Origin of the sequence: Streptomyces sp. CB02056 (assembly GCF_001905545.1) — a bacterium.
In the GTDB taxonomy this organism is placed as follows: Bacteria; Actinomycetota; Actinomycetes; order Streptomycetales; family Streptomycetaceae; genus Kitasatospora.
Genome location: NZ_LIPD01000002.1, coordinates 228,937 through 342,860, shown reverse-complemented (window position 1 = coordinate 342,860; position 113,924 = coordinate 228,937). Strand labels below are relative to the sequence as shown.

The 113,924-nt window shown below is 73.7% G+C and carries 96 protein-coding genes and 1 pseudogene (2 of these 97 only partly in view); 36 read left to right on the top strand and 61 right to left on the bottom strand.

All coding sequences use genetic code 11. From position 1 onward, the window contains the following. The 3 genes from AMK13_RS05585 to AMK13_RS05575 form a co-directional block, all read right to left on the bottom strand. Window positions 1–929, bottom strand: the 5' portion of a protein-coding gene (locus AMK13_RS05585; protein WP_074001392.1) for an FtsX-like permease family protein. 1,939 nt of this gene lie to the left of the window's left edge; 929 of the gene's 2,868 nt are visible here — the first part of the coding sequence; the start codon lies at window positions 927–929; its stop codon lies off the left edge, out of view. Next, window positions 926–1,663, bottom strand: a complete 738-nt coding sequence (locus AMK13_RS05580; RefSeq protein WP_074001391.1) for an ABC transporter ATP-binding protein — start codon at window positions 1,661–1,663, stop codon at window positions 926–928. The genes AMK13_RS05585 and AMK13_RS05580 overlap by 4 nt, the downstream gene beginning before the upstream one ends. Window positions 1,664–1,864: 201 nt before the next feature. Further along, a complete protein-coding gene (locus AMK13_RS05575; RefSeq protein ID WP_074001390.1) occupies window positions 1,865–2,491 on the bottom strand; it encodes a PadR family transcriptional regulator in 627 nt (208 codons plus the stop codon). 79 nt (window positions 2,492–2,570) lie between these two features. Here AMK13_RS05575 and AMK13_RS05570 point away from each other — a divergent pair, with 79 nt between their 5' ends. Beyond that, window positions 2,571–3,542, top strand: coding sequence for an endonuclease/exonuclease/phosphatase family protein (locus AMK13_RS05570; protein WP_074001389.1), 972 nt, complete (start codon window positions 2,571–2,573; stop codon window positions 3,540–3,542). Window positions 3,543–3,555: 13 nt separating this feature from the next. Here the strand turns inward: AMK13_RS05570 and AMK13_RS05565 are convergent, their stop codons facing one another. From AMK13_RS05565 to AMK13_RS05550, 4 genes are all read right to left on the bottom strand, one after another. Further along, a complete protein-coding gene (locus tag AMK13_RS05565; protein ID WP_143204490.1) occupies window positions 3,556–4,767 on the bottom strand; it encodes a PP2C family protein-serine/threonine phosphatase in 1,212 nt (403 codons plus the stop codon). 191 nt (window positions 4,768–4,958) lie between these two features. Then, window positions 4,959–8,192 carry an ATP-dependent DNA helicase gene (locus tag AMK13_RS05560; protein ID WP_074001388.1) on the bottom strand — a complete coding sequence of 1,078 codons (3,234 nt, stop codon included), beginning with the start codon at window positions 8,190–8,192 and terminating at the stop codon, window positions 4,959–4,961. 32 nt (window positions 8,193–8,224) lie between these two features. Next, complete coding sequence (locus tag AMK13_RS05555) at window positions 8,225–11,614, bottom strand: ATP-dependent helicase (RefSeq protein WP_198959319.1); 3,390 nt, start codon at window positions 11,612–11,614, stop codon at window positions 8,225–8,227. A gap of 121 nt (window positions 11,615–11,735) precedes the next feature. Then, window positions 11,736–12,089 (bottom strand): MGMT family protein, encoded by a 354-nt coding sequence (locus AMK13_RS05550; protein ID WP_049657293.1) that lies wholly within the window; start codon window positions 12,087–12,089, stop codon window positions 11,736–11,738. A 135-nt stretch (window positions 12,090–12,224) separates the two neighbouring features. Here AMK13_RS05550 and AMK13_RS05545 point away from each other — a divergent pair, with 135 nt between their 5' ends. Further along, entirely contained in the window at window positions 12,225–14,963 is a 2,739-nt protein-coding gene (locus AMK13_RS05545) for a lysylphosphatidylglycerol synthase transmembrane domain-containing protein (RefSeq protein WP_234348593.1), read from the top strand. Between the two features lie 79 nt (window positions 14,964–15,042). Here AMK13_RS05545 and moeZ read toward each other — a convergent pair whose 3' ends face one another. The 5 genes from moeZ to AMK13_RS05520 all read right to left on the bottom strand — a co-directional run bounded on the left by moeZ (window position 15,043) and on the right by AMK13_RS05520 (window position 21,713). Beyond that, a complete protein-coding gene (moeZ, locus tag AMK13_RS05540) occupies window positions 15,043–16,221 on the bottom strand; it encodes an adenylyltransferase/sulfurtransferase MoeZ (protein ID WP_074001386.1) in 1,179 nt (392 codons plus the stop codon). A 230-nt stretch (window positions 16,222–16,451) separates the two neighbouring features. Then, the gene (locus tag AMK13_RS05535; RefSeq protein WP_074001385.1) at window positions 16,452–17,441 is read right to left on the bottom strand and encodes an NAD-dependent epimerase/dehydratase family protein; all 990 of its coding nucleotides are present in this window, start codon (window positions 17,439–17,441) and stop codon (window positions 16,452–16,454) included. Between the two features lie 142 nt (window positions 17,442–17,583). After that, window positions 17,584–18,663, bottom strand: coding sequence for a hypothetical protein (locus AMK13_RS05530; protein ID WP_074001384.1), 1,080 nt, complete (start codon window positions 18,661–18,663; stop codon window positions 17,584–17,586). After that, window positions 18,663–20,273, bottom strand: a complete 1,611-nt coding sequence (locus tag AMK13_RS05525; protein ID WP_074001383.1) for a DUF3492 domain-containing protein — start codon at window positions 20,271–20,273, stop codon at window positions 18,663–18,665. The genes AMK13_RS05530 and AMK13_RS05525 overlap by 1 nt, the downstream gene beginning before the upstream one ends. A gap of 537 nt (window positions 20,274–20,810) precedes the next feature. Then, window positions 20,811–21,713, bottom strand: a complete 903-nt coding sequence (locus AMK13_RS05520; RefSeq protein WP_074001382.1) for an alpha/beta fold hydrolase — start codon at window positions 21,711–21,713, stop codon at window positions 20,811–20,813. A 221-nt stretch (window positions 21,714–21,934) separates the two neighbouring features. On the opposite strand from AMK13_RS05520, the gene AMK13_RS05515 reads away from it, so the two are divergent. From AMK13_RS05515 to AMK13_RS05505, 3 genes are all read left to right on the top strand, one after another. Next, window positions 21,935–22,597 (top strand): TetR/AcrR family transcriptional regulator, encoded by a 663-nt coding sequence (locus tag AMK13_RS05515; protein WP_049660673.1) that lies wholly within the window; start codon window positions 21,935–21,937, stop codon window positions 22,595–22,597. A 131-nt stretch (window positions 22,598–22,728) separates the two neighbouring features. After that, on the top strand, window positions 22,729–22,956 hold the full coding sequence (locus AMK13_RS05510) for a DUF3107 domain-containing protein (RefSeq protein WP_049660675.1): 228 nt from the start codon (window positions 22,729–22,731) through the stop codon (window positions 22,954–22,956). Between the two features lie 171 nt (window positions 22,957–23,127). After that, a complete protein-coding gene (locus tag AMK13_RS05505; RefSeq protein ID WP_074001381.1) occupies window positions 23,128–23,454 on the top strand; it encodes a hypothetical protein in 327 nt (108 codons plus the stop codon). A gap of 24 nt (window positions 23,455–23,478) precedes the next feature. On the opposite strand, the gene AMK13_RS05500 is transcribed toward AMK13_RS05505, so the two are convergent. Continuing rightward, the gene (locus AMK13_RS05500; RefSeq protein ID WP_049660234.1) at window positions 23,479–24,207 is read right to left on the bottom strand and encodes a ferritin-like fold-containing protein; all 729 of its coding nucleotides are present in this window, start codon (window positions 24,205–24,207) and stop codon (window positions 23,479–23,481) included. 693 nt (window positions 24,208–24,900) lie between these two features. On the opposite strand from AMK13_RS05500, the gene AMK13_RS05490 reads away from it, so the two are divergent. The 5 genes from AMK13_RS05490 (at window position 24,901) to AMK13_RS05475 (ending at window position 30,406) form a co-directional block, all read left to right on the top strand. Then, window positions 24,901–26,985 carry a DEAD/DEAH box helicase gene (locus AMK13_RS05490; protein ID WP_241852762.1) on the top strand — a complete coding sequence of 695 codons (2,085 nt, stop codon included), beginning with the start codon at window positions 24,901–24,903 and terminating at the stop codon, window positions 26,983–26,985. A gap of 126 nt (window positions 26,986–27,111) precedes the next feature. Then, window positions 27,112–27,993 carry an alpha/beta fold hydrolase gene (locus AMK13_RS05485; RefSeq protein WP_049654106.1) on the top strand — a complete coding sequence of 294 codons (882 nt, stop codon included), beginning with the start codon at window positions 27,112–27,114 and terminating at the stop codon, window positions 27,991–27,993. A 396-nt stretch (window positions 27,994–28,389) separates the two neighbouring features. Next, complete coding sequence (locus tag AMK13_RS43365; RefSeq protein ID WP_158077673.1) at window positions 28,390–28,548, top strand: hypothetical protein; 159 nt, start codon at window positions 28,390–28,392, stop codon at window positions 28,546–28,548. A gap of 308 nt (window positions 28,549–28,856) precedes the next feature. Then, window positions 28,857–29,495: a DUF6758 family protein gene (locus AMK13_RS05480; protein ID WP_063780222.1), complete on the top strand. Its 639-nt coding sequence runs from the start codon at window positions 28,857–28,859 to the stop codon at window positions 29,493–29,495. Window positions 29,496–29,545: 50 nt separating this feature from the next. Further along, window positions 29,546–30,406: a PHP domain-containing protein gene (locus tag AMK13_RS05475; RefSeq protein WP_074001379.1), complete on the top strand. Its 861-nt coding sequence runs from the start codon at window positions 29,546–29,548 to the stop codon at window positions 30,404–30,406. Window positions 30,407–30,495: 89 nt separating this feature from the next. Here AMK13_RS05475 and AMK13_RS05470 read toward each other — a convergent pair whose 3' ends face one another. Then, window positions 30,496–31,137 carry a suppressor of fused domain protein gene (locus AMK13_RS05470; RefSeq protein WP_079271871.1) on the bottom strand — a complete coding sequence of 214 codons (642 nt, stop codon included), beginning with the start codon at window positions 31,135–31,137 and terminating at the stop codon, window positions 30,496–30,498. 484 nt (window positions 31,138–31,621) lie between these two features. Between AMK13_RS05470 and corA the strand changes: the two genes are divergently transcribed. Beyond that, complete coding sequence (gene corA, locus AMK13_RS05465; RefSeq protein WP_049654109.1) at window positions 31,622–32,743, top strand: magnesium/cobalt transporter CorA; 1,122 nt, start codon at window positions 31,622–31,624, stop codon at window positions 32,741–32,743. Window positions 32,744–32,803: 60 nt separating this feature from the next. On the opposite strand, the gene AMK13_RS05460 is transcribed toward corA, so the two are convergent. Further along, the gene (locus AMK13_RS05460) at window positions 32,804–33,772 is read right to left on the bottom strand and encodes a DMT family transporter (protein WP_049654111.1); all 969 of its coding nucleotides are present in this window, start codon (window positions 33,770–33,772) and stop codon (window positions 32,804–32,806) included. 85 nt (window positions 33,773–33,857) lie between these two features. On the opposite strand from AMK13_RS05460, the gene AMK13_RS05455 reads away from it, so the two are divergent. The 4 genes from AMK13_RS05455 to AMK13_RS05440 all read left to right on the top strand — a co-directional run bounded on the left by AMK13_RS05455 (window position 33,858) and on the right by AMK13_RS05440 (window position 37,687). Next, on the top strand, window positions 33,858–34,397 hold the full coding sequence (locus tag AMK13_RS05455) for a hypothetical protein (protein WP_074001560.1): 540 nt from the start codon (window positions 33,858–33,860) through the stop codon (window positions 34,395–34,397). Window positions 34,398–34,525: 128 nt separating this feature from the next. Beyond that, window positions 34,526–35,824, top strand: coding sequence for a magnesium transporter MgtE N-terminal domain-containing protein (locus AMK13_RS05450; RefSeq protein ID WP_049654112.1), 1,299 nt, complete (start codon window positions 34,526–34,528; stop codon window positions 35,822–35,824). Then, entirely contained in the window at window positions 35,814–36,470 is a 657-nt protein-coding gene (locus tag AMK13_RS05445) for a DUF1003 domain-containing protein (protein ID WP_079271870.1), read from the top strand. Before AMK13_RS05450 ends, AMK13_RS05445 begins: the two co-directional genes overlap by 11 nt. A gap of 56 nt (window positions 36,471–36,526) precedes the next feature. After that, complete coding sequence (locus AMK13_RS05440; RefSeq protein WP_049654113.1) at window positions 36,527–37,687, top strand: Mrp/NBP35 family ATP-binding protein; 1,161 nt, start codon at window positions 36,527–36,529, stop codon at window positions 37,685–37,687. 68 nt (window positions 37,688–37,755) lie between these two features. Here the strand turns inward: AMK13_RS05440 and AMK13_RS05435 are convergent, their stop codons facing one another. From AMK13_RS05435 to sigE, 4 genes are all read right to left on the bottom strand, one after another. Further along, window positions 37,756–38,424 (bottom strand): hypothetical protein, encoded by a 669-nt coding sequence (locus AMK13_RS05435; RefSeq protein WP_049654115.1) that lies wholly within the window; start codon window positions 38,422–38,424, stop codon window positions 37,756–37,758. 222 nt (window positions 38,425–38,646) lie between these two features. Next, complete coding sequence (locus tag AMK13_RS05430; protein ID WP_074001378.1) at window positions 38,647–39,087, bottom strand: sec-independent translocase; 441 nt, start codon at window positions 39,085–39,087, stop codon at window positions 38,647–38,649. A 160-nt stretch (window positions 39,088–39,247) separates the two neighbouring features. Then, window positions 39,248–40,129 (bottom strand): zf-HC2 domain-containing protein, encoded by an 882-nt coding sequence (locus tag AMK13_RS05425; RefSeq protein ID WP_158077672.1) that lies wholly within the window; start codon window positions 40,127–40,129, stop codon window positions 39,248–39,250. A 122-nt stretch (window positions 40,130–40,251) separates the two neighbouring features. After that, a complete protein-coding gene (gene sigE / locus AMK13_RS05420; RefSeq protein WP_049655634.1) occupies window positions 40,252–40,983 on the bottom strand; it encodes an RNA polymerase sigma factor SigE in 732 nt (243 codons plus the stop codon). A gap of 287 nt (window positions 40,984–41,270) precedes the next feature. Between sigE and AMK13_RS05415 the strand changes: the two genes are divergently transcribed. After that, entirely contained in the window at window positions 41,271–41,903 is a 633-nt protein-coding gene (locus AMK13_RS05415) for an O-methyltransferase (protein WP_049655642.1), read from the top strand. Between the two features lie 146 nt (window positions 41,904–42,049). Here the strand turns inward: AMK13_RS05415 and AMK13_RS05410 are convergent, their stop codons facing one another. After that, window positions 42,050–42,217, bottom strand: coding sequence for a DUF3117 domain-containing protein (locus AMK13_RS05410; protein ID WP_074001376.1), 168 nt, complete (start codon window positions 42,215–42,217; stop codon window positions 42,050–42,052). A gap of 297 nt (window positions 42,218–42,514) precedes the next feature. Here AMK13_RS05410 and AMK13_RS05405 point away from each other — a divergent pair, with 297 nt between their 5' ends. After that, on the top strand, window positions 42,515–43,315 hold the full coding sequence (locus AMK13_RS05405) for an enoyl-CoA hydratase-related protein (protein ID WP_074001375.1): 801 nt from the start codon (window positions 42,515–42,517) through the stop codon (window positions 43,313–43,315). A gap of 42 nt (window positions 43,316–43,357) precedes the next feature. Here AMK13_RS05405 and AMK13_RS05400 read toward each other — a convergent pair whose 3' ends face one another. Next, window positions 43,358–43,951, bottom strand: coding sequence for a DNA-3-methyladenine glycosylase I (locus tag AMK13_RS05400; protein ID WP_074001374.1), 594 nt, complete (start codon window positions 43,949–43,951; stop codon window positions 43,358–43,360). Next, window positions 43,948–44,388: a DivIVA domain-containing protein gene (locus AMK13_RS05395; RefSeq protein WP_063780265.1), complete on the bottom strand. Its 441-nt coding sequence runs from the start codon at window positions 44,386–44,388 to the stop codon at window positions 43,948–43,950. Before AMK13_RS05395 ends, AMK13_RS05400 begins: the two co-directional genes overlap by 4 nt. A 181-nt stretch (window positions 44,389–44,569) precedes the next feature. On the opposite strand from AMK13_RS05395, the gene folP reads away from it, so the two are divergent. Beyond that, the gene (gene folP, locus AMK13_RS05390) at window positions 44,570–45,382 is read left to right on the top strand and encodes a dihydropteroate synthase (protein WP_074001558.1); all 813 of its coding nucleotides are present in this window, start codon (window positions 44,570–44,572) and stop codon (window positions 45,380–45,382) included. Between the two features lie 130 nt (window positions 45,383–45,512). Here the strand turns inward: folP and AMK13_RS05385 are convergent, their stop codons facing one another. Both AMK13_RS05385 and dapE read right to left on the bottom strand, forming a co-directional pair. Then, window positions 45,513–46,322 carry a TIGR00730 family Rossman fold protein gene (locus AMK13_RS05385; RefSeq protein ID WP_049655631.1) on the bottom strand — a complete coding sequence of 270 codons (810 nt, stop codon included), beginning with the start codon at window positions 46,320–46,322 and terminating at the stop codon, window positions 45,513–45,515. A gap of 111 nt (window positions 46,323–46,433) precedes the next feature. Further along, the gene (dapE, locus tag AMK13_RS05380; RefSeq protein ID WP_074001373.1) at window positions 46,434–47,510 is read right to left on the bottom strand and encodes a succinyl-diaminopimelate desuccinylase; all 1,077 of its coding nucleotides are present in this window, start codon (window positions 47,508–47,510) and stop codon (window positions 46,434–46,436) included. Between the two features lie 270 nt (window positions 47,511–47,780). Between dapE and AMK13_RS05375 the strand changes: the two genes are divergently transcribed. Together AMK13_RS05375 and AMK13_RS44555 are read left to right on the top strand one after the other, a co-directional pair. Next, window positions 47,781–48,773, top strand: a complete 993-nt coding sequence (locus AMK13_RS05375) for a hypothetical protein (RefSeq protein ID WP_416875348.1) — start codon at window positions 47,781–47,783, stop codon at window positions 48,771–48,773. Window positions 48,774–49,075: 302 nt separating this feature from the next. Next, a complete protein-coding gene (locus tag AMK13_RS44555) occupies window positions 49,076–49,894 on the top strand; it encodes a hypothetical protein (protein ID WP_074001372.1) in 819 nt (272 codons plus the stop codon). 124 nt (window positions 49,895–50,018) lie between these two features. Here AMK13_RS44555 and dapC read toward each other — a convergent pair whose 3' ends face one another. Then, a complete protein-coding gene (gene dapC, locus AMK13_RS05365) occupies window positions 50,019–51,167 on the bottom strand; it encodes a succinyldiaminopimelate transaminase (RefSeq protein ID WP_074001371.1) in 1,149 nt (382 codons plus the stop codon). A 20-nt stretch (window positions 51,168–51,187) separates the two neighbouring features. Next, the gene (fdxA, locus tag AMK13_RS05360) at window positions 51,188–51,514 is read right to left on the bottom strand and encodes a ferredoxin (RefSeq protein ID WP_030061559.1); all 327 of its coding nucleotides are present in this window, start codon (window positions 51,512–51,514) and stop codon (window positions 51,188–51,190) included. A gap of 130 nt (window positions 51,515–51,644) precedes the next feature. Between fdxA and AMK13_RS05355 the strand changes: the two genes are divergently transcribed. After that, window positions 51,645–52,658, top strand: a complete 1,014-nt coding sequence (locus AMK13_RS05355; protein ID WP_074001370.1) for a GNAT family N-acetyltransferase — start codon at window positions 51,645–51,647, stop codon at window positions 52,656–52,658. A gap of 98 nt (window positions 52,659–52,756) precedes the next feature. After that, entirely contained in the window at window positions 52,757–53,629 is an 873-nt protein-coding gene (locus tag AMK13_RS05350) for a transglutaminase-like domain-containing protein (RefSeq protein WP_074001369.1), read from the top strand. A gap of 41 nt (window positions 53,630–53,670) precedes the next feature. Here the strand turns inward: AMK13_RS05350 and AMK13_RS05345 are convergent, their stop codons facing one another. Continuing rightward, the gene (locus tag AMK13_RS05345) at window positions 53,671–54,300 is read right to left on the bottom strand and encodes a response regulator transcription factor (protein WP_074001368.1); all 630 of its coding nucleotides are present in this window, start codon (window positions 54,298–54,300) and stop codon (window positions 53,671–53,673) included. Between the two features lie 64 nt (window positions 54,301–54,364). On the opposite strand from AMK13_RS05345, the gene AMK13_RS05340 reads away from it, so the two are divergent. Then, window positions 54,365–55,306 carry a MerR family transcriptional regulator gene (locus tag AMK13_RS05340; RefSeq protein WP_074001367.1) on the top strand — a complete coding sequence of 314 codons (942 nt, stop codon included), beginning with the start codon at window positions 54,365–54,367 and terminating at the stop codon, window positions 55,304–55,306. Beyond that, entirely contained in the window at window positions 55,303–55,794 is a 492-nt protein-coding gene (locus AMK13_RS05335; RefSeq protein ID WP_074001366.1) for a GNAT family N-acetyltransferase, read from the top strand. The genes AMK13_RS05340 and AMK13_RS05335 overlap by 4 nt, the downstream gene beginning before the upstream one ends. 41 nt (window positions 55,795–55,835) lie before the next feature. On the opposite strand, the gene AMK13_RS05330 is transcribed toward AMK13_RS05335, so the two are convergent. From AMK13_RS05330 to murJ, 3 genes are read right to left on the bottom strand one after another with little or no spacing between them, the layout of a single operon-like run. Beyond that, on the bottom strand, window positions 55,836–56,189 hold the full coding sequence (locus AMK13_RS05330; protein WP_074001365.1) for a hypothetical protein: 354 nt from the start codon (window positions 56,187–56,189) through the stop codon (window positions 55,836–55,838). A gap of 14 nt (window positions 56,190–56,203) precedes the next feature. Continuing rightward, window positions 56,204–56,524: a hypothetical protein gene (locus tag AMK13_RS05325; RefSeq protein WP_049657348.1), complete on the bottom strand. Its 321-nt coding sequence runs from the start codon at window positions 56,522–56,524 to the stop codon at window positions 56,204–56,206. Continuing rightward, entirely contained in the window at window positions 56,521–58,125 is a 1,605-nt protein-coding gene (murJ, locus tag AMK13_RS05320; protein ID WP_079271868.1) for a murein biosynthesis integral membrane protein MurJ, read from the bottom strand. Before murJ ends, AMK13_RS05325 begins: the two co-directional genes overlap by 4 nt. 143 nt (window positions 58,126–58,268) lie before the next feature. Between murJ and AMK13_RS05315 the strand changes: the two genes are divergently transcribed. Both AMK13_RS05315 and AMK13_RS05310 read left to right on the top strand, forming a co-directional pair. After that, window positions 58,269–58,934, top strand: a complete 666-nt coding sequence (locus tag AMK13_RS05315; RefSeq protein WP_049657347.1) for a response regulator transcription factor — start codon at window positions 58,269–58,271, stop codon at window positions 58,932–58,934. 3 nt (window positions 58,935–58,937) lie between these two features. Beyond that, window positions 58,938–60,356 (top strand): sensor histidine kinase, encoded by a 1,419-nt coding sequence (locus AMK13_RS05310; protein WP_074001363.1) that lies wholly within the window; start codon window positions 58,938–58,940, stop codon window positions 60,354–60,356. Between the two features lie 17 nt (window positions 60,357–60,373). Here the strand turns inward: AMK13_RS05310 and AMK13_RS05305 are convergent, their stop codons facing one another. The 4 genes from AMK13_RS05305 to AMK13_RS05290 form a co-directional block, all read right to left on the bottom strand. Beyond that, entirely contained in the window at window positions 60,374–61,636 is a 1,263-nt protein-coding gene (locus AMK13_RS05305) for a sensor histidine kinase (protein ID WP_241852761.1), read from the bottom strand. Between the two features lie 8 nt (window positions 61,637–61,644). After that, window positions 61,645–62,367, bottom strand: a complete 723-nt coding sequence (locus AMK13_RS05300; protein WP_049658004.1) for an ABC transporter permease — start codon at window positions 62,365–62,367, stop codon at window positions 61,645–61,647. Next, window positions 62,364–63,353 carry an ABC transporter ATP-binding protein gene (locus tag AMK13_RS05295; protein WP_074001362.1) on the bottom strand — a complete coding sequence of 330 codons (990 nt, stop codon included), beginning with the start codon at window positions 63,351–63,353 and terminating at the stop codon, window positions 62,364–62,366. The genes AMK13_RS05300 and AMK13_RS05295 overlap by 4 nt, the downstream gene beginning before the upstream one ends. 195 nt (window positions 63,354–63,548) lie before the next feature. After that, window positions 63,549–65,702 (bottom strand): S9 family peptidase, encoded by a 2,154-nt coding sequence (locus AMK13_RS05290; protein WP_074001361.1) that lies wholly within the window; start codon window positions 65,700–65,702, stop codon window positions 63,549–63,551. 313 nt (window positions 65,703–66,015) lie between these two features. Here AMK13_RS05290 and AMK13_RS05285 point away from each other — a divergent pair, with 313 nt between their 5' ends. The 5 genes from AMK13_RS05285 (at window position 66,016) to AMK13_RS05265 (ending at window position 72,196) form a co-directional block, all read left to right on the top strand. Continuing rightward, window positions 66,016–66,210: a DUF2304 family protein gene (locus AMK13_RS05285; RefSeq protein WP_049658010.1), complete on the top strand. Its 195-nt coding sequence runs from the start codon at window positions 66,016–66,018 to the stop codon at window positions 66,208–66,210. 31 nt (window positions 66,211–66,241) lie between these two features. Beyond that, entirely contained in the window at window positions 66,242–67,150 is a 909-nt protein-coding gene (mshB, locus tag AMK13_RS05280) for an N-acetyl-1-D-myo-inositol-2-amino-2-deoxy-alpha-D-glucopyranoside deacetylase (RefSeq protein WP_074001360.1), read from the top strand. After that, the gene (locus AMK13_RS05275; RefSeq protein WP_220450057.1) at window positions 67,147–67,605 is read left to right on the top strand and encodes a DUF6113 family protein; all 459 of its coding nucleotides are present in this window, start codon (window positions 67,147–67,149) and stop codon (window positions 67,603–67,605) included. The genes mshB and AMK13_RS05275 overlap by 4 nt, the downstream gene beginning before the upstream one ends. Window positions 67,606–67,849: 244 nt before the next feature. After that, window positions 67,850–70,318: a peptidoglycan binding domain-containing protein gene (locus tag AMK13_RS05270; RefSeq protein WP_198959318.1), complete on the top strand. Its 2,469-nt coding sequence runs from the start codon at window positions 67,850–67,852 to the stop codon at window positions 70,316–70,318. A 165-nt stretch (window positions 70,319–70,483) separates the two neighbouring features. Further along, a complete protein-coding gene (locus AMK13_RS05265; protein ID WP_074001358.1) occupies window positions 70,484–72,196 on the top strand; it encodes an ABC transporter family substrate-binding protein in 1,713 nt (570 codons plus the stop codon). A gap of 14 nt (window positions 72,197–72,210) precedes the next feature. Here the strand turns inward: AMK13_RS05265 and AMK13_RS05260 are convergent, their stop codons facing one another. The 19 genes from AMK13_RS05260 to AMK13_RS05170 all read right to left on the bottom strand — a co-directional run bounded on the left by AMK13_RS05260 (window position 72,211) and on the right by AMK13_RS05170 (window position 98,961). Next, window positions 72,211–73,260, bottom strand: coding sequence for an ABC transporter ATP-binding protein (locus tag AMK13_RS05260; RefSeq protein ID WP_074001357.1), 1,050 nt, complete (start codon window positions 73,258–73,260; stop codon window positions 72,211–72,213). Window positions 73,261–73,417: 157 nt separating this feature from the next. Next, entirely contained in the window at window positions 73,418–74,512 is a 1,095-nt protein-coding gene (locus AMK13_RS05255) for an ABC transporter ATP-binding protein (protein WP_074001356.1), read from the bottom strand. Beyond that, on the bottom strand, window positions 74,502–75,554 hold the full coding sequence (locus tag AMK13_RS05250) for an ABC transporter ATP-binding protein (RefSeq protein ID WP_074001355.1): 1,053 nt from the start codon (window positions 75,552–75,554) through the stop codon (window positions 74,502–74,504). Before AMK13_RS05250 ends, AMK13_RS05255 begins: the two co-directional genes overlap by 11 nt. A gap of 16 nt (window positions 75,555–75,570) precedes the next feature. After that, window positions 75,571–76,485, bottom strand: a complete 915-nt coding sequence (locus AMK13_RS05245; protein WP_074001556.1) for an ABC transporter permease — start codon at window positions 76,483–76,485, stop codon at window positions 75,571–75,573. A 76-nt stretch (window positions 76,486–76,561) separates the two neighbouring features. Then, window positions 76,562–77,488, bottom strand: a complete 927-nt coding sequence (locus tag AMK13_RS05240; protein WP_074001354.1) for an ABC transporter permease — start codon at window positions 77,486–77,488, stop codon at window positions 76,562–76,564. Between the two features lie 115 nt (window positions 77,489–77,603). Further along, window positions 77,604–79,229 (bottom strand): peptide ABC transporter substrate-binding protein, encoded by a 1,626-nt coding sequence (locus tag AMK13_RS05235; RefSeq protein WP_049654867.1) that lies wholly within the window; start codon window positions 79,227–79,229, stop codon window positions 77,604–77,606. A gap of 237 nt (window positions 79,230–79,466) precedes the next feature. Continuing rightward, a complete protein-coding gene (locus AMK13_RS05230) occupies window positions 79,467–80,483 on the bottom strand; it encodes an ABC transporter ATP-binding protein (RefSeq protein WP_074001353.1) in 1,017 nt (338 codons plus the stop codon). Further along, window positions 80,476–81,525 carry an ABC transporter ATP-binding protein gene (locus AMK13_RS05225; protein ID WP_074001352.1) on the bottom strand — a complete coding sequence of 350 codons (1,050 nt, stop codon included), beginning with the start codon at window positions 81,523–81,525 and terminating at the stop codon, window positions 80,476–80,478. Before AMK13_RS05225 ends, AMK13_RS05230 begins: the two co-directional genes overlap by 8 nt. A 20-nt stretch (window positions 81,526–81,545) precedes the next feature. Next, the gene (locus AMK13_RS05220; RefSeq protein ID WP_074001351.1) at window positions 81,546–82,487 is read right to left on the bottom strand and encodes an ABC transporter permease; all 942 of its coding nucleotides are present in this window, start codon (window positions 82,485–82,487) and stop codon (window positions 81,546–81,548) included. Next, complete coding sequence (locus tag AMK13_RS05215) at window positions 82,480–83,406, bottom strand: ABC transporter permease (protein WP_074001350.1); 927 nt, start codon at window positions 83,404–83,406, stop codon at window positions 82,480–82,482. Before AMK13_RS05215 ends, AMK13_RS05220 begins: the two co-directional genes overlap by 8 nt. 140 nt (window positions 83,407–83,546) lie before the next feature. Next, the gene (locus tag AMK13_RS05210; protein ID WP_074001349.1) at window positions 83,547–85,190 is read right to left on the bottom strand and encodes a peptide ABC transporter substrate-binding protein; all 1,644 of its coding nucleotides are present in this window, start codon (window positions 85,188–85,190) and stop codon (window positions 83,547–83,549) included. Window positions 85,191–85,621: 431 nt separating this feature from the next. Beyond that, entirely contained in the window at window positions 85,622–87,526 is a 1,905-nt protein-coding gene (gene typA / locus AMK13_RS05205) for a translational GTPase TypA (RefSeq protein WP_049654883.1), read from the bottom strand. A 353-nt stretch (window positions 87,527–87,879) separates the two neighbouring features. After that, complete coding sequence (locus AMK13_RS05200) at window positions 87,880–89,670, bottom strand: ABC transporter family substrate-binding protein (protein WP_074001348.1); 1,791 nt, start codon at window positions 89,668–89,670, stop codon at window positions 87,880–87,882. 93 nt (window positions 89,671–89,763) lie between these two features. Then, window positions 89,764–92,364 (bottom strand): SpoIIE family protein phosphatase, encoded by a 2,601-nt coding sequence (locus AMK13_RS05195; RefSeq protein ID WP_375874154.1) that lies wholly within the window; start codon window positions 92,362–92,364, stop codon window positions 89,764–89,766. 228 nt (window positions 92,365–92,592) lie between these two features. Continuing rightward, window positions 92,593–95,352, bottom strand: coding sequence for a SpoIIE family protein phosphatase (locus AMK13_RS05190; protein ID WP_079271865.1), 2,760 nt, complete (start codon window positions 95,350–95,352; stop codon window positions 92,593–92,595). Between the two features lie 139 nt (window positions 95,353–95,491). Beyond that, on the bottom strand, window positions 95,492–95,980 hold the full coding sequence (locus AMK13_RS05185; protein WP_074001347.1) for an NUDIX domain-containing protein: 489 nt from the start codon (window positions 95,978–95,980) through the stop codon (window positions 95,492–95,494). Between the two features lie 101 nt (window positions 95,981–96,081). Then, window positions 96,082–96,276, bottom strand: a complete 195-nt coding sequence (locus AMK13_RS05180) for a hypothetical protein (protein ID WP_049660479.1) — start codon at window positions 96,274–96,276, stop codon at window positions 96,082–96,084. Window positions 96,277–96,444: 168 nt separating this feature from the next. Continuing rightward, window positions 96,445–97,830 carry a DUF4190 domain-containing protein gene (locus AMK13_RS05175; RefSeq protein WP_074001346.1) on the bottom strand — a complete coding sequence of 462 codons (1,386 nt, stop codon included), beginning with the start codon at window positions 97,828–97,830 and terminating at the stop codon, window positions 96,445–96,447. Window positions 97,831–98,142: 312 nt separating this feature from the next. Next, a complete protein-coding gene (locus AMK13_RS05170) occupies window positions 98,143–98,961 on the bottom strand; it encodes a methyltransferase domain-containing protein (RefSeq protein WP_074001345.1) in 819 nt (272 codons plus the stop codon). A 165-nt stretch (window positions 98,962–99,126) separates the two neighbouring features. Between AMK13_RS05170 and AMK13_RS44550 the strand changes: the two are divergent. Both AMK13_RS44550 and AMK13_RS05155 read left to right on the top strand, forming a co-directional pair. Beyond that, window positions 99,127–100,268: pseudogene (locus tag AMK13_RS44550) on the top strand (dihydrofolate reductase family protein). 76 nt (window positions 100,269–100,344) lie between these two features. Further along, window positions 100,345–101,007: an HAD-IA family hydrolase gene (locus AMK13_RS05155; protein ID WP_074001343.1), complete on the top strand. Its 663-nt coding sequence runs from the start codon at window positions 100,345–100,347 to the stop codon at window positions 101,005–101,007. Window positions 101,008–101,042: 35 nt separating this feature from the next. On the opposite strand, the gene AMK13_RS05150 is transcribed toward AMK13_RS05155, so the two are convergent. The 6 genes from AMK13_RS05150 to AMK13_RS05120 all read right to left on the bottom strand — a co-directional run bounded on the left by AMK13_RS05150 (window position 101,043) and on the right by AMK13_RS05120 (window position 108,716). Continuing rightward, a complete protein-coding gene (locus AMK13_RS05150) occupies window positions 101,043–102,281 on the bottom strand; it encodes an IS110 family transposase (protein ID WP_074001342.1) in 1,239 nt (412 codons plus the stop codon). Between the two features lie 650 nt (window positions 102,282–102,931). Then, complete coding sequence (locus AMK13_RS05140; protein ID WP_074001341.1) at window positions 102,932–103,399, bottom strand: DUF4241 domain-containing protein; 468 nt, start codon at window positions 103,397–103,399, stop codon at window positions 102,932–102,934. 496 nt (window positions 103,400–103,895) lie between these two features. Continuing rightward, complete coding sequence (locus AMK13_RS05135; protein ID WP_143204489.1) at window positions 103,896–104,279, bottom strand: helix-turn-helix domain-containing protein; 384 nt, start codon at window positions 104,277–104,279, stop codon at window positions 103,896–103,898. A gap of 341 nt (window positions 104,280–104,620) precedes the next feature. After that, window positions 104,621–106,627, bottom strand: a complete 2,007-nt coding sequence (locus tag AMK13_RS05130; RefSeq protein WP_074001339.1) for a hypothetical protein — start codon at window positions 106,625–106,627, stop codon at window positions 104,621–104,623. Between the two features lie 541 nt (window positions 106,628–107,168). Then, window positions 107,169–108,242, bottom strand: a complete 1,074-nt coding sequence (ychF, locus tag AMK13_RS05125; protein ID WP_049658400.1) for a redox-regulated ATPase YchF — start codon at window positions 108,240–108,242, stop codon at window positions 107,169–107,171. 84 nt (window positions 108,243–108,326) lie between these two features. Next, on the bottom strand, window positions 108,327–108,716 hold the full coding sequence (locus AMK13_RS05120) for a VOC family protein (RefSeq protein WP_074001338.1): 390 nt from the start codon (window positions 108,714–108,716) through the stop codon (window positions 108,327–108,329). Between the two features lie 188 nt (window positions 108,717–108,904). On the opposite strand from AMK13_RS05120, the gene AMK13_RS05115 reads away from it, so the two are divergent. Further along, window positions 108,905–109,546 carry a DUF6542 domain-containing protein gene (locus AMK13_RS05115; RefSeq protein ID WP_074001337.1) on the top strand — a complete coding sequence of 214 codons (642 nt, stop codon included), beginning with the start codon at window positions 108,905–108,907 and terminating at the stop codon, window positions 109,544–109,546. Window positions 109,547–109,626: 80 nt separating this feature from the next. Here AMK13_RS05115 and ppgK read toward each other — a convergent pair whose 3' ends face one another. Continuing rightward, on the bottom strand, window positions 109,627–110,373 hold the full coding sequence (gene ppgK, locus AMK13_RS05110) for a polyphosphate--glucose phosphotransferase (protein ID WP_074001336.1): 747 nt from the start codon (window positions 110,371–110,373) through the stop codon (window positions 109,627–109,629). Between the two features lie 148 nt (window positions 110,374–110,521). Continuing rightward, window positions 110,522–111,496, bottom strand: a complete 975-nt coding sequence (locus tag AMK13_RS05105; RefSeq protein WP_074001335.1) for a 4-hydroxy-3-methylbut-2-enyl diphosphate reductase — start codon at window positions 111,494–111,496, stop codon at window positions 110,522–110,524. A 120-nt stretch (window positions 111,497–111,616) separates the two neighbouring features. On the opposite strand from AMK13_RS05105, the gene AMK13_RS05100 reads away from it, so the two are divergent. Both AMK13_RS05100 and xseA read left to right on the top strand, forming a co-directional pair. Beyond that, window positions 111,617–112,993 carry an APC family permease gene (locus AMK13_RS05100; RefSeq protein WP_074001334.1) on the top strand — a complete coding sequence of 459 codons (1,377 nt, stop codon included), beginning with the start codon at window positions 111,617–111,619 and terminating at the stop codon, window positions 112,991–112,993. Window positions 112,994–113,092: 99 nt separating this feature from the next. Further along, window positions 113,093–113,924, top strand: partial view of an exodeoxyribonuclease VII large subunit gene (gene xseA, locus AMK13_RS05095; protein WP_049651724.1) — the 5' portion only. 383 nt of this gene lie beyond the right edge of the window; 832 of the gene's 1,215 nt are visible here — the first part of the coding sequence; it begins with the start codon at window positions 113,093–113,095; its stop codon lies off the right edge, out of view.

Below are 113,924 nucleotides of genomic sequence, written 5' to 3'. Positions count from 1 at the left end.
TAGGAGGTCTCCTCGCCGCCGCTCGACTTCTGCTCGACGTAGTAGGGGACCTCGGCGCGGGCCGGCGGGTCGAGCAGGACGGCGCGGGAGGCCAGGATGAAGCCGTACTCGTTGACCTCCTTGACCTTGTTCCAGTCGAGCGCGGCACCGGCCGGGAGCTTGACCAGCCAGCGGGAGGTCTCGGTGCCGGCCTCGCGGGGGTTGTCCGCCTTGGTGGCCTTGGCGAGCCGCTCCAGCAGGGTGCCGGGGCGGGCGGTCAGTTCGGTGGCCCGCAGCTCACCGGGGTACTCGTAGGCGCCGGTGATGGTGAAGGGGGCGGACTCCAGGCCGCGGACGGCGGTCTTGTCGCCGACCTTGAGGCCGGAGCGCTTGAGGAAGTCCGTGGTGACGGCGGCCTCGGTGTCGGCGGCCGGGGCGCGGCCCTGGACCAGGTTCACCCGGCCCTGCCAGACCGGGTCGGTCAGGTCGGCCTCGCCGACCCGGGTGCTGAGCAGGCCCTGGGCGCTGCTCGCGGCGGTGTACGGGCCCGAGAGCTCCGGCACCAGGACGGCGCCGGCCGGGAGCAGCTGGCGGGCCAGCTCGGCCGGGGCGGTGTCCAGGGAGCGCCGCTGGACGGGGGTGTACGCGGGGGCTTCGCCCTCCTTGGCGTCGTCCTTGGGGTCCTTGACGGTGAAGCCCTTGTCGGGGTCCGGCGCCTGCTTGACGGTGGAGCCGGCTTGGACCAGGCTCAGCTCGCCGGCGGACTGGCCGACGAGCCTCGCCACGTGTTCGGTGGGCGTGAGCTCGGCGCTGCGGAAGACGACGTCGGCGCCGGTGACGCCCAGGACGGGCAGGGCGACCATGGCGATGACGAGGGCGCTGCGGCCCTTGGCGCGCAGGGCGTCGCGGCGGGCTATGCGCAGGGCGACCCGCCAGGCGCTGAGCTTCACTCGTCCACCTTCAGGGCGTTGCCGGCGGCGGTGACGAGCAGGCTGGCGGCGTCCTGGCTGACGGACTCGTCGACCATCCGGCCGTCGCGCAGGAAGACGACCCGGTCCGCCCAGGCGGCGTGCCGGGCCTCGTGGGTGACCATCATGGCGGCGGCGCCGGCGTCGCAGCGGGCGCGCAGGACGGCGAGCACGGCTTCGCCGGTGGTGGAGTCGAGGGCGCCGGTGGGCTCGTCGGCGAGGACGAGGCGGCGGTCGCCGATCAGGGCGCGGGCGATGGCGACGCGCTGCTGCTGGCCGCCGGACATGTCGTCGGGGAACCGGTCGGCGAGCTCGGGGATGCCGAGCTCCTCCAGGGCGACGAGGGCCTCGCGGCGGGCGGCGCGGGTGGACAGCCCGTCGAGTTCGCGCGGCAGCGAGATGTTCTCGGCGGCGGTGAGCGCCGGGATCAGGTTGTAGTCCTGGAAGACGTAGCCGACGGAGCGGCGGCGGACCTGGGCGAGCTTCTTGCGGTTGAGGCCGCCGAGGGCGACGCCCTCGACCAGGACCTGGCCGCTGCTCGGGGTGTCCAGGCCGCCGGCCAGGGTGAGCAGGGTCGACTTGCCGGACCCGGAGGGGCCCATGACGGCGACGAACTCGCCGGGGTGGACCTTGAGGTCGACGCCGCGCAGGGCCTGGACCTCGGCGGCGCCGTGGCCGTGGACCCGGGTGACGTTCTCCAGGTGGAGCACCGGCATCTGCCGGGCCTCTTGGGTGTGGGACACGAATTCCCCCCTTGTGCTGGGTGTGGGCTCGGAGTCGGGCCGAGCCTGGTGGTTCGGGTGGCGCGCGGACTCACGCGCGCGGACTCAGGCGGTGGGCTCGGGCGGTGGGCTCAAGCGATGCGCTCGAGCGGTGGGCTCGGGCGGTGGGCTCGGGCGGTGGGCTCGGGCGGTGGCTCAGGCCCGCAGGCGGCGGCCGCGTTTCGCGGGCGCACCGTCGTCGCGGGCAGCCTCGGCGGTGCGGGCCTGCAGGAGCTCGGCCTGCTGGGCGAGCCGGGTCTCGCAGTGGTCGAGCCAGCGGATCTCCGCTTCGGTCTGGAAGATCAGCTGGTCGAGGACGAGCAGCCAGGCGAGGTCGTTGCTGGCGGAGGGCACCACGCCGGAGCGCTTCTCGCCGGCGAGGGCGCGGCCCTTGAGCCGGGTGTAGTCCTGGAGCGCCTTGATGCTGTGCCGGCGCTGGCCCTGGACGACGGCGGAGACGTCCACTCCGGGGACGGTGACCGCCATGGCGAGCTTGATCGCCAGTTCGTCGCGCGGGGGGTTGGTCCGGGGCACCGGGGTGTCGAACCAGGACCGCAGCTCCTCCCGGCCGGCGTCGGTGGCGGCGTAGAACTGGTGGCCCTCGCCGTCCTCCCCCGCCGGCTCGACCAGCCCGTCGCGCTCCAGTCGCGACAGCGTGGTGTAGACCTGCCCGACGTTGAGCGGCCAGGTGGCGCCGGTGCGCGCCTCGAACTCGGTGCGCAGCTGGTAGCCGTAGCGCGGGCCCTGGTCGAGCAGGGCGAGCAGACCGTGACGGATGGACATACCGAGTATGTATACCCGGTATGCCCTACCGCCTCAAGCCGGGCCCCCCTCCGCCGGGGACCGGGTACCGTCGTGCGGTGTGAGCCAGTTGCGCATCGCCACCTTCAACCTGTTGCACGGACAGCCCCTCGCCCCGGACGGCGCGCCGCGGCCCTACCCGTCCGACCCCGGCGGGCCGTTGGCCGAGGCGGTGGCCGCGCTGGACGCCGACGTGCTGGCGCTCCAGGAGGTGGACCGCCACCAGGCGCGCTCCGGCCTCACCGACCAGGCGGCGTTGGCCGCCGCGGCGATGGGCGCCAAGGACTGGCGCTTCGCCGCCGCGCTGCACGGCCGCCCGGCGCCGGTCGCGGGCTGGGTGCCGGAGCCGTCCGGTCCGGTCGGCCTGCGGGTGTACGGGCCGGACGAGGTCGGCGACGGCGCCGCGCCCTCGTACGGGACGGCGCTGCTGACGAGGCTTCCGGTGCGGCACTGGCGGGCCCGCCGGTTCGCCCCGGCCCCGTTCGGGCTGCCGCTGCGGGTGGCCGGGCGGCGCGGGCTGACCCCGGTGCCGGACGAGCCGCGGGCGGCGCTGGCGGCCGTCCTGGAGGGCGAGCACGGGCCGTTCACCGTGGTGGCGGCGCACCTGTCCTTCGTCCCCGGCTGGAACATGGCGCAGCTGGCCGGCATCCGGCGCTGGATCGCCGACCTGCCCCGGCCGTACCTGGTGCTGGGCGACTTCAACCTGGTCGGCGCCGTGCCGCGGACGGTGCTCGGTGGGGCGACGGCGCTGGAGCGCACCGCGCCGCGGGCGCGGGTGCGCGAGCTGCGGGCGGCCCGGCGGGCCCGGCCCGCGCTGACCGAGCCGCGCCGGCGCCGGGTGCGCGAGCCGCGGCCGCGCCTGCAGGGCTGGTACGACCTGGCGCGCACGCCGACCTACCCCTCGCACCGGCCCGCGGTGCAGTTCGACCACGTGCTGGCGATCGGTGTGCCGCGGACGGCGGTCGGCCCGGCGGCGGCGCCGCGCGCGGTGGTGTCGGACCACCGCCCGCTGCTGGTCGAGGTGTCCCTGTAGGGCCTCTGGGTCCTCAGTGGCGCGCCAGGACCCCGGCCTGCTGCGGGAGGTGGACGGTGGCCGCGCCCCGGGGTGCTCCGGGCCCGAGCGCGGGCGGCGGGTCGAACTGGAGCAGCAGCATGGCCGCGTCGTCGCCGAGCTGGCGCCCGACGTGGCGCACCACGTCCTCGTGCAGGCGCTGCAGGACGTCGGCCGGGCGGCCGGCGGCGCAGCGCGGGAGGCGTTCGGCGAGCGGGTAGAAGACGCCGGCGCGGTCGCGGGCCTCGATCACCCCGTCGGTGAACAGCAGGACCCGGTCCTCGCCCTGGAGCAGCAGCCGGTGCACCGGCGGGCGGACGTCGGCCGGGTCGAGGACGCCCAGCGGCGGTACGGTCTCGGCGAGTTCGAGCGGGCTGACCTCGCCGCCGCGCAGCAGCAGCGGGGCCGGGTGGCCGCAGTTGACGATCTCCGCGGCGCCGTCGGGGCGGACGCCGATCAGCACCAGGGTGACGAACTCCTCCTCCACACCCGGGTGGTCGTTCTCGTGCAGGGCGCGGTCGAGGCTGACGGCCAGCCAGCCGGCCACCCGGTCCAGGGCGGCCTCCTGGTGGGCGGCCTCGCGGAAGGCGCCGAGCACGGCGGCGGCCGTCTCCACCGCGCCGAGGCCCTTGCCGCGGACGTCCCCGACCACGGCCCGCACCCCGTGCCGGGTGTTGACCACCTCGTAGAGGTCGCCGCCGATCCGGGCGTGCGCGGCGGCGGCCTCGTAGTGGACGGCCGCCCGGACGGTGCCGACCCGTTCGGGGACGGGCCGCAGCAGCACCCGGCGGGCGATCGAGGCGACCAGCTGGGCGTCGGCCAACGCCTGTTCCTGGCGCAGTCTCAGGGTGGCGCTGACCCAGCCGATCGCGGCGACGAGCAGGATCGCGAAGACGCTGGCGGCGTGCACGGATTCGCCGAGCGTGTCGCTGCGGAAGGCCATCAGGAAGGCCGCCGCCTCGGTGCCCAGACCGATGGCGAGCGGGTACCAGGTTCGGCGGCTGACCACGGCGGCCAGCGCGGGTACGGCGGTGAGGGCCGGTTCGACCGTCACCTCGGTGCCGCTGAGGTAGTCGAGGGCGACGATCAGCACCATGCCGATGAACGGCAGCGCCAGCGCCGTCCTCGGCCAGGTGCCGGTCGCGCGCGGAGCGGGCCCCGGTGTCGGCCCGGTGAACCGCTCTCTGATCCATCCGGTCGCGCTCAACTTCGGTCTCTCCAGCAGAAGACGCCGATGCCCGAGGGCACCTGCGGTGATGACTGAGGGTCAGGGAATACGGGCCTCGCTGGCGGCCGGAGCACGGGGGTTGACCGGTTACCGACCCCACAATAGGCGCGAAACGTGCATGACGCACAGGTTTCGGGCACTGGCGTGATGACTTGGATGCTCTGTGTGACTCAATAGTCACTGTTCCCGATCAGGAGCCGTTCCAACTCTTTTCGGTCGGGAAGTCCTGCGGGACGGACGATCCGTCCGCTGCGGACGTACAGGAAGGAAGCCGTGACCTGCTCGGGATCGACGCCCGCGTGCTCGGCCCAGGCCAGCCGGTAGACCGCGAGCTGCAACGGGTCGGCGGTCTCCTCCCGGTGGGTCTTCCAGTCCACCACTTCGTAGCGTGACGCACCACCGGATTCCGACAACGCGTCATCTTCCCGGTAGACCGCGTCGATCCGTCCCCGCACCACCCGTCCCGCCAGCACCAGCTGGAACGGCGCCTCCACCCGGTGGGGCTTGCGCTGCGCGTACGGGGTGCGCAGGAACGCCTCCTTGAGCCGCTCCAGGTCCTGCTCGTCCTCGATGCCGTCGTCGTCGGCGCCGGGCAGCGCGCCGGGCTCGACCAGCAGCAGCGGCTCGATCCGGGACTGCACCCAGGCGTGGAAGCGGGTGCCGCGCCGGGCCGCCGGCTGCGGGGGGCGCGGCATCGGGCGGGCCAGCTCGTGCGCGAAGCCGTCCGGGTCGGCGGCGAGGCGCAGCAGCTGGGTGGCGGACAGCGAGGCGGGCAGCGGAACGTCCCGCGCGGTGCGCCGGGAGCGTTCCAACTCGCCCAGCAGCGCGGTCAGATCGCGGTCCCAGGAGGCGACCTGGCGCTGGTCCTCGGAGGTCAGCTCCTCGGCCTCGGGGGCCGCCGCGCCCGCCACCCGCGCGCGCACCACCTCGGCGACCCGGCGGCGGGCGTGCTGGGCGGCCGGGTCCAGCGGCAGCGGCCAGGGGCGCTCGACCGGGGAGGCCAGCGCCGGGTTCTCGGCGCCCTTCTCCGGCTGCTCGGCCCAGTGCTCGACCTCGCCGGCGCCGGGCCGCTCGCAGTGCTCGCGCAGCCGCTCCAGGAAGTCGGACGGGCCGCGGACGGTCTTCTGGCTCGGCCCCCACCAGTGCCCGGAGGCCAGCAGCAGCGACCGGGGGCGGGTGAACGCCACGTAGCCCAGGCGCAGTTCCTCGACGGCGGAGTGCTCGGCCAGCTCCTTCTTGAAGGCCGTCATCGACTTCCCGTTCCACCCGCCGCGCACGTCGGGCAGCGTTTCGGCGTCGCCGCGCAGGGCGTGCGGGAGCACGCGCTTGGTGCTCGTCCAGCGTTCGCGCGGGCTGGACGACGGGAACGCGCCCCGTACCAGGCCGGGGACGGCGACCACGTCCCACTCCAGGCCCTTGGACTTGTGCGCGGTGAGCACCTTCACGGTGTCCTCGCCGCCGGGCAGGCTGCTGTCCAGGCCGCGCTCGTACTCCTGGGCGGCGCGCAGGAAGCCGAGGAAGGCGGCGAGGCCCGGGTCGCCGTCGAGGTCGGCGAAGGAGGCGGCGACGTCCAGGAAGGCGTGCAGGGTCTCCCGCCGCCGGGCGGCCAGGGCCTGTGGGGAGGCGGCGAGTTCGACCTCCAGGCCGGTGACGGACAGCACCCGGTGCAGCACGTCCATCAGCGGGTCGGCGAGCGAGCGGCGCAGGTCGCGCAGCTCGGCGGCGAGCCGGGCGAAGCGCACCCGCGCCTCGGCGGAGAACGGCAGGTCGTCGGGCTTCCCCTCGTCGCCGGCCGAGGCGTCGAGGAAGGTCTCCACCGCGTCGGCCAGCGAGACCACCTCGGTCGGGTCGGCCTCGGCGACGGCCGCGGCCAGCGCCTCGACGCCCTCGGGGTGGTCGGTGCGCACCAGGTCGGCGGCCCGGCGGCCGAGCAGGGCGAGGTCGCGCGGGCCGATCCGCCAGCGCGGGCCGATCAGCAGGCGCACCAGCGCGGCGTTGGCGGTCGGGTCCTGCAGCACCTCGCAGACCGCCACCAGGTCGGCCACCTCGGGCAGCTGCAGCAGCCCGCCGAGGCCGACCACCTCGACCGGCACCTCCCGGGCGACCAGCGCGGCGTGGATGTCCGGGAAGGCCGCGCCGCCGCGGCACAGCACGGCGATCCGGCCGGGCGCGGTGCCGGTGCGCACCAGGTGGGCGATCGAGTCGGCCAGCCAGTCGACCTCCTCGGCGTGGGTGGGCAGCAGCGCCGCGCGCACGTAGCCGTCCCGCTCGGCGCCGGGGGCCGGGCGCAGCGCCTCCACGCCCTCGTGCATCTCCCGCAGCGGGGCGGCGAGTTCGTTGGCGAAGGCGAGCAGGCGGCCGCCGCTGCGGCGGTTCTCGCTGAGCGCGTAGCGGTCGGCGGGGCGGCCGTCGGCCTTCGGGAAGTGCCGGGGGAACTCGTCGAGGTTGGCCACCGAGGCGCCGCGCCAGCCGTAGATCGCCTGGCAGGGGTCGCCGACGGCGGTCACCGGGTGGCCGCTGCCGGTGCCGGTTCCGTCACCGGGGGCGCCGAACAGGCCGGCCAGCATCAGCCGCTGGGCGACCGAGGTGTCCTGGTACTCGTCCAGCAGCACCACCTTGAACTGGCCGCGCAGCAGCTCGCCGACCTCCGGGCGCTGCTGGGCGAGGCGGGCGGCGGCGGCGATCTGGTCGCCGAAGTCCATCAGCCCGGCGGAGCGCTTGCGGCGCCGGTAGTCCTCGACGAGGCGCAGCAGCTCCAGCCGGGCCCGGGCGGTGGCCGGGACGGCCCGCAGGTCGTCGTTGGTGAGCTTGACGGTGGCGAGGGTGTCCAGCAGCCGCTCGTCGAACTCGCGCAGGGTCTGCGGCTCGACCAGGTGCTCGGCGAGCTCGCCGTCCAGTGCGGTCAGGTCGGCGACCAGGTTGGCGAAGGTGCCGGTGAGGGCGGGGAACGGGCCACGGGCGGTGCGCAGCACCTTGGCGGCGAGCTGGAAGCGGGTGGCGTCGGCGAGCAGCCGGACGTCCGGCTCGATGCCGATCCGCAGGCCGTGCTCCTTGAGCAGGCGCCCGGCGAAGGCGTGGTAGGTGGAGATCTCCGGGTCTCCGAGCGGCTCGGCGCCGTCCCGGTCGACGACCCCGGCCCGCAGGAGGGAGGCACGCACCCGCTCGGAGAGCTCGCCGGCGGCCTTGTTGGTGAAGGTGAGGCCGAGCACCTCCTCGGGCCGCACGGCGCCGGAGCCGACCAGCCAGACCACCCGGGCGGCCATCACCGTGGTCTTGCCGGAGCCCGCGCCGGCGACGATCACGGCCGGCTCCAGGGGGGCTCCGATGGCCGCCATCTGCTCCCGGTTGAACGGGATGCCGAGCAGCTCCTTGAGCTGGTCGGGATGGCTGAGCACGGCGGTCACCCCGCAACCGTAACCGGAGCGTCGGACAGGATTCACTCCACGAGCTGCGCCCCGTCGCGCTGGGCGGAGCAGCTGCGGCGGAAGGTGCAGCGGTCGCAGCCGCCGCCGGTCTGCGGGACGAAGCGCTCGGCGAGGACCTTCCCGGCCGCCTCGGCGAGCAGGTTCTCGATCCAGGGCTCGCCCTGCGGCGGCTCCTGGTGCTGCACCTTGGGGGTGTCCTGGGCGGCCTTGGCGGCGGGCTCGCGCAGGTGGACGAGTTCGGCGCCGCCGGTGTCCGGCGGGTGCCCGGGGAAGCCGGGCAGCTCGTTGAGGGCGCCGGCCCGGACGGCGAGCTGGTAGACGGCGAGCTGCTTGTGCTCGGGCAGCGACCTGTCGGTGGGTATCTGCTTGCCGGTCTTGAAGTCGACCACGTAGGCGCGCCCGGCGGAGTCCTTCTCCACCCGGTCCATCGAGCCGCGGATGCGCACCGAGACGCCGCCGACGTCGAGGGTGACGTCGAAGCCGTGCTCGGTGGCGACGAGGTCCCGGCCGCGCTCCAGGACGTGCCAGTTGAGGAAGCGCTCCAGGGCGGCGCGGGCCTCGGTCTTCTCCTGCTGGGACTTCCAGGGCGCGTCGAAGGCCAGCGCGTCCCAGACGGTGTCCAGCCGCTCCATGAGCACGGCGAGGTCGGCGGGGGTGCGGCCGGAGCCGACCTCGTCGGCGAGGGCGTGCACCACGTTGCCGAAGCCCTGGGCGGCCGAGCCGGCGCCGCGCGCCTTGACCTCCTTGTCCAGGAACCACTGCAGGGAGCAGCTCTCCAGCTGTTCCAGTCCGCTGCCGGACAGCCGTACGGGCGCGTCGGCGCTGCGCAGCGGCTCGGCGGCGGCGGTCGGGTCGTCCAGGCCCCACCAGCGTTCGGGGCGGGCGGCGGGCACCAGCGGCTGCCCCTCCTCGTCGGTGGCGGCGGCGAGGGTGGCGAGGCGTTCGGCGGCGGCGCGGCGCAGTTCGGGCGAGCGGGCGGGGTCGACGGTGACGGCGCGCAGTTCGGCGACCAGCGCGGCGACGGACAGCGGGCGGCGCGGCCGGTGGGTGACGTCCTCGACGGTGACCGGCGGGGTGCGGCGGACGACCCTGCCGGTCCTGGGGTCGACGTCCTCGCGGTAGAGCTCGCGCAGGAAGCGGGACGGTTCGTCGCCGTCGTCGGCGGGGGCCTTGACGGCGGTGACGATCAGCCGTTCCTTGGCGCGGGTCGCGGCGACGTAGAAGAGCCGGCGCTCCTCGCCGAGCAGCGCGCCCGGGGAGAGCGGTTCGGCGAGGCCGTCGCGGCCGATCCGGTCGGCCTCCAGCAGGGAGCCGCGGCGGCGCAGGTCGGGCCAGAGGCCGTCCTGGACGCCGGCCACCACGACCAGGCGCCACTCCAGGCCCTTGGAGCGGTGGGCGGTCATCAGCCGCACCGCCTCGGGGCGCACGGTCCGGACGGTGAGGGTGTCGGCGGCGATGTCCTGGGCTTCGAGTTCGGCGAGCAGGTCGAGGGCGCTGCGGTGGCCGGTGACCTGTTCCTCGGCGCGGGCGGCGGTCTCGAACAGGGCGCAGAGCGCGTCCAGGTCGCGGTCGGCGTTGCGGCCGGCCGCGCCGCCGCGCAGGGCGGCCCGTTCCAGTCGCTCGCGCCAGCGGCGGCTGCCGTCCCACAGCTCCCAGAGCGCCTCCTCGGCGGTGCAGCCGCCGGCCAGCAGTTCGCGGACCTTGCGCAGCAGGGTGCCGAGGTCGCGGGCGCGGCGGGCGTGCGCGGGGTCGAGGGCGACGAGGCGCTCGGGTTCGGCGAGGGCCTCGCGGATCAGTTCGCCGGCCGGGCGGGGGGCGGCGGCGGGGCCGGGGCCGGGGCCGGGGTCCGTCGTCGCGCTCCCGTCGTCCGTCCCGCCCTCGGGGGTCCGGAGGCGGGCCCTGGCCTCGGCGCGCAGCGCGGCGCGTTCCTCCTCGCGCAGGGCGCGGCCGAGGCGGCGCAGGTCGGAGCCGTCGAGGCCGCCGAGCGGGCCGGTGAGCAGGGCGTGCGCCAGGTCGGTGGTGAGCGGGTCGGGGGCGTCCGGGTCGCCCTGCTTGTCGCGGGCGGCCTGTTCGGCGCAGACCCGCAGGGCGAGCAGCAGCTGGGCGACGGCCGGCTCCTCGCGCAGCGGCAGGTCGTCGCCGTCGATCTCCAGCGGGACGCCGGCCGCGCCGAGGGCCCGCCGTACGCCGGGGATGGAGCGGGCGCCGGCCCGGACGAGCACGGCCATCTCGCCCCAGGGCACGCCGTCCTCCAGGTGGGCGCGGCGCAGCAGGTCGGCGATCGAGTCGAGTTCGGCGCCGGGGGTCGGGTAGGTGTAGACCTCGACCCTGCCGCCTTCGCGGGAGGGCAGCAGGGCGCGGTGCTGGGCGAGCTTGTCGGCGGGAAGCCGGCCCATCGGCATCCGGCGGGCGACCTCCCGGGAGGCGGCGAGCAGCAGGGCGCCGGAGCGGCGGGAGACCCGCAGCACCTTGACCTCGGCGGGGCTGCCGTCGGCCTGTCGGAAGGTCTGCGGGAAGTCGAGGATGCCGTTGATGTCGGCGCCGCGGAAGGCGTAGATCGACTGGTCCGGGTCGCCGACCGCGACGAGGTCGCGTCCGCCGCCGGCGAGCCGGCGCAGCAGCCGGACCTGGGAGGGGTCGGTGTCCTGGTACTCGTCGACGAAGACGACGTCGTAGCGCCGCCGCAGCTGCTCGGCGACGTCGGGGCGCTCGGCGAGCAGCACGGCGCGGTGGACGAGTTCGGCGTAGTCGAGGACGCCGCGCAGGTCGAGCACGTCGAGGTAGTCGGCGAGGAAGTGCGCGGCGGCGGCCCAGTCGGGGCGCTGGACGCCCTGGGCGAAGCGCTCGAGTTCGGCCTCGCCGAGGCCGAGTTCGCGGCTGCGGGCGAGGACGGCGCGGACCTCGTCGGCGAAGCCGCGGGTGGTCAGGCAGGCCCGCAGGTCCAGCGGCCAGGCGATCCGGCCGAGGCCGAGCTTGGCGTCCTCGGCGCCGCCGGCCAGCAGTTCGCGGACCATGACGTCCTGTTCGGGGCCGGAGAGCAGCCGCAGCGGCTCGGCGTAGTCCTCCGGGTCCTGGTGGGCGCGCAGCAGGGCGTAGCAGTAGGAGTGGAAGGTGGTGGCCTGGGGGGCGGCGGTGCCGCCGAGCCGTCCGGACATCCGGTCGCGCAGTTCCGTCGCGGCCTTGCGGCTGAAGGTGAGGACGAGGATCCGCTCGGGGTCGGTGCCGTCCTCGATCCGCCGGGCGACCGCCTCGACCAGGGTGGTGGTCTTGCCGGTGCCCGGCCCGGCCAGCACCAGCAGCGGCCCGCCGGGGTGCTCGACCACGGCGCGCTGGTAGGCGTCCAGCACGGGTGGGTCGGGCTGGACGAGCGGGCTGCGCACGAGCCGGTACGGGGAGGTCACGAACGGGTCCTGGGGTCGAACAGGGGCATGGCGGGGCAGGCCCGCGTCGGGCCCGCCCGTATCGAGCCTACGGTCCCGCGCTGTCAGTCCGATCCGTGCGGCGGCCGTCGGTCAAGCCCCCCTAGGGAATCGGCCGACCGTCCCAGCGGGCCCGCTTGAGGTCGACCCGGGGCGGGTCGGCGAGTTCGCGCAGCGGGGTGCCCTCCTCGCCGTAGTGGTCGAGGGCGCGGTGCTCGTGCCCGGGCAGCAGCCGGCCGTCCGCGCGGACGACCCGCCACCAGGGCACCGGGCCGCCGTACAGGGCCATCACCCGGCCGACCTGTCGGGGGCCGCCCTGGCCGAGGTACTCGGCGACGTCGCCGTAGGTCATCACCCGGCCGGGTGGAATCCGCTCGGTCAGGTCGAGCACCAGTTCGGCGAACGGCGGCAGGGCGTCCGGAGGGCCGTCGTGTGTTGCGTCCGTCACCTGCGGCATTCTTCCCTACGGGGGCGCGCCCGCGGCCCCGTCCGTACGATCCGCCGCGCCCGATCCGCCCCCTGTCCCGCACGGGGCGCCGGGGCATGCCACCATCTTCCGGGGCGGTGAGTGGTGATACGAGGACAAGACCAGATGACCGGGACGGCTGACGTGGGCGTGGACAAGGACTCCGACGAGTCCGCTGCCGCCGTGCCGTCGGCGCCCGGGAGCGGGGGCGAGGGCCGGCCCGAACCCGGGCCGACGCCGGAAGTCTCCCTGATCAAGGACCGGACGATCAAGACCCCCGCACCCGCGAAGACCCCCGAGCAGCCCGGCCCGCCCCCGGCCGAGACCACCGGCGCCCCGGCGCCCGCGGCCCCCGCCGCCCCGCCCGGGGAGCCCGAGCCGCCGGACGAGGCCCCGCACCTGGACGTCGACGAGCCGCTGCTCGCCGCCCGCGCGCACCGCCCGTCCGACCTGATCCGCTTCCTGGCCGGCGTCCTCGGGATCGTCGCCGTCTTCGTGCTGGCCGGCATCGCCACCTCGACCACCACCGGCATCGAGCAGGACATCGCCTCCAACGCGCCGCACTTCTCCGCGGTGTTCTCCACCATCACCGGCCTGCTCTCCAGCGTCGCGGTGCTCGCCGTGCCGCTGGCCTTCGCGGTCGAGCGGCTGATCAAACGCGACGGCCTGCGGGTCGCCGACGGCGTGCTCGCCTCGGTGCTGGCGTACGGCGTCTCGCTCGGCATCGACTGGTGGGTGGCCGAAGGCGCCTCCGACCACATCCGGGACGCGCTGACCCAGCTGCCGCTGGACAGCACCGGCACCCTCACCGACCCGGTGCACGGCTACCTCGCCCCGGTGATCGCCTACATGACCGCCGTCGGCATGTCGAGCAGACCGCGCTGGCGGGTCGCCCTGTGGGTGGTGGTGGTCTTCAGCGGGGTCACCGAGCTGCTCGGCGGCTACACCACCCCGCTGTCGCTGCTGCTCACCGTGCTGACCGGCTGGTCCGTCGCGTACGGCACGCTGTACGCGATCGGCTCGCCCAACATCCGGCCCACCGGCCAGCACCTGATGATCGGCCTGCGCAAGGTCGGCTTCACCCCGGCCGGTGCCATGCGCGCCCCCGACGCCCCCGGCGGCACCCGCCGCTACCAGGTCACCCAGCAGGGCGGCCCCCCGCTGGACGTGCACATCATCGACCGCGAGCAGCAGGCCTCCGGCTTCTTCTACCGGGCCTGGCGCCGGCTGCGGCTGCGCTCGGTGGCGGTGCGCCGCAGCCCCCAGTCGCTGCGCCAGGCGCTGGAGCAGGAGGCCCTGATCGCGTACGCGGCGGCCGCCTCGGGCGCCCGCGCGCCGCAGCTGGTCGCCACCTCCGAGCTCGGCCCGGACGCCGCGATCCTGGTGTACGAGAACGTCGAGGGCCGCACCCTGGACGAGCTGGCCGACGAGGAGGTCACCGACCCGGTGATGGCCTCGATCTGGCAGTCGGTGACCGCCCTGCACGAGCGCCGGATCGCCCACCGCCGGCTCACCGGCGAGTCCCTGCTGGTGGTGGACGGGCGGACCGGCTGCCTGGTCAACCTCTCCGGCGGCGACATCGCCGCCACCGACCTGACCCTGCGGATCGACGTCGCCCAGCTGCTCACCACCTTCGCCCTGCGGATCGGCCCGGAGCGCGCCGTCGCCACCGCCAACGCGGTGCTCGGCGCCGAGCGGGTGGCGCAGGCGCTGCCGCTGCTCCAGCCGGTCGGGATGAGCCGCTCCACCCGGGTCGACCTCGCCAAGCTCACCAAGGAGCGCAAGGCCGCCGCCCGGGCCAGGGCGCTGGAGCAGGTCGCGGCCGGCGAGCGCACCCAGGAGCAGGCCGAGGAGGACATCGCGGCGGCCGGCGAGGACCTGCTGAGCCGCATCCGCGGCCAGATCCTCCAGATCGCCCCCGAGGCCCCGATGGCCCCGGCCAAGCTGGAACGGCTGAAGCCGAAGAGCCTGATCATGGTGATCGCGCTCACCTTCGCCGCCTACCTGGCCCTGACCACCATCAAGCCGGCCCAGCTGAAGCTCTCCCAGATGAACTGGGCCTGGGCCGCGGCCGCCCTGCTCGCCGCCGCCTTCAGCTACGTCGCCGCCGCGATGAGCCTGACCGGCTTCGTGCCCGAGAAGCTGCCGTTCCGGCGCACCGTCGCCGCCCAGCTGGCCGGCTCCTTCGTCAAGCTGGTCGCCCCCGCCGCGATCGGCGGCATCGCGCTCAACACCCGCTACCTGCAGAAGGCCGGCATCCGCTCCGGCCAGGCGGTGGCCTCGGTCGGCGCCTCCCAGCTGGCCGGCCTGGCCGGGCACCTGCTGCTGCTGTTCAGCTTCGGCCTGATCACCGGCAGCCAGACCAACGGGGACCTCTCCGCCTCCCGCGCGGTGATCATCGGCGTGCTGACCGCCGCCGTGCTCGCCCTGGTGGTGGCCGCCGTCGCGCCGCTGCGCCGGTTCGTGCTGGGCCGGCTGCGCTCGCTGTTCTTCGGCGTGGTGCCGCGGATGCTCGACCTGATGCAGACGCCCAGCAAGCTGGTCACCGGCTTCGGCGGCATCCTGCTGCTGACCCTCTCCTTCACCGCCTGCCTGGACTTCTCGGTGCAGGCCTTCGGCGGCGACGTCAGCTTCTCGGCCGTCGCGGTGGTCTTCCTGACCGCCAACGCGGCCGGCTCGGCGATCCCCACCCCCGGCGGCATCGGCCCGGTCGAGGTCGCCCTGATCGGCGCCCTGACCGTCGCGGACGTCTCCCCCGCGGTCGCCACCCCGGCGGTCTTCCTCTACCGCGCGCTCACCTTCTGGCTGCCGGTGCTGCCGGGCTGGATCTCCTACAACGTGCTCCAGCGCAGGAACGCGCTCTGAACCGCCCCCCGGACACGTGGAAGGGCCCGCCGGTCACCTTGGGAATCCAAGGCGCGGCGGGCCCTTCCACGTGCGCGTCCTAGTAGACCGGCTTGTGCGGCTCGATCTGGTTCACCCAGCCGAGCACGCCGCCGCCCAGGTGGACGGCGTTGCCGAAGCCCGCGGCCTTGACCACGGCCAGCACCTCGGCCGAGCGCACGCCCGACTTGCAGTGCAGCACGATCTTCCGGTCCTGCGGCAGCTTCTCCAGCGCGTCGCCCATCAGGAACTCGTTCTTCGGGATCAGCACCGCGCCGGGGATGTTGACGATCTCGTACTCGCCGGGCTCGCGGACGTCGATGAGGTAGATGTCCTCCTTGTCGTCCTGCCACTGCTTGAGCTGCTGCGAGGTGATGGTCGAACCGGCGGCGGCGGCCTGCGCCTCCTCCGACACGACGCCGCAGAAGGCCTCGTAGTCGATCAGCTCGGTGACCGTCGGGTTCTCACCGCAGACGGCGCAGTTCGGGTCCTTGCGGACCTTCACCTGGCGGTAGTTCATCTCCAGGGCGTCGTAGATCATCAGCCGGCCGAGCAGCGGCTCGCCGATGCCGGCCAGCAGCTTGATCGCCTCGTTGACCTGGATCGAGCCGATGGACGCGCACAGCACGCCCAGCACGCCGCCCTCGGCGCAGGAGGGGACCATGCCCGGCGGCGGGGCCTCCGGGTACAGGCAGCGGTAGCAGGGGCCGTGCTCGGCCCAGAACACGCTGGCCTGGCCGTCGAAGCGGTAGATCGAGCCCCACACGTACGGCTTGCCCAGCAGCACCGCGGCGTCGTTCACCAGGTAGCGGGTGGCGAAGTTGTCGGTGCCGTCGACGATCAGGTCGTAGCCGGCGAAGATCTCCATGACGTTGGAGTTGTCGAGGCGCTCCTCGTGCAGCACCACGTTCACGTACGGGTTGATCTCCTTGACCGAGTCGCGGGCCGACTCCGCCTTGGAGCGGCCGACGTCCGACTGCCCGTGGATCACCTGGCGCTGCAGGTTCGACTCGTCGACCACGTCGAACTCGACGATGCCCAGCGTGCCGACACCGGCGGCGGCCAGGTACAGCAGGGCCGGCGAGCCGAGTCCGCCGGCGCCGACGCACAGCACCTTGGCGTTCTTCAGCCGCTTCTGCCCCGCCATGCCCACGTCCGGGATGATCAGGTGGCGGGAGTACCGGCGGACCTCGTCAACGGTGAGCTCGGCGGCCGGCTCGACCAGGGGTGGCAACGACACGGGGACTCCGATGGGTCTTGTTCGGGTGGCCAGGGCCAGCCTCGCTGCGGGTTGCTGCTCCGCCACTCGGGTGGCTGTCTAGGCCAACAGTGTCACGCGCCCCCGGTATTCCGAGACAGCCCGTCCGATGGGCGAGACGGGCGGCACCGGATCGTGGAACCCGCGGCCGGGCCCCCGGAAGGTGCCCCGAACCCGTGGTTGACGGGCCCGGGGCACCGCGCGGGAGGCGCTCACACCCGGCAGGCCGTCTCCAGCCAGACGTCGCCCAGCGACTCCTCCAGCGGCACCTGCGTCCGCCATCCGAGACGGTCCCGGGCGGTGCGCACGTCCGCCTGCCGCCACGGCACCGGCTCGCCCGGCACCGGCCGGCCCTCCGGCCGGTGCCCCTCCGGCCGGTGCCCGGGCAGGTGGTGGCCCGGCAGGTGGTCGCCGCCCGCCCCGACGGCCTGCGCGGGCAGCAGGACCGGCCGGTTCTCCTCGACGATCTGCCCCTCGAAGCCCGAGGCCCGCACCAGCAGCTGGGCCGCGTCCCGGGCCCGGACGGCGTGCCCGCTGCCGATGTTGACCACCCCGGTGGCGGCCGACACCGCGGCCGCCTGGATGGCCCTCGCGACGTCCCGGACGTCCACGAAGTCCCGGAACCCGGACAGGTCCGGCATCCGCACCTGGTGCTCGTCCCGCTCCAGCGCCCGCCGCAGGCCCTCGGCCAGCCGCCCGAACAGCGAGGCGGTCGGCGCCCCCGGGCCCACCACGTCGAAGACCCGCAGCACCGCCGCGTCCAGCCCGGAGGCCAGCACCAGCTCCGTCCCGGCCAGCTTGGACACCCCGTACGGGCCGACCGGCCGCGGCTCGGCCTGCTCGGAGACCGGCACCCCGCCGGGCACCGGCCCGTACTCGGCGGCCGAGCCGACGTGCACCAGCCTGGCCGGCTCCCGGCAGCGCCGGATGGCCTCGCAGACCGTCGCGACGGCCAGCGTGTTCGACCGGATCAGGGTGCGCGAGCTGCCGTAGGTGGCGCCCGCGCAGTTGATCACCACCTGCGGCGCGACCGCGTCCAGGAACCGGGCCAGCGCGCCCGGGCTCCCGGTGGTCAGGTCGAAGCGGATGTCGGCCGAGTCGCGTCGGCCGAGCACCGTCACCTGCAACTCCTGGTCCATCAGCAGACGATCGGTGACCCGGCGGCCGATGAAGCCGTCGGCGCCCAGCAGCAGCACCCTCATCGGGGGCGTCCTTCCACGAAGCCAGCTCGGGACGACCTGGCGGAACGGATTCAACGAAGTTCAACGAACGGGACGGGAGCGGGAACCGTGAACCGGGCCCCGACAAACGTCGAACGGGGGGTGGCGAACGGGCGGACGGCGCTCACCGGTGCGAGCCGGCCCGGCCGAGCACCGCCCCGGCGTACGCCAGCAGCGCCGCCGCGACGGTGCCGCCGCCGAGCAGCCAGGCCTCCGGGCCGGAGCGCCCCAGGGCGAGCGGGCCGAGCACCGCGGCGGCCCCGGCCGACGCCCCCGCCGCGGCCGCCGCCGGCCGGCCGCACCGCGCCAGCAGCACCGGCAGCACCACCAGCAGGCCCAGCACGCCCTGCGCCGCCCACTGGGCGGGGCCGGCCCGCTCGGCCGCCAGGTGCAGCAGCCCGCCGCCGTGGCCCGGCCCGGGGCGCGGGGCGACGACGGCCAGCACCGCCAGCGCGGCGAAGCTCAGCACCCCGAGCACCGCCAGGTGCAGGGCCAGCGCGACCGGGAGCACCGGCCGCATCCGGGCCCGGAACTCCGCCAGGGTGCCCGCCGCGCCCAGGTGGCCGCGGCCGAGCTGCCGGTACCAGCGGGCCGTCCGCTCGGCCGACCCGGCCGACACCGCCGCCGCCAGCACCAGCGCGACGGCCAGCGGGCGGTCCCCGCCCGGCAGGGCCGGCGGGAGCAGCAGCAGCGCGGCCAGGCCCAGCCCGTGGCCCAGCGCCGCCGGCCGCAGCCGGGAGCCGGGGTACGGCCGGGGCATCGGCCCGGGCCCCAGCACCCCGGGCCCGGCGCAGGGCGGGCCGGGCTCGGCCGGGGTCGGTGCGGTCAGCGCGGGCAGCAGCACCAGCGGGACGGCGGCGGGCAGCAGCACCGGCCAGCGCGGGCCGAGCGCGGCCGCCCCCGCGCAGGGCAGCGCGGCCAGCGCGGCGGCGGTCAGCGCGGCCCGGGCCGCGGCCCCGCCCGACCGCGGCTGCGCGGGCCCGGGCGGCGGCGGGCGGCGCGGCACCCGGGCGTACAGCTCCTCGGCCAGCGAGAACAGGTCGGCGTGCCGGCAGCGGGCGGCGGCGTCCTGGCCGAGCCCGGCCTCCTCCAGCCCGGCGGCGATCTCCAGCGGGTCGACGGCGCGCTCGCACAGCTCCCGGTGCTCCGCCATCACCTCGCGCACCGGGTCCGCGCTGCCGCCGGGCAGGGGGCCGCCGGACATCAGCGGGCCTCCGCGAGTTCGGCCGGCCGCACGCCGTCGGCAGCCGTGTCCGCGTCCCGGGCGCCGCCGTCCGGCGGGGTGCCGCCGCGCGGGCCGTCGGCCAGCCAGTACTCGGCGGGGCGGGCGAAGGGGCGCGGCGCCGGGACGCCCTCGCCGCCGCCCCCGCCGCCGGGGAAGGCCGGGTACTGCGAGACCAGCTCCAGGTAGATCTCCCGGAAGGCGCCGATCACCGGCTCCACGGCGAAGCGTTCCTGCGCCCGCAGCCGCCCGGCCAGACCGAGCCGGCCCCGCCGCTCCTCGTCGCGCAGCAGCGCCAGGCAGGCGCCGGCCAGGGCGCGCGGATCGCGGGCGGGCACCAGCAGCCCGGTCGGCCCGACCACCTCGCGGGCCACCCCGACGTCGGTGGAGACCACCGCCCGGCCGCTGAGCAGCGCGTCGGCGAGCAGCCGGGGGCTGCGCTGGGAGAGTCCCGAGAAGACCGCCACCGTGCCCGACTCCCAGGCCCCGGCCAGCGAGCGGGGCCGTCCGGCGAACTCCACCGCCGGGGCCACTCCCAGCCGCTCGGCCACCGCCGCGCAGTGCGCCCGGTAGCCGGGCGCCGCCTCCTCGCCGTACACCACCAGCCGGGCGCCGGGCAGGTCGGCGCGGACCCGGGCGAAGGCGTGCAGCGCCAGCTCCGGGTCCCGGCCCGGCTCCAGCGCGCCCGCCCACACCAGGGTCGGCGCCGCGGGTTCCGGCCCGGCGGCCGGGCGGTCCACCGCCGGGGTGCCCTCGTACACCACCCGGGTGCGCGCCGGATCGGCCCCGCAGCGGCGCTGCCACTGCTGGTCGTGGGCGCTGCCCGGGGTGAGTATCGCGGCCCGCCGGTACGTCTCCTCGGTGAGCGCCCGGAAGAAGGACAGCAGCAGGGCGCGGACCGGCCACCGGTACGGCGCCTCGCGGTAGCCGAGGTACTGCTCGCGCAGGTGCAGTCCGTGCTCGGTGACCACGAACGGCACCCCGTGCAGGTGCCGGGCCACCAGGGCGGGCAGCGCGGCCGGGCCGCCGCCGACCACGTGGCACAGGTCGACCGCGCCGAGGCCGCCGGGGCCGGTGCCGTACCAGGGCGCGGACAGCGGGCGCAGGCACTGTTCCAGCAGGTCCGCCGCGACCAGCACGTCGCAGACCAGCGGCTGCCCGGCCGAGGTGTCCGCGCCGGGCAGCCGCCAGGTCCGCTCCAGCAGCCGGCGGGCGTGCGCGGAGGCCAGGAAGGCGGGCAGCGTGCCGTCCTCCCGGGCGAGCGCGGCCAGCCGGTACAGCCCCAGCCCGAAGCCCGCTCTCTCCCCGGGCAGCACCAGGGCCCGCACCAGCTGTTCGTACGCCCCGGCGTACCGGCGTCTGCGCGGCGCGCGCGGTGCCCGGCCACCCGGCCGGCGCCCCCACAGCGCCAGCTCGTACGCGCCGCGCCAGGCGGGCGACAGCCGCTCCGCCGTGCCCGGCTGTTCCGGGCCGGTGAGCAGGTACCGCTCGAACCCGTGCTCCGGCAGGCCCTCGGCGAGCCGGTCGCACCAGCCTCCGGTACCACGGCGGGGATGCGGACGGGCACCCTCGGTGAGCAGGGCAACGCGCACGGGAGACCTCCGGGGCAGAGCGGATTCGCTGGGCGGGACCACGGACGGACCGACGGGTGCCCGGGCGGCCCGGGCAGTGGCCCGGGGTGCCCCCGTACGGCGGCGGGGACGGTCGGGGCCGGGGAGTCCGGTCAGCCGGGGCCGGCGCCGCGGTGCCTCCGGGCGGCCCGCCGGCGGCCGGGTCGCGGACGCGCCGCGTTCCGTTCCCCCGGGCGCCCGCTCCGGCGGTCGGGCCCGACCCGCCGGGACCTCGGCCGCGACCGCCCTCCGGTTCCTCCGGCGGCCGCGACTCCCCCACACCTGTTCGGTCCGACAGCAGAAAGGTAGGACCGGCCCGGGCCGATCCATCGGTCACATGCCTGCCTGCCACCTGATCGAGTGAACCGACGTGACCTCGACCGGGACCAGGGCGTTACCGGGCGGTATGCGCGGCCGCCCGCGCGGCCCCGCCCGGGCGCGCGGTCGGCCCGCCACGGCACGCGCTCAGCCCCTGGTCCGCGCCCGGCCCGCCGTGTGCGCCCGGGCCGTGGTCCGCGCTCAGCCCGCGGTGTGCGCGATCAGCTCCCGCACCGCGCGGGCGACCTCGTCGGGGTGCTCCATCATCGCCACGTGCCCGGACTCCGGCAGCACCAGCAGCCGGGCGTCCGGGAAGGCCGCGCAGGCGCGGCGGGCCGAGCGGTAGGAGACCAGCTTGTCGCGCAGCCCGTACACCAGCAGCACCGGCGCCTCGACCCGCTCGGCCTGCCGCCACAGCGCCTGGTCGCCGCGCTCGGTGTACGCCGAGACGATGCCGCGGGCCGAGCCGACCAGCGCCTGCATCGCGTGCGGCACCTCCAGCCGGCGCCGGTACTCGGCCACCGCCTGGGCCCGGGCCGCCGGGCTCAGACTGCCCGGGTCGCCGTAGACCAGCCGCAGCAGGTCCTCGGTGGCCGCCTCGGCGTCGCGCCCGCCCGCGGACAGCCGGCGCAGCACCGCGGGCACCCCGGGCACCGCGAGCAGGGCGGTCGGCCAGGCGGAGTGCTGCGGGGGCAGCTCGGGCAGGGCCGGGGAGACGAGGGTGAGGCTGCGCACCAGGTCCGGGCGCAGCGCCGCCAGCCGGACGGCGACCGCGCCGCCCAGCGAGTTGCCGAACAGGTGGACCGGGCCGCGGCCGGAGGCCTCCAGGTAGCCGATCACCGCGCGGACGTGGCCGGAGACGGTGAGGTTGCCGTCGGTGGGCGGGTGGGAGCGGCCGAAGCCGGGCAGGTCCACGGCCTCGCCGTCGACCTGTCCGCCGAGCCGGTCCATCAGGGCCTCCCAGTTGGCGGCCGAGCCGCCGAGGCCGTGCACGAAGAGCCCGGGCTCGCGCCCGTCGGCGGCGCCGTCGACGGCGGGTCGGTGCACCGCGAGCACCGCGCCGGGGACCTCGACCGTACGTACCTGCTGCTCAGCGCTGCTCATGGTGGACGATGGTAGTGAGCCCGCCCCGGGAACCCCGGGGTGGTCCGGCCGCCGGCCGCCTCCGTTCCACCACTGCCGAGGCCGAGGTCAGCGCCGTATTGTGGGCTCCTGACAACCAGGCCGATCGTCTTTTCTCGCCTTCGCCGAACGCGGACGCGGTTACCGAAAAGTAGAATCGGCCATCTTGCCAGCCGCGAACAGACCCCGAAGTGAGGAGCGCCGTGACGGCCATCCAGGAGGCGCAGGAGCGCCCGCGCGGTGCCCGCCTGCCGCGAAGCGCCCGCCGTGAACAACTGCTCGGTGCCGCCCAGGAGGTGTTCGTCGCGCAGGGCTACCACGCGGCCGCCATGGACGACATCGCCGACCGCGCCGGGGTGAGCAAGCCGGTGCTCTACCAGCACTTCCCCGGGAAGCTGGAGCTGTACCTGGCGCTGCTGGACAAGCACTGCGACGCCCTGGTCGAGTCGACCCGCGAGGCGCTGTCGGCGACCACCGACAACAAGCAGCGGGTGGCCAACACCATGGAGGCGTACTTCAACTACGTCTCCAGCGAGTCCGGCGCCTTCCGGCTGGTCTTCGAGTCGGACCTGACCAACGAGCCGGCCGTGCGCGAGCGGGTCGAGCGGGCCTCCGAGGCGAGCGCGACGCTCGTCAGCAAGGTGATCCAGGAGGACACCGACCTGCCGGAGGCGGAGTCCAAGCTGCTCGCCGCCGGGGTCTGCGGCCTGGCCCAGATCACCGCCCGGTACTGGCTGTCGCAGGGCCTGGCGATCCCCCGCGACGAGGCGGTCCGGCTGGTCGCCAGCCTGTCCTGGCGCGGTCTGAAGGGCTTCCCGATGCACCCGGGCGAGCAGTCCGGCGAGGGCACCGCCCACCAGGGCTGATCCGCCGACCTTCGCCGGGCCGGGGATCCGGTGCTCTATGGTGAAGCCGTACGGCACGGTCGCCGCGAACGCTTGTCCCAGGCGGTCCGGTGCCCGTGCGTGGAGGCTGCAACCCCGGAGGGACGGAAGCCGTGGAGGTCAAGATCGGCGTGCAGAACGCGCCCCGCGAGATCGTGATCGAGAGCTCGCAGACTGCCGATGAGGTCCAGAGCGCGGTCGCGAAGGCGCTGGAGGGCTCGGAGAAGATCTTCGCGCTGTCCGACGAGCACGGCCGTCGCATCATCGTCCCGGCCGAGCGCCTGGCGTACGTGGAGATCGGCGAGTCGGCCGCCCGCAAGGTCGGCTTCGGCACCGCCTGAGGCGCCGCAGCACAGCATCGTCCGGTGCCCCGTTCCCGCGAGGGAGCGGGGCACCGTCGTGTCCGGGGGCGCTGTGGCCCGTGGGGCTGCGTCGCGTGTACGAGCGGGTGGGGCGGGGTACGGCGAGGGTGCGGCGCCGGTGCCGCACGCCCGTCCCCCCGGGAGGCAGCCTTGCTGGTCGAGTCGATCGTCTTCGCCCTCGTCGGCCTGGTCACGGGCGGCACGGCCCTGCTGGCCCGGCCGGCGTACTTCCGGGCCGCCCGGGCCCTGGTCCTGGGCACCGCGCTGGCGGCGGCGCTGGTCGGCGGGGTGGTCGCGCACTTCAGCGTGGACGGCCGCCAGCCCGCGGTGTCCGTCGCGGCCGCGGCGGTGGCCTCGGGCGTGCTCACCTCGCTGCTGGCCCGGCCGGACCTCGCCGCGGGGCGCGCCCCGGCCCACCGGCACCACCCGCACCGGCCCGGCACCCACCGCGCGGCGCGGCGGCACCGGGCGGCCTGAGCACCCCCGGTAGGTCGCGGGCCGCTAGGAGGCCAGGCCGAGGGCGGCCATCCGCTTGGTGTGCGCCTCGGTGATCCGGTTGAACATCTTGCCGACCTCGACCAGGTCGAAGCCCTGCACCTGGACGCCGCCGACCAGCAGGTTGGACAGCGCGTCGCGCTCGGCGACCACCCGCTGGGCCTGGCTGAGCGCCTCGCCCATCAGCCGCCGGCCCCACAGGGCGAGCCGGCCGCCGGCCCGCGGGTCGGCCTCGATCGCCTGGCGGACCTTGTCGACGGCGAACTGGGCGTGGCCGGTGTCGGACATGACGCTCAGCACCAGGTCGCGGGTGTCGTCGTCCAGCCGGACGGCCACCTCGCGGTAGAAGTCGGTCGCGATGGCGTCGCCGACGTAGGCCTTGACCAGGCCCTCCAGCCAGTCCGAGGGCGCCGTCATCCGGTGGAACAGCTCCAGCGGCTCGACGAACGGCCGCATCGCCTCCTGCGGGTCGGCGCCGACCTCGGCGAGCCGGTCGTGCAGCCGCTGGTAGTGCTGGAACTCGGCGGAGGCCATCCGGGCCAGCGCCGCCTTGTCGGCGAGGTCGGGCGCCAGCTTGGCGTCCTCGGCGAGCCGCTCGAAGGCGCTCAGCTCGCCGTACGCGAGCGCGCCGAGCAGGTCGAGCACCGCCGCCCGGTAGCCGGGGTCGGCCGAGCACGCGGCCCAGTCCCCGATCGAGCCGGCCGCCGCGTCCTGCGTCTCACCATGGGTCTCCATGACCCGCAACTTTAGTCCCGCCCGCCTGTCCGCCCCACCACCAGGCACACCCGGGTGACCGCCCGGACCGGCCGCTCCGGTGGCAGTTGCCGGGGGCAATGTCAGACGCGTCACGTGTTCGAGTCGTCGCCTGACTGTATGGTGGTACGGAGCCCGTCGTGTTCGCATGGTGTCACCGCCGTCTCGGTACCCCGCGCGAACCCTCCGTAGCGGCACCGTCCAACCGGACGTGTCCGCACCGGTGGCACGGGTACTCACGTACGCGGATGCCCGGTCGGAGAGCCGATCGGCTCCGACCATGGCTTGGACCTCAAGCCTTGGCACCGCATCAGTGGCCGAGCGAGGGCCGCCGAGACCACGCCCCGAGGCGGAGGTCCCGCGCAGGTCCCTCACGGGAATCCTCCCCGACGCCGCCGGCGACGCGCCCCGCACCGGGCAGCGCGCACCGGCCGGCCGCAGGGACCGGCGCGGTTGTGCGTCCGCGCAGCTGTACCAGGGCCGTCCAGGCCCGTAGACAGCCGCGCGGCTGCCCGCCCGCCGCTCGCTCTCGGCCCTTTCGAAAACGGAAGAGGCAGCACCCTGTCCACCACCGCTGAACCCATCAAGACGACCTTCCGGGACCTGGGGATCCTCCCGGAGACCGCCGAGGCACTCGAGTCCGTCGGCATCGTCCACCCCTTCCCCATCCAGGAGATGACCCTCCCGGTCGCGCTGACCGGCCACGACGTCATCGGCCAGGCCAAGACCGGCACCGGCAAGACCCTCGGCTTCGGCCTCCCGCTGATCGAGCGGGCCATCGTGCGCGCCGACGTGGACGCGGGCCGGGCGACCGAGGAGCAGCTCTCCGACTTCCCGCAGGCGCTGATCGTCGTCCCGACGCGCGAGCTCTGCACCCAGGTCACCAACGACCTGCAGACCGCCGGCAAGGTCCGCAACGTCCGCGTGCTCGCGGTCTACGGCGGCCGGGCGTACGAGCCGCAGGTCGAGGCGCTCAACAAGGGCGTCGACATCGTCGTCGGCACCCCGGGCCGTCTGCTGGACCTCGCCGGGCAGAAGAAGCTGAACCTGTCGAAGGTCCGCGCGCTGGTCCTGGACGAGGCCGACGAGATGCTCGACCTGGGCTTCCTGCCCGACGTCGAGAAGATCATCACCATGCTGCCGGCCAAGCGGCAGACCCTGCTGTTCTCGGCCACCATGCCGGGCCAGGTCATCAGCCTCGCCCGCCGGTACATGAGCCAGCCGACCCACATCCGGGCCGCCGCCCCGGACGACACCGGCGCGACCGTCGCCAACATCGAGCAGCACATCTTCCGTGCGCACTCGCTGGACAAGGTCGAGATGGTCTCGCGCATCCTGCAGGCCGACGGCCGCGGGCTGGCGATGATCTTCTGCCGCACCAAGCGCACCGCCGCCGACGTCTCCGACCAGCTGACCCAGCGCGGCTTCGCGGCCGGCGCGGTCCACGGCGACCTCGGCCAGGGCGCCCGCGAGCAGGCCCTGCGGGCCTTCCGCAACGGCAAGGTCGACGTGCTGGTCTGCACCGACGTCGCGGCCCGCGGCATCGACGTCGAGGGCGTCACCCACGTCATCAACTACCAGTGCCCCGAGGACGAGAAGACCTACCTGCACCGGATCGGCCGCACCGGCCGGGCCGGCGCCTCCGGCACCGCCGTCACCCTGGTCGACTGGGACGACATCCCGCGCTGGCAGCTCATCAACAAGGCGCTGGACCTGTCGTTCAACGACCCGGAGGAGACCTACTCCACCTCGGCGCACCTGTACGAGCTGCTGAAGATCGCGCCGGGCACCAAGGGCATCCTGCCGCGCTCGGAGCGCACCCGCGCCGGGCTCAACGCGGAGGAGGTCGAGGACCTCGGCGAGACCGGTGGACGCGGTGCCCGCGCACCCCGCGGCGGTCGCGGTGGGCGCGGCGGCCAGGGCGGCTCGGACCGTCCGGGCGCCGGCTCCGGCTCCGACCGTCCGGGCTCCGACCGTCCGGGCTCCGGCGCGGCCGAGGCCGAGGAGCAGAAGCCGCGCCGCAACCGTGAGCGCCGCCGCACCCGTCGGGGCGCGGCGGTCGGCACCGAGGGCGAGGCCGTCGCCGGCGTGACCGAGGCCGCCGCGGCGGCTCCGGCCGTCGAGGGCGCCGAGGGCGAGGGCGCGCCGCGCCGTCGCCGCCGCCGCTCGCGCGGCAGTGCCGCCGCTGCCGAGGCCGTCGTGGCGGTCGAGGCGACTCCGGTCGCCGAGGCCGTCGTGGCCGAGGCCGTGGCGGTCGTCGAGGCCGCCGTCGAGGCGATCGCGGAGGCTCCGGCCCCGGCGAAGAAGGCCACCCGCACCCGGACCCGCAAGCCGAAGGCGGAGGCCGTCGAGGCCGTCGAGACCGCCGCCCCGGTCGTCGAGGCGGCTCCGGTCGCCGAGGCGGTCGTCGAGGCTCCGGCCCCGGCCAAGAAGGCCACCCGGGCCCGCAAGCCGAAGGCGGAGGCCGTCGAGGCCGCCGCCCCGGCCGCCGAGGCCACCGAGGCTCCGGCCCCGGTGAAGAAGGCCACCCGCGCCCGGAAGCCGAAGGCCGAGGCCGTCGAGGCGGCTCCGGTCTCCGAGACCGCCGCCGAGGCTCCCGCCCCGGCCAAGAAGGCGACCCGGGCCCGCAAGCCGAAGGCCGTCGCCGAGACCGCCCCGGAGGCCCCGGCCGCCGAGGCCGCCACCGAGGTCCCGGCCCCGCGCAAGCGCACCCGCACCCGCAAGGCGGCGGCGCCCGTGGAGGCCACCCCGGAGAGCTGACACCCCCGTGTCTCCCCCGAGGGGGCGGGCCAGGCCACCCGGCCCGGCCCGCCCCCTCGGGCGTTCCGCCCGCCTCTAAGCTCGGGGCGTCGGGGAGCGCCGACAGGACAGCAGGGAGAGCAGCCCATGAGCACGCCGCCGTTTCTGACGCTGCCCGGGTGCGCGCGGGCCGAGCGGCTGGTGACCGGCCGCGGGGAGTTCGCGGCGCTGCGGGCGGAGCCGGCCGGGCCGGTGCGCGGCTCGGCGCTGCTGGTGCCGGGGTTCACCGGCAGCAAGGAGGACTTCATCGCGCTGCTGGAGCCGCTGGCGGCCGCCGGGTACCGGGTGACGGCCGTGGACCAGCGCGGGCAGTACCAGACCGGCGGTCCGGACGATCCGGCGGCGTACGCCGTCGGGGCGCTCGGCGCGGACGTACGGGCGCTCACCGGGGTGCTGGCGGCCGAGGCCGGGGGCGCCCCGCCGCACCTGCTGGGGCACTCCTTCGGCGGCCAGGTGGTGCGCGAGGCGGTGCTCGCCGCGGCCGCGGAGGGCCCGCTGCCCTGGCGGTCGCTGACCCTGGTGTCCACCGGCCCGGGCGCGATCGACCCGGCCGAGGCGGTCCGCACCGGGCTGCTGCTGGACGCCCTGCGGGGGATGGACCTGGAGCAGATCTGGCAGGTCATGCGGCAGCTGGAGGCGGAGAGCGGGCAGCCGCGGCCGAGCCTGGAGCCGGCCGTCGCGGAGTTCCTGCACCGCCGCTGGCTGGCCAACGTGCCGCGGGCGCTGTCCGTCACCGGCGCTCACCTGGTGGCCGCGCCGGACCGGGTGGCGGAGCTGGCCGCCGCCACCGCCGGGCTGCCGGTGCTGGTGCTGTCCGGGGTGCGGGACCACGCCTGGCCTGTCCCGGAGCAGACCGCGATGGCCGAGCGCCTGGGCGCCCGCCGGGTGGTGGTCGCGGACGCCGGCCACTCCCCCAACGCCGAGCAGCCGGCCGCCACGGCCGGGGCGCTGGCCGCGTTCTGGGCCTGACCGACGCGGTCGGGGCCGCGCCGGTTCCCCCGGTCCGCCGAAAGTGGTCTGTACCACTTCTTCAAGTTCGATCGGCTTCAACACAGGACAAAATTCGTTAGTTACGGTAATCTTTGATTCTGTCCGGGAATCATCGCCGGCCTCCACCGCGGCACCGATCACCCGAAACCTGGGCTTTACGGACGGGCAACGGCCCGGTAGCACCGCCACGACACCGTGGTGCACGAGGCACTGGACGCACCAGGCAAGCAGGGGGAGCCCTTGCCGCAGCAGACCGCCACACGCGCGACGACCCGCCCGATCCGGCCTCACCTCCGGATCCGCAAGACCCCGAGAGAGCTGATACCGACTCAGCCGCCCCCGCCCCGCCCCGCGGGGCCAGGAAAGGAGACGCCCATGACGAAGACCATGCGCTTCGAGATCGTCCGACTCGACGAGACCAACGGCTCCGCCGCCGACCGCCAGATCGCCGACGCCGCCACCGTGCGCGAGGTCGTCCAGGCCGCCGCCCGCACCGGCGAGCGCCTGCTCATCCGTCCGTGCCCGACCGTCTGACCCGGCGCGGCGCCTCCGACCGGGAGGCCTCACCCGCCGCCGACGAGCCGGGAGCGTCCGATCCGGACGTTCCGATACCCGACTGACGCCCCGTCACCGCATTCGCCGATGACGGGGCGTCAGTGTTTCCGGGGTCGACGCCCCGGACGTTTGCCGCCGCCCGGGACGGGACATCCCCCAACGGGAACCGCCCGTGCCACGCCCACCCGGCGCCGGTCCGGGCGCCCGCCACCGACAGGTGCCGCCGAGCCCTCCGTACGGGTGATCGTCCTTGACGCGGCGGTCCGGAGGGAGGAGCGTTGACGGCTATGAGGGGCGAGCCCAGCTGCCCGAGGTGCGCCGGTCGGGTCCGCGCCCCCGGTCTGTTCTCAGACACCTGGCAGTGCGACCGGCACGGAGCCGTGCACCCGATGCAGCCCGTGCTGCCCCCGAGTGTGGAGGCCCTCGGCGTCGCCGTCGCCCGCTCCCAGGTCCCGGTCTGGCTGCCCTGGCCGCTCCCGGTCGGCTGGCTCTACACCGGCATCGCCCACGTCGGCGACGACGTCTCGGGCGCCCGGGCCACCGCCGTCGCCTGCTCCGGGCCCGCGCCGCTCGGCGGCTTCGGCGAGCTGGTGCTGGTCGCCGAGGAGCTGGGGGTCGGCCTCGGCGCCCGCTACGCGGGCCTGTCCGGGCCCGACCCGGGCGACTCCGTCGGCCTCTACAAGCCCGCCGACGCCAAACTGCTGGCCGCCGGGCGGCCCACCCCGATGTTCCACGTCCCGGACGCCCCGGCCGACCGCGCGGTGTTCGTCGGCGAGGCCCGCGGGCTCTGGCTCTGGGCGGTCGCCTGGCCCGAGCAGTCCGCGCTGGTGATGTACGACGAGCTGGTGCTGACCGACCTGCGCGAGGCCGGCGCCGAACTGGACCTGCTGCCCTGCGGGGCGCTCTCCCCCCGGCTCCTCGGCTGACGGCTAGGCCTATCCTGGGCGGCACCCACGAGCCTCCAGGAGACCGATCCGTGCGCATCGACCTGCACGCCCACAGCAACGCCTCCGACGGCACCGACAGCCCGGCCGAGCTCGTCGCGGCGGCCGTCGCCGCGGGCCTCGACGTGGTGGCGCTGACCGACCACGACACCGTGGCCGGCCACGCCGAAGCCGCCGGGGCGGTGCGCGCACTGCCCGCGGGCAGCCGGCTGACCGTCGTCCCGGGCGCCGAGCTGTCCTGCGCCGTGGACGGCATCAGCCTGCACCTGCTGGCGTACCTGTTCGACCCCGAGGAGCCGGAGTTCGCGCGCGAGCGGGACCTGGTGCGCACCGACCGGTTCCGGCGCGGGCGGGCGATCGTGGAGCGCTGCCGGGAGCTCGGCGCGGAGATCAGCTGGGAGCAGGTACGGCGGATCGCCGGGGCCGGCTCGGTCGGCCGGCCGCACATCGCCAGCGCGCTGGTCGAGGCCGGCGTGGTCGCCACCGTCTCGGACGCCTTCACCGCCGACTGGCTGGCCAACGGCGGGCGGGCGGACGTCCGCAAGCACGAGACCAACCCGGTCACGGCGGTCCGGCTGGTCCGGGCGGCCGGCGGGGTGCCGGTGTTCGCCCACCCGGGCGCGGTCAAGCGCGGCCGGACGGTCTCCGACCAGGTGATCGCCGACCTCGCGGCGGCCGGACTGGCCGGGCTGGAGGTCGACCACACCGACCACGACGAGGAGACCAGGGAGCGGCTGCGCGGCCTGGCCGGCGAACTCGGCCTGCTGGCCACCGGCTCCAGCGACTACCACGGCACCCGCAAGACCGTACGGCTCGGCGAGCACACCACCGACCCGGAGGTGTACGGGGCGCTGCTGGCGCAGGCGACCGGCGCGAAGCCGATCGAGCGCTGAGCGGACGCGAACGAACACGAACGCCGGGCCAGGGGATCATGAGTCCCTTGGCCCGGCGTTCGGAGTTTCGGAGTACGGCCGGGCGGCGGTCAGTCCAGCCGGACGCCGCGTCGGCCCGGGTCGCGCAGGTCGGCGCCCTGGTCGAGCCAGCGCTCCTGGAGCGCGGCCGCGCCGTGCACCCGCTTCCAGCCCGCCTCGTTGGGCGTCATCGGCAGCAGCGGCAGGAAGCGGACCGGGTCGGCCGGCTCGGCCAGCTCCAGGTCCTCGACCAGGCCGCCCGGTTCGGCCGCGAGCACCGAGGTGAAGGGCGCGCCGTCCCAGAGCGGCGAGCCGAGGTCCAACGAGCCGCCCGGGGCCACCACCAGGCCCTCGACCTGCGGGGTGGCGGCGAAGGTGGCCAGGGTGCGCAGCACGCTGTCGCGCCCGCCCCGGACCGTCAGCACCAGTTCGACGCGCGGGCCGCGCACCTGGTCGGCGACCGGCGCGGTCGGGTCGGCCATCGGCGCGGCGGACATGCCGAGCGTCGCGTACCGCACCAGGCCCTCGGCGTCCGGGCCGAAGCGCAGCACCTCGATCCGGTCGGCGCCGAGGAAGGTGACCGCGGCGCGACCGCCCGGTTCGCCGAAGGTGGAGATCAGCCGGGCCTCGACGGCGGCCAGCACCGCCTCCCGGGTGAGCTCCGGGGAGCTGCCGCCGTGGGGGTCGCCGAAGAGCGGGAAGTCGTGCGCCATGCCGGTGAGCGTAACCCCCGGGGGTTCGCGGGCCGCGTGCGGGCGGGCCGGAGGCGGTGTGACGGCGGTGCGGCGGTGCGCCGTGGCGGGGCAACGGCCGGGCGGGGCAAGGATCCCGTAAAGCCTTCGGAAACCTCCGGGAACCCCTCGGCCTCGACGCCCGGTCAGATGTTAGGGTGAGCGACTGGCCACCGGGATCGTTCGTCCCGGGGCGGCGGCGCGAAGGAGGTGGTTGCGGTGGATACCGGCCGACCATGCAGTACCGGCAGCTCTGCCCGGCCCCGACTTCCCCGTACCCCGCGCCCCGCAGGCCCAACCGGCTGAATCAGCCGCGGTAGCCCCGGGCACAGGCCCCACGGCGGACGGACCGGCCGGGAGAGCACTTTCATCCCCCGTTTCACCGGTGTTCTCCGCCGTCGTACCGCGGCCGAACGTTTTTCCTTCCGCGCGGCCGCGCGACGGTTCCTGCCTCTGGGAGCCTGCCATGTCGATGATCAACAGCCTGCGCGCCGCCGTCCGCACCAACCGCCGCCGGGGCGCGGCCGGTGTCTACGCCGTCCTGCCCGAGGACGCCGGTTCGGCGGTCGTGGACTGCGCGGTCTACCAGCACGGCAAGCGCAGGGGCGAGACGTGCAGCCCGCGCGAGGCCGCCCACCGGGTCAAGGCCGCCCACCAACTCCCCGAGGGCGAGGGCTCGTTCAGCTGGATCGGGCTGCACGAGCCGACCGAGGCCGAGTTCGAGGGGATCGCCCAGCGCTTCGGCCTGCACCCGCTCGCGGTCGAGGACGCGGTGCACGCGCACCAGCGGCCCAAGGTCGAGCGCTACGACGACGTGCTGTTCGCCGTCTTCAAGACCATCCGCTACGTCGAGCACGACCAGCTCACGCCCACCAGCGAGGTGGTGGAGACCGGCGAGCTGATGGTCTTCGCCGGCCGGGACTTCGTGATCACCGTCCGGCACGGCGGCCACGGCTCGTTGCAGGAGCTGCGCCACCGGCTGGAGGCCGACGCCGACGAGGCCGGGCTGCTCTCCAAGGGCCCGGCGGCGGTGCTGCACGCGATCGCCGACCACGTCGTGGACAACTACCTGCTGGTCGCCGAGCGGCTCCAGAACGACGTGGACGAGATCGAGTACGGCGTCTTCTCGGCCAAGGGCGGGCGCAGCGCCGACGTCGGCCGGGTCTACCAACTCAAGCGCGAGGTCCTGGAGTTCAAGCGTGCCGTGGCGCCGCTGCTGCGCCCGATGCAGCAGCTGTCCGAGCCGCTCCAGCGGCTGGTCGACCCGGACATCCAGAAGTACTTCCGGGACGTCGCCGACCACCTGGCCCGGGTCGCCGAGCAGGTGCACGGCTTCGACGAGCTGCTGAACTCGCTGCTCCAGGCGAACCTGGCGCAGGTCTCGGTGGCGCAGAACGAGGACATGCGCAAGATCACCGCCTGGGCGGCGATCTTCGCGGTGCCCACCATGATCACCGGCGTCTACGGCATGAACTTCGAGTACATGCCGGAGCTGCACCACAAGTACGGCTACCCGACGGTGCTCGGCGCGATCGTGCTGATCTGCTTCGGGATGTACCGGGGCTTCCGCCGCAACGGCTGGCTCTGACCGCGCCGACGCCGGCACCCGGGCCCCGCCGAGGGCGGTACCCCCGGCCGGGGCCGGCGGTCAGCGCCGCCCGCCGCGGGCCACCAGGACCAGCCCGAGCAGGATCAGCACCACCGCCGGGTAGGCGGCCGCCGGCGGCCACTGGCCCAGCCAGAGGGCGGCGATCAGCGCCGCGCCCGGCGTCTCCAGCAGGATCGCGGTCGAGGTGACGGACGGCCCGAGGCTGCGCACCACGCGGTTGCTCAGCGAGTGGCCGAGCAGCTGGGCGGCGACCATCAGCAGCACGATCTGCCACCACACCCCGGCCGGCCACCCGGCCAGCGGCGTGCCGGCGACCAGGCAGATCCCCAGCAGCACCACGGCCGTGGTGGCGTAGCAGACCAGGGTGTACGCGGTGGTGCTGACGGTCTTGCGGACCTCGGCGCCCAGCAGCATGTACCCGGCCGCGGCCAGGCCGGCGGCGAGCGCGAGCGCGTCGCCGAGCAGCGCGCGCGGGGAGAGCGAGAGGTCGACGCCGGTCAGCACCAGCACCCCGGCGAAGGCGACGACCGTGCCGAGCCAGACCAGCCGCGGCGCCCGGACGCCCATCAGCCGCATCAGCAGGATGGTCCACAGCGGGGTGGTGGTGACCAGGGCGGTGGCCGAGGCCACCGAGGTCATCCGCAGGCTGGGCATCCAGAGCGCGAAGTGCACGGCGAGCAGCGCCCCGGCGGCCACCGCGAGCAGCAGCGCCCGCCGGCCGATCCCGCGCAGTTCGGCGCGGTGGCGCAGCAGCGCGTACGGGCCGAGGACGCCGACCGACATGACGTTGCGCCAGAGGGCGATCGCCAGCGCGGGCGCGGCGGTGGCGCTGATCAGCGGGCCGGACAGCGAGATGCCGCCGATCGAGACGGCGAGCAGCAGCAGGTCGAGGGTGGGCAGCGGGTGCGCCGGCCCCGGGTCGGCGGTCGCGGGGGCGGCGGAGGGGGCGGTCGCGGGCCGGGCGGCGGGCACGGCGCTCCTTGCTGGTCGCGGGGGTGGGGCGGTCATACGGTAAGGCCCGTGGCGGCGCAATGGAACTGTCGCCCGGAGGCTGAGACGCCCGGTGGACGCCGAAAGCCGTACGCTGTCCGCCATGGACCGTACGCCCGCCGCCGCGACCGCCGACGACTTCCTCGACCGGGCCCTGCTGGAGGAGGCCGCGAAGAAGTCCGGCCTGCTCTGGGTGCGCGCGGACGGGCAGGAGCAGGCCCGGCCGCTGTGGCACGCCTGGCACGACGGCGCGGTCGTGGTGGTCGGCGGGGGCGCCGAGCAGCCGCTGCACGGCCTGGAGCCCGGCGCCGGGGCCGTGGTCACCGTCCGCAGCAAGGACAAGGGCGGCCGGCTGACCGGCTGGAGCGCCCGGGTGGTCGAACCCGCCCCGGGCAGCGAGGCCTGGCTGGGCGCCGTCGAGGAGCTCAAGGGCAAGCGGCTGAACGCGCCCGACACCGACGCCATCACCGAGCGCTGGGCCCGCGAGTGCCGGGTGCTGCGGCTGGAGCCGACCGGCCCGCTCACCGAGCACCCCGGGGCGATGCCGGACGGCTCGCACGCCGCCCGGCCGATGCCCACCCCGGCCACCACCCGGCTGCCGATCCCGGCCGGCCTGCCCAAACTGCTGTTCAAGCGCCGTTAAAGGTTCACGCCCAGGACGTGTCCGGCGGCTACCGTGCCTCCCGGCCGGGCCCGGAGCACGCGGGTAGCCTTGGCCGCGAGTGCGCCCCCGGCGCACCCGGTACGGCGTCGAGCGAGTCGAGGGAGTCCATGGCAGGGCCAGGCACCCGGGTCTTCATCTCCCATCTGTCCGCCATCGCGGTGTTCGACCCGAACGGCGACCAGGTCGGGCGGGTCCGGGACGTGGTCGTGTCGCTGCGGCTCGGCGGCCGCCCGCCGCGCGTGCTCGGCCTGGTGGTCGAGGTGGTCGGCCGGCGCCGGATCTTCCTGCCGATGACCCGGGTGACCAGCCTGGAGTCCGGCCAGGTGCTCACCACCGGCGTGATCAACCTGCGCCGCTTCGAGCAGCGCCCGTCCGAGACCCTGGTGCTCGCCGAGCTGCTGGACCGCACCGTCACCTGGTCCAAGACCGCCGAGGACGTCACCGTGCTGGACGTCGGCATGGTGCAGACCCGGCTGCGCGAGTGGGAGATCAGCAAGGTCTTCGTCCAGGTCGGCCGGGCCGGCCGGCTGCGCAAGGGCAAGGGCGAGCGGCTCACCCTGGACTGGCAGGACGTCACCGGCTTCTCGCTGCCCGAGCAGGACCAGGGCGCGGCCAACCTGCTCGCCACCTTCGAGCAGCTGCGCCCTGCCGACCTCGCCAGCGTGCTGCACCACCTGTCCGCCAAGCGCCGGGCCGAGGTCGCCGCCGCCCTCGACGACGAGCGGCTGGCCGACGTCCTGGAGGAGCTGCCCGAGGACGACCAGGTCGAGATCATCGGCAAGCTCCAGGAGGAGCGCGCCGCCGACGTCCTGGAGGCGATGGACCCGGACGACGCCGCCGACCTGCTCTCCGAGCTGCCCGGCGACGAGGCCGAGCGGCTGCTCCAGCTGATGGAGCCGGACGAGGCCGCGCCGGTGCGCCGCCTGCTGACGTACGAGGAGGACACCGCCGGCGGTCTGATGACCACCGAGCCGATCGTGCTGGAGCCGGACGCGACGGTCGCCGAGGCGCTGGCCCGGGTCCGGGTCAGCGACCACAAGCCCGCGCTGGCCGCGCAGGTCTTCGTCTGCCGCCCGCCGAACGAGACCCCGACCGGCCGCTACCTGGGCACCGTGCACTTCCAGCGGCTGCTGCGCGAGCCCCCGTACGTCCTGGTCGGCTCGCTGGTCGACGACGACCTGGACCCGCTGCCGCCGGACACCCCGCTGTCGCTGATCACCAGCTACCTGGCGACCTACAACCTGGTCGCCGCGCCGGTCGTCGACGACGCGGACCACCTGCTCGGCGCGGTGACCGTCGACGACGTGCTCGACCACCTGCTGCCGGACGACTGGCGCGACGCCGCGCTGCACGCCCACGACGAGGTCCGCGACGACGAGACGGAAGGGGTGACCGATGGACGGTGACCGCAGCGGACGGTCGGACGACTCCGCACGCCGGCGCCTCCAGGGCGAACTGCGCCAGCTGCGACAGCTGCGCGAGCTGCGCACCCGCGAGGGCGCCCGGGACCGGCGCGCGGAGACCGCGCCGATCACCGGCACCGGCCGCGCCCGGCTCGACCAGCCGCGCACCGCCCGGCCCGGCCTGCTCACGCTGCCCTCCTACGACCCGGAGGCCTTCGGCGTCCTGTCCGAGCGGATCGCCCGCTTCCTCGGCACCGGGCGGTTCATCGTCTGGATGACGGTGGTGGTGGTCGTCTGGATAGCGTGGAACACGCTGCTGCCGATGTCCGTGCGCTTCGACGAGTACCCGTTCATCTTCCTGACCCTGGCGCTGTCCCTGCAGGCCTCGTACGCGGCCCCGCTGATCCTGCTGGCGCAGAACCGGCAGGACAACCGGGACCGCGTCAACATGGAGCAGGACCGCGCCCGCAGCGACCGCAACATCGCCGACACCGAGTACCTGACCCGCGAGGTCGCGGCCCTCCGGCACGGGCTCGGCGAGGTCGCCACCCGGGCCTTCATCACTTCTGAACTGGGCAGCATCCGGTCCGAACTCCAGTCCCTGCTCAAGGAGATCGACGAACGCCGGGAGGCCCCCGAGCCGCTGTGACCCGCGGCACGCTACCGACCGGTTAACGACTTCGCCGGGCGCCGTACCATCAAGGCATGGCCAACGAGACAGAGGTCGCGGCCGGCGTCACGGAGGAGTCCGTACGCCAGGCGCTGGCGACCGTCAACGACCCGGAGATCAACCGCCCGATCACCGAGATCGGCATGGTGAAATCGGTCGGGATCGCCGAGGGCGGCGTGGTGAGCGTCGCGGTCTACCTGACGGTCTCCGGCTGCCCGATGCGCGACACCATCGTCACCCGGGTGCGCGAGGCGGTCGGGAAGGTCCCCGGCGTGACCGGCGTCGAGGTCGAGCTCGACGTGATGAGCGACGAGCAGCGCAAGGAGCTGTCCCAGCTGCTGCGCGGCGGCGCCCCCGAGCGGGAGATCCCGTTCGCCAAGCCGGGCACGCTGACCCGGGTCTACGCCGTCGCCTCCGGCAAGGGCGGCGTCGGCAAGTCCTCGGTGACCGTCAACCTGGCGGCCGCGATGGCCGCCGACGGCCTGAAGGTCGCCGTGGTGGACGCCGACATCTACGGCCACAGCGTGCCGCGCATGCTGGGCGTCGAGGGCCGGCCGACCCAGGTCCAGGACATGATCATGCCGCCGCAGGCGAACGGCGTGAAGGTCATCTCGATCGGCATGTTCACCCCGGGCAACGCCCCGGTGGTCTGGCGCGGCCCGATGCTGCACCGCGCGCTCCAGCAGTTCCTCGCCGACGTGTACTGGGGCGACCTGGACGTGCTGCTGCTGGACCTGCCGCCCGGCACCGGCGACATCGCCATCTCGGTGGCCCAGCTGGTCCCCAACGCGGAGATCCTGATCGTCACCACCCCGCAGATGGCCGCCGCCGAGGTGGCCGAGCGGGCCGGCACCATCGCGGTGCAGACCCACCAGAAGATCGTCGGCGTGATCGAGAACATGTCCGGCATGCCGTGCCCGCACTGCGACGAGATGATCGACGTCTTCGGCACCGGCGGCGGCCAGACCGTCGCGGACGCGCTCACCCGCACCGTCGGCGCGACCGTCCCGGTGCTCGGCTCGATCCCGATCGACGTGCGGCTGCGCGAGGGCGGCGACGACGGCCGCCCGGTCGTGCTCGCCGCGCCCGACTCCCCGGCCGGCGTCGCCCTGCGCGCGGTGGCCGGCAAGCTCGGCGGCCGCCAGCGCGGGCTGTCCGGGATGTCGCTGGGCCTGACGCCCAGGAACAAGTTCTGAGACGGTGACGACGAAGGGCCGGGTGGTCGGACCAGACCACCCGGCCCTTCGCCGTACCGCCGCGGGCCCTACGGCCGGGTGTAGGCGGTCAGGTCCGGGACGGTGGAGAAGCCGAGGCCGTACGCGCTGACGCCGCGGCCGTAGGCGCCGAGCAGGACGCCGGGGGCCTCGCCGGCCAGCACCCAGCCGTACTCGGACTCGCGGTAGCGGAAGGGCTGCGGCAGGCCGTTGACCGGCAGGCTGAGGGTGGACCAGCCCGGGCCGGCCAGGTCGTCGGCGAGGTCCCAGGCGAGACTGCTCTGCTGGTCCAGCCAGTCCTGGCGCAGCGCCCGGTCCAGCTGCCCGGGCCAGGTGCCGGCGAGCAGGCCGGAGCCGGCCAGCCACGCGGCGGAGGAGGCGGAGGTCGCCTCCAGGGTGCCGGTGTTGTCGGCGCTGCGGCGGCTGTCCCGGCGGGCCACGGTGACCACGACGGCGAACTTCCGCACGTCGCGCGGCTCGTACCGCTGGGCCGGCTCCTCGCCGTGGCCGAGCGAGCCGTAGTCGACGCTGCCCGCGGTGCGGGGGCCGGCGCCGGCCTGCACCAGGAAGCGACGGCCGGTCCAGCCCTCGTCCAGCCCGTACCAGGGGAAGTCTGCGGACAGGTAGGGCACCAGCGGGTCCGCCGGGCCTGCCTGTCCGCCGACCACCGGGCCGCCGGCCGTGGCCGTCGCCCCTCCCGCCTGACTCGTCGCGTCCATCCCCGGGCCTCCTCAAACACACGTTTGCCTGCCGTGGCGCGCTCCCATGGTGGCGTACCGCGGCGCTCCCCGGGGCCGTTACCGGTCCGCGACGGGGCGCGGTGTGACGGACGGCTCAGCGGGAGCAATCAGCACAATAGCGGCGCACACGCCACCGCCCCGCTCAGCCGGGTGGCCGGGCGGGGCGGTGGCGCGGCGCCGGGGCGCCGTACGCGGGGTCGGTCAGGTGGCGTCGGGGTCGAACGGGGGGCGCTCGCCGGGGGCCAGCGGGGCGCCGGCGGAGGCGGAGGCGGGGGCCGGCGCGGACTTCTCGAAGCTGACGCTGCCGCTGCGGCCGTTGACCGGGGCCGCGGGCTTGTCGTCCAGGACGGAGCGGATGTCCAGCGAGTCCTTCATCCCCTTGAGGCCCAGCGGGTCCTCCTCGCCGCCCATGAGCTGCTTGCGGACGAAGGTCTTGGGGTTCAGGTCCTCGAACTCGAAGTCCTGGAAATCGGGGCCCAGCTCGCTGCGGATGTCCTCCTTCGCGTTGTCGGCGAAGGAACGGATCTTCCGGACGACGTTCATGGTGTCCTGGATCAGCTTCGGCAGTTTGTCCGGACCGAAGATGATGATGGCCATCACGACGAGGGTCAGCACCTCCAGCCCGCTCACGTCGCTGAACACCTTTGGCTCCCTAGCTCGTCGGACGACGGTTCCTACAGGGTAATGGCCACCGGCGAGTCCCTGGTCCACGCTGGGATGAAGCCGTGGTAAAGACCTGCCGGTGGCCGAGGCCGTCCGGACGGGGGATCGAGCGCGCGTCCCGGGTCCGTCGAGGGTTGTTCTAGCGGGTCTGCTGGCGCTGTGCCACGGCGCCCCCGGGGTAGCGCTCCGGGGAGCCCGGCGGGGTCGCGTCGCGGGTCGCGGCGACCGGGCGGCCGGGGAAGTCCACCGGGACCTGGGCGTTCATCGGGACGAGGCCGCCGCCGCGTCCGGTGCCGGAGCCGGGCGGGCTGACGGTGGTGCCGTGGCGCTCCTCGCCCTGCGTGCTGAGCCCGCCGACACCGCCGAGCGTCACCGCGGCGACGGAGAAGGCGCCCGCGGCGGCGAACACCAGCCGGCGGCCCCGCGCGGGCGGGCGGACGACGGCCGCGGAGGACTGCGGACGGGCGGGGGCGACGGTGGGCTCGGGGCGGGCGGAGCGCCGGCCCATCAGCGGCCGCAGCACCGCGCCGCGCCCGAAGGCGCGCGGGTCGACCCCGGGCAGCGGCGTGTCCGCGCCGAGCGCGCCGGCGCCGAAGGAGGCCCCGGCACCGCGGCCGAAGGAGCCGCCGTCGAGCCGGCTGCCGCCGAGCGTCCCGGCGGCGGCGACCCCGCCGCCGGGCAGGTCGTCGTCGTCATCGCGGCGGCCGCGGCCGGCCGGCCAGTCGCCGTCCGCCGGGGCGTCCTCGGGAAGGCCGCCGACGGCCATCAGGCGGGCCATCAGCGCGGAGGACGGGCCGGGCGTGCCGGTGCGGGTCAGCATGTGCTTGACGGCGCGGGCCTCGTCGACCTCGGCGAGGCAGTGCGGGCAGGTCGCCAGGTGGGCCTGGACGCGGTCGCGCGAGTCGTGGCCGAGCTCGCCGTCCAGGAAGGCGGAGAGGCGCTCGCCGAGGTGGTGGTCCTCGGCGGGTGCGGCGGGGCGGACGGGAAGCGCGTGCAGCGCCGTGTCCGCGGGCAGTGCCACCGCGGGCAGCACGGGCTCACCGGGTTCGTCGCCTCCGCGACGGCCCGGCAGGGCCCAGCCCCGTCGGTTCGGGGACCGGTCGGAGGCGTCCGACCGACCCGAACCGGACCGGCTGGTTCCGCTCACGACCGCCTCCGTCCGCGCCCACCGGGCGCGACCGCGGCCTCGACCGCTCCGACGCCGACCGGCACCGGCTCCTCCGAGCCGCCGCGGCGCTCCCGGCCGGGGGCCGAGCCGGGGGCGCGGTGCTTGAGCGCGGCGCGCAGGTGCGAGCGGCCGCGGTGGATGCGGCTGCGGACGGTGCCGAGCTTGACGCCCAGCGTGGCGGCGATCTCCTCGTAGGACAGGCCCTCGATGTCGCAGAGCACCACCGCGGCGCGGAACTCCGGCGCCAGGGTGTCCAGCGCCTGCTGCACGTCGGCGTCGAAGTGGGTGTCGCTGAAGTGCTGGGCCGGGCTCGGCTCGCGGGAGGCGAGCCGCTCGGCCGCGTCCTCGCCGAGCGCGTCGAAGCGGATGCGCTGGCGGCGGCGGACCATGTCCAGGAAGAGGTTGGTGGTGATCCGGTGCAGCCAGCCCTCGAACGTGCCGGGGGTGTACGTGGACAGCGAACGGAACACCCGGACGAAGACCTCCTGGGTGAGGTCCTCGGCGTCGTGCTGGTTGCCCGTCAGGCGGTAGGCGAGCCGGTAGACGCGGGCGCTGTGCGCCTCGACGATCTCCTCCCAGCTGGGCGGAGTCCAGGTCTGCGCGTCGGGACCCTCGGTGAAGGTCGCGAGGGCGGGGGCCTCGGTGGCGCCGCCGGCCGGCGTCGCGGCCACGGGCTGGTCCAGGTCGGAGTGCGCAGGCTGGTTCATCACGGGCTTCGGCGTACGGGCTGACGCGGTGCCGCGGGAGTGCCGCCGCACAGGGACGTCGCCCTCGGCCACACCTCCTCGGTCGGCTCTTCTGCCCAGCAGGGCCACCACCATATCCACCTCACCCGTCAAGCCCGGATAAAAGTGCCCGGGAGGTCTTCCGCACCCGGTCCGTCCTGACAACGGCCCGCCGCCGTACGCGGTTCCCGGTCGGCCAGTAATCTGTGCCAGGAAATATCGACATCCTTCGGCACCGGGCCTCGCCCGGGGCTCCGAAAGAGGCAGCCATCAGCGAGTTCGGGCCCGCGCACGCGGCCCTCGCCGACACCTACGTGAGCGAGGACGCCGTGCTGACCTACGCCCGGGCGCAGTCCGCGCGGACCGGGATACGGGCGATCGGACCGAGCGGCGGGGCCTGCCTGCGGCTGCTGGCCGCCGCGCTGGACGCCAAGGCGGTGGCCGAGATCGGCACCGGCACCGGGGTGTCCGGGGTCTACCTGCTGCGCGGAATGCGGCCGGACGGCGTGCTCACCACGGTCGACTCCGAGCCGGTGCGCCAGCAGCTGGCCCGCGAGGCGTACCAGGCGGCCGGGTTCGCGGCCAACCGCTCCCGGTTCATACCGGGCCGGGCGCTGGAGGTGCTGCCCCGGCTCGCCGACGGCCAGTACGACCTGGTGTTCTGCGACGGCGACCCGGTCGAGTCCTGCGAGTACCTGCGGGAGGCGCTGCGGCTGCTGCGGCCGGGCGGGATGGTCTGCTTCGAGGGCGTCTTCCAGGAGGGCCGGCTGGCCGAGCCGGAGCTCCAGGACCCGCAGACCGGCGCGGTCCGGGACCTGGTCCGGGACGTGCGGGAGAGCGAGGCCCTGCTGCCGGCGCTGCTGCCGGTGTCGGACGGGCTGCTCTGCGCCGTCAAGCGCTGAACGTCAAGCGCTGAGCGTCGGGCGCCGAGCCCGGCGCCCCTTCGGGCCCGGGCCCGGGCCCGGGAAAACGTGCGGACCCGGGCCGACATGACGTCGAACCCGGGCCCGGCAGCACATCTCCAGGAGATGGCGAGCACCTGCTGCGGTCAGCCGCAGGCCTTCTTCAGGGCCTCGCCGAGGGCCTGGGCCTCGTCCGGCGTGAGCTCCACCACAAGGCGTCCGCCGCCTTCGAGCGGAACGCGCATGATGATGCCCCGTCCCTCTTTGGTGACTTCGAGCGGGCCGTCACCCGTCCGCGGCTTCATGGCCGCCATGCTCGTTCCCCTTCCTGCAACCGCTCAGCTACGCACCGGCAGTCCGTCCACCGCCGGTATCGAACGCATTGATCGGAAGCCATTATCCCGCATGCCACGGGCTGATGACCAACATCACTCTCGGTGCAACCACGACCGGACCGCCCCCAACCGCCGCAAACCACGTCATAAGCCCCGGCGTGGCGGTGGTGCGGACACCGCCCGAAGGTGCGATACCTCACACTCCCCAGGCCCCCGCGTGCTCCGGCATCCTGACACACACGACCGACAACGCCTCGATCCCGGGAGCCCTCACCCATGTCCGATTCCGTGCTGTACGAGCTGGACGGCGGCCTGGCCGTCATCACCATCAACCGCCCGGAGGCGATGAACGCGCTCGACGTCGCCACCAAGGTCGCGCTGCGCGACGCCGTGACCGCCGCGGCCGCGGACCCGGCGGTGCGGGCCGTCCTGCTCACCGGGGCGGGCGAACGGGCGTTCTGCGTCGGACAGGACCTGAACGAGCACCTGGCCATGCTGAAGCGGGCCGAGGAGACCGGCGAGGGCGCGCTGCGGACCGTCGGCGAGCACTACAACCCGCTGGTGCGGGCGCTGGCCGGGATGCGCAAGCCGACCGTCGCCGCGGTCGGCGGGGTGGCGGCCGGGGCCGGCGCCTCGCTCGCCTTCGCCTGCGACTTCCGCGTCCTGTCCGACCGGGCCGGCTTCAACACCGCCTTCGCCGGGATCGGGCTGACGGCCGACTCGGGCGCCTCCTGGACGCTGCCCCGGCTGGTCGGGCACGCCAGGGCCACCGAGCTGCTGATGCTGCCCCGCACGGTCAAGGCCGCCGAGGCCGCCGAGCTGGGCCTGGCCACCAGGGTGGTGCCGGCCGGGGAACTCGCCGCCACCGCACGGGCCTTCGCCCGCGAGCTGGCCGAGGGCCCGACCGTCGCCTACGGCGCCATCAAGGAGTCGCTGGCGTACGGCGCCTCCCACTCGCTGGACGAACTCCTCGACAAGGAGGACGAGTTGCAGACGCTGGCCGGCGACAGCGAGGACCACCGGATCGCGGTGCGCGCCTTCATCGCCAAGGAGAAGCCGACGTACCTGGGCCGCTAGGGCCGGTGTCCGGGTCCGGGCCGGCCGGCCCGGACCCGCCGGTCAGCCCTTGGCGCCGGTGCGGACGTGGCAGTCCGCCAGGTGGTCGTCGACCAGCCCGCAGGCCTGCATCAGGGCGTACGCGGTGGTCGGGCCGACGAAGCGGAAGCCCGCCTTCTTCAGCGCCTTCGCCAGCGCCGTCGACTCCGGCGTGACGGCCGGCACCTCGCCCATCGTGCGGGGGGCCGGCCGGCCCGGTTCGGCGGCGAACTGCCAGATCAGCGCGTCCAGGCCGCCCGCCAGGTCGCGGGCGACCCGCGCGTTGGCGATCGCCGCCTCGATCTTGGCCCGGTTGCGGATGATGCCGGCGTCGGCGAGCAGGCGCTCCTTGTCCGCCTCGCCGAACTCGGCGACCTCGGCGATCCGGAAGCCCGCGAACGCGGCCCGGAAGCCCTCGCGGCGGCGCAGGATGGTCAGCCAGGACAGGCCGGACTGGAAGGCCTCCAGGCAGACCCGCTCGAACAGCGCGTCGTCGCCGTGCACCGGGCGGCCCCACTCGGTGTCGTGGTAGACCCGGTAGTCGTCGGTGGAGTCGCCCCAGCCGCAGCGGCGCAGGCCGTCCGCGCCGAGCACCGCGCCCCCGGTCGGGTCGGTCACTTCTCCGTCCCCGGCTTCGCGTCCTCGGGGGCGTGCTCCCCGGCCGGCTGCTTGGCGAGCACCACGGCCGGCTCGACCACCTGGGCGAACTGCTCCAGGCCGGGCAGCGGTTCGGCCGCCGGGTCGGGGGCGCTGGTCGCCTCGACGGCGCCGCGCAGGTGGGCGGCGGCCTCCAGCTCGGCGATCCGCGCGTCGCGGTAGGCGAGTTCGGCGCCGAGGCGGTCCAGGACGTCGTCCACCTCGTCCATCCGGTAGCCGCGCAGCGCCATCGGCAGGCGCAGCTCGTCCACGTCCGCCCGGCCCAGCGGGCGGTCCTGCGGCAGCCGCGCGGAGATCCGGTCCGGTGCCGCCTCCGGCATCGAGCCGCCCCCGCCGAGCGCCACCAGGGCGGCACCGCCGACCACCACGGCCATGGCGACCACGATCACCCAGAACACGAGCTGTCCTCCCGAACTCCCGGCCGGTCCGCTATGTGGTGGCAGGCAACCACACTGATCATGACAGCATGGTCCCTTAGTGAGGCCGGGGGCCATCATCGCACCCGCAGGAGCTCTGGAGGAGACATCGGTGGCACTGCGCCTGGGACCGCGGGAATTCGGTGACGACGAGCTGGTGATCATGGCGATCGTCAACCGGACGCCGGACTCGTTCTTCGACAAGGGCGCGACCTTCGCCGACGAGGCCGCCTTCGCCGCCGCGGACCGCGCGATGGCCGAGGGCGCGGCGATCCTGGACATCGGCGGGGTGAAGGCCGGGCCGGGCGACGAGGTCACGGTCGAGGAGGAGCTGCGGCGCACCGTGCCCTTCGTGGCCGAGCTGCGCAAGCGCCACCCCGAGGCGGTGATCAGCGTGGACACCTGGCGGCACGAGGTCGGCGAGGCGGTCTGCGAGGTGGGCGCGGACCTGCTGAACGACGCCTGGGGCGGCGTGGACCCGAGGCTCGCCGAGGTGGCCGCCCGGTACGACGCCGGGCTGGTCTGCACCCACGCGGGCGGCGCCGAGCCCCGTACCCGGCCGCACCGGGTCGGGTACGAGGACGTGATGGCGGACATCCTGCGGGTGACCGTGGGGCTCGCCGAGCGCGCGGTGGAGCTGGGCGTGCGGCGGGACGCGGTGGTCATCGACCCTGGGCACGACTTCGGCAAGAACACCCGGCACTCGCTGGAGGCCACCCGGCGGCTGCCGGAGATGACCGCGACCGGCTTCCCGGTGCTGGTCTCGCTCTCCAACAAGGACTTCGTCGGCGAGACCCTGGACCGGCCGGTGAACGAGCGGCTGCTCGGCACCCTGGCCACCACCGCGGTCTCGGCCTGGCTGGGCGCGCGGGTCTACCGGGTGCACCAGGTCGCGGAGACCCGCCAGGTGCTGGACATGGTCGCCTCGATCCGGGGCACCCGCCCCCCGGCGGTCGCCCGCCGGGGGCTGGCGTGAACCCTCCTGTCGGCGCTCGGCTCGCCTCCGGGGCGCTCGGACCCGGTGCCGACGTTCGTCGCTCCGGCGCTCGTCCCTCGCTTGTCGCTCCTCGCTTTCGGCACCGGCGCGACCCTTCGGCTCGCTCGCGCTAGATCTCGTTCGCGGGCCGGCGGGCGTCGGCGAGGATCTTCATGACCTCGTCGATCTCGTCGGTGATGTGGAACAGCTCCAGGTCGTGCGGGGCCGCCTTGCCCTGCGCGACCAGGGTGTCCTTCAGCCACTCGTACAGGCCGCCCCAGTAGGCGCTGCCGTAGAGGATCACCGGGAAGCGGGTGACCTTCTTCGTCTGCACCAGGGTGAGCGCCTCGAACAGCTCGTCCAGCGTGCCGAGGCCGCCGGGCAGGACCACGAAGCCCTGCGCGTACTTCACGAACATCGTCTTGCGGACGAAGAAGTAGCGGAAGTTCAGCCCGAGGTCGACGAACTCGTTGAGGCCCTGCTCGAAGGGCAGCTCGATGCCGAGCCCGACGCTGAGGCCGCCCGCCTCGGAGGCGCCGCGGTTGGCGGCCTCCATCGCGCCCGGGCCGCCGCCGGTGATCACCGCGTAGCCGGCCTCGGCGAGGGCCCGGCCGATGGCCACGCCCGCCTGGTACTCGGGCGAGTCGACCGGGGTCCGGGCGGAGCCGAAGACACTGATCGCGGGCGGGAGTTCGGCGAGGGCGCCGAAGCCCTCGACGAACTCCGAGGTGATCCGCAGGACCCGCCACGGGTCGGTGTGCAGCCAGTCGGTCGGACCGGTGGTGTCCAGCAGGCGCTGGTCCGTGGTGCTCGTACCGACCTGGTCCCGGCGCACCAGCACCGGGCCCTTCTGCTTCTCGGGCCAGGCCTTCTTCTTCCGCGGCGCACCGACCTGCTCGGGGCCGTGGCCGTAGTGCTTCTCGTCTCCTGTGCCTGTCATGACGAAACCCTACGCCCGCCCTCCCCCGTTTTCAGGCAACGGGGGAAGGTCGGTTGAGCATCCGGAAGGTGGCGTTCGACTGCTGATCGGACGAGCGTCGCCGGCAGCGGCTCAGCTGGTCAGCCAGGCGCGCATCCGGTCCTCGACCTCGGCGATGGCGCTCAGCGAGCAGTACTCCTCGCGCTTGTGCGCCAGGTTCGGGTCGCCGGGGCCGTAGTTGACCGCCGGAACGCCGAGCGCGCTGAACCGGGCGACGTCGGTCCAGCCGAACTTGGCCCGGGCCTGGCCGCCGGTGGCCTCCAGGAAGGCCTGGGCGGCCGGCTGGGAGAGCCCGGGCAGGGCGCCCACGGCGAAGTCGGTGACGGTCAGCTCGAAGCCGTCGAAGACCTCGCGCACGTGCTTCTCCGCGTCCACCTCGTCGCGGTCCGGCGCGTAGCGGAAGTTGACCGTGACGACGCACTCGTCCGGGATCACGTTGCCGGCCACGCCGCCGTCGATCCGGACCGCGTTCAGGCCCTCGCGGTACTCCAGGCCGTCGATCTCCACCCGGCGCGGCTGGTAGTCCTCCAGCCGGGTGAGCACCTCGGCGGCGTGGTGGATGGCGTTGTCCCCGAGCCAGCTGCGGGCCGAGTGGGCGCGCACGCCGGTCAGCCGCACCTGCGCCCGCAGGGTGCCCTGGCAGCCGCCCTCGACCATGCCGCCGCTGGGCTCCATCAGCACCGCGAAGTCGCCGGCCAGCCACTCCGGGTGGTCCTTGGCCAGGTGGCCGAGGCCGTTGCGGGAGGCCTCCACCTCCTCGCAGTCGTAGAAGACGAAGGTGAGGTCGCGGTTGGGCTCGGGCACCGTGGCGGCGAGGCGCAGCTGCACGGCCACGCCGGACTTCATGTCCGTGGTGCCGCAGCCGTGGAGCAGGTCGCCCTCGACCCACGAGGGGAGGTTGTCGGCGATCGGCACGGTGTCCAGGTGGCCGGCCAGGACGACGCGCTCGGCCCGGCCCAGGTTCGTCCGGGCCACCACGTTGTTGCCGTGGCGGTCCACGGTGAGGTGCGGGTAGCCGCGCAGCGCGGTCTCGATGGCGTCGGCGAGCGCCTGCTCGTCGCCGCTCACCGAGGGGATGTCGACGAGCCGGGCGGTCAGCGTGCCGCCGTCGAGAGTGAGGTCCAGGGGCGTCGGGTTCGAGCTGCTCATGGGAGCCAGCCTAATCCGCGGCCGGCTCCCGTCAGTGCGGCGGTCCGCGACGCGGACCGGGGCCGCCTCGGTCGGCGCGCCCCTCGGCTCCCGGAGGCGAGTGGGCGGGTGACGGCAACCGGAAGGCGCCGCACATCCGTCCGAGTGGGTACGGTGTCGGATCAAGGTGCAGGCGCGAGAGGGGCGACGGTGGCCAGGAGAAGGAGCAGCGAAGAGCTGGGCGACGAAGAGGAGCCCACTCGCCGCCGCGGGCCGCTTCGCGCCCTGCTGATGGTGATCGTCGGGCTGCTCGGCCTGGCCATGGTCGCCGGCCTGGCCGTGGTCGGGATCTGGTGGTTCGGTTTCAAGCCCGGCGCGTCCGAGGAGTGCTCGGTGAAGACGGCGGCCGGGAACGGCACGCTGGAGCTGCCGCAGGCCGCCAACGCCGCGACGATCGCCGCGGTGGCGCGTTCGCGCGGGCTGCCGGACCGGGCCACCACGATCTCGCTGGCGACCGCCATGCAGGAGTCCAAGCTGCGCAACCTCGCGGGCGGCGACCGGGACTCGATCGGCCTCTTCCAGCAGCGGCCGTCGATGGGCTGGGGCACCCCGGCGCAGATCTCGGACCCGGTGTACGCGACCAACAAGTTCCTGGACGGCCTGGTCAAGGTCCCGGGCTACACCCGGATGCCGCTGACCGACGCCGCGCAGACGGTGCAGAAGAGCGGCTACCCGCAGGCCTACGCCAAGCACGAGACCAAGGCGACCCTGCTCACCTCGGCGCTGGCCGGCCGGGAGCCCGCCTCGTTCTCCTGCGTGGTGCACGACTACGCCAAGCCGGACCCGGCGGACTCCGCCTCGGCCGCGCCGGGCGCCACCCCGGGCGCCACCGCGGCCCCGGCCGCCGCGCCGGACCGGGCCCAGGTGCTGTCCGACCGGGTGCGCCGGGAGTTCGGCCGCACGGTGACCCCGGCGACCGGCTACACCTCGACCATCAAGGGCGCCGAGAACGCCGTCTCGCTGACCCCGGACCCGGCCACCGCCGCCCTGACCTCCTCGCCGGACGCGGGGGCGGCGGACGGCGGGGTGAGCGCCGAGCGGGCGAGCGGCTGGGAGGTCGCCCACTGGGCGGTCGCCCAGGCCCAGCAGCTGGGCATCGCGACGGTCGCCTACGACGGGAAGATCTGGCGCAAGTCCAAGTCCGAGGACGGCTGGCAGAACCAGACCTCGGGCACCTCGACCAAGCTCGTCCAGGTCACGCTGGCCCCGGCCGACAAGAGTTGACGCACTGGTGTTCGGGTTGCCGCCGGACGGGTGATTCCGGTCAACCCCGATGGACCGGCCGCCCGCTCCGGCGAACCCGGTTGGAGAACCGTCACTCCCCTTGACCGGGGCGGTTCGACGGCGTCCGACCGGGCCGGTCGGGCAGCGCTGTTGTGGTCGTACGATCCGATGGTCGGCCAGGAAGATTCCTTGCGTCGGCCGAAACCTTCTGGCTTCTCAAGCGGTAACAACGTCGTCCGCCCGGTCGTCCACGCCCGGTCCTTTGGCGGACGGGACGGACCCAGACCCCTTCGAGGAGCCCCATGTCTCACCCCCTCACGCGCCGGATCGCCCAGGCCGCGCTCGTCGTGGCCGCCGGAGCGACCCCGCTTCTCGCGGCCGGCTCCGCGTCCGCCCTGGGCGGGGACGCCCTGCTGCCCAAGAGCGACCTCGCGGCACCGCTGGGCCAGCTGGCCAACACCGACACCGGTTCCACCCTCCAGCACACCACCCACCAGCTCGGCCAGGCCGCCGGGACCACGGGTGCGGCCACCGTCGCCGCCGGCGTACCGGCCTCCGCCGACGCCGCCGGAAACATCGTCGCCCAGCAGCTGCCCGAGGCCAACGAGAAGGCCGGCTCGCTGACCGCCCCGGTCGACCAGACCGCGGCGACCGCGGGCCAGCTCTCCTCGGTCACCCCGAAGGTCGCCTCGTCCCTGGCCGGCAAGCTCGGCGAGGCCGTCACCGGCAAGAGCGCGGAGACCCGCAGCGCCACCGCCGGCACCGGCCCGCTCGGCGGACTCACCCAGGCGGGCTCGGTCACCCAGGCCGTGCCCGGCGCCGAGACGCTCACCGGCGCCGTCCCCGGCGGCACCGCCGTCGCCGACGCGCTGCCGGTCGGCGCGGTGCAGCGCGCGCTGCCGCTCGGCTCGGTCGAGCACGCCCTGCCCGCCGACCTGCCCGCCACCGACGTGCTCGGCCTGGCCGAGCACGGGTCGGCCAACCGCCTCGGCGGTGCCGACCTCGGCGCGAACAGCCCGCTGTCCGGCCTCACCGGCGCGCTCGGCCCGCTCGGCGGCCTGCTGGGCGGCCTGGGCGGCGGCAACCTGAGCGGCGGCAGCCTCAGCGGCCTGCCGCTGTAACCCCCGCCGCCGCACAACCCCCGGCTCGGGGAGAACCCCGAAGGGGGCCGGTGTCCGTGACACCGGCCCCCTTCGCCGTACGGTCGCCCGCTACGGTCGGCGCGCCGCGATCAGCGCACCGTCGTCAGCTCGCCGCGCCCAGCCGCTCCACGGCCGCGGCGACCCGCTCGTCGGTCGCCGTGAACGCGACCCGCACGAAGCGGTCGCCGGCCGGCCCGTAGAAGTCGCCGGGCGCCACCAGGATGCCCAGCCCGGCCAGTTCGGCCACGGTCTCCCAGCACGGGCGGTCCTGGGTCGCCCACAGGTAGAGGCTCGCCTCGGAGTGCTCGATCCGGAAGCCGTACGCCTCCAGCGCCGCCCGCAGCGCCGAGCGCCGGGCCGCGTACCGCTCGCGCTGCTCGGCCACGTGGGCGTCGTCCGCGAGCGCGGCGACCGTCGCCGCCTGGACCGGCGCCGGCACGATCATGCCGCCGTGCTTGCGCACCTCCAGCAGCTCCCTGACCACCACCGGGTCGCCCGCCACGAAGGAGGCGCGGTAGCCGGCCAGGTTGGAGCGCTTGGAGAGCGAGTGGACGGCCAGCAGGCCCTCGTGGCCGTCGCCGCAGACGTCCGGGTGCAGGACGGAGACCGGCTCGGCCTCCCAGCCCAGCTCCAGGTAGCACTCGTCGCTGACCAGCAGCGCCCCGTGCTCCCTGGCCCACTCGACGGCCCGGCGCAGCTCGTCCGCGCCCAGCACCCGGCCGGTCGGGTTGGACGGCGAGTTCACCCAGAGCAGGCGCACCCGGGAGCCGTCCAGCTCGTCCACCGAGTCGTACTCGACCGGCTCGGCGCCGCACAGCCGGGCGCCCACCTCGTAGGTCGGGTAGGCCAGGCGCGGGTAGGCGACCTGGTCGCCGGGGCCGAGGCCGAGCTGGGTCGGCAGCCAGGCCACCAGCTCCTTGGAGCCGACGGTCGGGAGCACGGCCTGCGGGCCGGTCTCCGCGCCGAGGCGGCGGTGCAGCCAGCCGGCGATCGCCTCGCGCAGCTCCAGCGGGCCCCAGACGGTCGGGTAGCCGGGGGTGTCGGTGTGCGCGGCCAGCGCCTTCTGGATCACCTCGGGGACCGGGTCCACCGGGGTGCCGACGGAGAAGTCGCAGAGCCCGCCGGGGTGGGCCAGGGCGGTCGCCTTGTACGGCTCCAGCTTGTCCCAGGGGAAGACGGGGAGCTTGTCCGAAACGCGGCGCGCCGCCCCCGGGTGACCCGGGAACGGCGCGCGCGTGCTGTTGGTACTCACAGCTGTTGTGCCACCGATCGTCAGTGGTCGGCGTTCTGCGGCGGCAGAGCGGCGATGAACGGGTGGTCACGCTCGATCAGACCGAGCTTGGAGGCGCCGCCGGGGGAACCCAGGTCGTCGAAGAACTCGACGTTCGCCTTGTAGTAGTCCTTCCACTCCTCCGGAGTGTCGTCCTCGTAGAAGATCGCCTCGACCGGGCAGACCGGCTCGCACGCGCCACAGTCGACACACTCATCCGGGTGGATGTAGAGCGATCGCTCGCCCTCGTAGATGCAGTCAACCGGGCACTCTTCGATGCACGCCTTGTCCTTCACGTCGACACAAGGCTGCGCGATGACGTAGGTCACGCTGTCGTTCCTCCTCGGAAGGGCCTGGTGGCCCGTTCTGTTCTGCTGCCGTGCGCGGTGAGCGCGGCGTCGTCGATGCCCGCCCCTAGTATCGCGGGTCGGAGACCGCAAATGCACAGGAGGTGGCCAGATGGCGACGCACGACCCGGTCGGCGACCGTCCGGAAGTCCGGATAGACCGCTCTGACGTGGGACGACGCGTGTCCGTCCGCCGCCTCGCGGAGTTCGTGGACGACCGGCCGGTGTTCCGGGATTCGATCGGCGTGCTCACATCGTGGGACGATCATGGGTTGACGATCGCCCCTCGAACCGGCGATCCGGTGTTCTTGCCGGAGAAGCTGCTGGTCGCAGGCAAGACCGTGCCGCCGTTCCCGGCCCGGCGCGTCCCGTTGCCGGTCACCGCGCCGGTCGAACTGCAGCGGATCGCGGGCCGCGGCTGGCCGGCCGTCGAGCAGGAGCCGCTCGGCGAGTGGACGCTGCGCGCCGCCGCCGGGTTCACCCGGCGGGCCAACTCCGTCCAGGCGCTCGGGGACCCGGGACTGCCGCTGCCCCGGGCGCTGGCGGCCGTCCGCGCCTGGTACGCGGCGCGCGGACTGCCCGCGTACGTCGAGGTGATCTCCCCCGGCTCGCCCCCGGCGCTGGTCGCCGAACTCGACCGGCTCGGCGCCGGGTACGCGCCCACCCTGGTCCGCACCGCCCCGCTGGCCGGGCTCGCCCGGGCCGGCGCCGGGCACGACAGGGTGCGCCTCGCGCGGACCGCGGACGACCGGTGGCTGTCGGTGTACCGGCGGGTGAGCGGCGACCCGGCGGTGGAGGAGGCGGCCCGGCGGGTGCTGCACGGCGGGCCCTCGGTCTGGTTCGCCACCGTGCCGGGCGCCCCCGGGCAGCCGCCGCTGGCGATCGGACGCTGCGTCATCGAGGGCGCCTGGGCCTGCTTCGGCGCGATCGAGGTCCAGCCGTACGCCCGGCGGGCCGGACTGGCGACGACGGTCATGGCGGTGCTCGCCTCGCGCGCGGCCGAGGAGGGGGCGAGCGGCGGCTACCTCCAGGTCGAGGCGGAGAACGCGGGGGCGATCGCGCTCTATGACGGACTCGGCTTCACGACCAGTCACACTTACCACTACGCGCTCCTCCCCCAGGGGTAGCCGCCAGGCCGTACCGTCCGTCCGTTCGTCCGATCGCCCCGCCCGATCGTCCGTCCGCCGCCTTGTCCGTCCGCCGTACGAAAGCCGTCGCCGTCACCGTGACCGAGCAGAGCAGAGACCGCTTCCGGACCGCCGCCCGCGCCGAGCAGCCCGACCCGGTGCTGCTGTGCCTGCTCGCCGCCGCCGAGCACGGCATGGTGCCCGACCCCGGCGACCCCGGCGAACCGCCGGGCGTGGACGCGCTGCTCGCCGCCTGCGAGGCCGCGTTCGAGCGGCACGCGGCGGCGGTCCGGACGGCCGTCGCCGAGCGGGCGCCGACCGGGCCGGAGGAGACCGCCGCCCTGCTCGCCGCGGTGCTCGGCGGGCGGGAGCGCTTCCACGGGCGGCAGTCGGACTACCGGCGGCTGGAGTCCTCGCTGCTGCCCGAGGTGCTGCGGCGCCGGCGCGGGCTGCCGATCACGCTCTCCCTGGTGTGGATGGCGGTCGGCCGGCGGGCCGGGCTGACCGTCCACGGCATCGCGCTGCCCGGCCACTTCATCGTCGCGGTGGGCGGCCCGGCCGGCGGCGAGGACTACGTCCTGGCCGACCCGTTCCACGGCGGGCGGCTGCTCGACCCGGCGGACGTCGAACGGCTGGTCGCCGCCGCCGGGGCGGAGTTCACCCCCGCCCTGCTCACCCCGGCCCAGCCGCTGGAGGTCGTGCTGCGGGTGCTCGGCAACATCCGGCTCTGGGCCGCCGACCGCCCCGAGCACGCCCGCACCCAGCTCTGGGCCACCGAACTCGCCCTGCTGCTGCCCCGGCACCCCGCCCAGCTGCGCCTGGAACGGGCCGAACTCCTCGTCCGCACCGGGGACTTCCTCGGCGGCTCGGCGGAGATGGACGCCTACGCGCAGATCCTCGACGCCTTCGACCCGGACACCGCCGCCAAGGTCCGGCAGGAGGCCCGGGCGGCCCGGCACCGGCTCAACTGACCCCCGCCTGCGGGCCGACGCCGGGGGCTTGAAGACGGGCCCTACAGCCAGCCCTTCTCCCGGGCGATCCGGACCGCCTCGGTGCGGTTGCGGGCCTCGGTCTTCTGGATCGCCATCGACAGGTAGTTGCGCACCGTCCCCTCGGACAGGTGCAGCCGCCGGGCGATGTCCGCGTTCACCGCGCCGTCGGCGGCCGCGCCCAGCACGTCCCGCTCGCGCGGGGTCAGCGGGTTGGCGCCCTCGGCCAGCGCGGCGGCGGCCAGCACCGGGTCGATCACCCGCTCGCCGCGCAGCACCCGGCGGATCGCCTCCGCCAGCTCGGCGGCCGGCGCGTCCTTCACCAGGAACGCGTCCGCGCCCGACTCCATCGCCCGGCGCAGGTAGCCGGGCCGGCCGAAGGTCGTCGCGATGACCACCTTGGTCCGGGGCGCCCGGTCGCGCAGCTCGGCGGCCGCCTCGATGCCCGTCATCCCCGGCATCTCGATGTCCAGCACGGCGACCTGCACGTCGTTCGCGAGCACCGCCGCCACCACCTCGTCCCCGCGGCCGACCTGCGCGACGACGTCGATGTCCCCCTCCAGCCCGAGCAGCGCGGCCAGCGCCTCCCGGACCATCCCCTGGTCCTCGGCGAGCAGCACGCGGATCGAGGCCCCGCTGTCAGTGTCGTTCATGGCCACGACCTTAGAGGGCCGCGGGCTTGCGTCTCCGGTAAGGGGAGAGTCCAGAGTGGTCCCCATGGACGGCAGCGAAACGCTCTACCCGATCGGCGACCTCGCCCGGCGCACCGGACTCACCGTCAAGACCATCCGGTTCTACGCCGACACCGGCCTCGTCCCGCCCACCGGGCGCAGCGCCGCCGGCTACCGGCTGTACGACGTGCACGCCCTCGCCCGGCTGGACCTCGTCCGCACCCTGCGCGAACTCGGGCTCGACCTGCCCGCGATCCGCCGGGTGCTGGAACGGGAGGCCCCGCTGCACGAGGTGGCCGCCGCACACGCCGAGGCGCTGGAGGTGCAGATCCGCACCCTCCGGCTGCGCCGGGCGGTGCTGCTCGCCGTCGCCCAACGCGCTTCCACACCCGAGGAGATGGGACTCATGCACAAGCTCGCCAAACTCTCCGACGCCGAACGCCGGCGCCTGGTCCAGGACTTCGTCGACGAGGCCTTCGGCGGCCTGGACGCCAACCCCGAGTTCGTCGCCATGATGCGCTCCGCCATGCCCGAACTGCCGGACGAGCCAAGGGCGGAGCAGGTCGAGGCCTGGGTCGAACTCGGTGAACTCGTCCAGGACCCGGACTTCCGCGCGGCCGTCCGGCGGATGGCCGAACAGCAGGCCGCCGAACGGGCCGAGGGCGACCGCGGCGGGCTGCACCACGCGCTCACCGAGACCGTACGGTCCCTGGTCGGTGCGGCGCTGGCCGCCGGCACCGACCCCGCCTCCCCCGCGGCCGACCCCGTCCTCGACGCCCTCACCGCCGCCTACGCCGAGACCTTCGGCCGCCCCGACGACGCCGGGTTGCGGCGCTGGCTGCTCGACCGCCTGGAGACCGCCGACGACCCGCGCGCCGAGCGCTACTGGCAGCTGCTGGCGGTCATCAACGGCTGGCCCGTCCCGGAGAGCCTCACCGGGGTATTCCGGTGGTTCACCGGGGCGCTGCGGGCCAGACTGGCGCGATGATCACCCTGGAACCCCTGCGCCCCGACCACGCCGAGGCCCTGCTGGCCTTCGAACGCGCCAACCGCGCGTACTTCGCCCGCAGCATCCCGGACCGCGGCGACGCCTACTTCGCCGGCTTCGCGGACCGCCACGCCGCCCTCCTCGCCGAACAGGCCGAGGGCACCTGCCGGTTCCACGTGGTGCTCGACGCGGCCGGCGGGCTGGTCGGCCGCGCCAACCTCGTCGACCTCGCCGACGGCAGCGCCGAACTCGGCTACCGGATCGCCGAGTCGGCCGCCGGCCGCGGCGTCGCGAAGGCCGCCGTCGCCGAGGCCTGCCGCCTCGCGGCCACCGCCTACGGCCTGACCGTCCTGACCGCCGTCACCACCGTCGACAACCCCGCCTCCCAGGCCGTCCTCGCCCGCAACGGCTTCGCGCTCAGCCACCGGTTCCTCCTCGCCGACCGCCCCGCCCTCGCCTACCGCCGCCCCCTGGGCGACCTCGGCTGAGCGCGGGCCAGGCGCGGGCTGAAGGCCGGGCCGGCGCCCCGCTACGGCAGCCAGCGGCGGGCGGCCTCGACGCTGTCGGCGGGGCTGGTGTTGAAGGCGACGGCCGCCTGCGGGGCGTGACGGCGGACCAGGTTGACGACCGCCTCGAAGAACGGCAGCGCCGGTTCGGGCTTGCGGATGCCGCCGCCGATGACGACGACGTCCCAGCGGCGCCCGGCGAGGGCCGCCACGACGGCGGGTTCGGCGGCGTCGTCGGGGGCGACCAGGGTCACGGCGGCGTCGATGCCGTGCTCGGTGAAGCGGGCGAGTTCGGCGTCGAGGAGGGCCCGCACCGCGTCGCCGTCCACGCCGGGGACGGTGTGCGGGTCGAAGCCGAGGATGAGAACGGTGGGCATGCCCGGTACGACGCTCACTCCGGCCGCCCGGGTTCCCCGCCGAGGTAGCGGGCGGCGTCGACGAGGGTGAGCTTGGGGTCGGTCCAGGAGCAGACCTCCAGCCAGGAGAGCCGGCCGTCCTCGGCGAAGAGCAGGATCTCGCCGTCGGAGCCGATCGCCGCCTCGGCGACCACCTCCGAGCGGGCGCCGTCCTGGACGCCGGCGAACAGGGCGGTGCTGCAGCCGCACCGGCAGCGGGACTCGACGCGCAGGTGCGGGACCTGGGCGCGCAGGGGGTGGCCCTCGGGGAGGAGGAAGTCGAGGACCCGGGCGACGTCGCTGGGGAGGAGGGTCATGGGCGCCTGCGCAATCGTGTGGTGAGGACGGACAGTTCTTCGATCCGGAGGAGGTGGGCGAGCAGGAGGTAGCCGACGGCGAGGGCGGCGGCGGCCGGCAGGAGGCCGTACCGGGTGGCCCACCAGGCGCCCGCGGCGGCCGGCAGGGCGGCCAGCAGCGGCTTCCCGTGGGCTCCCAGGACCCGCAGCGGCCCGAGCCGCCGGCGCAGCAGCAGGGCGGCGGCCGCGCAGGTGAGCAGGAACGACGCCCCGTAGCAGCCGGCCATCCCGGTGACGGCCCAGCGCAGCGGCAGCAGCCGGTGGCAGAGCACCGCCCCCAGCGCCGTGGCGGCGACCGGCAGCAGGTTGAGCAGGAAGGGCGTACGGCTGTCGCCGAGCGCGTAGAAGACGCGGGTCAGCGCGTAGCCGGCGGAGTACAGGACCAGGCCGGGCGCGAAGGCGGTCAGCATCCCGGCGATGGCCCGTACGTCGTCGGCGCCGGTGCTCCCGTGTCCGAAGGCGAGCGCGCACAGCTGCGGTGCGAGGACCGCGAACGCGCAGGCCGCCGGGACGGTGACCACCGCGATGGTGCGGACGGTGCGGGCGAGCAGCGCGCGGACGGCCCGCGGGGAGTCGGCGGCGGCGGTGAGCGCGGGAACGACCGCCGTCACCACCGACACCGTGACCACCCCGTGCGGCACGATCCACAGCAGGTACGCGCTGCTGTACGCGGTGTACCCGACGCCCGGCAGCCCGGCCTCGGCGGCCCGCGAGCCGACCGAGGTCGACAGCCGGGTCACCGCCCAGTAGCCCACCTGGTCGCCGAGCACCAGCAGCAGCGTCCACCCGGCGGCCCGCAGCGGCTCGCCGAGCCCGGCCTGCCGCCAGTCCCAGCGCGGCCGGGGCCGCACCCCGGCGGCCCGCAGGCAGGGCAGCAGCACCAGGCTCTGCGCCACCACCCCGGCCGTGGTGCCGGCCCCCAGCACGGTCACGTCGGCCGTGGAGAAGGACCGTTGGCCGAGGTACCCGGCGAACACCCCGATCACCACCAGGTTGTTGAGCACCGGCGCCCAGGCCATCGGCGCGAACCGCTGCCGGGCGTTGAGGAGTTGGCCGAGCACCGTGAACAGCCCGTAGAAGAACACCTGCGGCAGGCACAGGTACGCCAGCAGCACCGTCCGGTCCAACTGCGCACCGCCGTACGCGGTGTAGGCCCGCACGAGGTACGGCGCGCCCGGCACCACCACCGCCGTCAGCACCAGCAGGGTGACCACCAGCACCGTCACCAGCCGGTCGACGTGCGCCGCCCCGCCGTCCGCCGACTCCTTGGCGGCGCGCACCAGGTGGGGCACCAGCGCGGTGTTCAGGGCGCCGCCGATCAGCAGCACGAACAGCAGGTTGGGCACCGTGTTGGCCACGTTGTACCCGTCCGCGAGCAGCCCCGAGCCGAGGACCGCCACCAGCAGCGCCGAGCGGACGAAGCCGGTGGCCCGGGAGACCACCGTCCCGGCCGCCATCACCAGGCTGGGCGGCGGCGTGCGGCGCGGCCGCCGGTGGCGGGCGGGCCCCGGCGGACCGGGCAGCGGAGGGCGGGGCAACGGAGGACCCTCCAGTACGGTCATCCGCCGGCACCTCCCGTGTCAGGCACCGACTCGAACTGATCGGCGGAAACGGCGAGAGCATGCACCCGCGCCCCTGAAGCGGGGCTGAGAAAGCTGAAGACGGCTTAAGGAACGGATCCGGCGCCGGTGGCATCCTGATCCGCATGGAGATTCTGGTGGTGGAGGACGACGCCCAGGTCGCGGCGGCCGTACGGCGCGGCCTGGAGGTCGAGGGCTACACCGTCGACCTCGCCCCGGACGGCCTCACCGGCCTGCGGCTGGCCCAGCGGCACGCCTACCGGGCGATCGTGCTCGACATCATGCTGCCCGGCCTGAACGGCTACAAGGTGTGCGAGGCACTGCGCGCCGACGGCGTCACCACCCCGATCCTGATGCTGACCGCCAAGGACGGCGAGTACGACGAGGCCGAGGGCCTGGACACCGGCGCCGACGACTACCTCACCAAGCCGTTCTCCTACCTGGTCTTCCTGGCCCGGCTACGCGCGCTGATCCGCCGCAGCCAGACGCCGGGCCCGCTGCTGCGGGTCGGGGACCTGTGGCTGGACCCGGCGGGCCGCCGCTGCGGCCGGGGCGGCGCCGAGATCACCCTCACCGAGCGGGAGTTCGCCGTCCTGCGCTGCCTGGCCGAGCACCCCGGCGAGGTGCTGTCCAAGCGCCGGATCGTCGACGAGGTGTGGGACATCGCCTTCGACGGCGAGGAGTCCATCGTCGAGGTGTACGTCAGCATGCTGCGCCGCAAGGTGGACGCGCCGTTCGGCGTCCGTTCGATCACCACCGTGCGCGGCGTCGGCTACCGGCTGGAGGCCTGACCGGTGCCCGGCAGGCTCTCCACCCGGCTGCGCACCTCGCTGGCGGCCGGCCTGGCCGCGCTGCTGCTGCTCGGCGTCGGCGCCTGGTGGCTGCGCGGCCACATGTACGACGCCCAGCTGGAGGCGGCCGAGGCGGACGCCCAGGCCCAGGCCCGCGAGATCAGCAGCGGCTACAAGCACGGCCAGCAGCTCGCGGACTACGGGCGGCTGCCGTACCTCGTGCTGGACAGCGACGGCCGGGTGCTGACCATGGGCGGCCCGCTGACCACCCAGCACCTGGCCGGGGACCCGCCCGCCGCCGTACCGAAGCTCGCGCCGGACGACTGGCAGTCGGTCCAGCGGGTCGCCATCGGCCCGGCCGGGGAGGCCGCCGCCAACCGCTACTCGGGGCGCACCTTCACCGCGCTGGGCAGCTGGAGCCCGCTGCTGCGGCAGAACGACGAGAACGGCCAGCCGGTCAAGCCGGTGGTCGGCCCGTTCACCGTGTACGTGCTGGCCACCCCGTTCGCCGCCGAGGCCTCGCTGCACACCATCGACCCGGTGCTGCAGGTGGGCGTGCCGGCCGCCGCGCTGCTGGTCGCGCTGACGGCCTGGGCGGCGACCAGCCGGGCGCTGCGCCCGGTGGAGGCGATCCGCGCCGAACTGGCCGAGATCGGCGAGCACCGGCTGGACCGCCGCGTCCCGGTGCCGCCCGCCGGCGACGAGCTCACCCGGATGGCCCGGACCACCAACGCCACCCTGGACCGGCTGGAGCGCTCGGCCGTGCAGCAGCAGCGCTTCGTCGCGGACGCCTCGCACGAGCTGCGCAGCCCGATCGCCGCGCTGCGCACCAATCTGGAGGTGTCGCTGGCGCACCCCGACCGCACCGACTGGCCGGCCACCACCCGGGAGGCGCTCACCTCGGTCGAGCGGCTCCAGCAGCTCACCGAGGACCTGCTGTTCCTGGCCCGGGGCGCGCACCCGGCGACGGCCGGCCGGCTCACCACCGTCGACCTGTCCGCCGTGCTGCGCGAGCTCGCCGACCAGTACCGCCCCGGCCTCGGCGCCCGGCTCGCCCTGCGGGTGGACGCGCCCGAGGCGGTGCCGGTGCGCGGCAGCCGCATCCGGCTGCACCGGCTGGTGCGCAACCTGCTGGACAACGCCCGGCGGCACGCGTCCGCCGAGGTGGTGCTGTCCGCGCGGCGGACCGCGCACGGCTGCGTCCTGGAGGTCCGGGACGACGGCCCGGGCGTGCCGCCCGAGGACCGCGAGCGGATCTTCGAGCCGTTCACCCGGCTCGACGAGGCCCGCAGCCGGGACTCCGGCGGCAGCGGCCTGGGCCTGGCCATCGCCGCGGACATCGCCACGCGGCACGGCGGCACCCTGCGGGTCGCCCACGCCCCGCGCGGCGCCCGCTTCGTCCTGGAGCTCCCCCTGACCTGAGGGCCTGCGCGGCAGCCCTAAAGAGGCTTCGACACGGGCGCCGGCGCCGCAGTGGGCGCCGTCCGCAGCGGCACCGAGGCCCGCAGCCGGAAGCCCCGCCCGCGCTCCCCCGGCCCGGTCTCCAGCCGCCCGCCGACCAGCGCCAGCCGCTCCTCCAGCCCGGACAGCCCGTTGCCCGGCTGGGACTTGCCCGGCCCGCGCCCGTTGTCGACGATCTCCAGGACGGCGTAGCGCTCGCCGCTCGCCTCCCAGCTCTCGTCCGCCGTGACCGTGCAGACGGTGGCGCCCTCGCCGTGCCGGACGACGTTGGTCACGGCCTCGCGCAGCGCCCAGGCCAGCGCGCCCGTCTCCTCCTCGGCCAGCGACGGCCAGGCGTCCACCAGCTCCGGCGCGGCCTCCAGCCGGACCTGCGCGGCGGCCAGCGCGGTACGGGCGGCGGCCAGTTCCACCGGCAGGGTCGGCCGGCGGAAGCCGGTCACCGCCTCCCGGACGTCGATCAGCGACTGCCGGGCGACCTGCTCGATGTCGGCGACCTGCGCCCGCGCCGCCTCGTCCTTGCCCGCGTCCATGAACCGCCCGGCCAGCTCGCTCTTCAGGGTGATCAGCGACAGCGAGTGCCCGAGCAGGTCGTGCAGGTCGCGGGCCATCCGCAGCCGCTCCTCGGAGGCGGCCAGGTGCGCGACGGCGGCCCGGGCCTCGCGCAGCTCCTTCATGGTGGCGACCAGCCGCTGCAGCCCGGTCATCGCGACGCCGGAGAGGAAGGCGCTGAGCGCGAAGGTGGTGATGTTGTCGTTGCCCGCCCCGATCGCCGCCCCGACCACGGCGGTGAGCACGGCCATGGCGATCAGCACGCGCAGCGCGTACCGGGCCGGCGTGATGATGGCGACGCACACCGAGGCGTAGATGAACAGCGTCAGGAAGGCGGAGCCGAGGACGACCGAGGTGGCGACGGCCAGCGCGACCATCGTCGTGACGATCGCCAGGCAGGCCCGCGGCCGCATCCCGGCCTGCGAGCGGAAGATCACCAGCAGCACGTAGGCGCCCACGAACCCGGCCAGGCAGCACCAGCCGAGCACCGTCCCGGCCGTGTTGTGGGCGCCGCTCAGCAGGTCGCCGGCCGGGTAGGCCAGGTAGAGCATCCACAGCAGCATCCAGGCGACCTTGACCAGCAGCTGCCGCCTGGTCTCCACCGGGGAGCCGGGCACGTTCATGAAGGACGCGCGCCCGGCCCCCACCTCCGGCGGTTCGTCGGTGCGGTGGGTCCGGCGCGCGTCACTCATGCCGGTCATCATGCCTGGCGGGTGTCGCGGCGGTACAGCGCCGCCGCGGCGGCGGCGAACACCACGAGGAAGCCGGCCAGCCCGGCGACCGCGACGGTGTCCAGGGAGTGCCCGGGCCGGGTGAAGCCGGCCAGTTGGTTGTACAGGTACACCGGATTGAACCGGGCGAACTTCTCCAGCGAGCCGCTCACCGGGAACCAGGTGCCGCCGAGCAGGGCCATCGCCATGTAGGTGATCATCACGATCGGCTGCACCGCGTCCGGCGCGGCCGCGTACCCGAGCGCCACCCCGAGCGCGGCGAAGACGAAGCTGCCCAGCCAGAGCGCGGCCGTCAGTCCGGCCCACTGCGGCACGGTCAGCGAGACCCCCTGGCTCGCGCCGACCGCGAAGACCACCAGGATCGCCGGCAGCGTGGTGACCGCGGTCGCCGCGATCTTGCCGACGGTGTACGCCCGGCCGGGCAGCGCGGTCAGCCGCAGCTGGCGCACCCAGCCGCTCTTGCGCTCCAGCGAGATCCGCTGCGCGCTGCCGGTCAGCACCGCGCCGACGGCGCCGAAGGTGGCCATCGAGACCATGAAGTAGGTCTTCACCGGCAGGCCGCCGGCCAGCTGGGTGGAGCCGTAGGCGTTGATGAAGAAGAAGTACATCAGCGCCGGGTAGGCGATGGTGAAGAGCAGGTAGCGCCGGTTGCGCAGGGTCCGCAGGATCTCCAGCTTGATCAGGGTGGTCATCGCACGCTCTCCTTGTCGGTGCTCCGCTCGTCGGCGCTCGGCTCGTCGGCGCGCCGGGCGCCGTCCTGGCGGTCCAGTTCGCCGGTGATGGTCAGGAAGGCCTGCTCCAGGCCCACGCCGGCCACCTCCAGCCCGCGCGGGTACAGCCCCGCCCGGTAGATCCCGGCCGCGGTGGCGTCGGCGTCCGCGGTCCGGATCCGCACCGTCCGCACCCCCGGGACCCGCGCGGTGACGTCCAGCGACTGCACGCCGGGCAGGGTGCGCAGCACGGACTCCTCGAACCCGCCGTCCGCGTCGTGGAGTTCGAAGGCGATCCGGCGGGCGCCGGCCCGTGCCTTGATCTCCGCCGAGCTGCCGTCGGCGATCAGCCGGCCGCGGTGCAGCACCAGGACGCGGTCGGCGATCGAGTCGGCCTCCTCCAGGTAGTGGGTGGCGAACAGCACCGTGCGCCCGGCGTCGGCCTGGGCGCGCATGCTCGCCCAGAACGACTGCCGCACGCTGACGTCCATGCCGGTGGTGGGCTCGTCCAGCACGATCAGGTCGTTGTCGCCCGCGATGGCCAGGGCGAAGCGGACCCGCTGCTCCTGGCCGCCGGACAGCTTGTCGACCCGGCGCTCCGCGAACTCGGTGATCCCGGCGTCGGTCAGCACCTCCGTGACCGACCGGCCGCGCGGGTGCACGTCGCAGGCGAGCTGCACCAGCTCGCGCACCTTGACGTCGGACATCAGCCCGCCGCTCTGCAGCATCGCGCCGACCCGGCCGTCCTCGATCGCCGCCCGCGGGGCGCCGCCGAACAGGGTCACGCTGCCCCGGTCGGGCTCGCGCAGGCCGAGCAGCAGGTCCAGGCTGGTGGACTTCCCGGCGCCGTTCGGCCCGAGCAGGGCGACGGTCTCGCCCGGTCGGAGCACGAGGTCCAGTCCGTCCACGGCGCGCACCCGCCCGTAGCTCTTGCCCACGCCGCGGAAGGCGGCCACCTCGGTAACCATTGCCCGGCTCCTCTTCCCTGAGGGTGTCACGCTCGTGGTGTCACGACCGGTGCTGTTCGCACCACCTCAGAGTCCCGCGCGGGCGGGTGGCGGCGGCAGTGTCCGCCGTCGTGCCTTCGGCATGACGGATGTCATGCCGGCGGCCGGTACCCCCGTCAGGGGCACCGGCCGCCGAAAGCGCTGGTCAGACGGGTGTCACACGCCCAGCGAGCGCTTCACGAAGTCGACCTGGAGCAGCAGCAGGTTCTCCGCGACCTCCTCCTGCGGGGTCATGTGGGTGACGCCGGACAGCGGCAGCACGGTGTGCGGACGCCCGGCGGCGAGCAGCGCCGAGGACAGCCGCAGGGTGTGCGCGGCCACCACGTTGTCGTCCGCCAGCCCGTGGATGATCATCAGCGGGCGCTCCAGCCCGGCCGCGTACCCGCTCAGCGAGTTGGCGGCGTACACCTCGGGCCGCTCGGCCGGGTCGCCCAGGTAGCGCTCGGTGTAGTGGGTGTCGTACAGCTCCCAGTCGGTCACCGGCGCCCCGGCCACCGCCGCGTGGAAGACGTCCGGGCGGCGCAGCACGGCGAGCGCGGAGAGGTAGCCGCCGTACGACCAGCCGCGGACGGCGACCCGGTCGAGGTCCAGCGGGAACTCCTCGGCGAGCGCCCGCAGCGCCTCCACCTGGTCGTCCAGGGTGGCCCCGGCGAAGTCGAAGGCGATCGACTTCTCCCAGGCCGGCCCGCGCCCGGGGGTGCCGCGCCCGTCGGCGACCACCACCGCGAAGCCCTGGTCGGCGAACCACTGCGAGTTGAGGTGCGGGTTGTGCGCCTGGAGGACGCGCTGGCCGTGCGGGCCGCCGTACGGGTCCATCAGGACGGGCAGCAGGCCGTCCCGCTCGCGGTCGTAGCCGGTGGGCAGGAAGACGGCGGACGGGATGCGGCGCTCGCCGGCGAAGCGGAAGACCGGGCGGGCGGTGATGGCCGGGGTCTCGGCGTACGAGGCGATGGTGGCGACGTCGTCGACCGCCAGGCCCTCCGGCAGGTCCCGGGCGACGGTGACCAGGGTGCCGGGCAGGTCGGGCTCGGCGGTGGCCCGGACGGTGATCCCGCCGCCGTGCACCGCGCTGGTGACGGAGGTGAACGGCCGGCCGTTGGCGGACTCCCAGCCCAGCCGCGTGCCGTCGTGGCTGATCCGGCCGACGCCGATCCAGCCCGGCTCGGGGTCGGTCTCCTCGGCGCCGCCGGCGGCGCTGAAGAACACCTCCCGCTCGGTGACCGCGACGACCGAGCGGACGTGCAGGTCGGCCCCGGTCACGGCACGGTCGCCGATCACCAGCGCCCGCACTCCCCCCTCGTCGGAGATCCGGACCAGCTTGCCGTCCGGGGTCCAGGCCGGTGCGCCCTGGAACAGCTCCAGCCAGGCGCCGTCCTTCTCCTCGTGCAGCACCTCGGTGGTGCCGGTGGCCGTGTCCAGGCCGAGGATCCGCTGGCCGCGCTGGTCGCGGGTCTGGACCAGGAGCAGCGGCACGCCGCCCTTCGACCAGTGCACCCGGCCCAGGTACGGGTAGGCCTCGCGGTCCCAGACCACCTCGGTGCGCCCGCCGTACAGGTCGAGCAGCCAGAGCCCGACCTCGGCGTTGGCGCCGCCGGCCGCCGGGTAGGCGACCTCGGCGGGCTCGCGGTCCGGGTTCGCCGGGTCGGCGATCCACCAGCGGCGCACCGGGCTGTCGTCGGCGCGCTCGACCAGCAGCCGGTCGCTGTCCGGGGACCACCAGAAGCCGCGGTCGCGGTCCATCTCCTCCTGGGCGATGAACTCGGCCTGGCCCCAGGTGACGTTCGGGCCGTCCGGCTCGGCGAGCACCCGGTCGCCGCCGCCGTCGGTGCGGGTCAGCCGCAGCTCGCCGGCGGCGTTGGCGTACGCGACGTGGGCGCCGTCCGGGGCCGGGCGCGGGTCCAACAGCGGGCCCTCGGCGGGCAGTTCGGCGGTGGCGCCGGTGCCGAGGTCGGCGGTGAACAGCCGGCCGGAGAGGGCGAAGGCGGCCAGCGCGCCGGACGCGTCCAGGGCGTAGCCGACGATGCCGGCCGAGCCCTCGCGGCTGCGCTCGCGGCGGGCCTTCTCGGCCGGCGACAGGTCCTCCCCGCCGCCGCCGAGCAGCGCGGCCGGGTCGGCGGCGACCCGCTCCTCGCCGGTGGCGGTGTCGAGGGTCCAGAGCAGGTTGGCCCGGTCGCGGCCCGAGCCGGAGCGGAGGAAGACGACCCGCGAGCCGTCGGGCGCGACGGAGAAGGAGCGGGGCGCGCCGACGGTGTAGCGCAGGGTCCGCGCGTACTGCCGTGGGAAGGTGTCGGCAGGGGTGTGGGAGGTCATGGCACCAGACCTTATGACGCCGGACCACCACCCCCGGGCGTGCACTGATCACTCGTTCGGAGCATCGTCGGCAAGTACGCCCCAAAGGGGTCCAAACCGCCTCCGACCGGCCCATGCGCCCCTCGGATGCCACGATGCCCCGGCGCGCGTGGCCTCACCGAGGGTAATGCCGCCCTTACCCATCGGGTATGACTTGTCGCGCGAGCGGCCGTCCGGCCCCGTCCCGGACCGCGGTCGCCCGCAGCCCCCAGTCCCGCACCGTCCCTCGCCGCCTCCCCGGAGGCGGCGTGCCCGAGAAGGGGTGTGAGCCGACATGGCCATGAACATCTCCGCCGCCGTGCTGATGCTGGTCATCGTGGTGATCCTGATCCGCCGGTCCGGCCTGAAGCTGGCGCACGCGATCGTCTGCGCGCTGCTCGGCTTCTACCTGGCCTCCAGCTCGATCGCCCCGTCGATCAGCCAGGTCACCAGCAACCTCGCCGGAATGATCAACGGCCTGAGGCTCTGACCGCGCCACGGCGGTCGTTAGGCTTCACCCCATGACCGCGACTACCGGCCGCCGCCTCCTCCTGGTCCACGCGCACCCCGACGACGAGTCGATCGGCAACGGGGCCACCATGGCCCGGTACGCCGCCGAGGGCGCCCGGGTCACGCTGGTGACCTGCACCCTCGGCGAGGGCGGCGAGGTGATCCCCCCGGAGCTGGCCCACCTGACGGCCGATCGGGACGACACCCTCGGCGCGTACCGGATCGGCGAGCTGACCGAGGCGATGAGCGCCCTCGGCGTTTCCGACTTCCGCTTCCTCGGCGGCCCGGGGCGCTACCGCGACTCCGGGATGATGGGCGTGCCCGAGAACGACGTGCCCGGCTGCTTCTGGCAGGCGGACGTCGACGAGGCGGCCGGCCACCTGGTCGCGGTGGTCCGCGAGGTGCGCCCGCAGGTGCTGGTCACGTACGACCCGGACGGCGGCTACGGGCACCCGGACCACATCCAGGCGCACCGGGTCGCGATGCGCGCGTACGAGCTGGCCGCCGACCCGGCGCACCGGCCGGAGCTGGGCCCGGCCTGGCGGATCGCCAAGGTGTACTGGAACCGGATGCCCTGCTCGGTGATCGAGGCCGGGCTCGCCGAGGCCGCCGCCAAGGCGTCCTTCCCGGGTGTCGCGCAGCCCGCCGACGTCCCCGGCGTGGTCGACGACGAGGTGGTCACCACCGTGCTGGACGGCGCCGCGCAGGCGGGGCGCAAGACCGCCGCGATGACCGCCCACGCCACCCAGATCACCGTGGACGGCGCCTTCTTCGCGCTCTCCAACGACCTGGCCCAGCCGCTGTTCACCACCGAGTACTACCAGTTGGTGCGCGGCCAGGCCGGGCCGGGCGAGCCGGAGGACGACCTGTTCGCCGGCCTCGCGCCCGACGCCGCGCCCGACGAGGAGGGCACCCGATGAGCAAGCCCGCCGCCCGGCCGACCCGCCGCCCGCTCGCCGCCGCCGTGCTCGGCACCCGCGAGGAGCGGCTGGCCGAGCCCCAGCCCCCGCGCGCCGCCCGGATCGCCGCCTACGCCCTGTTCTTCCTGCTGGGCGTCGCGGTGTCGGTCTGCGGATCCTTTGTGCAGGCCCTGTGGCCGCCGGTGGGGGTCCTGTTGGCGCTCGCCGCGACCGCGGCCACCTTCTACGCCGGCCTGCGGGTCACCGGCACCCGGCTCGGCGCGGGCGCGCCCGCGGCCGGCTGGTTCCTGGCGATGCTGCTGCTGATGGTGCCCCGGCCCGAGGGCGACAACGTGCTGTGGTCCAACGCCACCTCGCTGGCCTGGCTGTTCGCCGGCTCGGTACTGGGCGTGATCTGCGCCACCCTGCCCACCCGCACCAGCTGGTTCCCCGGGGTGCCCGGCCCCCCGCGCTGACCCCGGTCGTGCACGGCGTACCGTACCGCGTACGACGCGCAGTCAGGAGCGTACGGCCTTACTCTCATACCGGAGGAACCGGACGTATCAGGATCTGTCCGAAGCCGTTCGCCGCTCTGTTCTTCCCAGTATGGTGGTCCCGCAGAACGCCGTACCCGACCGCCGCCCGCCCCCGTCAAGGCCCGGCGACCACGAACCGCGGTCGCGCCGCACGGCCCGCCCGCGAACCCGGAGCAGAGCAGCATTGAGCAGCCGCGAATCTGACAACGCCCACCCGACGCCCCGGCGCACGGGTCCGGACGCCTACCCGTCGGGCACCCCGCCCTACGGCACACCGGGGCTCCCCGGCGGCGACCGGGCGGACGCCGGACCGGGCGCCGCGTCGGGCGGCGAGGACGACGGTCCGAAGACCGAGACCACCCTGACCACCCGGGTCCGGATCAACATCCCCGGCTCGCGTCCGATCCCGCCGGTCGTCGTCCGCAGCGCCGTCAAGAACGAGGACGGCCCCGGCGATGACGCCCCGGCGGCGGCCGCCGCCGAACCGGGCGGCCCGCGGCACCGGTCCGCGCCGACCTCGCCCGTCCTCGGTGTGATGGAGGACGGCGGCCGCCAGGCCGCCCCGCCGAACCTGCCGCCGGAGTGGCAGATCCCGCCGATCCCGCCGGCCACCTCCGAGTCGGAGTCCACCGGCGCCTGGTTCCGGCCGCGTCAGAAGAAGGCCCCGGTCGCCGAGCCCGCCCCGGCCGCCGTGCCCGCGGCCGTGCCGGCCGGTGCCGCCGGAGCGGCGGAGGCCCTGGCCGTGCCGGGCGCCGTCGCCGAGCCGCGCCCGCAGGGTGCCCACCCGGCCGCGGGCCAGGCCGCCCGCGCCAACGGCGCCCCGAACGGCCGCCCGGTGCCCGCCCAGGGCAAGCAGCCGCGCCCGGCCGCGCCCGCCGCGCCGTTCCAGGCCGAGGCCCCGGTGGAGGAGCCCGGCGTGTACGAGGCCGCGGCCCCCTTCACGCCGGTCGCCGATCCCTTCGCCCCGGTCGCCGACCCGTTCGCGCCGACCGCCGACCCGTTCGTCGCACCGGTCGCCGACCCGTTCGGCACCTCCGTCCCCGACGCCGGCCAGCAGGGCGGCCTCCCCCGGCGGGGCGGCGGCCAGCGGAACCGTCAGCAGCCGGGCGGGCAGCAGCTCGACGACCGGGCGGGCGGCCCGCGCCAGTCCGGTCCGCGCAACGACTTCCAGGCGAACGGCCACCCGGCCCCCGCACCGCACCCGCAGGCCGGACCGGCCGGCGAGCCGGGCCCGGAGGACACCTCGGTCGACGGCTTCGCGCCGATCCGCGACACCACCCCGCCGCCCGCCGCGATACCCGGCCTGCCCCGGAACGGCGCCCCGCACGGCGCCGACGGCCGTCCGCAGCCGGGCCTGTTCGCCTCGGCACCGACCGGCACCGACCCGTTCGCGGCCCAGCGCCCGACCGCTCCCGGCCAGGACGCCCCCGCCACCCCGGCGGGCCCCGGCGCCCTCTTCCCGGGCGCTCCCGGCGGCGCCCCGCAGCCCGGCGACCCGGAGGCCACCGCGGTCACCCCGCTGCCGGCCCCGGCCCCCGGCCCCCGGCCCGAGGCCGCCACGGACACCAAGGGCGGCAAGGGCAAGGGCGGCAAGGGTGGAAAGGGCACCAAGGACGCCAAGGGCGACAAGGCCGCCCCCGCTCCGGCCCCCGCCAAGGCGAAGGCCGAGCCCGCCGCCCCCGCCAAGGCCAAGCGCGGCGGAGCCGGCAAGAAGCTGGTCAAGCTGGGCGTCTACGGCGGCGTCGCGGTGCTGTTCCTCGGCGCGGCCGCGTACGGCACCGGTCTGATGCTCAACCAGTCCGACGTCCCCAAGGGCACCGTGGTGCTCGGCGCCGAGATCGGCGGCAGCAGCCGCGACCAGGCGATCCACCAGCTGGACGAGTCGGTCGGCAAGGCCGGCCAGCAGCCGCTCAAGCTGAAGATCGGCGACCAGGCCGTGGACCTCGACCCGGCGGTCGCCGGGCTGAGCTTCGACACCACCGCCACCGTGGACGGTCTGGCCCAGCACAGCTACAACCCGGTCGACGTCATCAAGTCGCTCCAGGGCGGCACCAAGGCCGTCGCCCCGGAGGTCAAGGTCGACAAGGCCAAGCTCCGGGCCGCCCTGGACACCCTCGCGGCCGGCTCCGGCCAGGGCCTCCAGGAGGGCTACATCAAGTTCGGCGACGTCAACGGCGAGCCGATCGTCGTGCCCGGCCGGGCCGGGCAGGCGGTGGAGTCGGCGAGCGCCCTGGAGGCGATCGAGCAGGCCTACCGCGACCGCGCCGACGGCAAGCCCGACCAGCCGATCGCCCTCGCCGTCACGGCCGCCCAGCCGAAGATCTCCACCCAGGCCCTCCAGGCCGCCGCCGACAGCCTCGGCAAGCAGATCGCCGCGGGCAAGGTGCACGTCGTGGCCGGCGCGAAGACCTGGGACTTCGGCCCCAAGACCGCGGCCAAGGCGCTCACGCTCGTCCCGGACGCCTCCGGCAAGATCGTGCCCAAGTGGGACCTCGACGCGCTCGCCGCCCAGCTGGGCACCGCGTTCGACAAGGTGAAGGTCAAGAAGAACGGCCAGGTCGCCGCGATCACCCCGCAGGACGTCGCGGACGGCATCACCTCGGTGTTCGACAAGACCGGCGACAAGGACCGCACCTTCAAGTTCGTGGTCTGACCCGTCCACGGTCGGACACCCGCACGGTCGGGCGCGTCCGCTCCCGACGAACCCGCGCCCACGGGGGGCGGGCCCGCATCCGGGCCCGCCCCTCGACAACGCCCCCTCCCGGTCAGCAAGATGTGACGCCACACCATCCGCCACATCCACCCCGGGAGCACGCCGATGCACCGCCGCCTCCAGTGCCACGGGACGGCCCTGCTCGCCGGTCTCACCGCCCTCACGCTCTCGCTGGCGCTCTGCTCCTGCACCGCCGGCCAGGGCGGCGGCGACGCGCTGCCCTCCGGCACCACAGCGCCCAAGCTGACCGCGATCGACATCAACCCGCACGACCGGGCCCGACTGCGCCAGGGCGGCACCCTGAACCTGGCGATCGCCCAGTTCTCCCGCCAGTGGTCGCCGATCCACGCCGACGGCAGCGAGTCCTCGACCGTCATGGTCAGCAAGCCGCTGCTGCCGACCTTCTTCCGCTCGGACGCCGCCGGCACCCAGACGCCCAACCCCGCCTACCTGCAGGAGGCGCACGCCGAGCTCAGGGACGGCCGGCAGGTGGTCACCTGGACGCTCAACCCGAAGGCCCACTGGTCCGACGGCACCCCGATCACCTGGCGCGACATCGAGGCCAACTGGCGCGCCCTGAACGGGAAGGACCCGGCCTACAAGGCCTCCAGCAGCACCGGCTTCGAGCTGGTCTCGGCGGTCGAGCGCGGCAAGGACGACTACCAGGCCGTGATGACCTTCGACCGCCCGTTCTCCGAGTGGCAGTCGATGTTCAACAGCGCCGGCAACGCCCCGCTGCTGCCGGCCAGTAGGGTCTCCACCCCGGAGCTGTTCAACAGCTCCTACCTGGACGGGTTCCCGGTCAGCGCCGGCCCGTTCAAGGTCGAACAGCTGGACCGCGCCACCCAGACCGTCACGCTGGTCGCCGACCCCTCCTGGTGGGGCGACAAGCCCGTGCTGGACCGGATCGTCTTCCACGCGATGCTGCCCGACGCGATGCCCGCCGCCTTCGCCCAGGGCCGGATCGACCTCGTCAACAACGGCCCGGACGTGGCCGGTTACCAGGTCATCAGGAACACCAAGGGCGCCGTGGTGCGCCGGGCCGGCGGCCCGGACTTCCGCCAGCTCACCCTGAACGCCCGCACCCCGGCGCTCAGCGACGCGACCGTGCGCCAGGCCGTCTTCCAGGCGATCAACCGGGACGTGGTGATCCGCGCCGACCTCAACGGCCTGGACTGGCCCGCCGTCCCGCTCAACAACCACCTGCTGGTCACCAACCAGAACGGCTACCGCGACAACTCCCTGGGCCTGGCCCGCTACGACCCCGCCGAGGCCGCCCGCAAGCTGGACGCGGCCGGCTGGAAGCTGGACGGCGACGTACGGAAGAAGGACGGCCGCGAGCTGAACCTGCGGATGGTCGTCCCGGCCGGCGTCACCCCGGCCCAGAGCGAGGCCGCCAACGCCACCGCCATGCTCAAGGACGTCGGCATCAAGGTGACCACGGTGACCGCCCCCGCCAACGAGTTCTTCGACCGGTACGTCAACCGCGACGACTTCGACATCGCCGCCTACTCGCTGATCGGCACCCCCTTCCCGGCCAGCGGCAACCGCGCCAACTTCGTCCAGAGCGGCGGCACCAACCACGTCGGCGCGGGCAGCCCGGCGGTGGACGCCGCACTCGACCGGGCCGCCGCCGCGGCCGACGCGGGCACCGCCTCCGAGGCGATCAACCAGGCCGACGGCGAGCTCTGGAAGGTGGCCGGCGTCCTGCCGCTCTACCAGCGCCCGCAGCTGTACGGGGCCCGCGCCGACCTCGCCAACATCGGCGCGCAGGGCCTGTCCGACATCGTCTGGGAGAACGTCGGCTTCGTGAAGTAGCGGGTGGACGGGGCTCAGCCGTGCAACGTCTCGCGCCAGTAGTGGCAGGCGCTGCGGCGGCCCGCCAGCTCCGTCCCGTACTCGCTGGTGACCGGTGTCAGCGCCGGGAGTTCGGTGCGGCAGCGGTCCTGCGCCCGGTCGCAGCGCGGGTTGAAGGCGCAGCCCTCCGGCAGGCTCAGCAGGCTCGGCGGCAGGCCCTTGATCGCGTGCAGGTTCTGGCCCTTCTGGTCGAGCCGGGGGATCGAGTCCAGCAGGCCCCGGGTGTACGGGTGCGCGGGCCGGGCGTACAACTCCCTTACGGGGGCGGTCTCCACGATCCGGCCCGCGTACATCACCGCGATCTTGTCCGCGACGTCCGCGACCACGCCCAGGTCGTGGGTGATCAGGATCAGTCCCATGTTGTACTCGGCCTGCAAGTCGGCCAGCAGGTCCATCACCTGTGCCTGCACCGTCACGTCCAGCGCCGTGGTCGGCTCGTCCGCGATGATCAGGTCCGGCTCCAGCGCCAGCGCCATCGCGATCATGATCCGCTGCCGCATCCCGCCGGAGAACTGGTGCGGGAAGTCCCCGACGCGCTGCCTGGCGGCCGGGATGCGCACCCGGTCCATCAGCTCGACGGCCTTCTCCTTCGCCTCCTTGCGGGACACCCCCCGGTGCGCCCGGAACATCTCGCCGAGCTGGTAGCCCACGCTGAGCACCGGGTTCAGCGCCGACAGCGCGTCCTGGAAGATCATCGCGATGTGCCCGCCCCGGATGGACCGCCGGGCGGCCGTGCCCATGGTCAGCAGGTCCTCGCCGCGGAACAGGATCCGCCCCGCGGTGATCCGCCCCGGCGGCATGTCCAGGATGCCCATGACCGCCTGCGCCGTCACCGACTTGCCCGAGCCGGACTCCCCCAGCACCGCCAGCGTCTCCCCCGCCGCGACGGAGTAGCTCACCCCGTTCACCGCCTTGGCGACCCCGTCCCGGGTGTGGAACTCCACGTGCAGGTCGTCGACCTCCAGCAGCGGCGTCCCGGGCTCCACGCTCCCCCGGCCACCGCCGATCACCTCCACCGCGTCCATCAGAGCCGCCCTCCTCAGCACCGCGGCACCCACCGCTGGGCGCAGAGCAACTATCAGGGAAGGGAGGGTACTTGGCGAGCCCGCGGCAGATCTCTTTTCCGTCACGGGAAAGGGCGCGCCCCCACCTGCGAGGACGCGCCCTGGTAAGGGGCCGGTGTCAGCCGGACTCCCGCTCGACACCCCGCTCCGCCGCGAAGTGGCACGCCGAGTCGTGCCGCGCCGCGTCGCCCAGCCAGGACGGCGCGACCAGCAGCGGCTCCTCGACCTCGCACCGCTGCTGCGCCTTCCAGCAGCGGGTGCGGAAGCGGCAGCCGGACGGCGGGTTGGCCGGCGAGGGCACGTCGCCGGTGAGCACGATCCGGTCCCGCGTCTCCCGCGCCGTCGGGTCCGGCACCGGCACCGCCGAGAGCAGCGCCTGGGTGTACGGGTGGGTCGCGTGGTCGTAGATCTCCGCGTCGCTGCCGATCTCGACCATCTTCCCCAGGTACATCACCCCGACCCGGTCGGAGATGTGCCGGACGATCGAGAGGTCGTGCGCGATGAACATGTACGACAGGTTGAAGTCGCCCTGCAGCTGCTCCAGCAGGTTGATCACCTGCGCCTGCACCGAGACGTCCAGCGCGGAGACCGGCTCGTCGCAGATGATGACCTCCGGCTTGAGCGCCAACCCCCGGGCGATGCCGATGCGTTGGCGCTGCCCGCCGGAGAACTGGTGCGGGTACCGGTTGATGTACTCGGGGTTGAGCCCGACCACGTCCAGCAGGTCCTGGACGGCCTTGCGGCGGTCCCCCTTGGGCGCCACCTCGGGGTGGATCTCGAACGGTTCGCCGATGATGTCGCCGACCGTCATGCGCGGGTTGAGCGAGGTGTACGGGTCCTGGAACACCATCTGGATGTTCCGCCGGACGGCCTTCAGTCCCGCCCCGGAGAGCCGGGAGATCTCCTCCCCCTTGTAGCGGACCGATCCCGAGGTGGCCGGCTCCAGGTTCATCAGCACCTTGGCCAGCGTGGACTTCCCGCAGCCGGACTCGCCGACGATCCCGAGCGTCTCACCGTGCATCAGGTCGAAGGTGACCCCGTCGACCGCCTTCACCGCCCCGACCTGCCGCCGGAGGATGATGCCCTTGGTGAGCGGGAAGTGCTTGACCAGGTCCCGGACTTCGAGGATCGGCTCGCCGCGCGGCACCTCCCGCGCGAGGGCGACCTCCTCCGGCACCACCGCGCCCAGTGCGCTGGACCCGTTAACGGTCATGGAGGGTCTCCTTCCAGAAGAAGCAGGCGCTGCCGCGCCCCTCCAACGGCGTCCCGTCCTCCTCGGCGACCGGGAACAGCTCCGGTACCTCGGCCCGGCAGACGTCCTGGGCGCGCGGGCAGCGCGGGTTGAAGGCGCAGCCCGGGGGGATGCGCAGCAGGTTGGGCGGCAGGCCCTTGATCGCGTAGAGCTCCTGGCCCTTCTGGTCGAGCCGGGGGATCGAGTCCAGCAGGCCCCGGGTGTACGGGTGCGCGGGCCGGGCGTACAGCTCGTGCACCGGGGCGGTCTCCACGATCCGGCCCGCGTACATCACCGCGATCTTGTCCGCGACGTCCGCCACCACGCCCAGGTCGTGGGTGATCAGGATGAGCCCCATGTTGTACTCGGCCTGCAGCTCGGCGAGCAGGTCCATCACCTGGGCCTGCACCGTCACGTCCAGCGCCGTGGTCGGCTCGTCCGCGATGATCAGGTCCGGCTCCAGCGCCAGCGCCATCGCGATCATGATCCGCTGCCGCATGCCCCCGGAGAACTGGTGCGGATAGTCGTTCACCCGCTCCTTGGCGGCCGGGATGCGCACCCGGTCCATCAGCTCGACGGCCTTGTCCCGCGCCTCCTTGCGGGACACCCCCCGGTGCGCCCGGAACATCTCGCCGAGCTGGTAGCCCACGCTGAGCACCGGGTTCAGCGCGGACAGCGCGTCCTGGAAGATCATCGCGATCTTCTGACCGCGGATTCTGCGCCGCTCCTCCTTGCCCATCCTGAGCATGTCCTGGCCCCGGTAGAGGATCTCGCCGCGCGGGATCCGGGCCGGCGGCATGTCCAGGATGCCCATGACCGCCTGCGCCGTCACCGACTTGCCCGAGCCGGACTCCCCCAGCACCGCCAGCGTCTCCCCCGCCGCGACGGAGTAGCTCACCCCGTTCACCGCCTTGGCGACCCCGTCCCGGGTGGCGAACTCGACGTGCAGGTCCCGGACGTCGAGCAGCGGCCCCTGGTACGGCGCCTTCCGCTCGTGCCCGGTGGTGTCCACCGCTGTACTCACGATGCGCTCCCCTCGCTCAGCGAAGCTTCGGATCGAGGGCGTCGCGCACCGCGTCGCCCAGCATGATGAAGGCCAGCACGGTGATCGAGAGCGCCGCGGCCGGGAAGAACAGCACGTACGGCGCCGTCCGGATCACCTTCTGGGCGGAGGAGATGTCGATGCCCCAGGAGATGGTCGGGTCCTGAAGACCGATGCCGAGGAAGCTCAGCGTCGCCTCGGTGGCGATGTAGCCGCCGAGCGCGATCGTCGCCACCACGATCACCGGGGCGATCGCGTTCGGCAGGATGTGCCGGAACATCAGCCGGCCCGTCCCGGCGCCGAGCGCCCGGCCGGCCACCACGTAGTCGGCCTGCTTGACGGTCAGCACCGCCCCGCGCATCACGCGGGCGATCTGGGTCCAGCCGAGCACGCCCAGCGCGATGACCACGCTCCACACCGTGCGGGTGGCGAAGGCGTTCAGCAGCACCAGCGCGCCGAGCAGCAGCGGGATGCCGAAGAAGATGTCGGTGATCCGGGAGAGCAGCGCGTCGACCCAGCCGCCGAAGAAGCCGGCCACCATCCCGGTCAGCCCGCCGAGCAGGGTGACGGCGGCGGTCACGAAGATGCCGACGGTGATCGAGGCGCGGGCGCCGTACACCACCCGGGCGTAGATGGACCGGCCCTGGGCGTCGTACCCGAACCAGCCGGCCCCGAAGACGTCGCCCCAGTTCGGCCGCCTGAGGTAGTCGTTCACCAGGTCGGCCTTGCGCGGGTCCGCGGAGGTGAACGCCCAGGGGAAGACCGCCATCACCACCAGCAGCACGATCAGCACCGCCGAGATCAGGAAGATCGGCCGCCGGCGCAGGTCCCGCCAGGCGTCGGCCCACAGGCTGCGGGCCTCCTCCCGCTTCACCACGTCCGGTTCGACTAACGTCTCCTGCTCGACCGCCATGCCCTGCTCGCCCGCGTAGTCGAGGCGCGAGACCCCGGGCTTGGGGTGCGGCTCGTACGAGTCCTCGTCGTGGATGTCAGGCATAGCGGATCCTCGGGTCCAGGACCGCGTAGAGCAGGTCGACGAGCAGGCTGGCGACCAGGTAGATGATCACCAGGACGGTCACGATGCCGACCACGGTGGGGCCCTCCTTCTGGTTGACCGCCCGGTACAGGACGTTGCCGATGCCCTGCACGTTGAAGACGCCCTCGGTGACGATCGCCCCGCCCATCAGCGCGCCGAGGTCGGTGCCGAGGAAGGTGATCACCGGGATCAACGAGTTGCGCAGCAGGTGGCGGGAGATGATGGTGCGCCGGGGCAGGCCCTTGGCGACCGCGGTGCGCATGTAGTCGGCCCGCAGGTTCTCGCCGATCGACGTCCGGGTGAGCCGGGCCACGTACGCGAGCGAGAGCGAGCCCAGGACGACGGCCGGCAGCACCAGTTGGGTCAGGTCGTAGCTGTCCTGCACCGTCGGGGTGACCCAGCCCAGGTTGGTGGCGAACACCGTCTGGGCGATGTAGGCCAGCACGAAGACCGGGATCGAGATCACCACCAGGGTGAAGACCAGCACCAGGGTGTCCGCGACGCTGCCGCGCCGCAGGCCGGAGACCAGGCCGAGGGCCAGGCCCGCGACCATCTCGAAGACGAAGGCCATCAGGGCGAGCCGGATGGTGACCGGGAAGGCGTCCGCCATGATGTCGGTGACCGGACGGCCGGTGAAGCTGGTGCCGAAGTCCCCCTGGAAGAGGTTCCCCATGTAGTGCAGGTACTGCTTCCAGAGCGGCTGGTCCAGGTAGTACGTGTGCTTGATGCTGGCGACCACGGCCGGGTCGGCGGCCTTCTCCCCGAACAGCGCCGCCACCGGGTCGCCGGGCAGCGTGTAGACCATCAGGAAGATCAGCAGCGTGGTGCCGAAGAACACCGGGATCATCTGCAGCACCCGACGCAGCACGTAACTGCCCATCCGAGCCTCCTTCCTAGGTGTCCGACTGGGTGCCCGGCCGACCGGACCGGTCGGCCGAGAGACCGCGCCCCGCCCTCCGTGCGGGGAGGGCGGGGCCGGCGCGAGGGCTCGGGGCTCAGCCCTTGACCTCGACCTGGGTCCAGGCCGGGTTGCCGAAGGAGTCGAACTTCACGTTCTGCACCTTGGTCGAGTAGCCCGAGTTGGTGCGGTAGTACCAGAGCGGGATGGCGGGCATCCCGCTCGGCAGCACGGCCTCGGCCTGCTGGTAGCCGGTCACCGTGTCGGCGACGCTGGCGGCCTCGTCGGCCCTGGTGGCCGCGTCGTCGAACTGCGGGTTGCTGTAGCCGAAGTCGTTGGACGCGGCACCGGTGCGGTAGACGTCGGCCAGGAAGTTGGCGTTCAGCGGGTAGTCCTGCACCCAGCCGGTGCGGAAGGCGCCGTTGAGGGTGTGCCCGGTGATCGCGGCCCGCGCGGTCTTGAAGTCGGGCTTCGGGTCGCCCAGGCAGTCGACCCCGGTGTTCTGCCGGATCGAGTTGCAGACCGCGTCGACCCACTCCTTGTGGCCGCCGTCCGCGTTGTAGGTGATCAGCAGCTTGTTGCCGGGGACGCCGCCGCCCTCCTGGATCAGCTGCTTGGCCTTGGCCGCGTCGAACGTGCAGAACTCGCCGCAGGCGCCGTCCTTGTAGCCCTCGACGCCCTCGGCCACCCAGGCGGTGGCGGGCTTGCGGGAGCCCTGGAGCACCGTCTTGGTGATGGTGGCGCGGTCGATCGCCATCGACAGGCCCTGGCGCACCTTCGCCTTGTCCGGCGACGCCCAGTCGGCCTGGTAAAGCGTGAAGCCGATGTTCTGGATGGCGCCCTGCGGCGCGTCCACCGCCCGGTCCCCGAGGTCGCTCTTGTACGTGGCCAGCGCGGACGGCGGCACCTGGTCCATCACGTCCAGGTTGTTGGACTGGAGGTCCGCGTAGGCGGCCTCGGACGTGGTGTACATCTTGAAGACGATGCCGCCGTTCTTCGGCTTGTCCACGCCCTGGTAGTCCGGGAAGGACTTGGTCACCACGTTGTTGTTGTGCGACCAGCTGACGAACTGGTACGGGCCGTTGCCCACCGGCTTCTGCCCGTACCCGGCCGGGTCCTTGAAGAAGCCCTCGGGCAGCGGGGAGAAGGCGATGTAGCCGAGCTTGTACTCGAAGTACGAGACCTTGTGGCTCAGCTTGACGGTGAAGTGCAGCTCGTCGGTGACGGTCAGCCCGGACATCTTGTCCGCGGTGGGCTGGCCGGAGGTCGGGTGGACGTCCTGGTAGCCCTCGATGTCGGAGAACCAGGAGCTGTTGATCTGGTTGTTGGCCGGGCTGGCGCCCCAGTTCCAGGCGTCGACGAAGTTCTGGGCGTGCACCGGGGTGCCGTCGTGGAACTTCCAGCCGTCCTTCAGCGTGATGTCGAAGGTCTGCGAGTCACTGGTGTCGATCTTGTCGGCGACCTGCATCCGGATCTTGGCGTTGCTCGGGTCGTAGTCGACCAGCCCCTTGAAGAGGTTCTGGATGATGCGACCGCCGCCGACCTCGTTCGCGTTGGCCGGCTGCAACGGGTTCTGCGGCTCGTTGCTCTGGTAGCTGAAGGACTTGCCGGCGTCCGATGAACCGCTGCCCCCTCCGCCGCTACTGCTGCTGCAGCCGGTGGCCACCAGGGCCACGGAGGTCGCAACGGCGAGGACCCAACGAGCACGGGCGGCTACGGGCATGGAGGTCCCTCCTCAGGGTGTGTTTCGCATCACACCCCATGAGAAGCGCGCCCCGGCGACGGCGCGCGTCAGGTGCACCCGGACGGGTGCGGTGACCCCCTGCCGAGTTGACGCGGCGCCGGATCGACGCGGCGCCGGATCGACGCGGCGCCGGATCGACGCGGCGCCGGATCGACAGAATGCGGAAAGGGCCCGCGGCGCGAACGCCACGGGCCCTTCCTGCGACTACCGGGGGGATCAGGCCGCGGCCTGCTCCCGGACCTCGGGGAAGTGGCAGGCCGACTCGTGGGCGGCCGCGCCCTCCAGCAGCGAGGGGACCGCGAGCAGCGGGACCTCCTCGGAGCACCGCTCCTCCGCCTTCCAGCAGCGGGTGCGGAAGCGGCAGCCGGACGGCGGGTTGGCCGGCGAGGGGATGTCCCCGGTGAGGATGATCCGCTCGCGGGACTCGCGCGCCGTCGGGTCCGGCACCGGCACCGCGGAGAGCAGCGCCTGGGTGTACGGGTGGGTGGCGTTCTCGTAGATCTCCTCGTCCGAGCCGATCTCGACCATCTTGCCCAGGTACATCACGCCGACGCGGTCGGAGATGTGCCGGACGATGGAGAGGTCGTGCGCGATGAACATGTAGGAGAGGCCGAACTCGCCCTGCAGCTGCTCCAGCAGGTTGATCACCTGCGCCTGGACGGACACGTCCAGCGCGGAGACCGGCTCGTCGCAGATGATGATCTCGGGCTTGAGCGCGAGGCCGCGGGCGATGCCGATGCGCTGGCGCTGGCCGCCGGAGAACTGGTGCGGGTACCGGTTGATGTACTCCGGGTTCAGACCCACGACGTCCAGCAGGTCCTGGACGGCCTTGCGGCGGTCGCCCTTGGGCGCCACCTCGGGGTGGATCTCGAACGGCTCGCCGATGATGTCGCCGACCGTCATGCGCGGGTTGAGCGAGGTGTAGGGGTCCTGGAACACCATCTGGATGTTCCGGCGGACGGCCTTCAGGGCGGCGCCCTGCAGGGTGGAGATGTCCTCGCCCTTGAACAGCACCTGGCCGGAGGTGGCCCGCTCCAGGTTCATCAGCACCTTGGCCAGCGTGGACTTGCCACAGCCGGACTCGCCGACGATCCCGAGCGTCTCGCCCTTCTTCAGCTCGAAGGAGATGCCGTCGACCGCCTTGACCGCGCCGACCTGCTTCTTGAAGAGGATGCCCTGGGTCAGCGGGTAGTGCTTGACCAGGTCCTTGACCTCCAGGATGTTCTCAGCCATGGAGGGTCTCCTTCCAGAGGTGGCACGCGCTGCGGCGGCCGGTGAGCTCCTTGCCGTCCTTGTCCGTGACGTGGTGCAGCGCCGGGATCTCGGTGCGGCACAGGTCGGTGGCGACGTCGCAGCGGGGGTTGAACGCGCAGCCGGTCGGAACCTTCAGCAGGTTCGGGGGCAGGCCCTTGATCGCGTACAGCTCCTGGCCCTTCTGGTCCAGGCGCGGGATGGAGCGGAGCAGGCCCTTGGTGTACGGGTGCGCGGGGTTCGCGTACAGCTCGTGCACCGGGGCGGTCTCCACGATCCGGCCCGCGTACATCACGGCGATCTTGTCCGCGACGTCGGCGACCACGCCGAGGTCGTGGGTGATCAGGATCAGACCCATGTTGTACTCGGCCTGCAGCTCGGCGAGCAGGTCCATCACCTGGGCCTGGACGGTCACGTCCAGGGCGGTGGTGGGCTCGTCCGCGATGATCAGGTCGGGCTGGAGCGACAGCGCCATCGCGATCATGATGCGCTGGCGCATACCGCCGGAGAACTGGTGCGGGTAGTCGTTCACCCGCTCCCGGGCGGCGGGGATGCGCACCCGGTCCATCAGCTCGATGGCCTTCTCCTTCGCCTCCTTGCGGGAGGCGCCCTGGTGCACGCGGAACATCTCGCCGAGCTGGTAGCCGACGGAGAGCACCGGGTTCAGCGCGGACAGCGCGTCCTGGAAGATCATCGCGATCTTCCGGCCGCGGATCCGGCGCCGCTCCTCGTTGCTCATCGTGAGCATGTCCTTGCCGCGGTACAGGATCTGGCCCTGGGTCACCTTGCCCGGGGGCATGTCCAGGATGCCCATGATGGTCTGCGCCGTCACGGACTTGCCGGAGCCGGACTCGCCGAGCACGGCGAGCGTCTCGCCGGCCGCGACGGAGTAGTTGACGCCGTTCACGGCCTTGGCGACACCGTCCCGGGTGTGGAACTCCACGTGGAGGTCCTTCACCTCGAGAAGAGGAGTGCCAACTTCGAGACGGTCGTTCTTCTGGTCGTTCTCGATCACGGTGGTCATCGGGGTCGTCACCTCTTCTCTCAGCGGAGCTTCGGGTCGAGGGCGTCGCGCACCGCGTCGCCGAGCATGATGAACGCGAGCACGGTAAGGCTCAGCATTCCGGCGGGGAAGAACAGGGCGAACGGAGCCGTACGGATCACCTTCTGGGCCGAGTTGATGTCGATGCCCCAGGAGATGGTCGGGTCCTGAAGACCGATGCCGAGGAAGCTCAGCGTCGCCTCGGTGGCGATGTAGCCGCCGAGCGCGATGGTCGCGACGACGATCACCGGGGCGACCGCGTTCGGCAGGATGTGCTTGAACATGATCCGCCAGGTGCCGGCGCCGAGCGCCTTGGCGGCCGTCACGAAGTCGGCCTGCTTGACCGTGATCACCGAGCCGCGCATGACACGGGTCATCTGGGTCCAGCCCAGGGCGACCAGCGCGAAGACCACGCTCCACACGGTGCGCGAGGTGAAGGCGTTCAGGACCACCAGCGAGCCGAGCAGCAGCGGGATGCCGAAGAAGATGTCGGTGACGCGGGAGATGATCGTGTCGACCCAGCCGCCGAAGTAGCCGGCCACCATGCCGGCCAGGCCGCCGAGGATGGTCACACCCAGGGTGACGCAGATGCCGACGATGATCGAGGCGCGGGCGCCGTAGACGACGCGGGCGTAGATGCTGCGGCCCTGGAGGTCGTAGCCGAACCAGTCCGCCTGGAACAGGTGGCCGTAGTTCGGCTTCGTCAGGTAGTGGTTGCGCAGGTCGCCGGCCCGCGGGTCCACCGAGGTGAACAGACCGGGGGCGATCGCGATGACGACCAGCAGCAGGATCAGCACGGCGGAGATCACGAAGATCGGCTTGCGCCGCAGGTCGTGCCACGCGTCGGAGCCGAGGCTGCGGGGCTTCTCGGGCTTGGCGGCCGCGGTGGCGGCGCGCTGCGCCGGGATGTCCCCGGCGGTCTTCTTCTCGGTCAGGTCAGGCATAACGGATCCTCGGGTCCAGGACCGCGTAAAGCAGGTCGACGAGCAGGCCGGCGGCCAGGTAGACGATCACCAGGAAGGCGACGAAGCCGGAGACCGTCGCGCCCTCCTTCATGTTGATCGCTTGGAAGAGCGCGTGGCCCACACCCTGGACGTTGAAGATGCCCTCGGTGACGATCGCCCCGCCCATCAGCGCACCGAGGTCGGTGCCGAGGAAGGTGACCACCGGGATCAGCGAGTTGCGCAGCAGGTGGGTACCGATCACCTTGCGCCGCGGCAGGCCCTTGGCCACCGCGGTGCGGACGTAGTCCGCCTTGATGTTCTCGGCGATGGAGGTACGGGTGAGGCGCGCGACGTAGGCCAGCGAGAGCGAGCCGAGCACCACGGCCGGCAGCACCAGCTGGGTGATGTCGTTGCTGTCCTGGACCGTCGGGGTGACCCACTTCAGGTTCTGCCCGAAGACCGTCTGGAAGATGAAGCCCAGCACCGGGACCGGGATCGAGATCAGCAGCAGGGTCATGACCAGGGCGCCCTTGTCGAAGAGCTTGCCACGGCGCAGACCGGCGTACAGGCCGATCCCGATGCCGAGCACGATCTCGATGAGGAACGCGAACAGCGCCAGCCGGACCGTGACCGGCAGCGCCTCGGTGATCTTGTCGATGACCGGACGCTGGTCCAGGCCGATGCCGAAGTCACCGGTGAACAGCTTCCCCATGTAGCTGAGGTACTGCTGCAGCAGCGGCTTGTCGAAGCCCTGCTGGTGCCTCAGGGCGGCAACCTGCACCGGGTCCGGCGCCTTGTCGCCCCACAACGCTGCGACCGGGTCACCGGGCAGCAAGTGCACCATGAAAAAGATGAGTGCGGTCGTTCCGAGGAACACCGGGATCATCTGGAGCAGTCGCCTTGCGACAAAGCGCCCCATCGTGCCTCCATGTATGACTCTGCCGGGCCCGTCAACCCGGCAAGAGATAAGTCGGCGTGCCAACGGCCGGTGCCAGTCCTCGCCCTTGTGGGGATGGACGGGCACCGGCCGTTGTCACCGGGTCAGGCGGTGCCGACCGATTACTTCTTCTTCTTGACCTCGACGTCGGTGTAGACCGGGTCGCCGAAGGAGTTGAACTTCACGTTCTGGACGTTCTTGGAGTAGCCGGAGCTGGTCTTGTAGTACCAGAGCGGGATGGCCGGCATGTCCTTGGCCAGAACGGCCTCGGCCTGCTGGTAGAGCTCCGCGGTCTTCTCGACCGTGGTGGCGGCGTCCGCCTCCTTCGACAGCTTGTCGAACTCCGGGCTGGAGTAGCTGCCGTCGTTGGCCGCGGCACCGGTGCCGTAGACGTCGCGCAGGAAGTTGGCGTTCAGCGGGTAGTCCTGCACCCAGCCGGTACGCATCATGCTCTGGACCTGCTTGTTGGTGACCAGGTCACGCGAGGTCTTGAAGTCCGGCTTCGGGTCACCGAGGCACTCGACGCCGACCGACTGGCGGATCGAGTTGCAGACCGCGTCCACCCACTCCTTGTGGCTGCCGTCGGAGTTGTACAGGATGGTGATCTTGCCGCCGGGAACGCCGCCGCCCTCGGTGATGAGCTGCTTGGCCTTCTCCGGGTTGAACTTGCAGGCGTCGCCGCAGGTGCCGGCCTTGTAGCCCATGACGCCGGGCGCCACGAACGAGTCGGCGGGGATGCGGTTGCCGTTCAGCACGGTCTTGGTGATGGTGTCGCGGTCGATCGCCATCGAGAGGCCCTGACGGACCTTCTCCTTGCCCTGCGCGTTCCAGTCGCCCTGGTACAGCGCGAAGGAGATGTTCTGGATGGCGCCCTGCGGCTGGTCGACCGCGCGCTTGCCCAGGTCGTCCTTGTACTTCGGCAGGTCGGTCGAGTCGACCTGGTCCAGGACGTCCAGGGTGTCGGACATCAGGTCCTTGTACGCGGCCTCACCGGCGGTGTAGTTCCGGAAGACGACGCCGCCGTTCTTCGGCTTGTCGATGCCCGTGTACTTGTCGTAGGCGGCCAGCGTGATGGCCTTGTTGTGCTCCCACGAGACGAACTTGTAGGGGCCGTTGCCGACCGGCTTCTGGCCGTAGCCGGCCGGGTCGGTGAAGAAGCCCTCGGGCAGCGGGAAGAAGGCCGAGTAGCCGAGCTTGTACGTGAAGTACGAGACCGGGGTGGACAGTTCGATCGTGAAGTGGGTGTCGTCGACGACCTTCAGACCGGACATCTCGGTGGCCGTCGGGTCACCCTTGTCCTTGTCCGGGTGGACCGCGTCGTAGCCGACGATGTCGGAGAACCAGTCCGAGTTGATCTGGTTGTTCTTCGGGTTGGCCGACCAGTTCCAGGAGCTCACGAAGGACTTGGCGGTGACCGGGGTGCCGTCGTGGAAGGTCCAACCGGACTTCAGCGTGACGGTGTAGTTCTTGGCGTCGGTGGTCTCGATCTTGTCGGCCACCTGGTTGCGCAGCGCACCGGTCGCGGGGTCGTAGTCGACGAGGCCCTTGAAGAGCTGCTTGACGATACGGCCGCCCTGGTTCTCCATGGCGTTGGCCGGCTGGAGCGGGCGCTGCGGCTCCGCGCTCTGGTAGCTGAAGCTGGCGCCCGGGTCGACCGCAGCGCTGTCGGAGCTGCCCCCGGAGGAGTCGCTGCTGCTGCACGCAGTCGCAGCGAGGGCGACAGCAACAGCTGCGACAACCCACTTGGCCTGGCTCGCACCGCGCATCGGTGTGCCTCCTGAATTCGACGTTGCAACGAGGAGGGCACTGCGGAACGGTTCCCACCGGACCCGCTGTGCCGTCCGCGCTCGTGGTTTCGGCGCGCACCCCTGCGCGTTCACCCTTGACCCGAGCCTGACTGCACCCACTATCCGTCACGCACGGACACGAAAGTGACCAGTGACGATCTCAATTAGGTCACATGAACAGTCGGTAAGTTTCGAAAACCGGACATTTGAGACATAGCCAGACAGGCACCAAACGGACAGTCGTCACGGATGACGAACTGTCACGTCCGCTCAGCGGACACCTGGGTGTGATGAGCGCTATTCCGTGAATAGCGGCCCCGACAACTTGGAGTAGTTGAAAAAGTTCGCCCCCCTCTCCATGGGAAAGGGGGGCGAATCATTCCGGCCAATGGCCGTTCAGTGCGTCCGGATCACGCCTTCTTGGCGCGCGAGGCGGTGCGACCGCGGTCCTTCTGGTCGAGGACGACCTTACGGATGCGAACCGTCTCCGGGGTCACCTCGATGCACTCGTCCTCGCGGCAGAACTCCAGCGACTGCTCCAGCGAGAGCTTGCGCGGCGGGACGATCGACTCGGCCACGTCGGCGTTCGCCGAGCGCATGTTGGTGAGCTTCTTCTCCTTGGTGATGTTCACGTCCATGTCGTCGGCACGCGAGTTCTCACCGACGATCATGCCCTCGTACACCTCGGTGCCCGGCTCGCAGAAGAGCACGCCGCGCTCCTGCAGGTTGGTCATCGCGAAGGCGGTGACCACACCGGCCCGGTCGGCGACCAGCGAACCGTTGTTGCGGGTGGTCAGGTTGCCGAACCACGGCTCGTGACCCTCGTGGATCGAGTGCGCGATGCCGGTGCCGCGGGTGTTGGTGAGGAACTCGGTACGGAAGCCGATCAGGCCGCGGGACGGCACGACGAACTCCATCCGGACCCAGCCCGAGCCGTGGTTGGACATGTTGTCCATCCGGCCCTTGCGGATGCCCATGAGCTGGGTGACGGCACCCATGTGCTCCTCGGGCACGTCCACCGTGAGGCGCTCGACGGGCTCGTGGGTCTTGCCGTTGACCTGCTTGGTGACCACCTGCGGCTTGCCGACGGTCAGCTCGAAGCCCTCGCGGCGCATGGTCTCGATCAGGATGGCCAGCGCCAGCTCACCGCGGCCCTGCACCTCCCAGGCGTCCGGACGCTCGGTGTCGAGCACGCGCAGCGAGACGTTACCGATCAGCTCGCGGTCCAGGCGGTCCTTCACCTGGCGGGCGGTGACCTTGCGGTCCACCTTGACGCCGGCCTTGGCGTCCGCGCCCTTGCCGCTGCCGCCACGGCCGACCAGCGGCGAGGTGTTGGTGCCGATGGTCATCGAGATGGCCGGCTCGTCCACCGTGATCAGCGGCAGCGCGATCGGGTTCTCCGGGTCGGCCAGGGTCTCGCCGATCATGATCTCGCCGATGCCGGCGACGGCGCAGATGTCACCGGGGCCGGCCACCTCGGCCGGCTTGCGGGTGAGCGCCTCGGTCATCAGCAGCTCGGAGATGCGGACGTTCTGGATCGAGCCGTCACGCTTGATCCAGGCCACGGTCTGGCCCTTGCGCAGCTCGCCCTGCTCGACGCGGAGCAGCGCGATGCGGCCGAGGAAGTTGTCGGCGTCCAGGTTGGTGACGTGGGCCTGGAGCGGGGCGTCCTCGTCGTAGCTGGGGGCCGGGACGTGCTCCAGCAGGGTGGAGAAGAAGGGCTCCAGGCTGGTGCTGTCGGCCGGGACGGTGCCGTTCTCCGGCTTGGTCAGCGAGGCGACGCCGTCACGGGCGCAGGCGTAGACGATCGGGAACTCGATCTGGTCCTCGTCCGCGTCCAGGTCCAGGAACAGGTCGTAGGTCTCGTTGATGACCTCGTCGATCCGGGAGTCCGGACGGTCGGTCTTGTTGATGCAGAGGATGACGGGCAGGCGGGCGGTGAGCGCCTTGCGGAGCACGAACCGGGTCTGCGGCAGCGGGCCTTCGGAGGCGTCGACCAGGAGGACGACCGCGTCCACCATCGACAGACCGCGCTCGACCTCGCCACCGAAGTCGGCGTGGCCCGGGGTGTCGATGATGTTGATGGTGATCGGCGCGCCACCATCCTTGGGGTGGTACTTGACCGCGGTGTTCTTCGCGAGAATGGTGATGCCCTTCTCGCGCTCCAGGTCGTTGGAGTCCATCATCCGGTCATCGAGCTGCTGGTGGGCTGCGAAGGCGCCGGCCTGCTTGAGCATGGCGTCGACCAGCGTGGTCTTGCCGTGGTCGACGTGGGCGACGATGGCGACGTTACGGATGTCGTTGCGCGTGGGCATGCCTAGCGGATTCTCCCGGAATCGTGGGTTACGGCGCCCGGCCGCGAGACGCGCACTTGCGGCCCTTTCGGCCGCTGCCACCCGTTCCGCCTGCTACTACCGGTCCACCCGCCGGGCATATCGACATGCCTCGGCTTCCTCCTATCGTACGGGGAAGCGCCCAGGTGAGCAGAAACGAGCAGGTCGCAGGGGATCAAGATCACAGGCGGATCACACGGCGCCCACCCGGCGACCGGGCTCCGGCCCCCTTCCGTTCGTGCCCCGACGGCCCGGCCGACGCAACGAGCGGACGCCCCCGGAGCGGTCTCCGGGAGGCGTCCGCCGACGCCGTGCGCCGCCCCGCCGGGGAAGCCCTACCCGCCCCAGCCCACGTCCTGGAAGCGCGGCCACCCGAAGCCGTACGCGCCCGCGCCGACCACCCCGGTCCGGACCCCGACCAGCTCCGGCCGCTGGTAGAGCGGCACCGAGTGCCCGAGCTGCCAGATCCGTACGTCCGCCTCCTGGAGCAGGACGAGCCGGGCCGCCGGGTCCGGTTCGGCGGCCGCCCGATCGAACAGCCGGTCGATCTCCTCGGTGCCGCCGCGGCCGAAGTTGCCGCCCGGGTCCGGCACGCCGTCGGGGTCCGGCCGGGGCTTGGCGTAGGCGGGGCGCTGTTCGCTCGCCGGGCTGGGGCCGACCGGCCGGGAGAAGAGCGCGAGGTCGTAGTCCCCGGCCGCCAGGTGCTCCCCGACGAAGGACTCGGCGGGCACGGGCACCTGCCGCACCGCGATCCCGGCGTCCCCGAGGCCGGCGGTGAGCGCGTCGGCGGTGCGCTTGGCGGTCGCCGAACCGGCCGGGAGCAGCAGCGAGAGGGAGAGCGGCTTGCCGCCCCTGCTCCGGACGCCCCCGCCGGTGGGCCGCATCCAGCCCGCCTCGTCCAGCAGCAGGCCCGGGTCCGCCTGGTCGACCGCGCCGCTGTTGTCCCGGTAGCCCTCCTGGTCGCCGGCGAGCAGGTGGCTGCCGAGCGGCGCGGCGGGCAGGCCGAGCGGGGTGAGCGCGGCGGCGGCGATCCGCTGCCGGTCGACGGCCCGGGTGAGGGCTCGGCGCACCAGCGGGTCGGTCAGCGGGGCGCGCTCGGCGTTGAGGGTGAGCTGGGTGAGCGAGGCCGCGGCGGCCCGGTGCACGGTGACGCCTGGCAGTGACTCGGCCCGCCGCAGTGCCAGCGCCGCCGACTCGGGCGCGGCCTCGGGCGGCGGCGCGACGGAGGGTGAGGCGGAGGCGGGAGCGGTGGAGGCATCGGCGGCCGGGGCGGGCACCGCCCGGTCCACCGCCGCGGTGAGCGGGGCGACGTCCAGCCGGTCCTGGTCCAGCGCGTCCAGCCGCTGCTCGGGCGGCGAGGCGAGGAAGTCGATCCGGTCGGCCTTCGCCGGCTCGCCCCACCAGAGCGGGTTGCGCACCACGGTGACCGTCCCGCCCTCGGCGTCGTACCGGGAGAGGGTGTACGGCCCGGCGCTCGGCCGGTCGAAGTCGGCCGGGGTGGCCGTCTCGGCGGCCGGGTAGAGCGGCCCGAACAGCGAGCGCCACTCCGCGTACGGCCGCCGGAAGGTCACCCGCACCTCGTGCGGGTCGGCGCCCGGGGCGACCGACTCGACGGCGTCGTACCCGGCCGCCCGCCCGCCCCGGTACGCGGGGTCCAGGCCGGACAGCGCGGTCCGCTGGGCGTCGAGGTCGGCGGCCGAGACCGGGGTGCCGTCGCTCCAGACGGCGCGCGGGTTCAGCCGGTACGTCACCACCTGCGGCGACTGCCCGGGCGGGGTGGACTCGGCGCCCTCCAGGTAGTCCGGGTCGGGGGCGAGCCGGCCGTGCTCGTCGGGCCGGAACAGCGAGGGGTACAGCGCGTGGGCGAGCAGCGCCGAGTCGGCGGTCGCCGCGCCCTGGTAGACGTTCAGCGTGGCCGGGACGCGGTCGAGGGCCCAGCGCAGCGTGCCGCCGTCCCGGACGGCGGCGCGGTCGACCGGCCCGACGTCCCCGGTGGTGGCGGTGGGCTCGGCCGGGGCGGGTACGGCGGCGGGGGTGCGGGCGGGGCCCGGGTCGTCGGAGCAGCCGCCGAGACCGGCGGCGAGCAGCAGCGCGGCGGCTGCGGCGGTGAGCTGGCGGACGCGCATGGCGGCCATCGAACGCCGCCCCGGGCACCCGGCCCGTGCCGACACGGCGGGCGGCCGGGCGACTGCACCCGTCCGGCCCACCGCTCCGGGCCGTTACAGCCCGAGCTCGAACCAGACGATCTTGCCCTTGGGCGTGCGCCGGCTGCCCCAGCGCTCGGCCAGCAGGCTGACCAGCTGCAGGCCGCGCCCGCCCTCGTCGGTCTCCTGCGCGCGCCGCTGCCGGGGCTGCGCGTAGCCGTCGTCCCAGACCTCGCAGACCAGGCCGCGCTCGCGCAGCAGCCGCAGCCGGATCTCGCCCCGCCCGTGCTTGAGCGCGTTGGTGACCAGCTCGCTGACCAGCAGCTCGGTGGTGTCGACCAGCTCGTCCAGCCCCCGGGCGAGCAGCCAGCTGCACGCCAGCTCGCGGGCCTTGGCCACCGAGGTGGGCTCGGGCGGCAGGAACCAGTTGCCGACGGCGTCCTCGGGGAAGGCGTGCACCTTGGCCATCAGCAGGGCGATGTCGTCCTCGCCGTGGTGCGGGTTGAGCTCGCCGAGCACGTGGTCGCAGAGGTCCTCCAGCCCCTTGCCCCCGTCGGAGAGCGCGGAGCGGAAGGCCCGCAGGCCCTCGTCCAGCTGGTGCTTGCGGCTCTCCACCAGGCCGTCGGTGTAGAGCGCGAGCACGGCTCCGTCCGGGAGGGTCAGCTCGACCTCCTCGAAGGGCTCGCCGCCGACGCCGAGCGGCAGACCGGGCGGCACGTCGAGCATCCGGGAGCTCTCGCCGGGGCTGAGCAGGACGGGCGGCAGGTGGCCGGCGTTGGCGAAGACGCAGCGGCGGGTGACGGCGTCGTAGACCGCGTAGACGCAGGTCGCCAGGTAGACCTCGCGGGCCTCCTCGTCGGCCGTCGAGGTGAGCCGCCCGTACGGGGTGGGCGGGCCGGCCGGCACCGAGTCGTCGCCGAGGCCGCGGGCGATCTCGTCCAGGGCGCCGAGCACCTCGGCGGGGTCGAGGTCGAGCATCGCCAGGGTTCGGACGGCGGTGCGCAGCTGGCCCATCGCGACGGCGGCGCGCAGTCCGCGGCCCATCACGTCGCCGATGACCAGCGCGGTGCGGTTGCCGGGCAGCGGGATGACGTCGAACCAGTCGCCGCCGACCTCGGTGTTGTTGTTGCTGGGCAGGTAGCGGCAGGCGATCTCCAGGCCGCTGGCGGCCGGGTTGCCCGGGGGCAGCAGGCTGCGCTGGAGGATCAGCGCCCGCTCGTGCTCGCGCCGGTAGAGCCGGGCGTTGTCGATGCAGACGGCGGCGCGGGCGACCAGTTCCTCGGCGATCGCGACGTCGCGGGCGTCGAAGGGCTCGCTGCCGATCGCCCGGGAGAGCTGGACGAGGCCGAGCACCTGGTCGCGGGCGACCAGCGGGACGATCAGGGTGGAGCGCAGCAGCGGGTCGCGCCCGGGCTCGGGGACGACGCTGCGGCCGGTGCGCAGCGCCCGGGCGTGCGGGGAGCGGCGCGGGTAGCAGAGGGTGCCGCCGGCCTCGGCGATCGGCAGGCCGGTGACCGAGCCGAGCACCGAGGAGGCGCCGCCGACCACGCTGGAGACGGCGACCCGGCGCAGTTCGCCGCTGCCGTCGGTGAGCACGGTGTCGCCGAGCCGGCCGGCGCTGGGCACGGTCTCGCCGGAGAGCAGCGCGGTGTAGAGGTCGACGGTCGCGAGGTCGCAGAACGGCGGGACGACGACGTCCAGCAGTTCCTTGGCGGTGGTCTCCAGGTCGAGCGTGGAGCCGATGTGCGCGCTGGCCTCGTTGAGCAGGGCCAGGTTGCGGCGCACCCCGTCGGCCTCGCGCTCGGCGACGTGCCGGCTGGTGACGTCGGAGACCTGCCCGGCCACGCCCATGGTCTGCCCGGCGGAGCCGTTCAGGCGGTACAGCGAGACGGCCCAGAGCCGGTTGCCCTCGCGGGTCGGGACGGCGCCGTGGAAGCGCAGGTCGAAGACGGGCTCGCCGGTGGCCACGACCTTGCGCAGGGCGGCGGTGAGCCGGTCCGCCTCGGACGGCGGGAAGAGGTCGTGCGGGGTGAGGCCCTCCAGGTCGGTGGGGACCAGTCCCATCCCGGAGGCGAAGGCGTCGTTGACCCGCTGCAGCCGCAGCCGGTCGTCGAACAGCACGAAGCCGGTGGGCGTCTGCCCGAAGACGGCCTCGGAGGCGGCCAGGTCGGTCTCGATCCGGCGCAGCCGCCCGAGGTCGACGGCCAGGCAGGTGGCGCCCGCGGTGGGCAGGGCGCTGTCGGGCATCAGGTAGAGCTCTGCGAGGCCCTCGCCGCCGTCGGCGTCCCGGTACGGGGTGGTGCCGACCCACTCCTCGCCCGCCAGGGTGCGCTCCAGCCGGGCCCGGCCGCGCTGCCAGAGCTCGCGGGGGACGAAGGTGGTGACCGGGTCGGCGCCGACGGCCTCGGCGGCCGGGATGCCGAAGAACTCGGCGGCGCGCTCGCTCCACTGGCTGATCCGCCCGTCGGGGCCGATCGCGAAGGTGGCGACCCGGATGTAGTCGTAGATCGAGCCGGGGTCGCCGGCGCCCCAGGCGCGGTCCTCGGCGACGGGGTGGTGGCCGCGCCCGGCGACCGCGCCGTCCGGTACGGACAGGTGCGCGGAACCGGCCTGCCCGGGTACAGCGGCATGACCGCTGCTGCTCGGCGACACGCTCCGCGCCGGAGTGCTGTTCAACGGACCGACCCCTCCAACCCGCGACCGTCCGGATGTCGAGAAGACCGAGTATTCATCATCGAGGGGTACGTTCACACGCCCTCAACATCACAACATCAGATCGGGCGAAGGTTTTTGTCCTACCGCCCGCGCAACCACAATGCCACGCTCGCGCCCCCTTCCGGAGCGCGCGCTCCCCCTGAGCGCCCGATGGCATATGCGACCCCGCTCCCCTGCTGTTCGTTCCGCTCACGATCCATCGGGCTCACTACCCGGCAGCGCCTGCTCGAACCAGACCACCTTGCCGATGCCCTCGGCCCGGGCGCCCCAGCGCAGTGCCAGCCGGTGGACCAGCTCCAGACCGCGCCCGCCCTCGTCGGCCTCGGCCGCGTGCCGCTCCCGGGGCGGGTCGGGCAGCGGGTCGGAGATCTCGACCAGCAGCGTCTCACCGAGCGTCAGCCGCACCCCGATGGGGGCGCTGGCGTACCGGACGGCGTTCGTGACCAGCTCGCTGACCAGCAGCTCGGCGGTGTCGGTGAGCTCCTCGACGCCCCACTCGACGAGGGTGGCGCGGACCAGCCGGCGGGCCCGGGAGACGGCGGTGGGCTCGGCCGGCAGGGTCCAGCCCGCCGTCGGGGTGCCGGCCTGGCCGTGGCCGAGCCGGGCCAGCAGCAGCGCGACGTCGTCCGGCTCCCGGCCCTGCTCCATGGTGTCCAGCACCGCCTCGCAGGCGGCCTGGATGGAGGCGTGCGGCCCCTGGAGCACGGTGACCAGCCGGCCGAGGCCGACGTCCAGGTCCTTGTCCCGGGACTCGACCAGGCCGTCGGTGCACAGCGCCAGCAGGCTGCCCTCGGGGATCTTCAGTTCGACCGACTCGAACGGGACTCCGCCCACCCCGAGCGGGGCGCCGGAGGGCAGGTCGAGGATGCGGCCGGCGCCGCCGCGCAGCGGGCCGCCGGTGCGGGTCGGCTCCGCGGCGTCCTCGCCCGGCACCACCAGCACCGGCGGGATGTGCCCGGCCTTGGCGACGGTGAGCCGGGCCGTCGCCGGGTCGAAGACCGCGTAGACGCAGGTGGCCAGCAGCGCCTCGTCCGGGCCCTGGGCGAGGTCGTCGGCCAGCTCGTGGACGTGCCGCAGCAGGACGTCCGGCGGCAGGTCGAGGGCGGCCAGCACCCGGACGGCGGTGCGCAGCCGTCCCATCGTGGCGGCGGCCCGCAGGCCGTGGCCCATCACGTCGCCGACCACCAGCGCGGTGCGGTCGCCGGGCAGCGGGATGACGTCGAACCAGTCGCCGCCGACCTCGGTGCCGCTGCTGCCGGGCACGTACCGGTAGGCGACCTCGACGCCGGTGGGCTGCGGGACCTGCTGCGGGAGCAGGGTGCGCTGGAGGGTGAGCGCGGCGGTGCGCTCGCGGGCGTAGAGGCGGGCGTTGTCCAGCGAGCTGCCGGCCCGGTCGGCCAGTTCGACGGTGAAGGCCAGGTCGTCCCGGTCGAAGCCCTCGCGGTAGCCGGCCCGGCTGACCAGCAGCAGGCCGATCACGATGCCGCGGGCGCGCAGCGGCACGACCAGCATCGAGTGCACGCCCAGGTCCCGGGCGGCCTGCATCTTCGGGTCTCCGGGGTAGGTGACGTCGTCCAGTTGGTCGGCGCCGGACAGCAGCTCGGGCACGCCGGTGCGCAGCACCCGGCCGCAGACCGACTCCTCGGCGAAGGTGATCCGGGCGCCGCGGCGCAGCATCACGTCCACCTCGGGGCCGTCCTGGACGGAGGCGGTGCCGAGCTGGAGCAGCGAGGTGCGCCGGTCGTGGCCGTGCCGGGGCAGGTCGTCACCGTGCGCGACGGCCTGGAGCAGGACCACCGCCGAGTGGTCGGTCAGCCGGGGGACGACCGAGCCGGCCAGCTCCTGGGCGATCCGGGAGGCGTCCAGCAGGTCGCCGACCCGGGAGCCGAACTCGTTGAGCAGCGAGAGCCGGCGCCGGGCGTGCTCGACCTTGGCGACCGCCCGGTAGCGCTCGGTCACGTCCATCACGGTGCCGGAGATGCCGAGCACCCGGCCGGAGCGGTCCGTCATCCGGCTGTAGGAGATCGAGCGGTAGCCGGCCCGGGTGGTGACCGGGGAGGCCAGGGTGACGTCGATGACCGGCTCGCCGGTGGCCAGCACCTGGCGCTGGATGGCGGTGATCTCGTCGGCGGCCCGCTCCGGCAGGGTCTCGCCGGTGGTGCGGCCGACGTGGTCGTCCGGGGCGACGCCGTTCATCTCGGCGAGGGTCCGGTTGACGGCCGTGTAGCGCAGGCCGGTATCCATGATGGCGATGCCCAGCGGGGACTGCTCGAACAGCGCGTCGCGCACCGCGAGGTCCCGTTCGACGGCCTGGACGGCGGCCGCCTCGGCCATGTTGACCTGGAGGAACGGGGTGCCGTCGCCGTCCACCAGGAGGGAGATCCGGGCGTCCACGGCGACCGGGGCGCCGTCCCGGTCGCGCAGCTCGGCGTAGCCGGCCCAGCGGCCGTGCCGCAGGGTGTCCTGGATCGCGCCCCGGATCCGGGCGACCTGCTCCCGGTCGGGGATCAGCTCCTCGATCCGGCGGCCGACCAGCAGCTCGTTCGGCCAGCCGAGCAGCTCCTCGGCGGCGGGGCTCCAGAGCACCACCCGGCCCGCGGTGTCCAGGATCGCGATGGCGACCTTGAGCATGTCCAGCAGGCTGCCGCCGGCGGGCGTGCCGGGGGTGCCCGTGGCATCGGCCGGACCGCCTGGGAACGGCCGGGCGGGGCGTCCGCGCAGGCCGCCCCGGGTGCCCGGCTCGGCCACCGCCAGGGTCGGCGCCGGCTGGTCGGGCCGTACGGTGTCGGGCCGCGCGGTGTCGGGGGCCTCGACGGTGCCCCGGCGGCGGGCGGCCGGCGACTGGGGGGCGGCCGGACGGGCGGCGCGGCGCAGTCGGGCGCGGGCGGCGGCGCTCCCCGCGGAGCCTGCCCGCCGCTCTCCCCCGCCGCCGTTCCCGGTACTCGACACCGACGGGGCCTCCGGCTCTGGTCGGGATCGGCGTCGCCGGCTGGGGACGGCTCACCGATGGTGACGAATAGTGCCGAAAAGTGACATACCCAGCAGCATCCAGGCTATCCCGGCCCCCGGGTCGTCTTGTCCGATTGACCTACCCGGCGGACTGCGCGTCGCCCACCGCCGACGCGCTGTCGGCGGCGCCCGCCGGGGCGCCCGCGAGCAGCCGGGCGACGTGCGGCAGCACGTCACGGTCGTGGTCGATCCAGTCCACGGCGTCCAGCTCGTCCGGGCCCAGCCAGCGCAGCGCGTCGTGGTCCTGCAGTGCGCGCGGCTCGCCGGACAGCAATTCGGCGGCCCAGAAGCGCAGCTCCAGGCCGGGGCGCACGGCCCACGCGCCCGGCAGCCGGACCAGCGCACGCGCCCGGACGCCGAGCTCCTCCAGCAGCTCCCGCTCCAGCGCCTGCGCCTCGGTCTCCCCCGGCTCGGCCTTCCCGCCGGGGAACTCCCACCGGCCGGCCACCGCCTCGGGCGCGCTGCGCCGGGCGGCGAGCACCCGGCCGCGGTGGACCAGCGCACCGCCGACCACGATCCGGGGCGGAGCGGCGGGGGCGTCGGGGGCGGGGTCGTGGGTCGCGTCCATGGGCCCGACCCTACGGTCTGCGGTCGGGCCCGGGCGTTCGCGGAGGGCTCGGGCGCTACGGAGGGCTCAGGCGTCGCGGAGGGCTCGGGGCCGCGGAGGGCTCAGGCGTTGCGGACCGTCCCGTCCGCCGGTTCGGGCCGGGCCGCCTCCCCGTCCTCCTCGACCCAGTACAGCTGCTTGTGGCCGCGGGCCTCGAACTCGGCGGCCAGCCGCCGGGCCTCCGCCCGGTCGAGGTCCTTGGCGACCAGGAAGCGGTTGCCGTTGTCGTCCTGCCGCATCACCCGGTGGGTACCCATGGCCGGAGGGTACCGGGGGCTCCCGCGGGCCGGCCCGCCCCGGGGCGGACGGGCTGGTCCCCGGCTCGCGTGGGGGTCGGGCCGGGGACGTGCCCACGACCGTACGGCCGGCGGGTTACCGGCAGGTACGGGCCCGGTCAACGGCCGGTAACCGCGCCTCCGGACGGCTCAGACCCGCAGGTCGGGCGCCTGCTCCCCGGTCGACAGGTCCAGCCCGCGGCGGATCTCCAGGGCCGTCGGCGTCGTCCTGGCCTCCAGCGCCCTGGCCTTGCGGAGGTCGCCCGCCAGGTCGGTGCCGGAGGCCGCGGCGTCCCATGCGGCGGCCGCCTGCGACTTGGCCTCGGCCAGCTTGGCGATCCTCGGCTGGACGTCGGCCGGCCAGGCCACCCCCGTCCTGGCCAGCACCGCCGCCTGGGTCCGGGAGGCGGAGGCCACCCGGCGCGCCCAGGCCCGGTAGTCGGCCTCGGCCTCGGCGACCTCCCGCTCCGGCTGGTCCAGGTAGTCGTCGTTGAAGGTCCGGGCGGCCTCCAGGTAGGCCAGCTGGGGCGCGGTCAGGCGGCTGCGGTCGGTGCGGACGGTGCCCCGGTGCCGGTCCTCGCGGTCCTCGTAGGCGCAGGTCACGTACCGCGAGCCGGACGCCCAGTTCTTCTCGGTCGGGTAGAGGTAGACGTCCTCCATGCCGTCGGGGACGGCCCACTGGTCGAGCGCGTAGCCGCTCAGCACCTGGCGGCACAGCCGGCCGGCCGACTCGCGGGCCGCGCGCTCGCCCGGGTAGGCGCCGGCGCCGAGCAGGAGGTCGGCGGTGCCCGCCACCTCGCCGTGGTGCGGCTCGGTGCAGGCCACCCGGTGCACCCAGTACACCGTCTCGTCGCCGCCCCCGTCCGCCGTCGACCCGCCCTGGGGGGAGTCGTAGCAGTCGCCGGCCTTGAGGTCGGACCAGTGCACCGAACCGGCCGGCGCCTTTGGGGGCAGGCCGGAGCGGCCGGCCCGCGCCGAGCTGAAATCGGCCGCGCCGAGCAGCAGGGCCATCAGCACCGTGCCGATCGTGCCGAGCACCAGGCCGGTCACCGCCATGCCGGAGCCGCGCTCCTTGCGGCGGTTGATCTGGACCAGCGCGAGGACGCCGAACACCAGGGCCACCGGGGCCACCAGGAGCAGGCCGGTGACCAGGGAGCCGACGGCGAAGCCGTTGGTGGGGGCGGGGCCGGGCACGAACCCGGGGCCGACGAACCCGGGGCCGGGCGCGCCGGCCGGGCCCTGGCCGGGGGCCGGGGCGTACGGGTGGCCGGGCTGGAAGCCGGACTGGGCGGCGGGGGTGACGGAGGCCCAGCCGCCGGCGGGCAGCGGGTGCGGCGGCTGGGGCGGGGCGGCCGACGGCGGGACGGCCTGCGGGGCCGGGGCCGGGGCGGCGGACGGGCCGGCAGAGAGGTCGGGGGCGGCCCAGGGGTCTGCGGGGGCGGTGGGGGCCACCGGCTCGGCGGCGCTCGCGGGTTCGGCCGGGCTCGTGGGCTCGACCGGCCCCGCCGGCTCGGCGGCGGCCTTGCGGAAGTCCACCCGGGGGTCCTGACCGGCCGTCGGTGCCTCCGTCGCGTCCGTACCCCCCGCGCCAGCATCCGCGCCCGTACCCGCGTCGGTTCCCGTGGCCGCGGACGGCTCCGGCCCCGGGACGGGCGGCTCGGACTCAGGCTTGGACACGTGGACTCCCCCAACCCACCGGGGCGGGCATCGGCTCGGCGCTCGGCACCATGGCTCCGCGCCACGGCTCGGACCCGAACGGACCCTCACGGGCCCGATCTGAACGGTCGCGCGACTTTACCCGATCTTTCCGAACACCTGCCCGACCTTTCCGGGCCGCCCTCCACCGGCTCAGCCGCGGGCCAGGATCTCCCCGTGCAGCATCGAGAACCAGCCGTCCCCGGCGGCGCTCCACTCCCGCCAGCCGTCCGCGATCCGCTCCGGCTCGTCCGGCTCCGCGAAGCCCAGCCCGACCGCCGTCCGGCCCAGCGCGGTGCCCGTCACCCGGTCCGCCCACATCCCGCCCCACCAGGCGCGCTGCTCGGGCGTCGCGAACGTCCAGGTGGAGGAGCTCGCGGTGATCTCGGTGAAGCCGGCGGCGCGGGCCCAGGACAGCAGCCGCCGGCCGGCGTCCGGCTCGCCGCCGTTGGCGCGGGCGGTCCGCCGGTACAGCTCCAGCCACCGGTCCAGCGCGGGCGCCTCCGGGAACCAGGTCATGGAGGCGTAGTCGACATCGCGGACCGCGACCACGCCGCCCGGCGCCGTCACCCTCCGCAGCTCGCGCAGCGCGGCCACCGGGTCGGCCACGTGCTGGAGCACCTGGTGGGCGTGCACCACGTCGAACTCGCCGTCCCGGTACGGCAGCCGGTGCACGTCGGCGCACTCGAAGGCGACGTTGGACAGCCCCCGCCCGGCGACGTGTCCGGCGGCCTGCTCCAGCACCTCGGCGGAGGCGTCCACCGCGACCACCCGCCCCTGCGGGCCGACCAGCGCGGCCAGGTCCGCGGTGATCGTGCCGGGACCGCAGCCGACGTCCAACAGGGCCTGGCCGGGCCGCAGTTCGGGCAGCAGGTAGCCGGCCGAGTCGGCGGCGGTGCGGGAGCGGTGCGAGCGCAGCACGGCCTCCTGGTGGCCGTGGGTGTAGACGGCGGCGGGCTGCGGTCCGGTCATGAGGTCCCCCCTGGGCGCGGTCGGCCGCGGTGCTCCGCGACACCTCCGACGCTACTCCCTGTCCCGGATCGCGAGAAGATCCGTCTCGCATTCCGGTCACCGCGGGCCGGGGCCGCACCCCGCCGCCGTACCGTGGAGGCGCCCCCGACAGAACGGTCCCCACCCATGCCCGGCCCGCGCCCCTACGTCCTGCTGAGCGCCGCCGTCTCGCTCGACGGCCACCTCGACGACGCCTCCCCCGACCGGCTGCTGCTCTCCAACGCCGCCGACTTCGACCGGGTCGACGAGGAGCGCGCCGCCGCCGACGCCGTCCTGGTCGGCGGCAACACGCTGCGCGCCGACAACCCCCGGCTGCTGGTCAACGACCCCGGGCGCCGGGCCGCCCGGCTGGCGGCCGGCCGGCCCGAGTACCCGCTGAAGGTGACGCTCAGCGCGAGCGGCGAACTCGACGCCGGCCTGCGGTTCTGGCACACCGGCGGCGCCCGGCTCGCCTACACCACGGAGGCCGGGGCGGCGGTGCTGCGCCCCCGGCTGGACGGGCTGGCCGAGGTGGTCGCGCTGGGCGACGCGGTGGACCTCGGCGCGGTGCTGGACGACCTGGGCGCCCGCGGGGTGCGCCGGCTGATGGTCGAGGGCGGCGGGGGCGTGCACACCCAGTTCCTGGCCCAGGGCCTGGCGGACGAGCTCCAACTGGCCGTCGCCCCGCTGCTGGTCGGCCAGGCCGACGCGCCCCGGTTCGTCCGCCCGGCCGCGTTCCCGGGCGGTCCGGCCCGGCGGATGCGGCTGCTGGAGGCACGTACCGTGGGCGACGTCGTCCTGCTCAGGTACGCCCCGAAGGAGCCCGCGCCGTGACCCAGTCCGCCTCCACCGACCTCGACCACCTGCGCCGGGCCGTCGACCTCTCCCGCCGCTGCCCGCCGTCCGAGACGGCCTTCTCGGTCGGCGCGGTGATCGTCGGCGCCGACGGCACGGTGCTGGCGGAGGGCTACAGCCGGGAGGCGGACCCGCACGACCACGCCGAGGAGGCGGCGCTGGCCAAGCTCCCTGCGGGCGACCCGCGGCTGCGCGGGGCGACCGTCTACAGCTCGCTGGAGCCCTGCGGGCAGCGCGCCTCGCGGCCGATGCCGTGCGCCCGGCTGCTCCTCGCGGCGGGCGTGCCGCGGGTGGTGGTCGCCTGGCGCGAGCCGGACCTGTTCGTCACCGACTGCCAGGGCACCGCGCTGCTGACGGCGGCCGGGGTCGAGGTGGTGGAGCTGTCGGAGCTGGCCGAGGAGGCCCGGGCGGTCAATGCCCACCTGCTCGGATGATCTTTTGTATCATCGAGAAACAAAGAGCTCGCATTCTCCGGCTCTCCCGTCGCCACACTCCCCGAGGAGCCGCCCCATGACCGCTGCCCCCGTCCGGCTGACCGCCCGCGCCCTCCTCCTGGACATGGACGGCACCCTCGTCAACTCCGACGCCGTGGTCGAGCGCTGCTTCAGCCGCTGGGCCGAGCGGAACGGCCTGGACCCCGCCGAGGTGCTCGCCGTCGCCCACGGCCGCCAGGGCCACGCGACCATGGCCCTCCTGCTGCCCGACCGCCCGGCCGAGCTCAACCTGGCCGACAACGAGCGGATCCTCGCCGAGGAGCGCGCCGACACCGAGGGCGTCGTCCCGGTGCCCGGCGCCGCCGCCTTCCTCGCCTCGCTGACCGGCCTCCCGCACGCCCTGGTCACCTCCGCCGACCTGCCGCTCGCCCGGATCCGGATGACCGCCGCCGGGCTCCCGATGCCGTCCGTCCTGGTCACCGCCGAGTCCGTCGGCGCCAGCAAGCCCGACCCCGAGGGCTTCCTCAAGGGCGCCGCCGACCTCGGCTTCGCCCCCGCCGACTGCCTCGCCTTCGAGGACTCCGGCGCCGGCATCGCCGCCGCCAAGGCCGCCGGCGTCCGCGTCGTCGGCGTCGGCCCGCGCGCCCTCCCCCACCACCCGGACGCCCACGCCGACACCCTCACCACCGTCACCGTCACCGCCGCCCCCGACGGCCTCCTCACCGTCACCGTCGGCTGATACGAAAATCCCCCTCTCCCGGCCTCTCTTGAAGGTCAGGCAGCCTCGACGGATTGGAGAGTCACTTGATAGCCGAGTTGGTTGAGCTGGCTCACCAGCCGTCGGGTCTGCCTGGTCTTGCCGGTGCGTTCGAGGAAGTAGTCGCCACCGGGGTCGTGGTACTCGGCGTCGCTGGTGAACATGTGCCAGACGGCGACCAGGACGGAGTGCTCCAGCGCCACCAGCGCCCGCTTCTTTCCGCGCCGGGAGGCGATGCGCTTGAAGCGGGCAGCCAGGTAGGTGTCCTTCGAGCGGGAGGCCGCGGAGGCGACCTGTCCGAGGACGCCCTTGAGCCAGGGATCGCCGTGACGGGTCTTGCCGCTGCTGCTTCGGCCGGCCGACTCGTGGTTGCCCGGGCAGACGCCGGCCCAGGAGGCCAGGTCGGCGGCACTGGGGAAGCGCGCGATGTCCGCGCCGATCTCGGCGAGGACCACCTCCGCAGCCCGGGTGCTCATGCCCGGGATGGTGATCAGGAGCTCGATCCGGCGGCGAAAGGGCCGCACCTGAGCGTCGACGCGCTCACTGAGCCGGGCCTCCACCTCGATACAGCCGTCAATGCGGTCGAGCATCGCGCGGACCATGAACGCGTGGTGGTCGGTGAACCGGCCCCGCAGGGCCTCGGCGAGGATCTCGCGCTTGCCGCGCATGCTGCCCATGGCCATCTCGGCCAGGACCAGCGGGTCGCGCTCGCCGGCGATGAGTGCCTCCAGCATGGCCCGCCCGGACTTTCCGACGATGTCGGAGACGACCGAGGAGAGCTTGATCCCGGAGTCCTCCAACGGCTTCTCCAGGCGCTGGATCTCCCGGGTGCGCTCGCGCACGACCTCGGTGCGGTAGCGGGTGGTGTCCCGCAGCTCGCGGATCGGCTGCGGCGGCACGAACGAGGGCCGCACCAGGCCGTGCTCCAGGAGCTTGGCGATCCACTCGGAATCGGCGACGTCGGTCTTTCGGCCGGGGACGCCCTTCATGTGGCGGGCGTTCAGCAGCCAGCACTCGACCTCGTGCTCCAGCACGTAGAACACCGGCTTCCAGTACACGCCGGCGGCCTCCATGCCGACCAGGGTCACCCCCTCGGCCAGCAGCCAGTCCTTCATGGCGAGCAAGTCACGGGTCATGGTCGAGAACACCCGCACCTCGCTGCGACGCCGCTTGCCGGTGGTCGGCAGCCACAGACACACCTTCACGTCCGTCTTGCTGACATCGATCCCGGCGCATCGCTCGTGGATCACATCCATCGTCTCGCCGTCCCCTCCAGGTCCAGGCCGCGCAGGCGGGACCGCCCGGGGGAGCCTGGCAGGCTGGAGAGTCTGATACGCGTGCTCGGAGCAACACTTCCGGGTGCCTGTCGATGGGGCTCCCACCGTCCTACTGACCCCCGGGCTCGGAACGCGCCAAGGCGACACGACGTCCACCGGACGGTCCCAACCAGATTTTCACCCATCGGGGTGAGCCCGAAAGGGCTTCGGATTACTGACCCCGGAAACACCGGACCGCCCGGGCCCCGTACGAACACGGGGCCCGGGCGGTCCGGGTACGCGGCGGCGGTCGGCCGTCAGACGTTGAAGCGGAATGCTTGAAGGCTGATCCTGACCCGCGACAGGACGCCGATCACCCCTCTGACCAGGTGCTTCTTGGTTGGCCAGCGATGACCCGCGACGGTCGCAATCGGGTGTCCTGCGGACTGTCTGCGAACCGGGCACCTCGCCCGATGCGATCAACGTGGGCGTGGGCATCGCCCCACGTGGGGCCGTCCGTGATCAGAAAATGGCCCACGCTTCCGCCGGCAGTTGGTGATAGACGTCGTCCATGGCATCGGCGGGCAGGAAGACCGGTCGCGTCAGCAAGCGATCGCCGGCCCGCTGCACGCACAGCGCCATTCCGAGAGTCAGTGATCCGGCCTCCGCTCCGGGCAGGTAGAAGAGCTCCGTATAGGGCTCTCGGCTCTCAGCGCGTTCGAACAGCCGCTGCTCCAGTTCAGAGGGAACCTGGCCGACCCACGGCCCGGCTGCGGCACCACGAAGAACTCCGTCACGAAGCCGGTGACCTCGCCGCCAGCACTCCGACCGGCCCTGGTCGGGTAGGTCCCGTCGCTCCAACCCGACGGGGGCGCAACGCAGTTGTGGCCGGTCTCGGGATCAGCAAGCACGACCGGGCTGAGTGCCATGGAATCGGCGTCACCGAAGAGGGCGTCGACCAGCAGGTCGCCGTCCTCACCGAGCAGGTCACCGAGCGGGATGGTGACCGCGGCATCGACGAAACAACCCGTTCCGGCGTCGACACCGTATCCGAAGAACTCCGTGACACCCAGGTCGGCGACGGCCTGACCATCGGTTAGTGCAAGCGTCCGCTCCACCCGTCCGCTGGTCGCTGATCCGCAGCCATGCGGCAGCGACCCGCTCATCCCTGAACTCGGGAGCATCAGCGCGGGTCACCTCGACCACCGCGAGCGCGACCGGGTAGGTGCCCGGATCCACCTCGGCGGTGAACTGCCCACATCCCGGCCCAACTCGATGAACGGGTCGCAGGCCGCGACCTGGCCCGAGGGCAGAGACAATGCGGTCTCAGGCAGCGCGGTCACAGCGGCCGTCAGTCCACGGCCACAGTCGTACGAACTTCCAACCATGAACAGGCGCGCCACGCCAGGGGCAGGAAGCGGCATGGGAGGCCCCACTCTCGCAGTAGTCGATCAGGCAACAGCCACTCGCCCAGGCTGTTCCCCAGGACGCCGACCATGTAGCTGGACGCTAGCCTCCGGCACCGACACGTCACCGCCAGACGTTGAGCCCAAGACCCTGAACAGGCAATTCTTGGTTGGCATGCGGTGGCATCCTCGGACGCAGGCCCCCTCCTCATGCAACCGAGTGCAGATAGCGCTGCACGGTTCGACGCGAACAGCCGAGCAGTTCCGCGACGTCGCTGATGCGCCAGCCGTCATTGACCAGGCGCCTGGCCATAAGGACAGGTTCCGACGGTGCCTGGCCACCGCCAGGCACCGCCAGCAACAAAGCAATTGCGTCCCGGTCTTCTGGGCCGAATCCGCCGTACCACCCGGAACGCACTTCCGGGTCCTCCGTGCGCAGCGCAAGCGCAAGACACTCCAGGCGAACCATGCAGCGGGAGCATTCATCCAGAACGCCCGCATCGGGCATCTGCTGGTCCGATGGGTGGTAGATGTCGACGTCCGAGTCCCTGCACGCGGCCTGGGAAATGTCCAACTTGTTGCGCGACTGCATCAGGGCCAGAAGCTCTCGCTCACGGCCGTGAAGGAATTGCAAGGCGGTGCCTCACCCAAGCGTTCAGCCCGCGGCCGCATCCGACCACGAGAAATTGACCAGGGTGAGCAGGAAAGCGCCCAGCGCACCCACTTGATGCCTTCCGGACTGTGCCCGGCGTGACTGCAAGCGGCATCGGAGCAACGGCCAGCACCAAGACGTACCGACCGTGGAGCTGGTAGCCCGCAGAGTCGGCGTTGCCGCCCTATCCCACTGGGAAGGTGTGCTGCACAGATCACCCGTGTCGCATCAGGTGTACGGGGTGGTGCCGCCCTCGTGATCCGAGCGGCACCACGCGACCGCTAGTCGTCGACGTCAGCCAATGCTTCCTCGTCGAACACCCCATCGTCGGAGACGTCGACGAGTTCGTCGTCCTCAAAATCGTCATCCGGATCGTTGGAATCATCGGCATTCGTACCGTGCCTCTGAATGCTCCGCTGCTGCCAGACCGGAAGTTTGAACAGGACGTCCTGTAGAACATTCCGCCACGCCTCACAGTCGCCCTTGTCGGCGCCCAGCGAGTCGATCACCCGGGTTCCGTCATCGGACTGGACCGCCTCGACCTTCTTGACGGCGGTGGCCAGTGCCTGAACCGCCGTTGCCAGGCCGTGCAAAGCATTGCCGAGAAGCTCTGCCGGGTTCTCCGGGGCAGGAAGGAGCGACGGCCCCGCGCCGGCAGGCGGGAATGTGCGTCGCAGGTCCGCATCGGTGACGAGGATGTCCCGGCCATCGGCGTTACGGACGACCTGTCCGTCCTCATCAACCTTGCGGGTCCTACGTCCCGCAGAGAAGTCGTACAGCGTCTGCGTCAGCTGGTGAACGCCGTGAGTACTGCTGCGCATCCGGTCGATCACCTCTCCGGGGTGGCGGCGGTCGGGCTGATCGTTGCTGCGGGTGCCACGGTCCCCGGCGAGCTGCCCATTGACCACAAGCGGATAGGCGCTCCGCGCCGCAAGCTCTCGGGTGGCTGCACCGGGCTCCCCCTTCTGCACCTCCACGAGAGCTGCTGCGGATAGCGCGTCTGCCTCCCGGAAGGTGGCCTCCCATTCCCTTGCCAATTCACCGGAGAACGCCGACTTCAGGTACTTCCGCATGCGCTCCCGCTTACGGTCGTCCTCTTCGGCAACCGAGCGCATGACCAGCGACGAGGCGACATCAAGCAGCAGCTTCGTCGTGATGTTCTTACGCGTGCTCTGACCAGTGATGGCAACCCGGACAGCCGAGTGGACGCCCTGATCATGCTCGGCGAACAGCCGCACGATCGCGGCCGCCCGCACGGCCGCGTCGGCGCTGAAGCCTGCGGCCTTCGCCTGGTCGGGCGTCAGGGCTCCTCGGAGCCATTCGGCCTTGCCCGGAGTGATCAGTCCCCGTCGCTCAATCTCGTCCACCACGGCATCGGCGAGGGCCTCGTTCTCCGCGGCCTCCCCCCACGGCTTGGGGTAGTCCACATGCCGCAGGGCCACCAGCGACTTCACGGCGACGCCGAAGTCAGCCGTGGTCCCGTTGTTCGGCTCGAAGCCGACCAGGAGCAGGGCAGGCAGCTTCTGACAGCGCGCCCTGACCGCCGCCTCGGAGTCGACCTGCTCCGGATCATCCGCCGCGAAAATCTGCTCGTTGAGCTTACGGATGTGGGAGCGCAACTTCGTCGCGTCCCGGATATATGGGACGTCGGCAGACCTGAGGTCGAGCAGGTCATGGACAGACGTCACCCGGCTCGACCCTTCGGCGGTGACCGGCACGGTCACATCAGGCGTACCGTCCTCGTGCTGGAACGTCGTGGCAGCGAGCCACACTTCGGTCATCACACCCTGGTTGCGGATGGAATCTCGCCAGTCATTCCGATCAAGGACGTACTCCTTGGCCTGCTGCGCCGCCCACGCGAGGTGTTCCTGGTTCGCGAGCTTCTGGAAGAGCTCGGGCCGGCTGCCCGGCGCTGCGATCGACTCCGCCAGTGGGCGGAAGCGCGTGCCCTCACCCTTGCCGACCAGGTCCGACACTGGATGCCGTCGCGACGGCCCCGTCCGGGGATTCCGCGGATCGGGGAGAATATTGCGCGCCCATACCTCAGTGCGAATAGCCAGGATGACCCCACCCGGCACCGGCAAGCGCTCAGGAGATTCCGCTGCCTGGCGGGCTGCCGAAGGATCGACTGCGGCCTGCGCAAGAGCGAGGGCGGCAGGATCTTGCATCTTGAAGCGCTCGATGAGCTTGTCGGCGAGCTTCCGTGTCGCGGACGCCAGCGCAGGCGTCGGCAACACCTCAACCGGGCGGGGAAGTACGGTCTCGCCCGCTGCAATCGGCGATTCCATCAGTGGTCTCCGATCTCCGTCTCCATGTCCGGACAGTGGCCCGGACGCTCTGGCCATCTGAGGAGATCGGTCCCGCTGTTCCCCGCTCTCCCCCTCGGCTCGCCCGGGCATAGGCCCGGTGTGTCCGAGGCGGCATCAGCCCACTCGGGTCGCACCCCCAAGACGTACCGACGTGACCCGCCAGCGTTGCCGCCCATCGCTTAGGACGAGGTGGGGAGTTGGAGCCTGCTGCTGTCGCTGACCGAAGACGCTAGCAGCAGGGGTGACACATACTCAGAAAAGTTTGCCAGGCGAGTAGTTGAGCAGGATAATGTCGCCCCCTGCCACCTATCAGCGACACAGCTCCATGGGCGGCGGGCCTCACGACTCCCAGGCGCCGATAGGCCAGCCTCGCCGCACCAGGAAGGCTCCCATCGCCGGGGAGAGCGAGCGCTGCACCGGTGTCGCATTGGCTGGAGTTGGCAAAGTTGCGGACCCCCTGCGGACCGAAAGGCCGCCCACCCCGCTCCGTCGCAGGTCAGGCGGCCTTTCCGCACTTCGACTAGACGTTGAAGCGGAACTCCACGACGTCGCCGTCCTGCATGACGTACTCCTTGCCCTCGATGCGGGCCTTGCCCTTGGCGCGGGCCTCGGCGATGGAGCCGGTCTCGACCAGGTCGGCGAAGGAGATCACCTCGGCCTTGATGAAGCCCTTCTGGAAGTCGGTGTGGATGACTCCGGCGGCCTCGGGGGCGGTGGCGCCCTTCTTGATGGTCCAGGCGCGGGTTTCCTTGGGGCCGGCCGTCAGGTAGGTCTGGAGGCCGAGGGTGTTGAAGCCGACCCGGGCGAGGGTGGCGAGGCCGGGCTCCTCCTGGCCCATGGACTGGAGCAGCTCCAGGGCCTCGGCGTCGTCCAGCTCGATCAGCTCGGACTCGATCTTGGCGTTCAGGAAGATCGCCTCGGCCGGGGCGACCAGCTCGCGCTGGGCGTCCTTGAAGTCCTCGTCGGCCAGCTCGGCCTCATCCACGTTGAAGACGTAGAGGAAGGGCTTGGCGGTCAGCAGGTGGAGGTCGCGGATCGGGGCGGTGTCGAAGCCGGCCTCGAAGAGGGTCTTGCCGGTCTCCAGGATCGCCTGCGCGGCCTCGGCGGCGGCCAGCACGGGGGCGGTGTCCTTCTTGAGGCGCGCCTCCTTCTGGAGCCGCGGCAGGACCTTCTCGATGGTCTGGAGGTCGGCCAGGATCAGCTCGGTGTGGATGGTCTCGATGTCGTCCTTGGGCGACACCTTGCCGTCCACGTGCACCACGTCCGGGTCGGTGAAGGCGCGCACGACCTGGCAGATCGCGTCGGACTCGCGGATGTTGGCGAGGAACTTGTTGCCCAGGCCCTCGCCCTCGCTGGCGCCGCGCACGATGCCGGCGATGTCGACGAAGTCGACGGTGGCCGGGAGGATGCGCTGGGAGCCGAAGATCTCGGCGAGCTTGGCCAGCCGAGCGTCCGGGACGCCCACCACGCCGACGTTCGGCTCGATGGTGGCGAACGGGTAGTTGGCCGCCAGCACGTCGTTCTTGGTCAGGGCGTTGAACAGGGTCGACTTGCCGACGTTCGGCAGGCCGACGATTCCGATCGTGAGCGACATGAAGCGCAGTCCCGTGGGCTTGGAGGAGTTGGGTCGGCACCGTACGGGCCGACCCCCAAGTCTACGGGCAGCCCCCACTCCGCCTCACTCCTCGGTCGGCGCCGCCCGGGGCTCCAGGAACTCCAGCCGGTTGCCCAGCTTGTCGTCGGTGTGGAAGCGCCGGTGGCCGGGCAGGTTGTCGTCCCAGGTCACCGGGTGGCCGTGCGCGGCGAGGCGGTCGGCGAGGGCGTCCAGCGAACGGACCAGGATGCCCGGGTGCCCCTTGCGGGACGGGCGGAAGTCCGGGGCCACGCCCAGGTGCACCTCGACCCCGCCGCCGCGGAACCAGCAGCCGCCGCGGGCGGCCAGCACCGGCGGCTTCGCCAGCTCGGTCATGCCGAGCACTCCGGACCAGAAGGCGCGGCACTCGTCCTCGGCGCCGGCCGGGATGTCGAGCTGGACGTGGTCGAGCCGTTCGAAGGTGAAATCGGTCATGCTGTTCCCCCGTGGAGAGACCCGTGAACGGATCCGGTGGTCGTCGTGCGCCGACTCGATCGGGCAGGTCAGCCGACCTGCGCGACGACCTGAGTGACGATCACATCAGTACTCCGTCCGGAGACACGGGACAAGACCTGAACGGTCCATTACACAGTGTGGCGATGATCGGACCGTACGTTGGGCGGGTGGAGCAGAGCATCCGTACCCAGCCGCCAGGGCCCAGACGCCGTCCGCCGACCGGCGCGGCCGCAGCCGCCGTCCCCGGTCCAGGCCGGGCTCCCGAGACCGCCGGAGCCCCCTCCGGACCCGCCCCCGGCTCCCGCCCGCGCCCTTCGGCCGGCCCGTCCGCCGCGCGCCCGGCCGCGCGCCCGGCCGCCCCCCGGCCGCGCCTGCGCCTGCCGCTGCGCGGGCGCGGCGACGAGCCGCTGTACGGGCGGCGGCGCACCGGCCGGCCGACCCGGCTGACGGCCATCGGCACCGGGCTGGTCGCCGTCCTGGCGACGCTCGCGGTGGCGGGCGTGGACCGGCTGCTGTTCGACGGCCTGGGCTGGCTGTTCGGCCTCGGCTACCTGGTGGTCTGCTTCCAGCTCGCCGTCCGGGTGCGCTACGCCGACCTGCTGGCCGCACCGATCAGCGGGCCGATCGCCTTCGCCCTCGCGCTGCTGCTGCTCGAACCGGTGGGCTCCCCGGGCGTCACCGCCCAGGTGGTCTCGCTGGCGACCGGGCTGGCGCTGCGGGCCGGCTGGCTGTTCTCCGGCACCGGGCTGGCCGCGCTGATCGTGCTCGCCCGGTTCGTCGCCCAGCGCCGGATCCAGCGCTCCCGCTGAGGCCGCTCCCGCTGAGCGGCGGCGCCGCAGGAGCGCCCCTCGCCCCCTCGCCCCCTCAGCCCCGGCCCGATCCCGGCTCCTCAGCCCTCGGCCCGGGCCGCCGCCATGGCGGCCCCGACGATGCCCGCGTCGTTGCGCAGCTCCGCCGGCACCACCCGTGCCCGGCGGTCCTTCAGCAGCGGCAGGAACTTCTCGTGCTTGCGGCTCACCCCGCCGCCGATCACGATCAGCCCCGGCGAGAAGAGCATCTCCACCAGGTCCAGGTACTCGTCGACCCGCCCGGCCCACTGCTCCCAGTCCAGCCCGTGCCGCTCCTTGGCGGCCGAGGAGGCCCGGCGCTCGGCGTCCTTGCCGCGCAGCTCCAGGTGGCCCAGCTCGGTGTTGGGCACCAGCGTCCCGTCGACGAACAGGGCGCTGCCGATGCCGGTGCCGAAGGTGAGCACCAGGACCACGCCCGACTCGCCCCGCCCGGCACCGTGGGTCAGTTCGGCCAGCCCGGCCGCGTCCGCGTCGTTCAGCACGGTCGCGGGCATGCCGAGCGCCTGACGGAAGAGGCCCGCCGCGTCCAGGCCGATCCAGCCCTTGTCCACGTTGGCGGCCGTCCTGGTGTGACCGTCGACGACCACGCCGGGGAAGGTCAGCCCGACCGGGCCCTGGTGGTCGAAGTGGCGGACCACCTCGCAGACGGCGGCGACCACGGCCTCGGGGGCGGACGGCTGCGGGGTCAGCACCTTCCGGCGCTCCTCGGCGAGCACGCCCCGGGCGAGGTCGACGGGCGCGCCCTTGATCCCCGAGCCGCCGATGTCCACGCCGAATACCGCCGTCATCACGTCCGCCCTCCGCCGTCGGCCGCGGACGGGCGTCCGCGGCCGGTGCCTTGTCCACAGCCTGTGCACAAAGCTACGAGAGCGCGCCCGGGCGCGCACAGCGGAAGGCCCGGTACCCCGCGCGGGGTACCGGGCCTTCTGGGTGGGGTCAGAGCTTGCCCGCCGCCTCGGCGCGCAGGTCACGGCGCAGTTCCTTGGGCAGCGAGAAGGTCAGGTGCTCCTCGGCGGTCTTGACCGTCTCGACCGTGTCGTAACCGCGCGTGGCCAGGAACTCCAGCACGCCGTCGACCAGGATCTCCGGCACCGAGGCGCCGCTGGTCAGGCCGACCGTGGTGACGCCCTCCAGCCACTCCTCGCGGATCTCCTCGGCGAAGTCCACCAGGTGGGCGGCCTTGGCGCCGTACTCCAGGCCGACCTCGACCAGGCGGACGGAGTTGGAGGAGTTCTTGGAGCCGACCACGATCAGCAGGTCGGTCTCCGGGGCCAGCTGCTTGACCGCGACCTGCCGGTTCTGGGTGGCGTAGCAGATGTCGTCGCTGGGCGGGCTGACCAGCCCCGGGAAGCGCTTCTTCAGCTCGCCGACGGTGGCCATGGTCTCGTCCACGGACAGGGTGGTCTGGGACAGCCAGACGACCTTGGCCTCGTCCCGGACCTGCACGTTGGCGACGTCCTCGGCACCGTCCACCAGGTGGATCCGGTCCGGGGCCTCGCCCATGGTGCCGATGACCTCCTCGTGGCCCTCGTGGCCCACCAGCAGGATGTCGAAGCCCTCGTCGGCGAAGCGCACGGCCTCCTTGTGCACCTTGGTGACCAGCGGGCAGGTCGCGTCGACGGTGGCCAGCCGGCCGGCCCGCGCCTCGTCGTGGACGGCCGGGGCGACGCCGTGCGCGGAGAAGACGACGATCGAGCCCTCGGGCACCTCCTCCGTCTCGTCGACGAAGATCGCGCCCTTCTTCTCCAGGGTCTGCACCACGTACTTGTTGTGGACGATCTGCTTGCGGACGTAGATGGGCGCCCCGTACTGCTCCAGGGCCTTCTCCACGGCGATCACGGCGCGGTCGACTCCCGCGCAGTAGCCCCGGGGGGCGGCGAGCAGGACACGGCGCTGCGCGGTCTTGGACATGGCTCCATCGTACGGGCGGCCGCGAGCGGCGCCCGCCCGCCGGGCCCCCGGCGCGAAGCCGCGCCGACGGCGGACACATTCCGTGCAGACCCGGTCAACAGCGCTCAAAATATGGTGTCTATGAGCTCTGTGAGCGAGCAGGTGACGCCGAGCGGCCTGCGCCGCAGCCTGGGCGTCCGCGATCTGATGGTCTACGGACTGCTGTTCATCGCCCCGATGGCCCCGGTCGGCGTCTTCGGCGTGCTGGACGCCAAGAGCCACGGCGCCGTCGCCACGGTGTACCTGGCCGCGACGGTGGCGATGGGCTTCACCGCCTTCTCGTACGCCCAGATGGTGCGCGCGGTGCCGCAGACCGGCTCGGTGTTCGCCTACGCCCGGGCCGGGCTGGGCGAGGGGCCGGGCTTCATCGCCGGGTGGATGGCGATGCTCGACTACCTCCTGATCCCCGCGGTGGCCTACCTGTTCTCCGGGATCGCGCTGAACTCCCTGGTCCCGGACGTCTCGCGCTGGGTCTGGACGGCGCTCGCGGTGGTGGTGACCACCGCGCTCAACCTGGTCGGGGTGCGGACGGCGGCGGCGGTCGGCTTCGCGGTGCTCGCGATGGAGATCGCGGTGCTGGCAGTGTTCGTGGCCGCGGCCGTGGTGGCGCTGGCCCAGGGCGGGGCCCAGCGCGGCTGGGACACCCCGTTCACCGCCGTCGGGGCCTTCTCGATGACCGCGGTGGTCTCCGCGGTGTCCGTCGCGGTGCTCTCCTACCTGGGCTTCGACGCGATCGCCACCTTCGTGGAGGAGGCGGTCGGCGCCTCGGCGGCGGTGGCCCGGGCGGTGCTCTGGTGCCTGGCGCTGGCCGGGGTGCTGTTCGTCGCCCAGACCTACCTGGCGGCACTGCTGGAGCCGCTGGGCCCGCGGCAGCTGGCCGCCGACCCGGCGGCGCAGGGCTCGGCCTTCTACGACACCGTGGAGAGCGGCGTCGGGCACTGGCTGCACGTGCTGGTGGCGGCCAGCAAGGCGATCGGCGCGGCCTTCGCGGCCCTGGCCGGGCAGGCCGCGGCCGGGCGGCTGGTCTTCGCGATGGGCCGGGAGGGCCGGCTGCCGCGGCTGCTCGGCTCCGTCGACCCGGGCAGCGCGGTGCCGCGCCGGGCGCTGCTGGCGGCCGCGGTGATCACGATGGCGGCGGCGGTCTGGGCGGCCGACCGGGACGACGGGCTGGACCAGCTCACCTCGGTGGTCAACGTGGGCGCGCTGACCGCCTTCGCGCTGCTGCACGCCTCGGTGATCGGCTGGTACGCGGTGCGGCACGGCTCGCGGCGGTGGCTGCGGCACGTGGTCGTCCCGGCGCTGGGGATCGCGGTGATCGGGGCGGTGGTGTACGAGGCCTCGACCACCGCGCAGATCGTCGGGCTGGTCTGGCTGGCGGTCGGCCTGGTGGTGCTCGCCGTCCAGGGCGCCGCCCGCGGCGGGGCCGACGGGCGCCGGCCGCCCCGGCTTCCCCGGTGACCGCCGTCGGGCCGCGCGGGGCCGGGCGCGGCCCCGGCCGTACCGGCCCGCGGCGACGCGGTCTCGGCCGTGTCGGCCCGCGCCGCTAGCCTCGTACGCATGGCCAACACCAGCTCCCCCGAAGCGCCGCTCCCGGTCGGCAAGGTCTCCGCGCTGATCGGCGGCTGGGTCGACCGGCTCGGCGCGGTCTGGGTGGAGGGGCAGATCACCCAGCTCAGCCGGCGCCCCGGCGCGGGCGTGGTGTTCCTGACCCTGCGCGACCCGCAGGCCGACGTGTCGCTCACGGTGACCTGCTTCCGCTCGGTGTTCGACCAGGTCGCGGAGGTGGTGCAGGAGGGCGCGCGGGTCGTCGTGCACGCCAAGCCGGAGTGGTACGCGGCGCGCGGGCAGCTGTCGCTGCGCGCCTCGGAGATCCGCCCGGTGGGCCTCGGCGAGCTGCTGGCCCGGCTGGAGCAGCTGAAGCGGCGGCTCGCCGGGGAGGGCCTGTTCGCGGCCGAGCGCAAGCGGCCGCTGCCGTTCCTGCCGCAGTGCGTCGGGCTGGTCACCGGGCGCGACTCGGCCGCCGAGCGGGACGTGCTGGAGAACGCCCGGCGGCGCTGGCCGGCCGTCCGCTTCGAGGTGCGCAACGTCCCGGTGCAGGGGGTCAGCGCGGTGGAGCGGGTGAGCGCGGCGGTGCGGGAGCTGGACGAGCACCCCGAGGTGGACGTGATCATCGTGGCCCGCGGCGGCGGCAGCGTGGAGGACCTGCTGCCGTTCTCGGACGAGGGGCTGGTGCGGCTGGTCGCGGCCGCCCGTACGCCGGTGGTGAGCGCGATCGGGCACGAGCCGGACCAGCCGCTGCTGGACTTCGTGGCCGACCTGCGCGCCTCCACCCCGACCGATGCGGCCAAACGGGTGGTTCCGGACGTCGGCGAGGAGCTGGCCAAGGTCC

Bases quoted from the DNA above. Each gene is read 5' to 3' on its own strand.
- AMK13_RS05580 (WP_074001391.1), bottom strand. From the start codon at position 1,663: ATGCCGGTGCTCCACCTGGAGAACGTCACCCGGGTCCACGGCCACGGC.
- AMK13_RS05575 (WP_074001390.1), bottom strand. From the start codon at position 2,491: ATGTCCATCCGTCACGGTCTGCTCGCCCTGCTCGACCAGGGCCCGCGC.
- AMK13_RS05550 (WP_049657293.1), bottom strand. From the start codon at position 12,089: ATGCCGCAGGTGACGGACGCAACACACGACGGCCCTCCGGACGCCCTG.
- AMK13_RS05545 (WP_234348593.1), top strand. From the start codon at position 12,225: ATGACCGGGACGGCTGACGTGGGCGTGGACAAGGACTCCGACGAGTCC.
- AMK13_RS05535 (WP_074001385.1), bottom strand. From the start codon at position 17,441: ATGAGGGTGCTGCTGCTGGGCGCCGACGGCTTCATCGGCCGCCGGGTC.
- AMK13_RS05530 (WP_074001384.1), bottom strand. From the start codon at position 18,663: ATGTCCGGCGGCCCCCTGCCCGGCGGCAGCGCGGACCCGGTGCGCGAG.
- AMK13_RS05520 (WP_074001382.1), bottom strand. From the start codon at position 21,713: ATGAGCAGCGCTGAGCAGCAGGTACGTACGGTCGAGGTCCCCGGCGCG.
- AMK13_RS05500 (WP_049660234.1), bottom strand. From the start codon at position 24,207: ATGGAGACCCATGGTGAGACGCAGGACGCGGCGGCCGGCTCGATCGGG.
- AMK13_RS05490 (WP_241852762.1), top strand. From the start codon at position 24,901: ATGACCCTCCCGGTCGCGCTGACCGGCCACGACGTCATCGGCCAGGCC.
- AMK13_RS05485 (WP_049654106.1), top strand. From the start codon at position 27,112: ATGAGCACGCCGCCGTTTCTGACGCTGCCCGGGTGCGCGCGGGCCGAG.
- AMK13_RS43365 (WP_158077673.1), top strand. From the start codon at position 28,390: ATGACGAAGACCATGCGCTTCGAGATCGTCCGACTCGACGAGACCAAC.
- AMK13_RS05480 (WP_063780222.1), top strand. From the start codon at position 28,857: ATGAGGGGCGAGCCCAGCTGCCCGAGGTGCGCCGGTCGGGTCCGCGCC.
- AMK13_RS05470 (WP_079271871.1), bottom strand. From the start codon at position 31,137: ATGGCGCACGACTTCCCGCTCTTCGGCGACCCCCACGGCGGCAGCTCC.
- corA (WP_049654109.1), top strand. From the start codon at position 31,622: ATGTCGATGATCAACAGCCTGCGCGCCGCCGTCCGCACCAACCGCCGC.
- AMK13_RS05460 (WP_049654111.1), bottom strand. From the start codon at position 33,772: ATGACCGCCCCACCCCCGCGACCAGCAAGGAGCGCCGTGCCCGCCGCC.
- AMK13_RS05455 (WP_074001560.1), top strand. From the start codon at position 33,858: ATGGACCGTACGCCCGCCGCCGCGACCGCCGACGACTTCCTCGACCGG.
- AMK13_RS05450 (WP_049654112.1), top strand. From the start codon at position 34,526: ATGGCAGGGCCAGGCACCCGGGTCTTCATCTCCCATCTGTCCGCCATC.
- AMK13_RS05445 (WP_079271870.1), top strand. From the start codon at position 35,814: ATGGACGGTGACCGCAGCGGACGGTCGGACGACTCCGCACGCCGGCGC.
- AMK13_RS05440 (WP_049654113.1), top strand. From the start codon at position 36,527: ATGGCCAACGAGACAGAGGTCGCGGCCGGCGTCACGGAGGAGTCCGTA.
- AMK13_RS05435 (WP_049654115.1), bottom strand. From the start codon at position 38,424: ATGGACGCGACGAGTCAGGCGGGAGGGGCGACGGCCACGGCCGGCGGC.
- sigE (WP_049655634.1), bottom strand. From the start codon at position 40,983: ATGAACCAGCCTGCGCACTCCGACCTGGACCAGCCCGTGGCCGCGACG.
- AMK13_RS05410 (WP_074001376.1), bottom strand. From the start codon at position 42,217: ATGGCGGCCATGAAGCCGCGGACGGGTGACGGCCCGCTCGAAGTCACC.
- AMK13_RS05405 (WP_074001375.1), top strand. From the start codon at position 42,515: ATGTCCGATTCCGTGCTGTACGAGCTGGACGGCGGCCTGGCCGTCATC.
- folP (WP_074001558.1), top strand. From the start codon at position 44,570: ATGGCGATCGTCAACCGGACGCCGGACTCGTTCTTCGACAAGGGCGCG.
- AMK13_RS05385 (WP_049655631.1), bottom strand. From the start codon at position 46,322: ATGACAGGCACAGGAGACGAGAAGCACTACGGCCACGGCCCCGAGCAG.
- dapE (WP_074001373.1), bottom strand. From the start codon at position 47,510: ATGAGCAGCTCGAACCCGACGCCCCTGGACCTCACTCTCGACGGCGGC.
- AMK13_RS05375 (WP_416875348.1), top strand. From the start codon at position 47,781: ATGGTGATCGTCGGGCTGCTCGGCCTGGCCATGGTCGCCGGCCTGGCC.
- AMK13_RS44555 (WP_074001372.1), top strand. From the start codon at position 49,076: ATGTCTCACCCCCTCACGCGCCGGATCGCCCAGGCCGCGCTCGTCGTG.
- AMK13_RS05355 (WP_074001370.1), top strand. From the start codon at position 51,645: ATGGCGACGCACGACCCGGTCGGCGACCGTCCGGAAGTCCGGATAGAC.
- AMK13_RS05345 (WP_074001368.1), bottom strand. From the start codon at position 54,300: ATGAACGACACTGACAGCGGGGCCTCGATCCGCGTGCTGCTCGCCGAG.
- AMK13_RS05340 (WP_074001367.1), top strand. From the start codon at position 54,365: ATGGACGGCAGCGAAACGCTCTACCCGATCGGCGACCTCGCCCGGCGC.
- AMK13_RS05335 (WP_074001366.1), top strand. From the start codon at position 55,303: ATGATCACCCTGGAACCCCTGCGCCCCGACCACGCCGAGGCCCTGCTG.
- AMK13_RS05330 (WP_074001365.1), bottom strand. From the start codon at position 56,189: ATGCCCACCGTTCTCATCCTCGGCTTCGACCCGCACACCGTCCCCGGC.
- AMK13_RS05325 (WP_049657348.1), bottom strand. From the start codon at position 56,524: ATGACCCTCCTCCCCAGCGACGTCGCCCGGGTCCTCGACTTCCTCCTC.
- murJ (WP_079271868.1), bottom strand. From the start codon at position 58,125: ATGACCGTACTGGAGGGTCCTCCGTTGCCCCGCCCTCCGCTGCCCGGT.
- AMK13_RS05315 (WP_049657347.1), top strand. From the start codon at position 58,269: ATGGAGATTCTGGTGGTGGAGGACGACGCCCAGGTCGCGGCGGCCGTA.
- AMK13_RS05305 (WP_241852761.1), bottom strand. From the start codon at position 61,636: ATGAGTGACGCGCGCCGGACCCACCGCACCGACGAACCGCCGGAGGTG.
- AMK13_RS05300 (WP_049658004.1), bottom strand. From the start codon at position 62,367: ATGACCACCCTGATCAAGCTGGAGATCCTGCGGACCCTGCGCAACCGG.
- AMK13_RS05295 (WP_074001362.1), bottom strand. From the start codon at position 63,353: ATGGTTACCGAGGTGGCCGCCTTCCGCGGCGTGGGCAAGAGCTACGGG.
- AMK13_RS05290 (WP_074001361.1), bottom strand. From the start codon at position 65,702: ATGACCTCCCACACCCCTGCCGACACCTTCCCACGGCAGTACGCGCGG.
- AMK13_RS05285 (WP_049658010.1), top strand. From the start codon at position 66,016: ATGGCCATGAACATCTCCGCCGCCGTGCTGATGCTGGTCATCGTGGTG.
- mshB (WP_074001360.1), top strand. From the start codon at position 66,242: ATGACCGCGACTACCGGCCGCCGCCTCCTCCTGGTCCACGCGCACCCC.
- AMK13_RS05275 (WP_220450057.1), top strand. From the start codon at position 67,147: ATGAGCAAGCCCGCCGCCCGGCCGACCCGCCGCCCGCTCGCCGCCGCC.
- AMK13_RS05265 (WP_074001358.1), top strand. From the start codon at position 70,484: ATGCACCGCCGCCTCCAGTGCCACGGGACGGCCCTGCTCGCCGGTCTC.
- AMK13_RS05260 (WP_074001357.1), bottom strand. From the start codon at position 73,260: ATGGACGCGGTGGAGGTGATCGGCGGTGGCCGGGGGAGCGTGGAGCCC.
- AMK13_RS05255 (WP_074001356.1), bottom strand. From the start codon at position 74,512: ATGACCGTTAACGGGTCCAGCGCACTGGGCGCGGTGGTGCCGGAGGAG.
- AMK13_RS05245 (WP_074001556.1), bottom strand. From the start codon at position 76,485: ATGGCGGTCGAGCAGGAGACGTTAGTCGAACCGGACGTGGTGAAGCGG.
- AMK13_RS05240 (WP_074001354.1), bottom strand. From the start codon at position 77,488: ATGGGCAGTTACGTGCTGCGTCGGGTGCTGCAGATGATCCCGGTGTTC.
- AMK13_RS05235 (WP_049654867.1), bottom strand. From the start codon at position 79,229: ATGCCCGTAGCCGCCCGTGCTCGTTGGGTCCTCGCCGTTGCGACCTCC.
- AMK13_RS05230 (WP_074001353.1), bottom strand. From the start codon at position 80,483: ATGGCTGAGAACATCCTGGAGGTCAAGGACCTGGTCAAGCACTACCCG.
- AMK13_RS05225 (WP_074001352.1), bottom strand. From the start codon at position 81,525: ATGACCACCGTGATCGAGAACGACCAGAAGAACGACCGTCTCGAAGTT.
- AMK13_RS05220 (WP_074001351.1), bottom strand. From the start codon at position 82,487: ATGCCTGACCTGACCGAGAAGAAGACCGCCGGGGACATCCCGGCGCAG.
- AMK13_RS05215 (WP_074001350.1), bottom strand. From the start codon at position 83,406: ATGGGGCGCTTTGTCGCAAGGCGACTGCTCCAGATGATCCCGGTGTTC.
- AMK13_RS05210 (WP_074001349.1), bottom strand. From the start codon at position 85,190: ATGCGCGGTGCGAGCCAGGCCAAGTGGGTTGTCGCAGCTGTTGCTGTC.
- typA (WP_049654883.1), bottom strand. From the start codon at position 87,526: ATGCCCACGCGCAACGACATCCGTAACGTCGCCATCGTCGCCCACGTC.
- AMK13_RS05200 (WP_074001348.1), bottom strand. From the start codon at position 89,670: ATGCGCGTCCGCCAGCTCACCGCCGCAGCCGCCGCGCTGCTGCTCGCC.
- AMK13_RS05185 (WP_074001347.1), bottom strand. From the start codon at position 95,980: ATGGACGCGACCCACGACCCCGCCCCCGACGCCCCCGCCGCTCCGCCC.
- AMK13_RS05180 (WP_049660479.1), bottom strand. From the start codon at position 96,276: ATGGGTACCCACCGGGTGATGCGGCAGGACGACAACGGCAACCGCTTC.
- AMK13_RS05170 (WP_074001345.1), bottom strand. From the start codon at position 98,961: ATGACCGGACCGCAGCCCGCCGCCGTCTACACCCACGGCCACCAGGAG.
- AMK13_RS05155 (WP_074001343.1), top strand. From the start codon at position 100,345: ATGACCGCTGCCCCCGTCCGGCTGACCGCCCGCGCCCTCCTCCTGGAC.
- AMK13_RS05150 (WP_074001342.1), bottom strand. From the start codon at position 102,281: ATGGATGTGATCCACGAGCGATGCGCCGGGATCGATGTCAGCAAGACG.
- AMK13_RS05135 (WP_143204489.1), bottom strand. From the start codon at position 104,279: ATGCAGTCGCGCAACAAGTTGGACATTTCCCAGGCCGCGTGCAGGGAC.
- AMK13_RS05130 (WP_074001339.1), bottom strand. From the start codon at position 106,627: ATGGAATCGCCGATTGCAGCGGGCGAGACCGTACTTCCCCGCCCGGTT.
- ychF (WP_049658400.1), bottom strand. From the start codon at position 108,242: ATGTCGCTCACGATCGGAATCGTCGGCCTGCCGAACGTCGGCAAGTCG.
- AMK13_RS05120 (WP_074001338.1), bottom strand. From the start codon at position 108,716: ATGACCGATTTCACCTTCGAACGGCTCGACCACGTCCAGCTCGACATC.
- ppgK (WP_074001336.1), bottom strand. From the start codon at position 110,373: ATGACGGCGGTATTCGGCGTGGACATCGGCGGCTCGGGGATCAAGGGC.
- AMK13_RS05105 (WP_074001335.1), bottom strand. From the start codon at position 111,496: ATGTCCAAGACCGCGCAGCGCCGTGTCCTGCTCGCCGCCCCCCGGGGC.
- AMK13_RS05100 (WP_074001334.1), top strand. From the start codon at position 111,617: ATGAGCTCTGTGAGCGAGCAGGTGACGCCGAGCGGCCTGCGCCGCAGC.